Below are 115343 nucleotides of genomic sequence, written 5' to 3'. Positions count from 1 at the left end.
AGCCAGGTTAGCATAAGCACGGGCATACAAGCCATACACAACAGCCAGGTTCGGTTGGGTTTTATCCGTACGTGCATAACCGTCCAGATAAGTTTCCGCCTGTTGCAAGTCACTAAGGATCAAATCATAGGCAGCATCCACCGTTGCACGCGGATTATTCGATGCCTCTTCGCCGGTCGTTTTCTCCGTTACAATGGGTACCCCCAGATTGGTCAGGTCGTTTTCAGGACTCACATAGCTGAAACGGCTATCGGTAGGTTTCTTATATTCCATGATCTGAACCAGATCCAGATAATAAAGTGCCCGGTAAGCGTAACTGATCCCCAGATACCCCCTTTTGGAATCATCCAGATCATCCACATCGATCAGACCGATAATATCATTCACATTCTTAAGATAAGCATAGTAGAGATAAGAAGGATAAAGTCCGCGATTAGATCCCGTGGCACTTATCGCTCCATAACAGTAAGCCCCCATCGTATTATAACCGTTCGCGCCGGAGCAAACCAGCTGGGTCGTACTATGTTCGAGCATGGCACGCATGCTGGCATAAGAAATCATTTCAATCCCCCCGTCATCATTTATATATCCGCCCATCGAGGTATAAATGGAATTGACCATCCCCTGCAAGGCTGTTTCCGAGGCTTGTATCTGACTGTCCAACACATATTCTGTTGGTATTTTTTCTTCGATGCAACTGCTCAATCCCAGAAGAGCGACAGCAGCAAGAAATATCTTATATTTTTTCATGATGTTTTCCTTTTAATGATTAGAATGTCAATGAAATACCTCCCGAGATTGTACGTATCGGAGAATAAAGTTCCGAGTTGCTATATCCTTTCAGTGTATAACGTGGGTCAAATCCCTGCCGTGCAGAGAGGTACAACAGATTTTCGCCAGAGAAGTAAACACGTATATTCTGTATGTTATACTTTTGTGTCAGGCTCGAAGGCAATGTGTATCCGAAGTTGATATTCTGAAGATTCACATAGCTTGCATTCGTAATGAAACGGTCTGAACGTGAAGCCTGCGAATAAGTTTCAGAGAACATCAGGCGCGGAACACTGGTATTCGTATTTTCAGGAGTCCATGCGTTGAAAATATCCTTATGCCAGTTGGTAGAAGATGTTCCTCCGGTATGCATCAGCAGCTGATAGACATAGTCGTATGCTTTACCACCGATCTGGTAGTTCAGGTTGATTGAGAAATCGAAGTTACGGTATCTGAGCGTCGTACCCAAACCACCGGAGAACTTAGGCAGCGCGTCACCAATCAGATAATCGGTTGCCTGATTCACATCCTTGGTTGTTTCCTGTCCTGTCACATTGCCTGCATCGTCCAGAATATCTTTATAGAACAACGATTCTCCTGTGTCCGGATCAAGACCGGCAAACTTCGGCAAGTACCAGGTATAAAGAGAAAGACCTTCTGCCACGAAATATTTGTATTTGGACACAAACGATTTATCCAGATTGACATATCCGTCATGGCCTTCCACCTTCGTTGTCTTAATCTTATCAGGCAAAGTCAACACCTTATTCTTCACATGCGTGATATTGAAGTTTATATCCCACTGGAAATCTTTGTTACGTATCGGCGTAGCCTGTAAAACCAGTTCAAGACCCGAGTTACGCATATCTCCCAGGTTGATATAATAACTGGTGTAACCGATTGAAGGAGGCGTGTTAAGGGAGAACAGCATATCACTCGTTTTGCGGTAGAAATAATCTACGCTACCACCCAGGCGTCCCTGGAACAGATCGAATTCCAAACCCACATTCCAGTTCGTATTGGTTTCCCAGGTAATATCACTGGCACCTTTCTGCCGCCACTGATAAGCCGCTTCATTATCATTGTTGACAATAGTATAAGAGTCGGCATACAAAACATCACCGATATACGAACCGATATTATCGTTACCCTGCGAACCAACAGAAGCTTTCAGTTTCATGCTATTCGCCCAGGGGATATTATAGAACTGCTCTTTTGAGATAAGCCATGCACCGCCTACCGACCAGAAGTTACCCCAACGGTTATCTTTCGAGAAGTTGGAAGAAGCGTCACGACGGTAAGATACCGAACCGAAATACTTCGCATCATAATTATACATCGCACGGAAGAAATAACCTTCGTTGTTGTAAGACCGGGAGTAAGAAGTCGGATTATTGTCCAGGTTCAGAACAGTAGCCAACTCACGCGTACCGTCTATTCCGAAGTTATAACCGGAAGCTTTCAGGTACTCATATTTGTAATCATAATATTCATGTCCAAGCAGTGCACTTACGTCATGTTTACCAAACTGCTTATTGTAATTCAACAGCTGCTGGGTATTATATGTAAATGTACGCAGAGATCTTTTTTCGAGCGAACCGTTGTCGGACGAGTCTGTATAGTAATCAACAAAAGGACTTTTTGCATACGTATAACGCCGGTCGTAATCATAAGCATTGGCATTGAAAGTGAATGTAAGGTCTTTCGTCAGGTTAATATCGGCATAACCACTGGCAATAAATGAGTTACCGGTTGTTTCATCCGTTCTGTATTTATTCGTAAAGATACCGTTACCACCTACACCTCCTCCGCGGTTCAAATCATAATTTTTAGCGAAGTCATACATTTTCTCTCCCCACTGGTCGACCATGATATTTTTATTGGCATCACGGAAATAAACCGGATAGATAGGAGCCTGTGTCTTGATCGTACTCCAGATAGTTCCGGTACCGATAGTTCCTTCATAAGTCTGGCTGTAATCGTACTTGGAATAGTTGAAGTTTGCACCGACTTTCAACCATGTCTTTGCCTGGTAATCGAGCTTTGCACGGGCAGTCAGACGCTTCACGGCCGATCCTTCCTGAATACCATCCTGATCCAGGTAACCCACTGAGGTATAGTAGTTGATACGGTCGGATGCTCCGGATATAGACACATTGTATTCCTGACGGAAACCGTTCTGCAATCCTTCTTCTTCCCAATCGTCGGCCTGCAGCCAGAATTGTCTGTCATTATATTTATAGAGGGTTCCCATAGTTGCATTCGGATTCATCACACCTCCCTGCTGGATAAAATCCTGTCCGTCGGGAACTGAATAAACCATATAACCAGGACCTACACCACTCGACGAACTAGTCAGATGACGATTAGCCTGTGCATGCGCATCGGTAGACGACAAACCTCCTCCGCTTTCCGTTGTATAATAGTTATACAGCATCTTATAATAAGTTTCATAGAACTCCTGTGCGTTGGTCGACTTATAGTTCTGCAAACCGTTACTGTTGACACCCCATTTAGCATCGACGCTTACTTTTGCATCTCCGCTCTTACCTTTCTTCGTCGTGATCATAATCACCCCGTTAGCACCGCGGGCACCATACAAGGCATTGGATGCAGCATCTTTCAATACGGTCATCGACTCGATATCATTGGAGTTGATCAGGTTCAAGTCCCCATCGAAAGGCATCCCGTCGACAACGATCAGAGGTTCAGTATCTGAAGAAATAGAACCGAAACCACGGATGGTAATGGAAGGCGAACTACCCGGCTGTGAGGAAGTGTTGCTCAACTGCACACCGGCAACACGTCCGGCCAACGCACTGGCGGGGTTAACAACCTGTGCTTTAAGAAGATCATCCGCTTTTAAGATACCGGCTGAACCGGTAAACGCTTCTTTAGTTGTCTTACCGAAAGCCACTACTACCACTTCGTCGAGTGCCTGGCTGTCTTCCTGCAATACGATCTGGAGATTATTCCGGTTTCCCGGTTTGATTGTCTGGGTAACAAAACCCACATAAGAGATTTGTAGTGATGCGTTAGACGGGACAGACAGTTCAAACCGACCGTCGACATCCGTCATAATACCGTTAGTAGTCCCCGTTTCAACAACGCTGGCACCAATTACCGGATCACCATTCTCATCTTTTACAATACCTGTTACCCTACGGGCATTCTGAGTTGTGGATGCGGACTCTTGTACCGCTACTGCAGAATGTTCAATGCTTGCACTCAACTCTGTCGTTGCCTGCTTTGCAGAGATATTACTCTCAGCCATCGAAGGCAAACTAAGACAAAATAAAGCCATAGGCACAAAAATGACTTTCTTTGTGTAATTCATAACATAATTAATTAGTGATTAGAACTCATAAAAATCAAAAACGAAAGAAAATGGCGCATGTGCATAGTCTTGGCGCACATAGCCGATGGACATAATTTCCTCCTTTTAGTGTTTGTCGTCATAATTCAAAATTAACGGTTTTTACTTAATACAACTACAGCAGCCATTTTTCATGGCCTGTCAGAAAAGGCAATCTATCAAATCAGACTACCGACATCTTCGTCTCCTTTAAATATCTTCTACTCAATTCATTAGTGAGAATATTATTTTGCAACAGTTCACATAGAACTATAGCGAAATAATACGCTACAAATATAGTAATTTTCATAAAAACAGCATACATTACGGTGAAAAATAAATAAAAAAAACATATTGTAGCTAATTTATGTATTAAATCAACGCCTTTCAGCCATTAATAACCGGAGTTCTATGTGAACTAAGTCTATCCCCATATCCCCCTAGATATTTACCATGAATATATAGGCTTTTTTCATCGAAGTACTTACTTTTTTTCTCCGAGATGCCCATTTTTACCAGTTTTACACCCCCATTCCGACGATGCTCACACCCGGGTGTCGAGGCCGTCTAGACCCGGGTCTCAAGATATATTTCATACTATATCTTTGATAATAAGCAATATACTTTATGACAAAAGATAGGTATGTATTTGATTTCAGGACAAGACAGTTGACAGTTGGTGATAGATGAGTGATAGTTAAGTGATAGTTGAAAACAGCAACTATCACTACCACAAGCGTTGATTATAGGGACATTAAACAGGGGCGTGATAGTAGTGATAGTTATTTTTCAAATACTTAGTACAGCAGGATATGAATAAGTTTACGCATTCCTCTTTGCAATCATATGGATACGCCATGCCATATCCCTATCCGAGTCGGAGCTTAAGATTTTATAAAACAGTTTCATAGCTTCGGCTTCCTTATAGTTCAGCATACCGCTGTTTATCCAGTCACCCAGACAAATAAGGAGTGTCGGGAAATCCATTTCCAAAGAGAAATATTCGTCGTTCTGTGTATAAAACGCAGGTAAACAATAATGTTCAGCTGTCATTGCGACTGTCGGAATAGAAGAAAAATCAGCATCGCCACTCAGATAATTCAGGAAAGCATTATTAGTTTCCCGATCCATTGCGATGTAAATCCCGTGGGAATATTTCCGGAACCAATATGTCAGATGAAGCGGCCATTCGGTGAAATCACCATCAACCTTTTTCACATAGACACCCAGCACTCCGTCCCGATCGAAGTCGAGACGCATACCCTGGATATTTTCCGACAGTTTCTTATTCAGATATTCGAGTACGCCTTCAACAAACTCGACCTTCTCGTAGGTCTTACCCTCCCATTCGACAGTACCGGCTGTCCCTTGCGAGACTTTAAGTATCTGATCCGTAAAGTCGAATACAGCAGACCTTGTCAAAGAAGATGTCACTTCGTACACCAGCGTTGCACGCAGTTCTTTACTATCACAAACTCCTGAAAAAGAGAGATCATAACACTCATAATAACTGGTTGTTCCTTTCAACTCGATATATCCTTGTCCAGGTTCGACAGCAACCTCAAACTCTACCGGTTCGTCGGTGGGATAAACACCGGACAACCTGACTTGCATAAACTTCCCATCCGTACTGACCGACACGAGTTCTACCTGAGCACCCAGCATCTTATTCTGATTAAGCGTCAACGACAATTTATCTTCAGAATAACTTCCACAAAAATTCTGAGGATCGACAAACTCGTCTTCATCGTCTTTATCACTGCAAGACGAAAGAAGATTCAAAAACACTGTTCCCAGCAACAAAAGAAATAGCGGAAACAAAGCGATATTAATACTAGTCTTTTTCATACCCTGATCAGATTAAACGATAGACTACAAATATATCGAAATAAACAGGAAAAAGACAAAGGGAAGCCGTTTATTTCAGAAGTCCAACATTAATTGTTCAGGGAGTAAAGTAAATGTTTTACGGTGATAGGGAGTGATGCCGACAGCGCGGATAGCTTCACGGTGGGCTTTAGTAGGATAGCCCTTGTTTTCAGTCCAATGGTAATCGGGGTATTCTTTAGCCAATTCGTCCATATAGTCGTCACGATAAGTTTTGGCCAGAATAGAGGCGGCTGCGATACTCAGATATTTACCATCACCTTTCACTACAGTTGTGTGGGCAATGTCGGGATATGGAGTAAAACGGTTTCCGTCGATCAGCAGATGTTCGGGCTTTACTGCCAGTTGATCGATAGCCCGGTGCATGGCCAGGAAAGAAGCTTTCAATATATTTATCTTGTCTATTTCTTCGGGGGTGACGATACCGACTGCCCAGGCAATGGCTTCACGCTCGATGACCGGACGTAAAGCATAGCGCTTCTTCTCGCTCAGTTGCTTACTGTCGTTCAGATCATCATTCTTAAAATCGGGTGGAAGGATCACTGCCGCAGCAAAAACAGATCCGGCCAGACATCCGCGTCCCGCCTCATCACATCCGGCTTCTATCCGGTTGGGTTCTAAATAAGGTAACAGCATACAAGTTAGATTAATTTGTTACTTTCTTGTTTCTCAGCATCCAGGGCCGTAACACAAAATAGGCGAACAAGGTAGCCAGCACTACTCCGGTCGAGTTGGCCAGAAAGTCGAACCAGTCACCACCCCGGTAAGTGGTGCAATATTCCTGAAGTAATTCGATCGCTCCTCCCATCAAGATCGGACAAAGTACAGCTCCTATCCAGGCATGCCACATCACCTCGTCATACTTCCGGTGGTTGCGAAGGAACTCGATCCATAGCATTCCCGATACCCCGCCGTACATGCAAAGGTGCACCAGCTTGTCCATATTCGGGATCTTCGTTATCTCCATCGTCGGCGGTTTGAAAAACGACAGGTAAATGACTATTGCGATGACAGTTAAAGATATCGGATATTTCTTCAGGTAATATAACATAAACTACTTATTAAAACATTTTTCTTACACGCTCTATCCCGGCGGCAAAAGTATCAATTTCTTCTTTCGTGTTATAGAATGAGAAGGAAGCGCGAACCGTCCCTTCAATGCCTAACGCCTGCATCAGCGGCTGTGCACAATGATGTCCGGTGCGGACAGCTATCCCCAGACGATCCAGTAACATTCCCATATCATAATGATGGATATTTCCGACCAGGAAGGATAGAACCGCCCCTTTGTGAGCCGCCTGCCCGAAAATACGCATTCCTTCGATCGCATTCAGCTTCTCCGTTGCATAGCGCAATAATTCATCCTCGTAAGCGGCTATATTCTCCATCCCCAGATGATTGACGTACCGCAACGCTTCTGCCAGCGCTGTACTGCCGATATAATCGGGCGTACCTGCTTCAAACTTGAAAGGCAGTTCATTGAAGGTCGTCTTTTCAAAAGAAACGGTCGAAATCATTTCACCGCCTCCCTGGTAAGGGGGAAGCTTATCCAGCCATTCTTCCTTTCCATACAAAACACCGATACCGGTCGGCCCGTACACCTTATGTCCGGAGAATACATAAAACTCGGCATCCAGATCCTGTACATCCACAGCGAGGTGGGGAACAGCCTGCGCTCCGTCGATCAGCACCGGCACATCGTGCTTATGCGCTTCTTCGATCATCGCCTTTACCGGGTTAATAGTTCCGAGCACATTGGATACGTGGGTTACGGAAACCAGGCGGGTACGGTCGGAAAATAACTCGCGGAACTTATCCATCTCGAGCTCTCCCTTTTCATTCATCGGGATCACTTTCAAGGCAATCCCTTTCTTTGCCGCCTGTATCTGCCAGGGAACGATATTGGAATGATGCTCCATGACCGAGAGGATCACTTCATCGCCTGCCGACATACATTCGTCGGTAAAGCTGGAAGCTATCAGGTTGATCGCTTCGGTCGTGCCGCGTGTAAAAATAATCTCGTTAGAGGAGCGGGCATTCAGAAACGACTGTACAGTTTTGCGTGCCTCTTCGTGTGCTTCCGTAGCGGCCTGGCTCAGGAAATGAACACCACGATGGATATTGGCATTTACATTATAATAACCGCTTTCAATCTTTTCCACCACCTGGCGTGGCTTCTGCGTTGTAGCACCATTATCGAAATAGATGAGCGGCTTACCGTATATCTTATGTTCCAGAATAGGAAAATCTTTCCGGATAGATTGTATATCTAACATAGCTCGTGTATCTTTAGTCTTATAACAAACGCCAAAGATACGATGTTTATTTTAACAACGGCGAGATATTCATTTATACAGATATAAGAATATAAAAAAAGCCTTTCGTTCTCACGAAAGGCTTTTCCATTCCCTCAATACTAGTTACTCTACATCTTCTGCTATCGGAGTTTCTTTGAACGCCAACAACGGGAAGAAAATAAACGGTAATAAAAGCAGACCTACAGCAAATTCGTTGCTACCCTTTCCGTACTTAGCCGCGATATCACGGTACAACAGGAAACACAAATAAATGTTGTAAATCGGAATCAGGAAAAACCAGAACTTAACAGGTTCCCACTTAGCGATACGCAACATTACAATGATGTTGTAGAACGGAATGATACAAGCCCACCCTTTCTGGCCGAAAGTTTCAAAAACCTTCCACATACTAACGATCATCAGTATGGATAAAGCCAGTTGAATAATTGATCCAATCATTACAGTTAGATTTTAGATATTTAAATATTATTTACAAGACAAAGGTAAACTTTTTATACCGATATCTTGTTACAATTTTAAAGAAAAAACGACTAACAATTTCACGCAGAGACCAATTATCATAATTATCAACAGAAAATACTCCGAAATTATTTCTTCTGATAAAAACGTACCCAGTCAATTTCCATTTCCACGGGCAGATCAGCAGGTTCTACGGCTCCTACCCAACTACCTCCCAACTGCATATCCAACAGAAGATAGAACTGCCCTTCGCTGAAGGGGTATTGTCCTTCCTTGTCTGTTTCAATACGCGGATAGGTAAACGTATGGTTGTCGTTTATGAAGAAAACAAGGCTGTCGGGATACATTTCAACGGTATAGGTGTTGAAATCATCACGGTTTATCAGGCCTGTACCTCCTTGCTTCGGGTTGTCTTTGATGCCCAGGTTGAAGGTATAGTTTGAATGGACGGTCTGATAGGCGATACTATCGTTATTCAGGCGTTCCATAATATCGATCTCCCCTCCGTTCGGCCATTTACCATCCTGAGGCAGCAGCCAGAAAGCAGGCCATGCACCGGTTGCCCCGTTCAGTTTGGCATGGATTTCCAGACGGCCGTTATTAAAGCCGACTTTATCTTTTGTATAGACTCCCCCGGTAATGAAAGGAGCCGTATCAGTCCGCAGGCTGTAATTGACCAGTCCGCGCAGGATCAGTTTTCCGTCCCGCATGGCATAACAGGAATCGAAGTCGGACATGTAGTTATTCCAATCGGAACCTCCGCGGGGTATCTTACTCCAGGAAGCCGGATCGAAACTATCCGCCTGATCAAAATTATCTTCCCAAACCAGTGTCCATTCTTTGGGTTGCTGTGCACAGGAGAATACACACATTACACTGAAGCATACTAAAAACCAAGATAAACCTTTCTTCATAATCCATTAAATTTATTGTTCGGGATAAAGGTATTCATTTTACCGGTTTTCGCCAAACTCTGTTTGCTGGCGTTCCACCTCTTTTAGCTTCAGCGCATTCAACTCTTTCTTTAAACGCTCCACTTCACGTTCTGCTGATAATTTGACCGTTGCAGCCTGGCCGCTTCCGACAGAAGAAGCAGGGATCAGAGCGGCCTCCGAAGGATTATAAATCAACGGAAAAGCTGTTGCCTGGCTATCAAACTCCAGTTCTGCACTTAACGGCATCTGCGAGCCTTCAAACAGGACACTGGCGGTTACTTTGATCTTACCCGGTTTCAAGGTAGACTGTACCAGGACAGGGGCGGTTCCCCACTTCACCGGAGCCGGATTTGCCATTACATCCGAACCACCTAACAGACGACCTTCGCCTTCTACGTTGAATTTGATGAAATAGTTATTCAGACGTTTGATGTTGCCCTGCTTGTCGGCTACGGCGGCAACTACGGTAACGAAATCGGAACCGTTGGCTTCGAGGTTCGTCCCTTCGTTATCCACCCATAACAAAAGTTTTTCGGGACGGCGAGCCGGGGTGACCTTATGCGTGGCTACCACCTTCCCGTCTATCAGACCTTCGGCCAGCAAGTAAACATCATCCTGCTTTCTATCTCTTGAAAGTGCTTTATCCACCATAAAATCATACATACCCGGGAAAGTGATTACCGGTGAAGGCATTCCTTTCCGGTTCTTATCCTTTTTATAAGTGGCAGTCTTTCCGTCTTTATTGAAGGTCAGGCGCACTTCATCGCAATTGGAATAAACCACTACATCCTTGCCGGAGAAAGGAGTCATTTCATTGGCGATAAATACCATCGGCCCTGTCTCGGCTATCCCATCACTTTTAACCGGCGGACGCTGTGCCATGAACATATAATAAGAGAACTTAGGCTGACGGAACACATCCATGATTCCTCCATAGAATGGGTCGGGATGGTAACCGCGCTGATGATCGAACGAATGCCACAGGCAGCCGCCTACATGCTGGCGGGAAGTCTGGAACAAAGCGTCATAACTGGTATACGGATAAGAAGGGGAAGCGTAATGCTGCGCCTGTATCAACATGGCTTGTTCACCCCAGTTACGGGCTACGCGGCTGGGTGAGTTATGCGAATTCCAGTCGTCTACGTTATCTCCCCATTCGCGGGTGAAGTATGTCTTGGTATCGTCCGCATGCTTCAGCGCCCATTCCGGGTCTGCATTCTGCGGATGGGCGAAAAGAACCGGGAAGACTTCGTGTCCACGGGCTTCGCTGTCGCTGCCGCAATAGCAGGAAGGGTACGGATATTCGGCATGTACGATATCGTTGGTGTTCTTGGCGAAGTCGGCCGGATACCAGGTCTCGTTCAGGATCGGCTCCCAAAGCCATACCGAAGGATGGTTACGGTCGCGACGTACCAGGTGACGGATATCGCTGTATACCCGCTGGGCGAATTCGGGAGCGTCGTTCCAGAACTGCCAGCCCGGTGTATTGACGATCACGAACAAACCCAATTCGTCGCAGGCATCCATAAAAGCCGGATCTTGCGGACAGTGGGCGTTGCGGATCACTTCCATTCCGACGTCCTTCAACTTTTTGGCATCGCGCCAGTGGATGCTGTTCGCTACGGCATTACCCACCACGGCAAAGTCCTGATGGCGGTTAGCGCCGATCAACGGCTTGTCATAAGGTTTACCGTTCAGCCAGAAACCTTCTTTTCCTTTGAACTCGATGCTCCGGATACCGATACGGCGGCGGTAACCGTCGATCACATTGCCCTGTTCGTCACGGATGCGGACAAGCAGATTATATAATGTAGGTGAAGACGGGCTCCACAGCAAGGGATCTTTCACCAGCAGTTTATCCGAACTGCTTACAGACTTGCCCGGTTTTACCCGTATCTTGGTGTTCAGAAAAGCCACTTGTTTCCCATCTGGTTGCTGCAACTCATATTCCACTATTCCGGTAAACGATTTCTTTGTTTCATTACGCACCTGTATCTTCAGGAGCACGTCTGCCGATGCATCCGATACGTTATCGTAGGCAACAAAGAGTCCGCCACCGGCCACTTCATCCGCATAATTCGGATCGGTGATAAAGATATTGTTATGGGCGATCAGCCAGCAGTCCCGGTAGATACCTCCGAAATAGGTATAATCGAGTACGTCCTGCGCTTTGCCCGGGGGATAGGAAGGATCGTCGCTGTTATCGGCCCATACTGCGATCACATTGTCGCCATTCCAGTCCAACACATCCGTTACATCCACTACGACAGGCAGGTAGCCTCCGAAATGTTCCGTCAACTGCTTGCCGTTGACAAACACTTTGCTCTTTCCCATGATCGCTTCGAAATGCAGGAAGAGTTTCTTTCCTTTCAAGGCTGCATCGGGAGTGAAATGCTTGCGGTACCACGCTTCCCCCTGGTAGTTGATACAACCACTGGCTTCGGTGGGCAAGTATTCGATGCCGTTCGGCAAGGAAACGACCGTCCAGTCTTTGTCGTTAAAGTCTTTTGCATCGGCTCCCGGTGCAGCTCCTTTATAGAGACGCCAGGCCGGGTTCATGGAAAACACTTCACGCCCGGAATGATCCATTCGGAAGAAACCGGCTGTTGAAAACTCCGGTTGATGCGCCGCCCACAAAGGGAAGCAGAGCAGACAGATAAAAAGAGTTACTATTATTTTCTTCATGGTTTATTAATTTATGATGTTGTTTATTCAATTATTACGACAACCGTAACTGTATTGTTACGATGGCCGTAACTTACCGTTTACGATGACCGTAACAACTCGTTTACGATCGCCGTAACCGTGTTGTTATGACGATCGTAAATCCTTTCTTATTCTTTTATCCATTGAAGCACCTTCTTCATCATCGGGATCTCGTACAGATAGAGCCAGTCGCTGTTGTCTGTTTTTGAGGCCAGATGATTATGATGGTTCATATCGGCGATAAATCCTTCCGGTTGCTGCATGAAACGGGTTTCCGAATAAACAGACTCCAGGTTCTTGCGCATCACCTTAAAATAATCGCATACTTCCCGGATCTTCACCTGTGCCGCTTTACGACCGGCTTCATCCTTTGCCGTATCGTATTCGTTCAATGCCAGAATAAGACGTACCGGATAGTTCTGCAGGTTGTTCGTCTGTTCGTAGACCTTCAGCGTATAACGGTTGCGCAAGGCATTCCGTTCAGCCGCCAACACGCCTTCACGGATCGTCTGATAACGTTTCGCCTCTTCTTTCGCCTTGTCGATCTTCTCCTTATAGGTTTCGCTCCAGGCACCCGGATGTTCTTTATCCGGCAGACCGATCAAGGTAAAAGCGGTCGTTCCCCAGGCGGGGTTGCGGCGTCCTGACGATACCAGCGCATCATCGAAGAAAAAGATTGCCTTTTCCAATTCATCCAGGAAAACCATCCGGTTCTCTTCGGGGCGGAATCCGTACTCACGTTGGGCATGTACCTTCTTAAAGGCCGCCACATCACGTGCCGTCGGGTTCCAGCCGAACTCCCCTTGTGCGATATATCCGCGCCAGACTGTTTCCGGATGGGGTGAACCGTCGTCCCAAGCTGTTGCCAGAATCCCTTCCAGATGATTTTCGGCCACCAACCGGCTGAAGCCCCTCACATATTCCGACCGGGTATCCTTGCGGGGAAGGAAAGGGGAATCGCCGGCCGATGCAGCAGTCGCCCCCATCACTTTCAGCCCTTTGTCGCTATACCATTTCAAGAGCCGCTGATGGGCAGGAGACGTGGCATCCTCATATTTCCAACGCATATACACACATTCTTTCGGAAAAAGGTCGATAGCTTTATCCAGCTTATCGGTATTCCAAACCTTTGCCACTTCGTCTTCCGGCTTGTCGCTCAATGCGAGTTTCCAGATACCGGCATATTTAAGCGGCATATCATCCCAGAATATAGGGGTACGGCCATGATCGACTGCAAAACGGCAGACTTTCTTCAACCAGATCATCTGAAGTTCAAAAGCAGACTTGCCGGTTGCCTTACAACGGTCGTCGATACCGATCGCGGTAATCTCGTCTCCCCCTACATGCAGATATTTGCCATAAGGCATGGCTTCCAGGGCATCCAGGTATAAGTCGAACTGTACCTCATAGGTGCGGGGATCGGAAGGGCAGAACTCCCAGTCGCTGGCAGGGTTCTCCCTCAACTCCCAATGGTGCTTGAGGATAAATCCGGCATGTCCCAGACCTTGCACCAGTGGGCTGATCTCCACATTCCGCTCTTTCGCATACCGGCATAATGCCTGCATTTCCTGTTTGCTGATCGCATTCGGAGCCCCGGCTTCGGGACGGCGGGTGAAACGCAGTTTGTCTTCCAGTTCCCAGATGATGGCATTTATTTTATAACGGGCCAGTTTATCCACCATCCGGTAATAGTAATCCATCCGGTCGAGATGATGCTTGGTATCCAGATGGACGGCACGGTAGGCGATCGCCGGATAATCCGTTATTTTCATCGGCGGTATCTCCTTCTTAAAGTCGCGGCTGTCTTCGAGTAATTGTTCCAGCGTCTGGCAACCATAGAAAAGGCCTGCCTCATCACGGGAAGTGATGGTAACTCCTTTGCCTGTTATTTCAAGTACGTACCCTTCCGGAGAGTCCGGCACACCGGTTTGCGACAACCGGAAATGAATACCTTTACCAGCCCGTTCACTCTGAGGTAATCCGTTTGTGATGGCTCCCAGCACAGGGATCGGAGCTTCTCCGTCGGCTACTACATACGACAGTTCCCCGTAATCCCACCCTTTGCCAGCCTGAATCTCGATCGACTGGGGCTGGGGTAAGAGTTGAAACGTCTTATCCAGGTTACGAGCCAGCAAGCTGCCCGTAACCAATAACATCGATAGGAATAAGGCAGTTTTCATTGTCTTCCGAAATTAAATAATGGGGATTCCGTACGCGCTCCATCCAACAATGCTTCCAGTTCCTCCACTTTCTCCGGGTTTTGCTGAGCCAGATTATGGTCTTCATGGATATCGTTACTCAGGTCGTATAGTTCCAGAATCGTCTCGCCTACGATCGGCTGACGGATCAATTTCCAATTACCGCTGCGTAAAGCTTCACGGCCATTCAGTTCATGAAATTCCCAATACAAGTAATCGTGTTGCTTCTGCCCTTCTTTAGAATACAAAGTGGGTAAGAAAGAGATTCCATCCCCTTGCTCCGGTAAAGTAACACCGGTCAATTCAGCCAACGTAGGCATCACATCCCAGAAAGCACTGATATGATCCGTCTTAACACCGGCCTTGATCTTATCCGGGCACCAGGCAACCATCGGAACACGGATACCGCCTTCGTAAACATCCCGCTTGACACCTTTCAGCGGCCCGTAGCTCTTGAAATAATCGGGGTTAGCTCCACCTTCCCGGTGAGGGCCGTTGTCGCTGGTAAAAATAACGATCGTATTCTTATCCAATCCCAGTTCTTTCAATTCTGCCATTACATCGCCGACATATTTATCCAGTCTCGATACCATAGCAGCAAAAGAGGCATAAGGCTTTTCAGACGGATGATACCCCATCTTGCCGTCGTAAGGAACTTCTTCAAAAGCATTTTCATACTGCTGATAGATAGAGTCGTGCGGCAGATTTAACTCGGCATGGGGCAACGTATAAGTCAGCATGGCATAGAAAGGTTTATCTTTATTGTCGCGGATAAACTTCAGGGCCTGTTCATGGATCAGATCCTGCGAATAGACCTTACGCCCTTCCTTATCGTTTTCATGCAAAAAGACTGTATCGTTATTATGCCACAAATGATCGGGATAATAACTATGTGCCTGACGCTGGCAATTATATCCGAAAAACTCATCGAAGCCCATCGTAGAAGGAACAGAGGAAGAACCCGGATACCCCAATCCCCATTTACCGAAAATACCGGTGGTATATCCGGCCGATTTCATCAGTTTACCCAGGGTATAGGTATCGACACTCATCGGTTGCTGTCCTTCCGGATCGATCTCTTTGTTTCCGCGTATCTGGGAATGTCCGGTATGCAGTCCGGTCATCAACGAACAGCGTGACGGGGCACTGACCGTACATCCCGCATAATGCTGGGTGAACAACATACCTTCCTGCGCCATCTTATCGATATTAGGCGTATGGATTTTCGTCTGTCCGTAACAGCCGATATCGCCATATCCCAGGTCGTCGGCTAGAATGTAGATCACATTCATCGGAACTTCTTTCTTCGGAGCTTCACTTTTGCAGGCGGACATTCCGGCTAACAGAGTTCCGCCCAAGCATAATACAAGTTGTGTTTTCATATCTATTTTATATCTAATGTTATTTTCTTTTCTTTCAATTTATCCGACCAGACGGTTATCACAGCCGTACCCGGTGTATCGGTTGCCTGAAGCAGCAAGACGCATTTTCCTCTGAAAGTACGGCAACGGGGCTGCTTATAAGGAAACATATCCACCGGATCGCCATTATCCACACCTAACAGACGGACAGAACCTTCCAACTCAAAAGAGAGTTCTTCGGATGCATACGGACATAAAACGCCATCCTTGTCGACAACACCTAATTCCAGCCGGGCAACATCGCCGGTGCCAGCCCTTAACACGGATTTATTTGCCGAAAAAGCGACAGTATAAGGAGAAGAAGCCGTCTGCTGTAAATCCGTTACGACAATTTCATGGCCCATCTTTGCTCTTGCTTCTATCTTCCCGGCTTTATACGGGACTTTCCACACTAACTGTTCCCCCTCATAAGGTTGCGTTCCCAAAGATACACCATTTAATAATAATTCGACAGAATCGCAGTTAGTATATACAACAACCGGCACTATTTGCCCTTCCTTTCTGGTATGAGTCCAATGGGGCAGCAAATGCACCATCGGCTTGTCGCTCCATAAACTCTGATACAGGAAGTAAGCATCTTTCGGCATGGCCGCTACATCTATGATCCCAAAGTTGCCGCACCGTTGCGGCCATGCCGCCTCTCCCAGATAATCGAAACTGCCCCAGCGGAATTCTCCCATCAGCCAGGGGAATGAACAAGTTCTTTGCCAGGACTTCCGGATACTGATACGAACCGAAGCATTATCATACGAAGACTGGTAATAAGGATTCGCTGCTTCCTCCGGGAAAAATTCCTCGTCGGTCAGATCTGGGATCGGATAAACCCGTTTCTCAAACTGATCCCATTTCACCGGATCACCCTGTTCCCAGGGAGCGGGAAAGTCCCTCCTTCGCCATTGTGTCTTTGTCCGGTAAACGCCACGGGTCTGATAGGTATGAGGTACCTCTGTCGCCACGGCACATACGGACGGAAAGTTTTTCCGGAACTTTTCAAATTCCCCCACTTCTTCCCCGTTCCCGTTAAACCCTACAATATCGAGACTACCGAAATTCTTCTTGTAATCAACAGACATGCCACGGGTAGGATCGGCACCGCCCTGCGTTACCGGACGTGTATCTAATGAATGGAAGAGATTGACCAGGTTACATTGAATTTCTGCAGAAGACTTATATACTTCATTTCCTATGCTCCACATAATGACTGAGGGATGATTCCGATCGCGTTTGATAAAAGCGGTCATATCCTTTTCCCACCATTCCTCAAAGTAATTGCCGTAATCGTCGGCTGCTTTCGGCGTGTTCCATCCGTCCAGTCCTTCATTCAGCACCATCAACCCCATCGTATCGCACATGGTATAAAATTCCGGAGAGAAAGGGTTATGAGCCGTACGGATTGCATTACAACCCATCTCTTTTAAAAGTTTCAGACGGTAATACAAAACATCTTCAGGTACAGCCGCTCCCACAGCACCAGCGGTATGATGATCGCAAACGCCTTTCAGCTTGACTACCTTTCCATTCAGCTTAAAGCCAAACTCCGGACTGAACGCCAACGAACGGAAACCAACCGGTTGCCGAACCTCATCCACCACCGTTTCTCCTTTCTTCAACTGGCAAACCAATGTATAAACGAACGGATTATCCGGCGACCAACGTTCGGGATAGACCACTTCCATCTCTACTTTATCTCCGGAAACAACATTTCCAGTCCCGGAACTCCGGGCTACGGTTTGTCCGCTCTTATCCAGTAAACAGGATACTACCTGCACCATTTCTTCTGCCGGATTTACAATCGATACGTCGACCGAACAAACAGCCTTATCCGGCAAAAAGGTATCTACATTAAAATAAACACCGGAATAACCGATATGCACCGGAGAAGATACATGCAGATATACATGCCTGTAAATACCAGAACCGGTGTACCAGCGTCCGGTAAGAGGTTTGGACTGGTCGACTTTAACGGCAATACAATTATCGCCGGTTTTCAGATAAGGAGTCAAGTCATATTCAAAACCGATATACCCGTTAGGACGTTTCCCCAGCGAATGCCCGTTTATCCAAACCTCGCTGTTCAAATAAATACCGTCGAACTGAATACGGACTTTCTTGCCGTTCCAATCCGGATCATAAGAAAATGTTTTCCGATACCATCCTATTCCTGCCGGAAGAAAACCGCTTTGCCAGTCTGTACCGTTGGCCGTTTGTTCATAAGCACCTTCTATGCTCCAGTCGTGAGGTAAATCGAGCGCACGCCAGTCAGAATCATTATAACCGGGCTGTATGGCTTCCTGCCCTTTGTCACCCAGATAAAATTTCCATCTGCTGTCAAAACGCAACACCTCCGCTGCTTCTGCATTAGAGATATAACAAAACAGAAAAAGCAGTAGCCATTTATAGTTTAACTTTCGTGTATATTTCATTGATCTACCTTTTAAAAACGGAATTTAGGATTCTCCGGAGTCTCATGCGAAATATCCATATAATGTTGTAGTTTCTCTACAATATCCGGATGTTCGGATGCCACGTCATGCAGTTCCTGCAAATCACTGTCCAGATCATATAGCTCCATGACCGTATTCCCTTTTCTGATATCGGAAATGATCCCTTTCCAGTTACCCCAGCGGACAGCCTTCAAGCCTATTTGAGCATCGGGATATTCCCAATACAGGTATTCATGTTCTTTCTGTTTTGCCTTTTCTCCTTTCAAGGTAGGAAGGAAGCTGATTCCGTCTGTCGGCGGACAAGCTATACCTGCGATATCTGCCAGTGTGGGCATCACATCCTGAAAAGAGCAAATATGATCTGTCCCACTGCCGGCCTTAATTTGTTCCGGCCAGGAAACGATTGCGGGAACCCGTATTCCTCCTTCATGCACAAAGCATTTGCCCCAGCCATATTCCGATTTAAAGGGGCCTCCGCTGTTGAACCAAGGAGAATCGCTTCCTCCGTTGAATGTAGGGCCATTGTCGGAAGTAAAAATAATAACTGTATTATCATATAAACCAGCCTGTTTCAGCTGATCGACAAGCTTTCCGACCTGTTCGTCGAAATAGCTGATCATAGCGGCATAAGTCGCATGCGGATAACGGCAAGGCATATAGCCTTTTGTACCAGTATATGGTTCTTCATCCCCGAACTTATCGACATAATATTTCACCCAACGTTCCGGAGCCTGTAAAGAGACATGCGGAAGAGGAGTCGTCCACATCAGGAAAAACGGATGCTCCCTGTTTTGATCGACAAATTGCTGTAACTCGCTAAAGATCGTATCGTTCGCATATACCTGTTGGGTATATTTGGCATAACTGGCTTCATCCCGAGGATCGGCCCCTTCATCCAGTTTTACCAGGTGAGGATCCAACACCTTATTATTCAGGCAGACCCGTTTCTCATTCTTCCATAAGAAAGGCGGATAATAAGTATGTGCCTGCCGCTGGCAGTTATAACCGAAAAACTCGTCGAAGCCTTGTTTGTTTGGAACGCCATCCGAACCCGGATTTCCCAGTCCCCATTTACCGAAACATCCGGTCTTATAACCGGCCTGCTGCATCATACGTCCGATCGTCATCGTCCCGGCCTTTACAGGGAACTGTCCTTCCAGTTCCGGATGAACGAACATCGAGTCGTGGCTATTGACTGCCCCCCTTTCCGGCATCTCGTCATTCGCCCTGATCTGCGTATGTCCGGAATGAAGTCCGGTTAGCAAGACACATCTTGCCGGGGCTGACACCGGAGATCCGGTATAGTGTTGGGAAAATTGCATACCGGCATCCCTCAGCCGGTCGATATTCGGTGTTTCAATCTTTTGTTGTCCGTAACATTGCAAATCTCCATAGCCCATGTCGTCCATTAATATATAGATCACATTGGGTTGGCTATTCTCTTTTTTCGTACAAGAGAAACCGACAAGGATACAGGCGGATGTTATTATGATATTAAATTTTCTCATACTATTATTTATAGAATAAGTATAATAAAAAAGCCGGCTATAATGCGTAATACACTAATCACAGCCGGCTTGATAAAAAAGACTACCTATTAAAAACTAGTCATTACCACCCTTCATTCGGTGTACATAATTCGTTTGTTTCCAGTTCTTTTGCCGGTATCGGGAAATAATAGAACTTATTGGTATTTCCTGATTTACCACCAGCAAAGTTTTGATAACGAACATCATCACAAGATTTTAATGTCTGTTCAAATATTCCCCAACGACGCAGGTCGTAGAAACGTTCGCCTTCTACAAAGAGCTCTACCGCACGCTGCTGTACCAAATCTTCAAATACGTCTTCTTTGGTTCTGGCTCCACTGTAATCATTCAGGTTTGCACGCTGGCGGATTTGGTTGATATAGCCAATCGCCACGTCCAGTTTTCCCAGATTCATATTTGCCTCAGCCAATAACAAAAGCACGTCTGCATAACGGATTGCACGTTCGTTGATAAATGATTTCGGGGGAGCAATCTCTTCCGTCAGTGTTTTCCAGTTCTGATACTTCAATATCCAGTAGGTATTCCATTTATCCTGTGCAAACACTTCACGGAAAGGTCTCTGATAATACATACAACCTTCATAATCCCAGGCAACGGAACAGCGGGCACGATAATCGTAATTGCCATCCTTATCCTTTTCTTTCAGAAGTATGTCCATCATCTGCTGAGTCGGGTTTGCTTCATACCAACCACCCACTTCTGCTGCCGCATATTCTTTCGGTCGGGTATTAGACTGGGTAGAGTTGATATTTTCACCATTACCCCACAAATCCGTACCACCTACGTCCTCGATCAGCAGTTCAAAAATACTTTCCGAGTTGTTCTCGTGTTCGTCATCAAAATTCCAGTAGAAGTCATCGACCAACCTGTATGTATACGGGCTTTTGGTAAGCGGTTCCATTACATCGATTGCTTTCTGCCATTCTTCTTCATAGATATACAATTTACCTAAAGCGGCATTAGCAGCTCCTTTGGTCGGTTTTCCCACTTTATTTGTAACGGGTAGAAGTTCTGCCGCCTTCTTCAGATCGATTTCGGCCTGGGCCCAGACCTCTGATTGGGAAGACTTTGCCAACGGGAAAGTGGAAGGCGATTGTGAAGCCGTTAGCCTTAAAGGAACATTCTGGAACTCTTTTGCCAACTGGAACAGATAAAAACCACGGATAAACAAACATTCACCGGTTACGGCATTCTGAAATTCCTGCGTAAACTGGTCACCCTTTTCTTCCAGTTTCTGCATAATCGAATTGGTACGATAGAGTGCATTATAGAACTGATAGAACATACCCTGGGTCAAGGAGTTTGTATTACTGTTTGTAAAACGGTTTACTGTGTATACGTCCGATATATCATTACGGAAATCCACCTCATCGGCACGTGCAATACGGAGCATCACACCACGGGTTCCATAATATCCGCCGTTCAGGGCATTTTTCAATGGAGTATAACAAGAGGTCAACGCCAGATTAAAGTCGGCTTCATCTTTCCAGAAAGTATCTTCGGTTGCTTTATTGGGATTCGTCTGATCCAATTGACTATCGCACGAGGAAAAGAGGAACATTCCCGAAAATAACACAGCAAGTGTTGTCTTTATATATGTCTTCATAATATTTTCTCTCAATTAAAATGTTACATTCACGCCTAACATAAATACACGGTTGGTCGGATAAATGAAATTATCAAAACCACGATATCTAGCATTATTAGTATTCACGTCCGGAGTAAAACCAGTGTATCCGGTAATCGTAAACAGATTCTCTGCATTTGCATATACACGGGCTTTTTGAATATAGCCTCTGAACCACTGTTGCGGGAAAGTATAACCGACCTGCAGGTTACGCAGACGCAGATAAGAGCCATTTTCCAGATAGCGGTCTGATTCTGCACGGGTATTACGGTTCGGATCATCCCAGGTCAGGCGCGGATGTGCAGCATTCAAATTATCCGGAGTCCAATAATCCAAACAGGAAGCCAGGAAATTAGTTCCCTTTGTAACATCTTCCAAAGTCTGGCGGGTTGCATTATAAATCTTATTACCTAAAACACCCTGGAAGGAAACAGATGCATCGAAGTTCTTCCATGTAACATTTCCACTTACAGAGAATGTGAAGTCAGGGAACGGACTGCCGCAATAAACACGGTCTTTGTCGTCGATCGTTCCATCGTTGTTGGTATCTTTGAAACGGATATCACCAGCCTGTGCATTCGGCTGTATCTTGACACCGTCTTTTGAATACGCTTCCACTTCCGCTTCACTGTTGAAATAACCGTCGGTAGGGATCAACCAGTATGAGCCGATCGGATAACCGGCCATTGTTTTACAGGTATTGATATTCTGGTTGGTAGCACCGCCCCAGATGGCCTGCGAACCTGTACCCATAGCTGTCACCTCATTCTTATTGAAGCTGCCCAATACGCTTACGCCATAAGAAAGATCTTGATTTACGTTCGTATTCCAGGCAACATTAAACTCAAAACCTTTGTTGCGGATCTTACCGGCATTACGGATCGGATCGTTCGCACCACCGGAAGAAATGGGGATAGGCACTGTCAGCAAAATATCTTTCGTATTCTTTACATACCAGTCGGCAGTAATATTCAAACGATTATTAAAAGCGACAAAGTCTATACCCACATTCGTCATCGCAGTAGATTCCCATTTAATATCCGGGTTAGCGAAATCTTTCGGGAAAGCACCTTGTATAAGGCCACCGTTACCGTCCGGATAGTTAATACCGGTTGTAATCGTCGATGAATACTGATAGTTGTCAATTTCCTGATTACCCAGAACACCATAACCGCCACGAATCTTTAATTGATCCAGCCAACTCAGGTTGTTCATAAACTCTTCTTCTGCGATATTCCAACCAACGGATGCAGAAGGGAAATTACCATACCGGTTGTTCTTTCCGAATTTAGAAGAACCGTCACGACGGATCGTTGCTGTGATCAGGTACTTATTTTTATATGAATAAAATACACGTCCCAGGATAGAAGTCAGCACACTACGGTTGGAATAACCTTCATTACTGCGAGAAGTGGTTGAAGCATCTATCTCTTCCAATCCTTGCGGAAGATTTTCGCCATAAGCCTGCAGGTAACGATAGCGGTTGTCCTGATAGGTATAACCAACCAAAGCTGAAACCTTGTGATCTCCAAATGTTTGATCGTAAGTCAGCAAGTTTTCCACCAACACATTACGCCTGCGTGTTTGCCGTTCTGTCAATTGAGTAACAGAGTTGGTTGTAATACCGAAATCATATTCATTCAGATATTTCTTATACCGGTAGAATTCGAAGTCGGGAGTCATATTCAGTTTATATTTCAAACCTTTAAACAATTCCAACTGAACATAAACATTCGCATAAATCTTCATATTTTCGCTATAGCGATTCATCAGATTATCATCGATCATACCCAGCGGGTTAGGTAAGTTAGCTACGTCACCGTACAAGCCGCCATAACCACCTTTCCGGCTATCATCATATTTTTCTAAAGTAGGAAGTGCCTGCAAAATAGTTCCGACCATACCACCACGAAGTTCTTCATGCAACGGTTTATCATGGTTGAAAGTCAACAACACATTCGTTCCGGCAGAGAAAATACCTTTCTTATAATCATTTTTCGTCTGCAAAGTATAACGTTCATAATTCGTACCCTTCACAACACCATCCTGATTGAAATATCCAAGACCAGTATAATAAGTCTGATATTTACCGCCTCCCTTAACAGAAATATTATAGTTCTGCATCAAAGCCGGTCTGAACATAATATCCTGCCAGTCGTTGTCCGGTTTGCTGGACAGATCGGTAGCCATATCCAATACAGGTTTGCCTACAGCCTGACGGGCAACGGAAGTTACTTCCGACCATCCCTGTGCATCCAGCATATCCAATTTCTTGCTTACCATCGAAACACCCGCATTGACCGATAAATCTACGATAGGCTTTCCTTCTGTATTCGAGCCTTCTTTCGTTGTTACGATTATCACACCATTGGCTGCACGAGAACCATAGATAGCAGCTGAAGAAGCATCCTTCAATACGTCTATACTGGCAATATCGTTCGGGTTGATATGATCGATCCCCGTCATATACATACCATCCACAATGAACAGAGGAGATGCATTATTCAATGTACCGATACCACGTACCATGATACGGCTTCCGGCTCCGGGATTACCACCTTGTGAAACGATATCCACACCGGCAATCTTACCTTGCAGTGCCTGGCCGATATTTGCATTACTTTGTGTATTCAGTTTTTCTGCACTTACATTTGCCACAGAACCTGTCAAGTCCGCTTTCTTCTGTGTACCGTAACCGATTACGACCACTTCATCCAGCGTTTTCGTATCTTCCAACAGTACGACACGAATATTCTGCTGATTGCCTACAGCAACTTCTTTTGTCAGATATCCTATGTATGATACATTCAGAACAGACTTTGAATCCGCTTCAATTGTGAAATGTCCGTCTATATCTGTGATCGTACCATTTGTAGTTCCTTTAACTACAATATTTGCACCGATAACCGGGTCACCGTTCACATCTACAATCGTACCGGTTATGTTTTTAGCTTGTTGTTGTACAGGAAGAGAGTTCTCTGTGTTTTTTGTCAATACGATATGTGTCCCTTCCATAGCGTAACTAACTCCCATGTTTTTCAGCAGATTATCTAAAACTGCGGAAACAGGTTTGTTTTTTACTTTAATAGAAAGTTTCTTGTTGATATCCACCTGGTTATTATAAATAAACAGATAGTCCGTCTGACTTTCTATCTCACTTAATATATCTTCCAATTGAGTATTACTTTTCGTAATACTCACCCTGGCATTCTGAGAATGCGTATTTTCTGCAAAAGTGCAGAAGACACAGACTAATAACAGAAATGTGGTGATCCGCATAATTCTAAAGATTTGTTTAAGTTGCGGGCTTTTAGGATAATACCTACCCGACAAAGAGTTTTTTTTCATACCTTTGTGTTGATTTGAAGTTAATACAGTTTAATTTATTGAATTGTGTTGATTGAATGCCGGTAATTGCCCCCCAGCGCTTGCCGGCATTTTACTTAATGATCATATACTTTCATACGCTATTTTTTTAAGGTTAATAAATATCATAAATTCAAACTTTTCACTCTACATATATTATTTGATTTTCATCATCCCGGTGATAAGTGAATTTTATATCCTTCTGCAAAACTCTTAATGCATAATCCACCCCATCCGTCTGACGGAATTTGCCGGTATAGACATATTTCATTACTTCCTTATTCTTTACATGAATAGCCAGACCATAATATTTTTCAAAATCTTTCATGATAGACATAAACGATTCATTCCTGAAACAGATCAGTCCTTCTTTCCAGCGATAAGGATTGTAGTCCTCCACCGGAGTAACATGCAATTTTCCATCACGCAAAGACACCTTATTGTCTGGTTTTAGTACTAAATTCTGCTCCGGATCATCTACAGAAGCTACTCTCACGCTACCCTTCATCAGCGTTGTCTCAAATTCCCCTGTTTCCGAATAAGCATCTACATCGAACTTTGTACCCAAAACTTCCACGTTGTATTTGTCGGTTTGCACCGTAAACGGTTTCTTTTCGTCTCTGGCTACATCAAAATAAGCCTCTCCATCCAATACTACCTGACGATTCTTCTTGCTGAATTTCGTAGGATATGTCAGTGAAGTTCTGGCATTTAGCCAGACAGTTGTTCCATCGGGCAAGGTGATATTGATTCGTTGACCGGCCGGAACAGAAATTGTTTGCATCGCCATTTGTTCCTTTTCCTGCAAAGACTGAAAATAAAGAAAACTCCCCCCCAATGTGATCGCTACAACCGCTGCTATTTTAATTAACTCAGTTCTAAGAGAACTAAGGTTGATTGAGAACCTCTTTTTTCCTGACCTGATCCTGTTTTCATCTCCTAAAAGTAACATCGAGTCAAAAAGTTTTCTCTCTTTAAAAAAAGCACGTTGATTTTCGGCTGACGCTTCCATCCACCGTTTCACATCCTTTTCTTCTTCTAAAGATGCCGTTCCTTCAAAAAACTTATATAATATGTCTTTATTCATGTTTAATACGCTCAATATAGCCATCTATAATAATAACAGTTCATAAATTAATATCCCTAGTAAAGAAATAAAAAAAATTATTCAATACCATATTTCACCCATTTTATTGTTTCCGATTCGATTATCAGATTGTAATGAAACGGGGACTAATCGCATCCTTCTGATACGTTAAAAAATATTAGTCGCGATACTAATTCAAATTACCTGGGGTAGAAATTTGAATTACTCGCTATAGTAATGACAATTTGATATTTTATAATTCATTTCATTTTTTATTCCATTCGGATGCATTTTGGGTTTCATCCGAAGGAAATTTAAAACACTACCGGGAGAAAAAAGATGGACAGAGTTCTCTTAGAACTGAGTTAATTAAAATAGCATCCATCATAGCCCTTACGCTTGGAGGGAGTTTCATGTATCAGCAGATACAGACGGAACAGGCCCCCATAGCATTACAAACAATCACTGTTCCGGCCGGTCAACGAATCAATATCACACTGCCCGACGGAACCGATGTCTGGCTGAATGCACGAACAACAATTCAGTATCCGGTCTCCTTTAATACGGATCAACGCCTGGTCAAGCTGGATGGCGAGGCCTACTTTGAAGTGGCCAGAGACGAAAAGAAACCGTTTACGGTGCAGACCGACAAATACAATGTAGAGGTTCTGGGAACAAAATTCGACGTTGAATCCTATTCCGATACCGAAAGTTTTGAAACGGCCCTGATGGAAGGAAGCGTAAAGATTTCATCGCTGACAGATGCCAACGAAAGTCTGATGCTCACCCCTAACAACAAAGCCTATCTACATGGAGGTAAATTACGAGTGATGCCGGTAGACGATTACAATCCGTACCGTTGGCGGGAAGGGTTGATCTGTTTCAAGAGCGAAACGTTCGCTTCGATCATGAAAGAATTTGAGAAATATTATGGAATAAACATACATATAACAAACCTGCAAGTACAAAAATATCTATACACCGGAAAATTCAGGCAAACAGATGGTGTGGATTATGCTTTGAGAGTCCTGCAGAAAGATATAAAGTTTGCCTATGAACGGGATGAGGACAATCATATAATTTATATCAAATGATTTTAACAATATGTTTCACCTAAATTAAAATGCTTATGGAGTAAAAACTTGTTAACCGTAATGCCGGCGAAGGCTGGGGGGCAATAGCCGGCAGACATCCAATTAACACAAACTAAATTATCAAATTTATTAATTTCAAATCACAACAAAGTATGAAAGAAAACACTTTGTCGAGGTGTAATTATCGGGCACCGCGACCCTTAAAAATTTTCAGAATTATGAGAATCACGACATTCCTGCTCTTAATATGTGTGTTCTGCTCTTTTGCAGAAAATACACATTCGCAAAATGCGAGGGTCAGTATCAACAAAAAAAATGTTCAACTGGAAACAGTGCTGAATGAAATAGAACACCAGACCGATTATCTGTTTATCTATAATAATCAGGTAAATGTCAACAAGAAGGTGTCTTTAAAGGCTAAAAACCAGCCTGTTTCAAAAGTACTGGAAGAGTTGTTAGCTGATTCGGGTATCACATATTCTGTAGAAGGAAACCATATCGTTCTTGGTAAACAGACTATGGCTGCTGCTCCGCAACAAAACAGTATGATCAGGGGGAAAGTTATCGATACGAATGGCGACCCTGTCATCGGAGCCAACATTGTTGAAAAAGGAACAACTAACGGGACAACAACTGATGTGGAAGGGAACTTCTCTATTAATGCAAAGTCCGGTTCGACGCTGGTGATCACTTTTATCGGTTATGTCAGGGAAGAGGTGAAAGCTAACGCCGGAAGAAGAATGGAAATCATCTTACAGGAAGACTCCGAGACATTGGAAGAGGTCGTTGTCGTAGGATACGGTACAATGAAAAAAGCAGACTTGACAGGTTCTGTGGCCACCGTCGGTTCGGAAGTGATCGAAGACCGTCCGCTAACCAACCTGGGAGCCGGTTTGCAAGGCGCAATCGCCAACCTGAATATCACTTCTTCCAGCGGTGCTCCGGGAACAGGTTCGACATTCAACATCCGTGGTACGACAAACATATCAGGCGGTTCGCCATTGATCCTGGTCGATGGTATTGAAATGGATCCGAACCTGATCAACCCGCAGGATGTGAAAGACGTTACTGTTTTGAAAGACGCAGCCTCTGCTTCTATCTACGGTGCACGTGCAGCTTTCGGTGTGATCCTGATCACAACCAAAACAGGTTTCGTTTCACAAAAACCGGTCGTTTCATTAAGTGCCAACTATTCCATCAACGTTCCGACAGTTCATGCGGAATATATGAACTCTTTGGAATATACTCAATGGATGAATGACGCCAATACGACATCTAACGGTAGTAACTATTTTGATGACATTACTATGGAGCATGTCAGAAATTACTACAACGATCCGGTCAACAATCTTCCGGTATTCCATCATCCGGACGATGCGGCCAGTAAATATCGTTATTGCGGCAATACGGATTGGTATGATGCACTGAATAAGAAAAGTTATCCGATGCAGCAATACAATATCAGCGTACAAGGAGGTAGTGAAACGGCCAAATATATGACATCGGCTGGTATGTTCCAACAAGACGGTATCTCTCGCTGGACGGACGAAGACTACAAGCGTTTCAATGTATTGCAGCATGTTAACTATAAAGTAAACAATTGGTTGCAGGTCGGATTAAGAGCAACCTTGTCGATGGTAAAAATGAATACCGGCCCACAAAATAAATATGGGAACAACTCTTTGGGAGCAACGATTCCGGGCGACAGCCGTCCTCTGATGCCGGTTTATCATCCCGACGGACATTTTGCAGGTTATTGCGGTGACGGTTATTTCACAAATCAGGCAGCATGGTTGTCTCAGGGAGGATCGGCCGAAATGAGAAATAATAATATGTACGCGACAGCCTTTGCAAAACTGAATCCATTTGAAGGACTCGAAATCAATTTCGATTATACTTATAATTATTATAACTATTCTTTCAAGAATCATGTGCGCGAATATATCGATTATGATGCTGATGGAAATCCGGGTTCAATCTTCCCGCATACTTCCCCTAACCAGGTATCTTATTCAAAAACAGAGTCGCAGTACGATGTATTCAATGCCTATGCCACTTATAAGAAGAAATTCAATAAAGTACATGCTTTTGAAGGTATGATCGGTTTCAACCAGGAAAATACAACTTATAAAGGTGTCGGCTTGAGCAGGAACAACCTGATTGCAAACGATATTCCATTCCTTAACCTGGCAACAGGTGACCGCACAACAAGCGATTATATGAATCAATGGGCTATCCGTGGTGCTTTCTTCCGTTTGTTCTATGCGTATGACGATAAATACCTGTTCCAGGTGAACGGACGTTATGACGGCTCTTCCCGCTTCCCGAAAGATGATCGTTTTGCATTCTTCCCGACATTCTCATTGGGTTGGAGACTTTCACAGGAAAAATTCTGGAAACCGATCGCCCATATCGTTAATGATTTCAAGCTGAGAGGTTCTTACGGTGCATTAGGAAACCAGATGGTTAGCTCTTATTATCCTTATGTATCTTCTTACAGCACGGGCGAAGTCGGTTATCTCTTCAGTGGAGAAAAACAGATGGGTGTATATACTCCGGCGTTGGTAAGCGATCAGCTGACCTGGGAAACTGTTAAACAATGGGATTTAGGTTTCAACTTCTCGATGTTAGACAGCCGCCTGACCGGTGAGTTCGATTATTATGTGCGTACAACCGAAGACATGTTGACGAAATCGAAAACATTGCCTTCTATTTTAGGTGTTTCAGAACCGCAGATGAACTCCGCCGACTTAAGAACCAGCGGATGGGAAGTTGCTTTGACCTGGAAATCTACTTTGCAGAGCGGATTAGCCTATAGTGCAACGCTATCGCTATCTGACTACCAAGCTGAAATCACGAAATATGACAACCCGACGAAGAATCTGTCCGATGATTATTATAAAGGAAAGAAATTAGGAGAGATCTGGGGATTTGTTACCGAAGGTTTATTCCAGTCGGATGCAGAGGCTGCTGCATGGGATCAGTCGAAAGTTGTCGGTTTCACCCAATATGCCGGAGATATAAAATTTGCAGACCTGGATGGTGACGGTAAAATAACCAGAGGTGAAAATACTGTTAATAATTCGGGGGACATGAAAATTATTGGAAATACAACGCCGCGTTATAATTTCGGTATTCGTGGAACTGCAGAATATAAAGGTTTCAACTTTACCTTATTCTTCCAGGGAACTATAAAACGTGATATCATACCGTCGAAGACATTCTATCTGTCTCATTACGGATCTCAATGGTCTGTTCCTCAGAAAATGAATTATGATTACTGGAGAGAAGATAATACAAATGCATTCTTCCCTCGTGCCCGTTTCAATGCGGATGCGATCAATCAAAATCAGACGCGTTTTATGTTGAATGGTGCTTATATTCGTTGTAAACAATTAGCTCTGGGTTATACTATCCCGAAATATATCACGGAAAAAGCCAAGATATCCAAGCTAAGAGTTTATTTCAATGCGGACAACTTGTTTGAATTCTCCGGAATGCCCGACACTTTCGATCCTGAATTGGCTACAGTAAATGCTTATCCATTTATCAGATCATTCTCTTTTGGTGCTAACCTGACATTCTAAGATGGAACATTGTAGAATAATTAAAATTGAAAACAGAATGAAAAAAGTATATTATATAGCAAGCTTGTCTTTGTTACTCGGATTTTCTGCATGTAATAACGACTTTATGGACTTGTACCCGGAAGATAAGATCAATGACGAGACTTATTGGAAGACGGAAAACGATTTGAAAAACTTTGCAAACCAATTCTATACGACATTGGATAATACCGGTGCTTACGGAAGCGATAATGCATCCGACAACCAGGCGCACCAGTCGAAAGATGCTTTTATCTGGAGCGATTACACTATCCCGACTGCCGGAGGAGGCTGGGCTAAAGGTGACTGGGCGAATATCAGAAGTTGTAATTATTTCCTGACCCGTTACCATACGGTAGAAGGTATTCAGGAAAACATCAACCGGTATGTTGGTGAAATATATTTCTTCAAAGCTAAGTTTTATTATGAAAAAGTACTCCGCTTCGGCGATGTGCCTTGGTTGACTACGGATCTGACCACTTCTTCTGAAGAGTTGTATTTCCCACGTAATGATCGTGGGACGGTCATCGATTCTATCTGTGTTTGCCTGGATAAAGCCAGTGCATGGTTGCCTGAAACAATGACCGACACACGGCTTAGCAAATATGCAGCGCTACTATTGAAATCAAGAGTTTGTCTGTTTGAAGGAACCTGGAGAAAATACAGGAATCTTGAAAACGCGGACAAATACCTTCGTATGAGTGCAGAAGCAGCGGAAAAGATCATTAACAGTGGTAATTTTGATATTTACTCTACCGGTAATATTGAAGATGATTATCACGCGTTATTCAACCAACAGGATTATACCAATAATAAAGAAGCGATCTTTTTTGCAGCCTACATAACAGACAAACGAATGAATAACAGACCGCGTACGGTTCGTGAAGCACAGACTGGTATGACCAAGGATTTTGTAGAATCATTCTTATGCAATGATGGTATGCCTATTGCATTAAGCAGTCTTTATAAAGGAGATGCCAAGTTTATGGATGAATTTGAAAATCGCGATCCCCGGTTAAAACAATGTGTTTACACACCCGACCGCCCTATCGCCATATTGGCCGACGGTTCGGAAGAATACGAAAACTCTCCGGTATTCAATAATCTGACATTCACCGGTTATCGCCTGTATAAAATGTATTCGCCTTTGGCTGAAGACAATGAATATATCAAATGTACACTGGATGACCTGATCTATCGATATGGTGAAGTTCTACTAAACTATGCAGAAGCGAAAGCAGAATTAGGAGAGTGTGATCAGGCTGTTCTGGATAAAACAATCAATAAACTGCGTGACCGTGTAGGTATGAAACATCTAACAGTAAATGTTGGGTTCACCGACCCGAACTGGCCGAAGTGGGAAGTTGCCATCTCTCCATTACTCAACGAAATACGTCGTGAGCGCCGTGTAGAATTAGCATGCGAAGGCCTTCGCTGGAACGACTTATGCAGATGGAAAGCCGGTAAACTATTGGAGAACCTGAAAACTTATTTAGGCCCCCGTGATCCGGCAACAGGTGAATACCGTGTTCTTTATCCGGGTATGACACGCACATGGTACGATCGTCTATACCTCTATCCGATCCCGACCGACGAGTTTACTTACAATCCTAATCTGTTACCACAGAATCCGGGTTGGGCAAACTAATAATGTATCAATAAGCTGATATGCCAATGTGCCAATAAAAACACCTTAGATCTAAAATTCTTAAAACTAGGTATATTGGCACATTGGCTTATTGACATTTTATTTAATAGCTCATTATTTTTCACTATACTTGTATCTGAAATATAATCTGACTCAATCATGAAAAAAACATTTGTAGGATTACTGGCTGCATTGTCAGTTCTTATATCCTGTTCATCCAACGAACCGACGAATATTGTCACACCCAATGCGCGGCAACTGGCTTGGGCCGATGCCGAAGTAGGTGTATTGATCCATTTCGATATGCCCGTTTACCAACCGGACTATAATTTCAGGCAATGGGGAACACATCCGGATGCATCCATTTTTAATCCGACAGAACTGAACACCGACCAATGGCTGGAAACAGCCCAAAAGATGGGTGCAAAATATGCAGTCCTTGTTGCCAAACATTGCAGCGGCTTCAGCCTGTGGCCGACGGAAGCACATGATTACAGCATCAAACAATCGCCCTGGAAAAACGGCGAAGGTGATATTGTTGCCGACTTCATCGCTTCCTGCAAAAAATATAACATCAAACCGGGTATCTATGCCAGTACGACAGCAAATGGTTACTTATACGTGGATAATCCGGGCGTAGTTCAGGAAGGGAGCCCTGTAACACAAGAAGAATATAACCAAATCGTTACGCAACAGTTAACAGAATTATGGAGTAATTACGGTGAACTGTTCGAGATATGGTTCGACGGCGGTGTACTTTCCAGAGACCAAGGAGGTGCGGATGTATTATCCCTGGTTCAGAAGCTACAACCGAATGCAATCGCTTTCCAGGGGCCATACGGACATCCGAACCTGATCAGATGGGTAGGAAATGAGGAAGGCGTTGCCCCTTATCCTTGCTGGGCGACAGCCGACTCTACGACGAATGCTGATGGTACCCGTGTTATCAATGGACTGAATGGTGATCCTTTTGCTCCCTTCTGGTGTCCGGGAGAATCTGATTTCACTTTACGATGGAACCGCTCTTTCCAGGGTGGCTGGTTCTGGACAGCCGGACAGGACAGCATGATGTTTACCATCCTTGAACTACTCACTAAATATGAAACCAGTGTAGGAAGAAACACAAATATGCTTTTAGGTTTGGTTGTCGATAATAAAGGTCTTATCCCTGAAACCGATGTCCGTCAGGTCGAAGCGCTTGGCCATGAGATTGCACGCCAATATGGAACACCGCTACAACAAATAGCTGGTGCCGGATCAGAATACACCATTTCTTTCGATAAACCGACCAGCATAAACCGTGTCGTCCTGCAGGAAGATATATCCAAAGGTGAACGGATACTGAAATATTTACTGAAAGGTAAAAAAGGAAATGAATGGATCGAGTTATCTTCGGGTAGCAGCATCGGACATAAACACATAAACAGATTTGACTCCCGAACAGTTGAAGCAATAAAATTAGTTGTGACCGAATCGAAAGCAGATCCTCAGATAATAAATTTCTCCGTATTCGAAACACTCTAAATAAATTTGAAATTAAAGGCCTTTGAGAAAACATTCTATCAGAGGCCTTTATTTATCCCCAAAGCTTTTTTATTTCTCATAAACGATAGGCCGAGCCTTTGATTTTAGTATAATTGTCTTATATTTGCTACACAAAACACAAGTATGCAAGTAGATGAGAGTAAAATAAAATGGCGGCAATTTGTTTCCGGTGATAACGAATCGTACAGCTGGATATACACTACTTATGTACAAATTTTATACCGGTACGGTCTTCGCTTTACTTCCGATCCTGAAATCATAAAGGATTGTATACAAGAAGTTTTCACTTCGCTGTATAAAAACAGGAATAACCTTATCACCCCTGATAATATCAAAGTATACTTATTCGTCTCACTGAAAAACTGCCTTATACGCACTCTATATAAGGAATCATTTTATGACCGTGAATTGCCGGAAAACATTCAATTTTCATTAGAATCCACCGTCGAAGAAGATTTTATCAATAATGAACAATATGCCAATCAGCAGAAAATGATCAATGAGATCCTAGCCCTTTTAACGCCCCGTCAAAAAGAAATTATTTATTACCGTTTTATCCAGGAATTAAGTATGGATGAGATATGCATACTGATGAACCTGAATTATCAATCTGCACAGAACCTGATCCAGCGTTCACTTAAAAAAGTAAGACAAAATTACGATTCCATTGAAGTATTCCTATTAATACTCGCCATTTCGTTAAAATGATATATTTTCTAACAATGCCGAAAGCCTCGGCGGAATGAACCGTCGGGGCTTTTTTGCCTGTTTTCGCTCTTCACAAAGGTAGAACAGAAAGAACTTTATTTCACTATTTTAATATTAATACTAACCGCTTGTTCGCCCTCGCGGGGTAATTGGTTGGGGGCGGTTCGCGAACCGCCCTTTGCCGCGCAGTCTAATTTAAATTTATTGATTATAAAACGTTTCTATTATTTTACGATTGCTTTTACAGCAGCTTCACCTTCAACGGCTACTACTACGATACCTGCAGGTGCAGAGATTGTAGCGGTGTCGGAAGAAAGAATTGTGCTGGCAATTGTCTGACCAAGAACGTTAGTGAGAACTACTTTCTTACCCTGTGCGCCGTTGATAACAACTGCACCTTCTTTAGTAATTACCGATACTTCAGATGTAGATACACCTTCGTTGGCTGTCGGAGCACTATGATCAGCTTCCAGGTTGAATGTATCACCGTTTTCGATTGCGTTTACAACAACTACGAAACCGTTCATCCATTTCAAGTAACCCAACTTATCTGCTTTTGCAGCAGGGCCGTCAGAGAACTTCTTGTAAAGTGTTTCAATCTTGAATGCATTCGTTTCGTGGTCTACGATACGGAAAGCAAACTTAGCTACGTTGAAATCTTTGCTACCCATGTAGATAGAGTCAGCCTTAGCAGGAACCAATACACCTTCACGCTGGATAACCAATGTATCGTTTGTATGGAAACCTTTCACGAAGCCTAATTTTGCAAAACCTTCTGTATTGACATACTTGTTGTCGTGCAGGTGAGTCTTTTTGTATAATTCAGCTGAGTCAACTAGGTTCACCAGGAAGCGTCCGTAAGTTGTGTCGACATGGAATTTTGCGTGTGAAGGAACTCCACAGTCGTCGTTAACTACCTTGCGGTCGATCTCTACACCCAGCAGATATTGCCAGCGGTTGTTAGTTCCACGGTTGTAGTAAGCAGTGTCTACATACATAGCCGGAGCCATCTTTGTAAATTCATGGATGTTTTCAAGACCCAGGAATTCGCCCTTTTCAAACAGGATAGAAGCGTCTGCACCTTCGCGGAAGATACGGATCGTGTCGCTCATGTTACGTTTTACGTATTCAGGAGCAGCAGTCTTTTCGATTACAGCCAGGTCGTTTTCAGACTTGTCGTACATGCCTGTTGCGTTAACATTACCCTGAGCTACAGAGAAACCACCATACAATTTGTTACTAGCCAAAGTATAATACTTATCAGCATCTTTTTCTGCATCATTTGTTGCAACAGCTACCAGGTTGTATTTGCCGTCAGCCATTTTCTTGATAGCGAAACGGTCACCCTTAACATCAGCTGTAGGATCGCAGATATAAGCATCTTCAGTCGCGTTATATTTAACAGGTTCGCTGTTAGAAGCATTCGTAAATGTATAAGATACAGTCTTTAATGTATCGGATACGATATCCCAGTCAGCTCCGCCTTTCTTATCCTTGTTCCAGAAATACAGGTTGCTGATTACATAAACAGAGTCAGTCTGAGCAGCGTCTGTCCGCTTGGCATCGAATGCTTTTACGTCCCAAGCAGTGGCGTTCTTGATATCTTTCTCCAAACCGATCAGGTGCTTATTTTCATGATTTTCAGACATATAAGCGGCAGCTCCTAATACGTTAGAATAGAATCCTAATGTATATTGTTCGTCGCGCAGCTGGTTGTTTGTCCATGCTTCGTAACCATCGGTAGTAGCGTGTTTTTCAACAACTTTGATCTGATACAGTTTGTCACCGTTTTTATAAACATTGTCTTTGTCAGTTCCGTAAAGAACGCTTAAGTCTGTATATTTAGCAAGGCTTTCGCGGTTAGTCAGAACCAGTTTACCGTTAGCATCTACAGAAGCAGCCCATTGTCCTTCCGGCTGATCCATCTGAACAGCACCTTTATCCAACAATGCAGCAGCACCGTTAGAAGCAGTACCTAATACTTTTTCAATCTGATATTCTGCGTCTACGCGAGCTACGGTGTAGAACTTGCCTTTCAGAAGGAATGTTTTCAGGTTTACCAGGTCGGAACCACCCAAAGAAACATACGGCCAAATTTCTTTTGTAGCATCGATATCCTTAGATACAGTCAAATAGTTTTTACCTGCAATTGAACCTACATACATACGTCCTATTAAATCTCCGGCAGTAGCAGCATCGTACACTTCAATTACCAATTCTTCATTAGAAGCCTTGTCATTTACCTGCGGATATTTGATTTCGAAGTAAGAATACTGTTTAGTTGCATCAACTGTTTCAACTTTTGCAAACTTCAAACCACGATTATTCAGGTTATTACCATTCATATCTGTGTTAGTACCCCAAGCTTCTGTTTTACTCAATACGATATACTTACCGTCTGCGTCTGTCAATTGGAAACGATTTACATTTGCATTAACCGCTTTCAAGATACCTGCAAATGTATTGGCTCCTTCAATAGAAGTTGAACCATTCTCTTTTGCTGTTGAAACAGCCATAGAGAAACCGTTTGACATCATTGCGTTCAATTCTGCTGCAGTGTAATTTACGTTACCGGGAAGGTGAAGACCAAATTTCAAGGCAGCATCAACATCAGCGCCAGCAGAAGTTCCAACACCATTAATATATCCGCCAGCTTTTGTTTTCAAAACCATACCAGCGGTATAAGCAGGAACAGTTTCTGCAATGAAACTAGATACACCTGATACAGTATAATAGTTACCAGTGGATTTATTCAATAAAGTAACTATGTCTGAACCGGCAATATTCTTTACTTCCACTTTCCACAAGTAGCTATTCGCCAATACAGTTGTAGGATCAACATTACCAGCAGCAAAAGTAGGAGAACCTGCAGTTCCATTATCAGACAAACATTCGGTAGCACTAGTAGAAACATAATACCAACCACCATTTACGAACTGACGTGCATCAATAGCTCCTGTATGAGTGGCAGTAATAACAGTCGGTGCTTTATAAAGCAATGCTTCAGGATAGCTCCTTGCTCCATCATAATCTGTCAATTCCAGACCAGCTGTTAATGCTTTAGTTCCATCAGCCTTTGTCAAAGCAGCACCTTTTATTGCAGCATAATCTGCCCCATCAAATGCTAGTACTTTTGTAGAAGTTGATCCCATTTCCAAAGCACCATCGCCACTAGCAACATTCAAATATTTATATGTACCACTGCTTCTCAAAACAGAAGTAAACACACCGTTACTTACCGTCCAACTAGCTCTTTGAATCAAGTTATAATCAGGCTTATCGAAATCAATAGATACCAATTCCAAAGTCTTTGTAACATCTGCTGCTGATGTCGGTGCCAAATATTTATCTCCAATCTTAATAAATAAAGGCTGAGTAGCAACAGGAGCTTCAATCAACAAATCGCCTGATTGATCGTAAGTTTCTGCATAAAAAGCAGCCTCACCACCACTAACATTTGAAACAGTAGTTGTAGTAGCTGCTGGTGCAAAGTCTCCAAATTTAATAGGATTTGATTCTGCTCCAATTGTAATTGAAGGAGCTCCTTCTGCATAAGTAATCTTTTGATTGTCTTCAGAGGCAGTTTTCGCAGTTAACGTAATAGTTCCACTCTCGCTATTCAAATACTTACCATCTGCAATTTTAATTACTATTTCGCTGTTTGTTTTATCAACAGTCCACATTGGTAGCGTTGAAAATTTAGTTGCATCTCCAACTATACCAATAACTCCAGTAGCACCATCATTCGATGTTAAAACGGCTTTCTGTGTTCCAACAGCCCAGCCACCATCCGCAATCACATACTGTTTACCGACCACCGGCTTGGTAACCTTCACCACCCCAGCCTCTGCAGTAAACGTAGCACCGGCTGCCAGGAAGACAGCCATAAGTGTAGAAAACTTTTTGTTCATAATCATTTAAAATTAATTGTTTATAAATTATAGTAAGAAAAACCAACAATTAATTTACGAAGGGGGGAACAACCCCCACGAATGATTATGAACGGGCACAAAAAAACGCGGGCGTTGTCTATTATCAACCTTTAGGTATCGGCAAACACCCGCACAATAATAATAGAACAACAGCCCGCGCCTTTACGATATAATATAATCTATCCATATAAAATGGTAGATACACTTATTCGTAATAAGCGCAAGCATTTACTGTCCATTATCCCCATTGTGCTTAAAATTTTGCCGATTTTAAAGGTAAGAATAATCTTCGTAAAATACTTACAATATGTAATTGAAACCGTTTATCGCGAGCCGCTGCCCGCTACGGAATCGTTGCAAAGGTAAAGAGGTTTTCCGAATCAGCAAGAAAAAACGCTCCTTATTTTCCGAAATAGGTGGATTATAGAACGAAACAACTCGATTTACGCAACATATCCCCCGGTTTGGGGGATAAAGAGAAATTACAAAACGGGTATCCAGTGCAGCACAGAGATCGCGTACAACCTCGACAATACTGTAATGAATCTGTTCCTTTAATGAAATGTGAATGTTTCACATATTGACAACTTTGAATCAAAAATACGCTTTTCGATAACCGGAATAATAAAATAATACTTACATTTGTCGCGTTACCCGCTATTGGGTAATAGACCATTTAAACCATTAACATATGGAAAGATACGTGAATGTCATGCTCGATGCCGGCTTCAAGGCTGTCTTCGGGGTAAAGCAAGTAGCCATTGATTTTATCAATGCCGCCCTTCAGGGTGAACGCCAGGTGAAAGGCCTGACCTATCTCGATAAAGAAATCCAACCGGAAGTAGTAGAACAACGCACGGTGATCTTCGATCTCCTTTGCGAAGATGTGGACGGGACGAAATTTGTCTTGGAAATGCAGAATTGCCCGCAACGTTATTTCTTTAACCGCGGATTATATTACCTTTGTCGAATGATTTCCCGTCAGGGAAAGAGCGGACGGGACTGGCAATACAGCCTTCTTCCCGTCTACGGTATCTACCTGTTGAACTTCAGCCTGCCTGAATTTCGTAGTTGGCGTACGGACGTAGTCCTGGCCGACGAGGCAACGGGTAAAACTTTTGGTGAGGTCAAACTGAAACAGATCTATCTGTCGTTCGACCTGTTCAATCTGACAAAAGAGGAATGCACGACACCTCTCGAAAACACGGTTTATATCTTGAAGAATATGAATTTATTTGATATGTCTCCGTTCAAGGAGAAAGAGGATGCTTTCAGACGTTTGCTCGACGTGGCAAACCTCAATGCGATGACCGACCACGAGCGTGCCATCTATGAGGAGAACCTGAAGATTTACCGTGACTGGCATGCTACGATGGAATATGCGGTTGAAGAAGCTGAGGAGAAAGGTTTGAAAAAAGGAATGGAGAAAGGTAAAACTGAAGAGCAAAGACTGATTGCTACTAAATTTAAAAAGCAGGGAGTCAATATCGAAACGATTGCCCAATGTACCTGTCTGTCGGTGAAAGAGATTGACGAATTGTAATTAATGATTGCATAATATATTGAATCAGCCGGGTTGTATTAATACATAATACCCCGGCTGATTTTGTTTCACTTCCTGCCAGATTTAAATGTTTCAGTTCTTCCTATAATGGAACTAAACAATAAATTCAAAACAGTTTCATAATCCTTGGTTTTCTTATTTTATAATATTATCTACAATATCTACCACTATATCCTATATGCTTTATAAATAAGGGTGTTTGATATATGTTGTAGATGGTATTGTATCTACAATTATTGCCCGACATCTACCACTCAATATACTATTGTTGCTTTTTAGCAGATGGGTAGGCAGGGATGGGGAAAAAGTTTCTACCGGAGGAAACTAAAGTTTTATCCGATAGAAACTAAAGTTTTGTACTGAGAAAACTTTAGTTTAGACGGCAGAAAACTAAATGAATCATGCCGGGCACCGGATAACGGATAGGGAAGTAATTGTGATAACTGACAAATGAAAGAAGATTATATTAGGTGATTGCAAAGTCTAAAATAGTGGTAGATACATACTTGATATTGTAGATACAATATTATCTACAACCATGATTTAATATATTGATATACAAATTTATACATCATTAGTTGCAGATATTGTAGATAATTCACAATTGATCCCTTCGAGTCTACAATATCGCTAAATGACTCACCTTTTGCCAGATATGAGTCTTTTACATATTGCCAGATGTGAGCTATACAGCTGTGACTGTTATTGCATCCTTGAGGGCCTCGAAGAGGGCCTACTATGTTAACCGCTGGTGAAGCGAAGCGTAACCTGCGGTTAAGTTAGTTGGCCCTCTTCGAGGGCCGGGATAGCTCAGTTTTTTCTATAATGCAGCCAAATAATAAATTCAAAACAGTTTCTAAAAATTTCTTTTTTTTAGTGAGTATAAAAAAAGAACTACTGTATCCTTATTGTAAAAGCACCCCTGAAATGAATAAGGATTATACAAAATATAAAGCCCATCAGTTGTTGAATGATGATTATTTCCTGAAATCGGTATTGCATCCGACTGCTCAGGACCATCAATTCTGGCAACAACTTCAGGACGAAAACGAATCCTTTAGACAGGAGATGCAGATTGCACACTCTTTCCTGAAAAATATAAGAACATCTACAGAAACTCCTTTTTTACCGGAAGGAGAGCAAAAAGAGCTCTGGAAACGTATTCAGACAGCGAATAATCAGTATGACTTAAAGAAACGCCGGAGCAGTTTCCTGAAAATAACAGCAGTGGCAGCCGCTTCATTACTGGCTTTACTGGCCTATGGATGGTATAGCATATATTCCAATAAATCCGAAATTAATTATGAAGCGATTATCGAATCGATACCCTCAACGGATGATCCTTCGGAAAATGTTCAATTAATCCTTTCGGAAAATAAAAAGCTCTCGATTGAAGGAAAAGAGACTCAACTCGAATATAATGAAGAAGGAAGTATTAGCGTTAACTCACAAGATATAGAGGTTGGGAAAGAAAAAGAAAAACAAAAAGAGAAAGAAGTTCAATCTTTCAATCAATTGATTGTCCCCATCGGTAAACGTTCCTTTGTCACTTTCGCAGATGGTAGTAAATTATGGGTAAATTCCGGTTCGAAAGTTATTTATCCGAATAAATTCTCAGATCATAGCCGGGAGATCTTCGTTGAAGGTGAAATTTATCTGGATGTGGTTCATGACGAAAAACGACCGTTTATCGTAAAGACAAAAAAGATGGAAATCAGAGACCTCGGGACGCAGTTCAATGTCTCTGCCTATGAAAACGAATCCAACAGTAATGTCGTACTGGTAGAAGGGAAAGTGGAAATACAGGTAAAAGGCCGCAAGAAAAACACTATCAGTCCGAACCAGTTGTTCACGTACAACAATTCTAATGACAAGATTTATACTTCAACTGTTAATACCCAGGATTATGTTGCCTGGAAAGATGGCTATTACCAGTTCAGGCATCAAAAGATGAATATTGTACTCGAAAAACTTTGTAAGTACTATGGGGTTAAAATCCACTGGGACGATAAAGTTAGTGAACTAACTTGTAGCGGTAAGCTGGATCTGAAAGATGATTTGGACAAGGTATTCAATGCACTCCGGAATGCTGCTCCGATTGAAATAGAGCAAACAAATGAATCTATAAACATCATTGTTAAACCTTAAAATTCAGATTAATATGGGACCTTAAATTAAACCGGGTAAAAGTCTAGGACTTACCCATTATCAAATCACTAGTATTAAACCGTATTATAAACTTAAATCGTTACAGAATATGAATAAGAAAACCAGGTTTAGTCAAGGGAAAACCAAACAAAAAAGACTAATACGCGCCATGAAGATTTTTTTACTTTTCGCGTTTTTAACCGTTGGATCATGCTTTGCCTCAGAAACATATTCTCAGGAAGCATCATTCTCTATCAACTACAATAATAAGACAGTTAAAGAAGTTATTAATGAAATAGAAAATAGCAGTGAGTTTATTTTCTTTTATCTCGACAAATCGATCGACTTGAACCGCAAAGTATCTATCAATGTTGAAAACAAAAAGATAGATACAATACTCGACCAATTATTTTCCGGCACGGAAAATAATTATTCTATATCTGACCGTCAGATAATCATTTCAAAGAAAGAAACGCCTGTAAACACTGAAACAAATCAGAAAGACACTCGTACAATTTCAGGTACCATAAGGGATAACATGGGACCGGTAACCGGAGCAAATATCCTTGTCAAAGGAACCACAAACGGAACAATTACTGATTTAGATGGAAAATTCACGTTGGAAAATGTTCCGGCAAATGCTATTCTGCAAGTGTCGTACATCGGTTATCTGCCACAAGAAATCGAAATAAACAACCGGACATTGTTCAACATTGTATTAGAAGAAGACAATCAAGCTCTCGACGAGGTTGTAGTCGTTGGCTACGGTACAGTTCGTAAAGCAGACTTGGCCGGATCTGTATCCGTTTTGGATAGCAAATCATTTAAAGACCAACCGATCAAACAGGTCTCTGATGCATTGCAAGGACGAGTATCAGGTGTTCAGGTGCAGAACAGTGGTGTACCGGGCGGTACGGTTAAGATCCGTGTCCGCGGTTCCGGTTCTATCAACCGTAGCAATGATCCGTTGTATGTAATCGATGGCATTGTTCGTGAAAGTGGCCTGACAGGATTGAACCCGGAGGACATTCAGTCTATGCAGATTTTAAAAGATGCATCTTCTACGGCTATCTACGGTTCGCGTGGAGCCAACGGGGTTGTTTTGATTACGACAAAAACAGGTAAAGCCAACACACGACAGGTGATGTTCGATGCACAAATCGGTGTCGGCACAGTCGCTAAACGTTATGACACGCTGAATCCATATGAATTTGCTACATTATATAATACTTATAGAGCCAATACATTCTCTTCCGATCAATTGTCTGCTTTTCAAAATGGAACGGCAGGTACAGATTGGCAGGATGAGATTTATAAGACAGGTATTACGCAAGATTACAAACTGACATTCTCCGGAGGTAGCGATAAAATTCAATATTTAGTTTCCGGTAACTATGTAGGACAAGAAGGCGTCGTTATTGAGAATTCAAACAAACGTTATCAAGCTCGTGCCAATATCACCTCTCAAGTTCTGGATTGGTTGCATGTTACCGCTGATGTGAATGCATCTCATAATGTGAGAAAAAGTGGAGACTTCAATGCAGGAAAAGGTAATATCATTAATGTAGCAATGAACTATTCTCCAGTACTCGGTATTTTAAATGAAAATGGTACATATACCCGAGATCCATACAGTGCTTTGACCCAAAATAATCCGGTGGGAATATTGAGAGAACAAGTTGGAGAAACTCTTAACGATATTGTCAATGCCCGCATCGATTTAAAATTTGATATTCTCCCTGGATTAACATTTACAACTAGTAATGGTGTAGATTATAATGATCAGAAAGGATATTCATTCTCTACCAAAAAGGTTACTAACAGCAATAACGGTATGGGAAATAGTGATGCTTACCGGATGACGTTACAAACGACCAACAATTTGACTTATCAAAACAAATGGGGTGACCATGCTCTTACTGCAACAGCTGTTTACGAAGCGACTCAGTCTGAATATCGTTATATGACACTAAACGGTTCCGGTTTATTGACCGAAAGTGTTGGTTGGTGGAATGTTAATATGGCTTCCAGCCGTACTTCAGACAACAGTTATTCTAAATGGGCATTGATGTCAGGTGTAGGCCGCGTGATGTATAACTATAAAGACCGTTATATGTTGACAGGGACAATCCGTGCCGATGGCTCTTCCAAATTCTTTGATGATAAGTGGGGGTGGTTCCCATCTATCGCAGCTGCCTGGTCTTTAAGTAATGAAGATTTTATGGAAAATCAGAACATATTCCAGGATTTGAAAATTCGTGCCAGTTACGGTTTGATCGGTAGCCAGGCTATTAATCCATATGCGACGTTAGGATTGATGTCTAAAGCGATGTATGCTTTCGGAGGTGCTTCTCAATACACTGGTTATTGGGTAGGAACAACAGTGGCTACTCCGAATTTGTCATGGGAAACAACACATCAATTGGACTTAGGCGTAGACTTTTCCGTGTTGAATCACCGTCTGAATATCTCATTTGATTATTTTGATAAGAAAACAAAAGACGGTTTGTTGCAACGCTCTATTCCGAATTATGATGGCGGTGGTTCTTATTGGGTAAATGCGGCTGAAGTAAGCAACCGAGGCATTGACTTTTCTATCAATGCAACAATCTTCGACACTCCTGATTTTAGCTGGAGTTCAACATTCAACGGCACTTATCTAAAGAATGAAGTAAAGGACTTAGGTGGATTAGACTTCGTTTCCGGAATTTCTCCGGCAGCAGGTATGATCCCGACAGATGGTGTGACTCGCGTGGAAGTAGGACAACCTATCGGTGCTTTCTACGGATATGAGTGGATAGGTTTGGAAGAAATTTATAATGATAAAGGAGAGTTTGTAGCAGCAAGGGATGCATTTGTAGACCAAAATAAAGATGGAATAATTGACAGTAAAGACAGAACATTTATAGGAAAAGCAAATCCTGACTTCACATTGGGTTGGAACAACAGTTTGCGTTGGAAAAACTGGGACTTAAATATGTTTTTTACTGGTTCGTTTGGAGCCGATCGTCTGAATTTGGTTCGTTTTACAGGAACTGCTATGACAGGAGATTTCGCATTCATCACATTACGTGAATACTTGAATAACAACTATGATGTGAAGGGAGTTTCAGCCCGTTATCCCTCAGTTTCTGTTACAGGCAACGATTATCAGTCAGCCTCCGCTTCTACAAAGTTCCTGGAATCTGCAAACTATTTCCGTTTGGACAACTTAAGTTTATCTTATAACTTACCGAAAAAGGTTGCAAAATTCGCCGATCTTCGCTTTACATTCAGTTGCCAGAACTTGTTTACAATTACCAGCTATAAAGGAATGGATCCGGCAGGTATCTCTTTTGTAGATCCCAATAATGGTAGCGTCGATGTAAATGACGGTATTGATTTAGGAGCTTATCCGTTGACTCGTTCTTATACATTTGGTGTTCGCTTGAATTTCTAACCATTAAATAAAGATACAGTATTATGAAAACTAAATATATAGTATATGCTTTAGGTCTGGCTTTACTGTCAACCTCTTGTAGTGATTTCCTGGATGAAGATCCGAAGGGACAATTAACTCCCTCAACGTTCTTCTCCACTCAGGAAGAATTGGACATGGCTACTTATGCCTTATATAATAAGATATGTATGATCCAAACGAATACCAATCCTACTATTCCCAGTTGGCAAGGTGACGATTTAACGACTAATCCAGGCAGTAATAAACAAGCCTATGCAGAGGTTGATGCATTCCATCCGACCGATGCGAATAAAGGAATAGAAGCCGCCTGGCAAACCTCTTATACAGCTATCAAGGCTGCAAACTACATTATTTTAAATGCAGAAAAAACTCCAACAACAAAGGAAGAAGTCAACATTGCAATCGGTCAGGCAAAATACTGGCGTGCAGTCAATTACTTCTGGTTAGTACGTCGTTGGGGACCTATACCTTTGGTATTGGATAACGAAGTAAATTATGAACGCCCGCTGGCATCAGTTGAAGAGGTGTATACTCAAATCGTAAAAGATTTGCAGGATTGTATTGCAACTCTTCCTACTGATTACTCTGCTGCACCACGTAAATATGAAGGTGCCAATGTGTACATTACAAAGCAAGCTTCTCAAGCCACTTTGGCAGCTGTTTATATGGCAATGGCAGGTTGGCCTCTGAAACAAACGCAATATTATGCTTCCGCTGCAGAACAGGCTAAGGCTGTTATCGATGGTGTAAACGCAGGTACGTATGAATATATTCTGGAACCGGAATATAAATATGTATACGCTCCGAGTCATAATTATACAAACGAAACGGTTGTAGGTATCAACTACTCCCGTGCATTTACATGGGTTGAAGACTCTCAGATGACAGATAGTAACCTGTTCGAATCACTCGGTGGTTGGGGTGATGGTTGGGGTGAAATTAAATTCTGGAAAGAATTCCCGGCAGGTCCTCGTAAAGATGCGACCTATAATCCTAAAATCTTGAAAAAAAATACAGCAGGAAATGAATTACTGGATTGGTGGGATAAAGATATACCTGAACAACACCCGATGTTCTGTATCTTTACGATCGGTGAAGACGGAGGAGATTATGATTACACGAAACCTGCCAATACAGGTTGGATGACCAATGACCATCGTCACCGTTTGATCCGTTATTCAGAAGTGTTGCTATGGTATGCTGAAGCACAGGCTCGTGCAGATGGTACTCCTAATGCAATGGCTTATGAATGCTTGAATAAAGTGCGTGAACGTGCCGGCTTGGATCCTGTATCCGGATTGAGCGGTTCTGCTTTTGCTGATGCAGCATTTAAAGAACATGGATGGGAAGTTGCCGGCTATTGGGTCGGTATGGTGACTCGCCGAGACGACCAGCTGCGTATGGAGTTATTGGAACAAACCTTCAACGAACGTAAAACCAATACCTCGATAGAAGTAGCTCCTGGCGTTTCTATCGCAGAAACCGTATTGATCCCTTCTGCTACAACATGGCAAGGTGAAAAATCAATTTATTTACCTTATCCATCAACGGATAAACAGCAGAATTCAAACCTGACCCGTTGAAGTGAACTAGAAAAAATAAGGTATTAGTCGAAGGTGTTTTTCTAAGGCTTAAGCCTTATTTGAGACTGTCCCGGGAGTGATCTCGGGCAGTTTCTTCTCTCTCTTTTTATATCTTTTTGCATGTTTAATAATTTAATATAGTTGTGATACCATGAATTTAAAGTTTATACCACTATTGTTGTTATGTGCAAGTCCTCTTTTAGGCCAGGAGGTTAACATGAAATCCATAACAGAAAAGATCCCAACCTACCAGATCGGTAGTCCGGAAATTGATCCGATCTTTTTTACCGGCCGTGTTTATCAGGGAGCCGAAGGATATATCTATCCCTATCCATTGTACGATGTATTGACAGAGAAAAAGACGGAACAGGAATATAACGTGCTCCGACTGGACAATCAATATGTCGACATCTCCATCCTTCCCGAAATCGGGGGACGCATCTTTGCGGCAGCCGATAAAACAAACAACTATCCTTTCTTTTACACACAAACCGGAGTAAAACCCGCCTTGATCGGTATGCTGGGAGCCTGGCTGTCAGGCGGTGTGGAATGGAATATACCCGACCATCACCGGGCCAGCAGCTATATGCCTATCAACTGGACAATGAAAGAAAACGAAGATGGAAGTAAGACGATCTGGGTAGGAGAAACAGAGTTACGTCACCGGTTGAAATGGTCGGTAGGCGTATCGGTATACCCCAACCGTTCATGGGTGGAAGCCAAGATCAAAGTGATCAATCCGACACCGATGATCCAGTCGATGTTATACTGGGCAAACGTATCCGTACATTGCAACGACCAGTATCAGGTTATATTCCCACCCGATGTACAATTCGGAGCTGACCATCATAAAGTATACTTCACCAACTGGCCGGAAGGAGAAACAACTGTTGGTGACGGAAAAACAGAAGACCTGTCCTGGTGGAAAAACTTCACGGGAAGCTCCCGTTCGATTTTTGCCTGGGGAAGCGAAATGTCTTTTCTTGCCGGTTATGATTATGGAAAAGATGCCGGTACCGTGCACGTTGCCAACCGTCACGTTGTGCCCGGTAAGAAATTCTTCTTATGGGGTAATAACGCAAACGGCGAAATGTGGAATAAAATATTATCCGACAACGACGGGCATTACCTGGAGTTGATGGTGGGCGGCTATTCCGACAATCAACCCGATTATAGCTGGATAAATCCGGGCGAAATCCGTGAATTCAGCCAGATATGGTATCCCGTAAAAGGAATCAAAGGCGTTAAGAATGCCACAGATGATGCTGCGGTAAACTTTGAATCGACCGAAGGTAATAACTATCGTGTAGGTTATTGTGCAACTACCTTATACGAAAATGCCCGTGTCATCGTAAAATATAAAGACCGGTTATTAATGGACAAGCGGATCGATATCGATCCGGACAAGTATTTCCTCGACCAGGTATCCGTTCCGGATCTGTCGGATGCTTCGGCTCTCTATACAGCACTTTACGATGCAGAAGGAAACCTGTTGGTCGATTACCGTCCGGTCGTATTGGATGAGAAACCATTGCCGAAAGTCATCGATGGGACCCAGCCGGTCAAAGAATATAAAACGAACGAGGAACTTTACCTTGCCGGTCTGCGTGTCGATCAGTTCAATAACGCACGTCTGGATTACATGGACTTCTATAATGAAGCATTGTCACGCGATTCAATGGATGCACGTGTAAATATCGAAGTGGGAAAACATTATATCCGTCAGGGAAAATGGGAAAAAGCCGCGTTGCATCTAAACCGTGCACAAGCTCGCCTGTCGCATGACTATACCACTGTGAAAAATACAGAAGCTTTATACTATCTGGGATACCTCTATCAAATGACGGGAAATACAGCCAAGGCGATAGATGCTTATTGGGCTGCTACCTGGACTCCTGATTTCAAGCACCGGTCTTTCTACGAGTTAGCGGTATTGGCGGTAAAAGACAAGGATTATAAGCAGGCAATGGATATGATCACCCAGTCTCTCCATGTGGGTGACCGTGATCTCCAGGCGCTTACACTGAAAGCTTATATTCTCCGGATGCAGGGCAAAAAAGAGGAAGCACAGGAAACAATCCGTTATATCCAGGGAATCGATCCGCTGGACTACTGGAGTGCAGCCGAAGCCAGCCTGGCAACTTCGCAAGGCGCGTCTTTCCTGAACACCGGAACAAATCATAATAGTAAAGGTATTATCGCTGTACAAGAATTATTGGAAGTTGTGTCCAACTACATGACGATAGGAGCTACCGAAGATGCTTTAACCTTGCTGAATGGAGCAATCGCTTTAGGTGAACCGTATGCTTCCTACCCATTGCTCTATTACTATAAAGCATACAATCTGTTGAAACAAAATAATCAGACTGAGGCCGTTGCCTGTCTGGATAAAGCCGGATCATTATCTCCGCTGAATAATTATCCCTTCCGTATAGAAGAGATCAACCTGTTCGAAACATTACTGAAAGAAAGTCCGGATAATTCATATCTCCATTATCATCTGGGCAATCTGCTTTACTATCTCGGACAAAAAGAGACTGGCCTCAGCCATTGGATACGTTCTACCGAGCTTGATCCGTCGTTCGCGATTGCTTGCCGTAATGTCGGATTCGGCTATGGTTGTCTGAACGAGCTGGATAAATCCATGAAGTATTATGACATGGCTATCAAAGCGAATCCCAATGATCCTCTCCTGCTGACGGAATCGGATAAGATATACGAACAAGCCAACCAGCCGGCCAATGTACGGTTAAAACGATTGGAATCTTATCTTAAAACCGTGATGAAACATGATGATGCCGTTATGCGTCTGCTGACGCTGTACAATGCTTCCGGCCAATACGACAAAGCAATAAAAATACTCGACAACCGGCATTTCCATCTTTGGGAAGGTGGCGGACAAGTACACGATATCTACGTTGACTCTCACATGCTGAAAGGCATGAAACTTTTGAAAGGGAAACGCTACAAAGATGCGATCCGTGAGTTTGAGCTGGCGAACCAATATCCTGTCAATCTTGAAGTCGCTCCTTCACCAAGAGGCGGATACGAAGCGAAAGTATATTATCTGTCGGGCGTTGCTTACGAAGCAATGAATCAAGCGAATAAGGCCAAAGAATGTTTCGAGAAATCTGCAAATACCGGTTTCAGAAACAGATTGACCGATTTGAACTACTATAAAGTCAAATCTTTAAGAAAGTTGAATAAGAACGAAGAAGCCGATGCCACACTTGCCGATATGCAAAAGAGCCTGGAACACATGCAGAAAAACCTGATGGACTCGTATGCCAAATTCGGAGAGGCCAATCAGAATGTACAACAAAGTAATATCTTGTATTATTCCGGTCTGGTACATCTGTTAGAAAATAATCCTTCAGCAGCCAATGAAGATTTCAAACAAGCAATCCAGCTATATCCCGGGAACATCTGGGCCAAGCTGATGGGAGAAAAATAAACGCCTTTTGATTAATAAAGGTTTTTCCAAATAAAAAGAACGATTTTCTAAAACAATAGAGGATCGTTCTTTTTTTATCTACAGGTTTATAAAGATAAAGGAAGATTTATAACACTATTTTCATTATATTTACGACCTATTACAAACCTTGGGAATGGAGAAAACGACAGATTTAAAAGCATTTAATCAATTATTCACTGACTATCAAGGCAGATTTATCCGCTTTGCTAATACGTATGTCAGGGATATTGCCGTTGCCGAAGATTTTACGATCGAAGCATTAATGCATTATTGGGAAAACCGCCATTCGCTGGAAGAAAACTCAAATGTACCGGCCTATATTCTAACGATCATAAAAAATAAATGTCTCAACTATCTTCAGCACCTTCAGGTAAGAGAAGATGTTAACCAACAATTATTAAATCATGCGGAATGGGAGTTAAACACCCGTATATCTACTCTTGAAGCATGTAATCCGGATGAATTATTTACGGCCGAAGCACAAGAGATTGTAAACAAAACCCTGGCCGGCTTACCGGAACAGACCAGGGTTGTTTTTGTTATGAGCCGTTATGAAAACAAATCTCATAAAGAAATTGCAGAGAGACTGGGCATAACCACTAAAGGAGTAGAGTATCATATCTCTAAAGCACTGAAGAAACTTCATACCAACCTGAAGGATTATTACCCGGTTTTCCTCTTCTTATTTCTTAATTAAATACTCAATTCTTTTTCCAGTATCAACCGATGGCGGCATTGTATGCCGTTCTCCCAAATCGGTTCCGGATAGTTCCGGACGAAGTAATCACGATCCAGCACTTTCAGGTCAAACCCTTCTTGTTGGTAAAGCATTAGGGGGCCCGGGGCGGAAGTGCCGGTACATACTTTCAGAGAAGAAAGGTGGTTTGCCACAGCCCACTCGTCGGATATATAGCGAAGCAGGCGGCGTGCAATTCCTCTACGCTGAAAAGATTCATCCACCGCCAGGTTCATCAACTCGGCCATATCCTCGCTCTGCTTTTGTACGACGGCTACTCCAACAGGCTGTTGTTCAAAAACAGCGACGAAGCAATCCGATGTTTTCAGGTACTTATCGACAAATTCACGGCTGGGATCGGCCAATAGAAGCAGATCGTAAGGGTAATCTGTTGTTTGTTTGATTTGTATTTCCATATCAGGCAATTATTTCTACAATATTTCCGTCGGGATCGGATATGGAACCTTCATAAAAACCGTCGCCCGTAGTACGCGGTTCTCCGAGGATGGTATATCCTTCTTTACGGAATAATTCTATCATACCATCGACATTCTCTTTCGAGCCGACAGAAAAGGCAAAATGCGCAAGGCCGATAAACAGCCCTTCCTTTTCCCCGGTTACATCCGTCCGCTGCATAATTTCCAGGGCGGCACCACCCTCAAAAGTCACAAAGTAAGAGGCAAAACCTTTCTTCGGATTTACATACTTTTCATTGCTCTTTCCGTTAAAATACTTCACATAGAACTCACGGGCACGTTCAAGTTCATTTGTCCAGATAGCAATATGAGTCAACTGCATAATATAATAATGATTTGGTGAATAGCAAAGATAAACAAAAAGCCCGGACAGACATAACATCCATCCGGGCCTTTATATAGATCAGAATAATATCTTATTTACAGATACGACAATCGGCACAACGTGCCAACTCGCCACGGAAACGTTTTTCTACCAGTTTATGCAAACGGTCTTTCAATGCATCCATACGGACATAATCAATCACATCGGAGGTAAAAGCAACGCTCAGCATCATCCGGGCTTCATTCAAAGGAATACCACGGCTTTGCATGTAGAACAGAGCATTTTCATCCAACTGTCCGGTAGTCATACCATGCGAACATTTTACATCATCGGCGTAGATTTCCAACTGGGGCTTGCTATACATACGGGCTTCGCGGGTGGCACACAGGTTGCGGTTTGTCTGATAAGCCGCCGTTTTCTGTGCATCTTCCTTCACGAGGATACGGCCGCTGAAAACGCCCACTGCCTGGTCGTTCAGTACATTCTTGAACAGTTCGGTGCTGGTACAGTTAGGTACCGCATGTGTGATATGGCTATAGGTATCGACCTGTTGTTCACGGTCGGCTACTGACATACCACAGAGGGTGGTTTCGGCATACTCGCCGTTCAGTTCAATATAATAGTTGTTGCGGGTCAGTCCGTTATTCAGCGTAATACCGTTCACCAGGACGTTGCTGGATGCTTCCTGCTTCACATGAACAGATGTGAAACGAGTGGTAGATATACTGCTTTCTTCCAGGTCGTAATAATCGAAATAGGAACCTTCACCGGCAAATATCTCTACTACTTGCGTGGCCAGGAACTTCACATCATCTATACTATGGTCACAGATCAGCAAGCGAGCTTCCGAGCGCGGCTCCATGATGACAAGGATACGGCGGTTAGCCATTGCGTCCACGTCACTGCGGAATATATTGATCAACTGGATGGGACGTTCCACGGCAACGCCTTCCGGCACATACAGCACGAAGCCGTCCTGCGCCAGCATGGTATTCAAAGCGATGATACCGTCGTGGCTGCTTTTAGCCGCTTTTCCGTAATAACGGGCGGCCACTTCAGGATACTTTTCGGCAAACATTTTCAGGCCGCCTGCATATACACCTTCCGGCAGATGAGCTTTCGGCATCATCTTATCGTAGAAAGTGTCGTTAATCACGAAATAGAGCGAAGTGCTGAGGTTCGGGACATCACAACGGAACACGTCGTACGGGTTCACCGGGATGGCCAGGCGGTTTATATTCACTCCGTAATCGGGAGCAAAAGCCTGCGCTACATCCGTATATTTATAATCTTCACTTTTCACCGAAGGAAAGCCCAGGCGCTCGAAATCGGCCAGCGCCTCTGCACGCGGAGCATTCATCACCGCTGCACTATGCCGGCACACCAGGTCTTCATAGCGGGTAAAAAGATCGATATATTGTTGTTCGGCTCTCATCTCACTCATCCCCCATCTCTTTCTTAATCCAGTCGTACCCTTTTTCTTCCAGCTCAAGAGCCAGTTCCGGGCCGGCGGTCTTTACGATACGGCCTTTGTAAAGTACATGTACCACATCCGGTTTGATATAATCGAGCAAACGCTGGTAGTGGGTGATCACGATCGCTGCATTCTCCGGCGTACGCAGTTGGTTCACACCGTTTGCCACGATACGGAGTGCGTCGATGTCCAGGCCGCTGTCCGTTTCATCGAGGATAGCCAGTTTCGGTTCGAGCATGGCCATCTGGAATATTTCGTTCCGCTTCTTTTCACCACCGGAGAAACCTTCGTTCACGCTGCGGCTGGCCAGTTTGTTATCCAACTCGACGATGGCACGCTTTTCACGCATCAGTTTCAGGAAATCGGTGGCAGAAACAGGTTCAAGCCCATTATATTTGCGATGTTCGTTCAGGGCGGCACGCATAAAGTTCACCATGCTTACCCCCGGTATCTCAACCGGATACTGGAAGCTGAGAAAGATACCTTCGCGGCTGCGGTCTTCCGGTTCGAGTTCCAACAGGTTCTTTCCGTTGAAAGTAACTTCACCCTGAGTAACTTCAAAAGCCGGATTACCTACCAATACACTGCTAAGGGTACTTTTTCCCGAACCGTTCGGCCCCATGATAGCATGTATCTCACCTGCTTTCACAGAAAGGTCGATGCCTTTCAATATCTCTTTGCCATTCACGTTGGCATGTAAGTTTTTTATCTCTAACATATCTGTTGTTATTTCTCTATATTTGTTCCATATTCATCGCGGGTGATGCGCGATAGCTATCACGGACGTCGCGCGATTCCGCTTTATCCTACGCTACCTTCCAAAGAGATGGTCAGCAGCTTCTGTGCTTCGACGGCAAACTCCATCGGGAGCTTGTTCATTACCTCACGGGCATACCCGTTTACAATCAGGCCGACGGCCTCTTCTACAGAGATACCGCGTTGCTGACAGTAGAATAGTTGTTCTTCACTGATCTTACTGGTGGTCGCTTCGTGTTCCACCACAGCCGTCTCATTCTGGATATCGGCATAAGGGAACGTATGCGCGCCACAAGTGGAACTCAGCAACAAACTGTCGCACTGGCTATGGTTGCGGGCTCCTTCCGCACGGGGAGAAACCTTTACCAATCCACGGTAGCTATTCTGGCTATGACCGGCAGAAATACCTTTCGATACGATCGTGCTACGGGTATTCTTTCCCAGATGGATCATCTTCGTTCCGGTATCGGCCTGCTGGTAGTTGTTCGTTACAGCCACGGAATAGAACTCGCCTACGGAATTATCTCCCGCCAGGATACAGCTCGGATATTTCCAGGTGATAGCCGAACCGGTTTCGACCTGCGTCCAGGAGATCTTACTGCCTTCGCCCTTACACAATCCGCGTTTGGTCACGAAGTTGTAAATACCGCCTTTTCCTTCTTTATCGCCCGGATACCAGTTCTGCACGGTCGAGTATTTCACCTCGGCACGTTCTTTGGCCACGATCTCCACGATGGCGGCATGAAGCTGATTCTCGTCGCGCATCGGGGCGGTACATCCTTCCAGGTAACTTACATACGCCTCATCGTCGGCAACGATCAGCGTCCGTTCGAACTGTCCGGTATTTGCCGCATTGATACGGAAATAGGTGGAAAGCTCCATCGGGCAGCGCACGCCTTTCGGTATATACACGAACGATCCGTCCGAGAATACAGCCGAGTTCAATGCTGCAAAGAAATTGTCGCGATAGCTTACCACACTCCCCAGATACTGTTGTACCAGATCCGGATGGTGTTGCACCGCTTCGCTGAATGAGCAGAAGATAATCCCTTTCTCGGCCAGCGTCTCTTTAAAGGTTGTCTTTACGGACACGCTATCCATCACGGCGTCTACAGCCATACCAGCCAGTTGTGCACGTTCATGCAAAGGGATACCCAGTTTGTCGAATGTCTTCAGCAATTCCGGATCTACTTCATCGAGGCTTTTCGGGCCCTCTTTTTTCTTTGGAGCTGCGTAATAGATTATATCCTGATAATCGATCGGAGGAATGTTCAGGTGAGGCCATGTCGGCATCTCCAGTGTCTGCCAGTGGCGGAAAGCCTTCAGGCGGAACTGGAGCATCCAGTCCGGCTCATTCTTCTTGGCAGAAATAATACGGACGGTTTCTTCATCCAATCCTTTATGAATAACCTCCGTATCGATATCCGTAACGAAGCCGTACTTGTAATCGCTGCTCGTTACCTCATTAATTATGTCGTTTGACTCCTGCATATCTATATATTAATATTTAAAACAAACCATTTACTCCTTCCATGAAAACAGATTTCCGGGGTAAATGGTTGGAACTATTTCTTTAACTGAATGATAGAACCGGGATTCTACCTTGGCTTCCCGCGGAATCAGCACCGAACCACGGTCGATACCTTCGAGTATATTCAGCAACAGACTGACAAAAACGATCATCAGCCCCAGACCCAGAAGACCGCCGGCCAGATGGTTTAATACACTGAGCGGTGTAACCCCGACCACCCTGTGTACGAGCTCCCCCGCCAACAAGACAAATCCCAGGATCAGGATAAACCCGGCCACATAACTGAGTACCGTTACTCCCTCGGCCGGAAACCAACCCAGGGCGACAATATATCCCCTCAACCAGGCAGCCGCCTTGGCACAGAAAAAAATGGCAACAAGGAGGGCTATAAGCGAAACAACCTGTTTGATCATTCCATCAAACAGGCCTTTCGCAAATCCAATTCCTGCCAGACATAGCAATGTAATGTCTAACCAGTTCATGGTTATAGAGTTTTCTTAACTTCTGTTTCTTCGTAAGACTCGATCACGTCGCCCACCTGAATATCATTAAAGTTATTGATGTTCAAACCGCAATCCAAACCGGCTACCACTTCCTTCACGTCATCCTTGAAACGTTTCAGTGAACCGAGCTCTCCGGCATATATTACGATACCGTCACGGATCAGGCGGATCTTGTTCGTACGTTTGATCTTACCTTCCTTAACCACACAACCGGCAACCGTACCGACCTTTGTGATCTTGAATACCTGGGTAACATCCACGTAAGCGGTAATCTCCTCCCGGATTTCCGGCGACAACATACCTTCCATTGCACTCTTCACCTCTTCGATCGCATCGTAGATGATTGAGTACAGACGGATTTCAACACCATCTTTTTCCGCATTACGGCGAGCCTGTACAGACGGGCGAACCTGGAAACCGATGATGATGGCATTCGAAGCAGCCGCCAATACAACATCCGATTCGGAGATCTGACCGACAGCCTTGTGAATAACATTCACCTGGATCTCTTCGGTAGACAAACGGATCAGCGAGTCGGACAGGGCTTCTACGGAACCGTCCACGTCACCCTTCACGATCACGTTCAGTTCCTGGAAGTTACCAACCGCAATACGACGGCCTATATCATCCAGTGTCAGCATCTTCTGGGTACGGATACCCAATTCACGCTGTAACTGTTCACGACGGGTAGCGATTTCACGTGCTTCCTGCTCGGTTTCCAATACATTAAATGTATCACCGGCCTGAGGAGCACCGTTCAGACCCAGGATCAATACCGGTTCTGACGGACCGGCCTGTTCCACACGCAAGTTACGTTCGTTGAACATAGCCTTGATACGTCCGTGGTGTGTTCCGGCCAATACGATATCGCCCATCTTCAGCGTACCATTCTCAACCAACACGGTCGATACATAACCACGTCCTTTATCCAATGACGATTCGATGATCGAACCGACGGCACGTTTCTTCGGATTAGCTTTCAGATCCAGCAGGTCTGCTTCCAGCAATACTTTTTCAAGCAGCTCTTCCACACCCATGCCTTTCTTGGCAGAGATTTCCTGGCTCTGATACTTACCCCCCCAGTCTTCAACCAGATAGTTCATATTTGCCAGTTCCTCTTTGATCTTCTCCGGATTAGCGTGAGGCTTATCCACCTTATTGATAGCAAACACGATAGGAACACCGGCAGCAGAAGCATGGTTGATCGCTTCGATGGTCTGCGGCATCACGGCATCGTCGGCTGCTACAATGATGATAGCAATATCGGTCACCTTCGCACCACGGGCACGCATGGCGGTAAACGCTTCGTGACCTGGAGTATCCAGGAAGGTGATACGGCGTCCGCTGGACAGTTTCACATTGTAAGCACCGATGTGCTGTGTGATACCTCCGGCTTCACCGGCAATAACGTTTGCTTTACGGATATTATCCAGCAAAGAAGTTTTACCGTGGTCGACGTGTCCCATCACTGTTACGATAGGCGGACGTGCTACCCAGTCTTCTTCGTTATCGTCTTCTTCGTCGGCATTGATGGCTTCCACCACTTCCGCACTGACATATTCTGTTTTGAAACCGAACTCGTCGGCTACGATATTAATTGTTTCAGCATCCAGGCGCTGGTTGATGGAAACCATGATACCGATACTCATACAAGTAGCGATGACCTTCGTTACAGGAACGTCCATCATGTTGGCGAGGTCGTTTGCCGTAACAAACTCGGTCAGCTTCAAGATCTTGCTTTCCATTTCCTCCTGTTCCATCATTTCGTGTTCGCGCTTAACGGCGGCATCACGTTTATCACGACGATACTTGGCACCCTTGTTATTCTTGTTACCCTTGTTCGTCAAACGAGCCAGGGTTTCTTTGATCTGCTTCTGTACATCTTCCTCGCTTACTTCAGCTTTTACAGGCTTTTTCAGACGTGGCTTGCGATCGCCCTGATTAGCCGGACGGCTATAGTTCGTACCCGGCGTATTGTTTACATCGACACGATCCTTCTTGATACGGTTACGTTTCTTTTTAGCATCCGCGCTGGCTTCACCCGGTTTAACAGGTGCACCCGGCTTAACAGGAGCTCCGGGCTTCACCGGTGCACCCGGTTTGGCATTCGGATCTTTCGGACCTTTATGGAATCCCGGTTGTCCGGGTCTGTTGTTGTTACTGAACTTGTCGCGCTTGTCGTCACGTTCCTTCCGTCTCTCTTCCTTTGTTTTCTTCTTAGGACGAGTAGACTGGTTCAAGGCGTTCAGGTCAATCTTACCGGTCACCTTGATATTCGACTCGAACTTCGGAGTATTCAACCGGAACAGGCTATCCTCTTCCGATTCAGCCGAAGACTGATTTTCAGCAGTCGTATTACTCACTTCTTCAGAAGAGTTTGTCGTCGTTTCCGGCTTCTTGATAATCTCCGGTTTTTTCTCTTCGATTCTTTCTTTTTCCACAACTATCTCTTTTACTTCTTTTTTCTCCACAGGTTTTTCCACATGAACCGGTTCCTGCTTTTCCTGTTTGGCAGGGGCTTCCACAGGTTTTTCTTCAGGAGCAGGAGAAGGAGCAGAAGCTTTTTCTACAACAGGTTGCGGTTCTACAACAGGCGGCTGCTGTACAACTTTAGGTTGCTGTATGACGGTAGGTTGCGGAGCTGCAACCGGTTCTTCTTTCACTTCAGGAGCTTCCTGATGTTTTTTATGCTGTCCATCCAGGTCGATGTGGCCCTTCGTTACGATTTTGGGCTTGAACTCTTCCGGGATCACTGTTTTAATTTCCGAGGTCTTCTCTTCTTTCACAGAAGTAGTTTCTCTTTCTTTATCTCTTTCTCTGTGAGGACGTTCTACCACACGGGGACGTTCAAAGCCACCATCAGGCAGATCCTTTCCAAACTCTTTTACGAGCAAAGCATACTGTTCATCACTGATCCTCGTGTTGGGGTTCGCATTCTCCTCAACAGGCTGACCTTTCTTGTGTAGAAACTCAACAACCGTGTTGATCCCTACGTTTAATTTTCTTTGTACTTGTATTAATTTTATGGGCATATCTAACTTTGTCGTAATACTTTTTATTCCTGACTTTCATCTTCAAATTCGGCAGATAAGATAGCGAGTACCTCGTCGACTGTTGTCTCTTCAAGGTCGGCACGTTCAATCAATTCCTCACGGTTCATAGCCAGAACGCTCTTCGCCGTGTAGCAACCGATATTTTTGAATGCTTCGATTACCCAGCTGTCTATTTCATCTGTAAATTCATCCAGATAAATGTCTTCCTCATCAGCTCCTTCCACATCACGGAATACATCTATCGTGTATTCAGTCAACATACAGGCCAGTTTAATATTCAAACCGCCTTTACCGATCGCCAATGAAACTTCTTCAGGACGAAGATAAACCTCTGCCTTATGTTCTTCTTCGTTCACTCGTATGGAGGAAATTTTCGCCGGGCTTAATGCACGCTGGATAAACAGCGATACATTGGATGTATAGTTAATTACATCGATGTTCTCGTTTCTCAACTCACGGACAATTCCGTGGATACGGGAACCTTTCATTCCTACGCAGGCACCTACCGGGTCGATACGGTCGTCGTACGACTCAACAGCCACTTTTGCCCTTTCTCCCGGGATACGTGCGATAGCCTTGATCGTGATCAGGCCGTCGTTAATTTCAGGAACCTCAAGTTCAAATAAGCGCTGCAGGAACATTTTATCTGTGCGCGACAGAATGATCTTCGGATTATTATTGTAGTTATCCACCTTTTGTACAATCGCACGAACGGTTTCCCCTTTACGGTAGAAATCGGAAGGGATCTGTTCTGTTTTCGGGAGCAGCAACTCATTACCCTCGTCATCCAGCAACAGGATCTCTTTCTTCCACACCTGATACACATCAGCTGCTACAATATTTCCTATTTTGTCTTTATATTTAGCATATAAACTATCCTTCTGCAATTCAAGAATTTTTGAAGCCAGCGTCTGACGCAGGTTCAGGATGGCACGACGTCCGAAACCGGCGAAAAAGACTTCATCAGTCACTTCTTCACCCACTTCACAGTCGGCATCGATCTTACGGGCCTCGGTCAACGTTAGTTGCAGATTCGGATCTTCCAGTTCGTCATCAGCCACGACAATGCGGTTTCTCCAGATCTCGAAGTCACCTTTTTCAGGGTTGATAATTACGTCATAATTCTCATCCGTACCAAACATTTTAGCGATTACGTTACGGAAGGAATCTTCCAATACGCTGATCATCGTATCCTTATCTATATTTTTCAACTCCTTGAACTCCGCAAGGGTGTCAATCATACTGATTGTTTCCTCTTTCTTGGCCATAATCTTTCTTTACTTGAATCTTATTAGGTATTTTGTATATTTTATTTCATCGAATGTATAGGATTGATCTTCCTGAACGGTAACTTTTCGTTTTGACCCTTCGGGTTTTACCTGTTTTTCAACGGTAACTACCACCCCGTTATCATCAGCCGATTTCAATACTCCGGTCAGTTTCACGCCGCTTTTCAGCAACATTTCCACTTCGTTTCCTATATTCTTCACATATTGACGAAGCACTTTGAACGGAGAAGTAACGCCTGCCGATCCGACTTCCAGTTCGAAATCTTCCACCTCACGGTCCAGATGTTCTTCCACATACCGGCTCAATGCTGCACAATCGTCGATGCAAACACCCTCATCATTATCTATCTCAATAATAATAAGGTTTCCCGGTTTAATTACCACGTCAACTAAATAGTTGTCGGAAGAAGCCAATTTCTCTTCAACCAACTGAGTTATTACTCCCTTTTCAATCATAAACATACTGTTAAGAACAAAAGAAGGGGACTACCCGCCCCCTCCTCATCTTCGCTTAATCGCCCGCAAATATACAAATAATCAGCGAGTTTTCAAATAAAATCTATCTTTTTATAAGAAAATGAAGAAAATCATCATCCCGGCCGGCCATTTGGTATCTTCCGGTTTTTTCCGTTCCTTTGCATTCCGAATACAAGGGGGTGCTTGCAGCGTTCTGGATATGGAACGTACCGCAGGCTGAGATGATACCCATATTACCTGATACGGATAATGCCGGCGAAGGGAATTGTAAAACATGGTATACTTCTTCACACAACACACCTCACCTATTCACTTATCAGGTTTTAAACTTTAAGGACAAAAGGATGAAAAGTGTATTGATTATCTGTGCCGGATCTCTGGCCTCATTCGCAGCAGCGGGAAACCGTCCCGAGCCTGTCGATTCTCTCAAAATTTCCCGTGATATATCTTTAAACGAAGTGGTGGTCACAGCCACCAGGGTAGCCAAAGGTACGCCAGTAGCTTACAGTGAATTATCAAAAAAAGAACTCACCCGGAAGAATGACGGACAGGGGATTCCCTACCTCATTTCCCAGTCACCTTCCGTGATCATGACATCCGATGCCGGAACAGGGATCGGATACTCCGGCTTCCGTATCCGTGGTACGGATGCCAACCGTATCAATATCACCGTCAACGGCGTTCCGGTCAACGACTCCGAATCGCATACCGTCTTTTGGGCGAACATGGCCGATTTCGCTTCTTCCGTCGACAACATACAGATACAGCGCGGAGCGGGAACATCCACCAACGGAGCCGCCTCTTTCGGTGCCACCGTCGCCATGCAGACACAGAAACCCGACCTGAAGCCTTATGCGGAATACGCTATTTCTGCGGGTTCGTTCGGAACCGTAAAAAACTCCGTCAAAGCAGGAACAGGACTACTCCATGAACATTTCGTATTCGACGCCCGCTATTCCAATATCCAAAGTGACGGGTATATCGACCGGGCAACGGCCAACATGCACTCCTACTTTGGCTCCGCAGCTTATTACGGAGATAACACGTTGATCCGTTTCCAGACTTTCGGCAACGTGGAAAAAACATACCAGGCATGGACAGGCGTCCCCTCCTATCTGTTGGAAAGCGACCGCACCTATAATCCATGCGGTGAATACACCGAGAACGGCATCACTAAATTCTACAATAACCAAACAGATAATTACTGGCAGCAAAACTATCACCTGATGGCCAGCCAGCGTCTGGGTGATTTATGGAATATGAGCCTGACCCTCCACTATACGCACGGTGAGGGGTATTACGAAGATTATAAGGCCGATGCCAAATTCAAATCCTACAAACTCAGCTCTTATATCAACGGAAAGGGAGATACAATAACACGTTCCGATCTCGTTCGCCGTAAATGGCTGGACAACGATTTCTACGGAGCCGTTTACAGTGCCAATTACCGTGCCGAACGCCTCCAGATGAGCTTCGGTTCGGCCGTTAACAAATATACGGGCGATCACTTCGGCCGTGTCATGTGGGTAAAGAACAGCGAAGCACTTCCGGAACCGGATTTCGAGTACTACCGTAATACCGGTAACAAACTGGATTATAATGCCTATGTAAAGGCAAACTACCGGATACTCCCCTGGCTGAACGGATACCTCGACTTACAATACCGTGGCATCCATTATTCCATTAAGGGTAGCGACGACAAAGCCGGTGAAAACGTCCACGTCAATAAATACTGGAATTTTTTCAACCCGAAAGCCGGCATCAATATCCAGCATGGAGGACATAACGCATTCGTCTCTTTCTCGGTAGCCAACCGCGAACCGAACCGCGACAACTTCACGGAAGCCGCCCCCGACGAACGTCCCGTCCATGAAACTTTATATGACTACGAAGCCGGCTACAGTTTCGGCAACCAGCGCTTCCGCGTAGGAGCCAACCTCTATTATATGGATTACAACAATCAACTGATCCTGACCGGAAAGATCAGCGAAATTGGCGAAGCGTTGACCACCAACATCAAAGACAGTTACCGCATGGGTATCGAACTGACAGGTGGCGTAAGCATCACCCACTGGCTCGACTGGAACGGGAATGTTACGCTAAGCCGCAACAAAATAAAAAACTTCACCCAATATATAGACAACTGGGATACCGGAGGCCAGAACAGCAAATATCTGGGAACAACCGATATCGCTTTCTCACCCGGTATCATTGCCAACAGCATGTTCGACTTCAACCTGAAAGGATTCTCCGCCAGCTTTAATTCGCAGTTTGTCGGCCGTCAATACATCGACAATTCCTCCGACAAAGGACGTTCGATCGATCCTTATTTCGTGAACAACCTGCGTGTTGGATATGTTTTCAAACCGAAATTCATTAAGGAAATCGGTGTGGATGTAACGATCAACAATCTTTTCAACGAACAATATGAAACGAATGCCTGGGTATACTCCTATATCGAGAACGGAACCTTGAAAAAGGACGACGGTTATTTCACCCAGGCAGGCACCAGTGCGATGGCGCGCGTCACCTTCAAATTTTAAAAACAATGGAACAAATACTGGAATATTTCGGAGTCATAACCGGGTTACTTTACCTGCTGTTGGAAATCAGGCAGCATAAAGCCATGTGGGTGGTAGGGTTCCTCACCTCCCTGGTATATGTCTTTGTCTTTTTCTTCTCGAAAATATATGCCGACATGGGGCTGAACATATATTATGTTGCGATCAGCATCTATGGTTTCTGGAAATGGGCGCAGACAGATAAAACGGCGGATAAGGAAAAACCTGCCTCCGAAACGATCCTGTATTGCCATATCACCTGGCCGTTATTCGGAGGGATAGCCCTGGCTATCCTTTCCATCTACGGACTGCTCTATTACGTGCTGCACAACTTCACCGACTCTCCCATCCCGATGGGCGACGCCTTCACCACTTCAGTCGGCATCGTCGCCACCTGGATGCTGGCCCGCCGCATCATCGAGCACTGGATATTCTGGGTTGTCGTAAACTTCGTCTCGGTATATCTTTATTACCTGCGGGGCCTTTACCCTACAATGTTTTTGTATATTTGCTACGCAGTTTTAGCAATAGTCGGTTACATTACATGGATAAAAAAAGGAATAAATACAAAACAAATATGAAATATTGAAAATAACCTCTACATTTGTGAAATCAAACAAATTTACTAATAACAAAACCTTATGAACACAATTCTTAAATCCGATCTCGAATACAAACAATGGCTTATTGACCTTAAATATCGTATTCGAAACAGTCAAATCAAGGCTGCACTGAAAGTTAATACCGAATTAATCATTTTATATTGGGATTTAGGAAAGGAAATTGTTTCCAAGCAAGAACAATCACAGTGGGGCGATGGGTTGATCAAACAATTAAGCTCTGATCTGCAACAAGAGTTTCCTGATATGAAAGGTTTCTCTATCAGCAATATCAAATATATAAAACAGTGGTATTTATTTTATTATAAGCATATTACAATTGGCCAACAAGTTGTTGGCCAATTAGAGAACACACTAAATATTCAAGATTTAGTATCCCAAATCCCTTGGGGGCATAATCTCCGCATCATTGCTCAATGCCAATCAATAGAAGAAGCTCTGTTCTATATTCATAAAACCATCGAATACGGTTGGAGTCGCAGTATGCTAGATACACATATCAAACAACAAGAATTTCAACGGACGAGACATTCCATCTCAAATTTTTCCCGTTTATTACCAACGATTCAAAGCGATTTGGCTCAACAACTACTAAAAGATCCTTATAATTTCGATTTCCTGACGCTTACAAACAACTATAAAGAGCGAGAGTTAGAGAATGCGCTAACCGATAATATAACAAAGTTTCTAATAGAACTAGGGGCTGGCTTTGCCTACGTAGGGCGACAAGTACCATTAAAAGTTGGAGACAAAGAATTTTATCTTGATTTACTTTTTTATCATTTAAAATTACGTTGTTATATCGTTGTTGAGTTAAAAGCCACTGATTTCATGCCAGAGTACACCGGAAAACTAAGTTTCTATCTGACAGCAGTGAATGATTTATTAAAATATCCAACCGATAATCCAACGATAGGCCTTTTAATATGCAAAAATAAAGATAGTTTTATAGCCGAATATTCATTAAAAGGAATCAATCAACCTATAGGAGTATCAGAGTATGAACTCACCAGACTATTCCCTGATAATTTCAAAGGAAGTCTCCCGTCTATTGAAGAAATAGAAGCTGAATTAAAAGAATAAACAATAATAAAGAAAGGAATAAAAACGAATGATAACACCTTATGATTGTGTAGTGGTTGCTAACGGAAGTTTTCCGCAGACAACCTGGCCGCTGGAACTTTTGAAGAATACCCCCGTTATCATTGCCTGCGACGGGGCTGTACAAAATCTGCATGAACGGGGATTGATACCGACGGCCATCGTTGGCGACCTCGACAGCATCCCTTCGGAAATGCTCGAACGATACGCCGACCGTATCCATGTGGTGGAAGACCAGGAAATAAACGACCTGACAAAAGCCGTCCGGTTCGCCCATTCTTCCGGCTATCAAAAATTACTGATCCTGGGAGCAACCGGGCTGCGGGAAGACCATACACTGGGAAACATATCTCTCCTGACTGATTTCTCCCCCCTGTTCGAAACAGTAGAAATGATCTCCGATTACGGACGCTTCATCCCCGTACTGCAAACAGCCACATTGCCAAGCATACCCGGCCAGCAAATATCGATCTTTTCCATGTATCCCTGCGGAGAAATAACCACCGAAGGTTTGCGCTGGCCTATTACCCGCCGGCGCCTGACAGCCTGGTGGCAAGGATCCCTCAACGAAGCCCTGGGAACAAGCTTCACGCTCACCCTCTCCTCCGATGCCCGGTTGATCGTCTATTTCCAAACCCCTCTTCCGGCATAACCGTCAATAAAAAAAATGCCCCGGAAGGAAACCACTCACTTCCGGGGACTTAATACACCCTCAATTTTACAACTTAGTATATTAAAACCTCACGGTCTTACGTTATGCTGGTAATTTATTCAGCTGCCAAGCCTTCCATTCAGGAAAACCATCGATGTTATCATTTATCTGAAATAATAACTTATCGTCAGCAACTTGTTTCAAGACTGTTTTAGGAGCAAGAGGCAAACACATGTCGTCTACTTCAAAAAAAGCCTTCAACAGGATCACATCATAGCCTTCGCGAACAATTTCCTTTTTTATTACCACCGGTACTTTTAATTGTGCCAGGTAATAAGCGGAACGTTCATAGGCACACCATTTATTTCCCTCCAGATAGAGATGTACTCCGTTCTGGTTGTCAATCTCGTTTACTAAAACGTTCTCAACTAATGATGTAAATTCCATATTATTATTCGTTTGTTTTTTCATGATTCAATCTGATACAAAAGTATGCCTAATTCTTTCAAATCATACATGGTAAACCAATCAATTATGTATGTTGAAACTATCAAAAAGGGCATTATCCTCTCTTTTTTTCTGCAATTCATTCAAATTGTCTGCAGCACCTGTCACACCTGCGGCTTTTGCCTGCTTCAGAAGAGTTTCAGCACCATCCAGATCACCCTCAATTAATTTCAGAACACCACGGGCATGAATTGCTTCAGCCGAATCACCTGCTTTCAACAAATAATTCTTTGCAGCTGCGTAATCGCCTTTCCCTATAGATATATTTGCGGCATTCAGGTTCGCCACAGGATCCGAACTGTACATGCGTACAGCCACATCAAACACATCATTATAATCTTTACTACCCGTTTCATAGCTGTTGGCTATAGCGAACATTTCGCTCAGGCTCAACTGCTGCGGGCGCGTCTTGATAATTTCACGTCCTTCTTCTACGGTGAATTCACGTACGGTATAATCAATACGGTATTCAGAGCGACGTAATGACGGGAAAATATTATTCAATACATAACGATAGGCCGCTCCACCTTGCAAAGCACGCAATTTAGCTTCTTTCCGGTCGGGTTCATCATTACTGCTGATAATAGCCAGTACCCCGTCACGTGCCGGAACATCCATATCGGCTTTCGTTTTCTCTTCAAAACCTTTCCAGTCTTCCGGCTCGGAAGCCAGTGTAAAGAAATCGAGGCTGAAGTTATTCTGTGTACGGATATAATCACGCAATGCCTTCACACGTCCGTCCGCCAACCGCTGGTTGCTTGCATAACTACCTTCCGGAGAAGCATATCCCTTCAGGAAGATTCCTTTCGGAGTGATATTCTTATCGGAGGTGACTGTCCGGATCGTCCGGTCGATCTTCGCCAATTCTGCTGCATTATTACGGAAGTCCGGTAATATCTGCGATTTACCCACCTGAAAATCCAGATAAGCCGTACCCACCTCGGCACGATGTTTTTCCGTTTCCGCTTCCGGTGATATATACACCAAGGTTGGTTGAACTTCGTAGCGTTTTGTCGGTGCCATACGGATCTTGTCGGCAATAACCAACGGGCTAACAGGCTCTTCTTTTCCGCAACCGCATAAATTCTGAGCCAGTACGAAACGGGCATCCTTCATCCACGGCTCCCAGGCCACAGCCATCTTATAAGGAATGACATGCTCGGCCGCATCCCTGGCACGAAGCACTTTATAACGTGGTTCATCCTGCAGATTCTTCAACGCAATCTCACGCTGATAAACTTTCTGACGATTTTTACCGTTCAGCAAGATAGAAGGAAGTCCTTCTTTCTGAGTTGAACTTTCCAGCAGCGGAGTCAGCGTCAGCGATTTACGCGATTCGATCAGATCTCCCTGCACACGGATCGTTGCATCGATATAAAGAGAATCACCTTTCTGCATCAGATCGTTGCATGATACGCTGATCGGGCTCTTTGCTGTTTGTGCAAACGTATTTACCGATCCTGCAGCCAACACAGCAGCTACCATATAGATATTTATTCTGTTCTTCATTGTCCCGATCATTTAATAAAGTAGATAAAAGAAAGAGCGGCTTTCGTCACACCGAAATAGTCTTTCGATTTGCTTGTATGGTTTCCGCAAACAGCACAAGGATATTTGTCATGATCCAGATGTGCCCAACCTACACCGATAACCGCTTCCATACTCCAACGGTTGCTCAGCAGCCACTGATAGCCATAAGAAAGACCGGCGCCGTACAAGGTTCCCTGATAACGGTTGTTTTCCATATTCTCTCCGAGGAACTTAATTCCGCCGACGTTGTAATCGGCATAATGTCCGTGTACTCCGAAGAAATGTCCGTTAAACTTTTCACACAGCCAGTAGCGCACTTCCGGCTGTACCAACCAGTGTTTAAAACGGGTATCGTCTCCCAACATCCAACCGTTATAGTTACCGGACAGATCCAGTGACCACTTTTTGCTTAATCCCACTTCCACTCCCAGGTTAATGGTAGCGGTGGCATCATACAGCAAGTTAGACTTCACCGCAAACTTCTGTCCATAGACATTCGTCATACCTGCCAGAAGCAAAAAGAGGAAAAGTACTTTTTTCATATACATTGTAATTTTATATTATTCTTCAATCATGCAAATCTACACAAAAAGAAAGATTATCAACGACTGCAAAGATAAATATTTGAATTACTATCAATAATAGGCAAGTCTTTCAACTTAATAGGGTAAATCTACCATATTTCCACTGATTGATAAGAATACCGCTTCTATCGAGGATTCAAGAGAGAAACACCACAGGTCTAAGCCAACAAAAAAGGCACGGAACCGATATACGGTCCGTGCCTGATACTAATCCGAGGTTATTCAATCACCGGGCGATCGTCCTCACCACCTCCTTCTCCTCCACCGGTTTCGTCGGTTTTGGGGATTTCGAATTTCTGGATGCTTACGTCACTCAACATATCTTTGAAATAAGCACCCGGGGTGAAGATTATTTTGCGGTGGCGCAAAGATTCTGCATTCACATCCTTCTCATTTTCCTGGCTTTTGCAGCCGAAAGCGGGACGGAAGGTTCCGAAATCACCCAGCTTCACCGACAAATGGTTTTCCAGATTCCAACGGATCGCATCGATCAGACCATCGGTCACCATTTTCACTATACCTCGCGGTGCCATTCCTACCTTGGTTACCTGATCGCAAAGAGCAGGATAATTCACTGTACCTGCCAGCAAAGGGCGGGCTACATACTTCGGTGTCTTGGTTTTATCAAAACCGAAAACCGTTTTCTTTACTACATACTTTAATCCCATGATAATTTATTATTAAATGATTATAAAAAAGATCTTACACTCTTATCGTTGTTCGGATTTCCTGACACTGACATTACTCAGTACTCTTTTGAAATCTGCGCCTGGAGTAAAAATTATTTTGCGGTGACACAAAACATCTGCATTCACCTCATTTTCTTCATTCTGACACTTACTGCTGAAACTCGGACGCAACGTGCCGAAATTTCCCAGCTTCACCGACAAATGATTAGTCAGATTCTCCTCCAACACTTCGAACAAACTCTCAAGAACTAATATTACCATACTGCGTGATGCCAACGCTCCCACTTTGGCTACCTGATCGCAAAGAGCAGGATAACCAACCGTACCTGCCGGCAGAGGGCGGGCTACATACTTCGGTGTCTTGGTTTGATCAAACCCGAAAACTGTTTTCTTTACTACATACTTTAATGCCATACTAATTTTGTTTTAATGATTACGAAACAAAGGTATGACAGGCTGTTCTGATGAAAACGCTATAATGCGGTATATGAGGGTGAAGTAGGGTAAAGTAGGGCCAAAGAGGTCAAACTACGCTCAATACCGATAAAACCCTATCAAAACAGCAACGCCATCCTACCTTTGTTTCTCGATTATGAGACAAAGATAGGATGGCGCTTCGGTGGCAAAGGAAGCTATGGAAGGATGTGGAACTATTCGGGTACTTTATGTTGAAAAATTTACAAAAAACTCCGGTTGACAGATATCAACCGGAGTCTATAGCTTAATTTTATTTCTAATTGAATCCGAATCCTGGAACTGTTACAGTATTATAATCCTGAATCGAAACATTCAACGTTCCAGTACTTTGAGGTGTAAAATCAGTGATCGTTGCTGTTACATTATATAAATGACCGAATTCAATCATTTCAGACTCCTTCCCCTTTATAGAAAAAGAATTATTATAACTACCCAATTCACTTCCTATTGATTCTTCATCCGGTATATCAATAGAAGAATCATCATCTTTCCAATTCCCCATAGTAGTAAAAAACACAGTATTACTTCCTTTCCACCCTGATTCCATTTTAATTCCCTCACTTCCTGTACTACCCCAAATCTTTGGACTATATACATCCGCAAATACGAACCAGTCAGTTGTAACTGCAGTCTTCTTCAATATATATTTTTTCACTACGTGTCCTGAGAATGAAACCTGTAAAGGTTCTTTTGTTTTTACTCCTTTAGCATATGTATAAAATGAATATTTTCTAGTTATATTGTTATAATCCATTTTATCATATTCCAGTAAATTACTCATATTATTTTCTTCATATGGAAGAACAGCAATCGCTTGCGTTCTTATATTTCCAATAAAAATTTTATCAATCTCTATTGTCTTTCCCATGTATTTATCTACACGTATCGCTTTATAATTGCGAATATAAACACCTTTAGGACCATTACCTTGAAAAGAAATAATCGGACGGTCTCCATAATATAATTCATTACTTTGGGGAGGTTTAACACCAGCAGGAAGACTATTCCAATTTTCCAAAGGGAAAATATCTTCATTTCTAACTAGACCAGCTGCTTCAAATTTTTCTAGAACCTCTTCCACTGAATACTTCTTTTCAATATCCAATTTCAGATTTGTCCCCATTTCATAATAGGTTTCTTCAAATTTCACATCTGTTTGTTTCACATTTATTACAAACTCGATACGTGCAGCAAGTATATCCAAAGGGACTTCTATTCTCTTATTTTGAGATGATACTTCAAAATTTTCAATTTTACCATATTTCAACAACTTAGATGCATCAAAAGCATATTCCTTTGTACCCTCTTTTATTGACTCAAAAGCCTTGAAACTATTACACGCTTCATAGGCCTCTTTCTTTATTTCATCAACATTTGCAATAACCATTACTGTATAGGCATGGTTATTCATTAATTTCAAACTTGAAGCGACTTTATATGTTTTATCTTTATCCTCAGTTAATGACGAAATAAACTGCGTTGATATCCATTTCTGCTCTGTTTTATCATAAATACCCAACACACAATTTTGAACTTTTAATTCAAAATCTGTTGGTTTTTCTGTCTCTGGAGAACCTGCTTTTGTTATTGCCGGTACTGAACTTAGAATGATTTGAACCTCAGAAGTCGATTCATTCAATTCATCTATTGCTGTTTCTTCCGAACAAGAAGACAAGCCAAAAAGAATTAAAGAAATTCCTACTATTATATTTTTAATATTCATGATATATATCTTTTATACTATTATACACCTATACTTTCTAATATTACTCTTAATCTTTTATTTCTATATTGATATTTTCCTTGATCCAGTCTTTTGTATAACAGACAACCTCTGTCTTTATTTCGTTATTTTTAACCTTCATACCAATATACAAACGATACAAATTACCGGCTTTTACAGAACCATTATCAATAGTTACATCTACAGTTTTTGGAGCCTCACCATTCACTGAATATGTAATCTGTATCTTTACAGGACTGTCTACAGTTGTATTTGTATAAGAATAGTCTGTATAAAGAGATTTTCCAACTTCAGCTGCATAAGGATCATTTCCACTCCATTCACTTTCTTGTAAATCAATATTTAAAGTTTCAGAGCGACCGTTACTTTTTGTATTTATAGCTGCTTCTAAACCGCTCATCGTATTATTCTGCGTATTGTAAACAAGACTATTGTTATTCACATTTATCAATTGAGCGGAAATAATTTTCACAGAATTGATTTCACTCTCTACACTTTCTTTTGTATATTTTATCCCCATCAAATCAACACGAGCAGCCAACTGAGTAACGGGTATTTCAATATTTAACGTATTCAAGTCTTTAGTAGACGTTTTACCTTCATTATAATCTTTAAAAATATCATTTTTCTCTCCTACTTTAACCAAATATTCTTGATTCGCTGTAGTTTCTAAAACAGTATTCAAATCGGTCAATGTTCTACAATTCAAATAGTCACTAGCTTTTTGAGTATTTACAATAGCAATAGCTTTAACCCCATCAGCAACCTTAGCTAAAAACTTGACATCTTTAAGAGTGTTGTCTGAATCAATCTGACTTACCGCATCTCTTATCATCATAATATTCCCCTCAGCATTCACTAAAGCTACAACAGCAGAAGATACCACACTTTCTTTTCCTGCAGGAGCAACATTTCCATCATCCAAAGCTTCACCTTTAGTAGAAATACCATTCATAGCTAAATTAACATTTACCATAACTTCCTGAGCTTCTACGGAAGTTTCTGTATCAGAAGATGGAAGAGCTTCATCTTCCATAGAACATGCAACAGCTATAAATAAAAAGCTTAAGATGGATAATATATTTTTCAGTGTCATAACGAATAAATTTTTCTTTGTTTTCGATATGACAAAAGTAGAGTGATTTTAAAGAGGTGGCGATAGGTACAACTTTCATCTTTAAGGGGTAAAAATACCACTTTGTAAGATTGATAGAGACACCCTTTTCTGCGATAGAAACACCTTTATCCTTACGAATATTCAAGACTTTTATCTTTAATAAAGGCAATCAGATTAAAATTGACGGTAAACATAACAAAAAACCGGAATACAGGAAAAACGTCCTATATTCCGGTTCCTTTATAAAGTTCCTCTGTTTATGAGTTTACATCATCTTCTATCTGCTTTTTCACATGCCAGTCTTGTACGGAAATACTGAAACTAACAAATGTATTTAACATTGACTTATCAGGATTATCTGTACCTTCACCTGTCAAGGTTGCATTTACTTTATATATATAATTTCGTTTTACACCATAAATATTTGTTTCATGTTTAATCGGAATGCGAAAATAACGTTTAGAGCCTTGTACTCCGGCATTCGTCCATTCACCTTCAAGTACTAATGATGTATATATATCAGCAGTTTCAACCTCTGCTTTTGCTTCGGTATCTTTACCTATTTTAAAACCATCTAATTCAAAAGCATATAATTGTGCCATTTCCGGGGCATCTTCAGGTAAATCTGCTTTTTTGTTCTCTGCAATTGTTGCATCATTAAACTTGATAGTATTTTTATTTTTGAGAACAATATTTTGTTTCGAATAGTCTTTAGTCAAAGAAGATAGTTTCCCACCAGCGGCCAAATAATAATCGACCCGATCAAAATCAAAACCACCACGCATAAATGCATTTTTCTGATCATAACTTCCAACAGTTTCATCTCCTCCAATTACATATTGGAAATTATCACCCAGATATTTCGAAGCATTGCTAACATTAGCCAAATGAACCTTTGTTAATTTGAATTCAGCCTTTTCATTCCCATTTGTGAAATCAGCACTCAATGTCTCCAACTGTACACGAGCAACATAACGGGTCAAAGCAATACGGTCATCTTCTGATATTTCATATTTATTACCTTCAGGAGCATTTGCCACTGAACCATCAGAAGGAACCAATTTTTTCCCCGATTCTTTCTTTGTATATTCAATAGAAGAACCTTTCACCCAGTTATTGTAATCCACTCCCGCTGCAAGATTTGATATTTCAAAAACCTTACTACCCATTGGTAAATATGTATTTCCTGCTTTTACACCTTCAAATGAATAATTTTCTATCCCTGTAAAAAAAGCCAGATCTGAAAGTTTAACAGGGGTTGATTCCAACTTAACATTCGCCAATAAAACGACTTTAAACTTGCTTGATGTCGAAATATCACCTGCTTTTTCGGCCTTAACTTTTATCAATATATTTTCAACGCGATCAACTGATGATGTATTATCCTTTGCTGTCGCTGTGCCCATTCCGGCATAACTATCATCAACTGAATTAAAAACATAGGCGGTTAATGTATGGACATACTGTTCGTTGACTGTTCCGGTTTCATCTTCTCCGGGGTTTACCTCTGAAGCTTTCGTTACCTCATTCATAGGTACAGCACTGATCGACAACTGTGCATCGAAATCCTTATATTCAATTTCTTTGGGAGCATTATTATCCGAGCAGGAAGCAAATGCACAAACACCCAAAGAGGCTAATAATAAATGTTTGAACTTCATATCTTTATCTTTTTTATTTTTTCACTTGTATATTAATCGATTACCACATCCTGATTGACAGGCCCCCAACCTACAACTTCGACAGCCACATCCAAATATGTATTTGGTTCGAAACTGTTCTTACCAAAGGTTATCCACAAACGGTAAACATAGTTACGTTTGATCAAGTTATGACCGTAACCTTTATCAATCCCGTTCAAGTTGATAGTAGAAACAAATGTTTTTGTTTGAGCCGATGCCGTTTCTGTAGCTAACAAAGTTGCTCTTATAGCAATCTGCGTAGGATTTTCTGTATCCATATTCTCCATTACATAATGTGAGTATGGCGTATTTGTAACCGGCGTTACATCATTGATCGTAGTATTTAATGTCACAACCGATGAACTGCCCTGATTGCCTGGCACTTCTACAGCCCCCCATTCTCCTGCACTGAAATAATGCGAACGGGTTTTCATATCTATAAGAGAAACAGTCTCCACTCTTACGGAACGACCTTCCAGAGGACTACCGGCAAAATTTGTTTCCAAACTAACCAGATCGACCCTGGCCGGTATACGGGTTAACAAAATCGGTGAAAAAATACCATTCACATTATCACTTCCCATTGATTCATAACCCAGATAATTATCATCGGCAATCAACGCTTCTTCGGTAGCGATCACCCGGCTACTCATAGCCAGGCTTGTTTGCGACTGGGATGCTAAATCTACCATATCCTCTTGAAAACCATCATAAGAAGTTACTCCATTAATCAGGCTTTCAGGCACATTGGCAACAATTATAATACGAGCCTTAGCAGCTTCAGCCGGCACATCGGTGAGCATAGCAGTATATTCTGCCTGAACAGCTTCCCATTTCCGACCAAAAACAGTTGAACCGTCTTCACTGAAGATAAGAACCGCCAAATTATTTATGTTGGCTTCCCCTTCCAACTCGTTCAAGTCGTTAGGATTATAAGCCTTCGTTTTTGTTCCTGTTGCTTTGATCTCAACTGTCAACTTTGCATCAGCCAACGATTCAGGGTTGTTATTGTTGTCGTCTTTGGAACAAGACAAACATGCCAATAAAGAAAGCCCTGCACAAAATAATATATTTTTCATTTGTTTCATTTCAGTATTTTAGTTTTTTCTATATACACAACGAACGTAGCCTTTAGACTCAAAAGCCTTCTCAGCCCTATTATTTCTCCAATAATAAAGACCTTCAGTAGTCCAATAAGGTCCTTCTGATTTAGGTTTAAAAGGTGCATAAGTCTCATACTCTATCATAAGATTTAAATCTTGCAATCTAGGAGGTAAAACATACATGTTACCATTACTCACATAATTTCCGGAACATAGTTTTCTCATTTCTTTTTCATCCACTAAACCTTCATTTCGATCAAAACGCTGAGCGTAAACTGTATTGCTTTCTGAAGTTCCAGAGGATTCAGACAAGCATAATAAGGGGTACATCTTAATATAATAGTCAGTTGAAGGAACTGTATTAACGACATATTTTCTTTTAAGGTAAATCAATCCCTGACGGATTTCATCTCTTCTGTCTAAATTATCAGCTACTCGCGAATATGAATTCCCGTTATCATCGATAAAACGATTTTCATCACTATCATATCCAGCAGAACCTATTATACCAAACTCATTCGCCTTAATATGATACTCTGTAAAGGAGTGCTTGCCAATCCCTTGTATCTGTGATGCATCGCTCCAATAAGGATCATAGTCAGATGTTCCTGGTACTAAGTATTGAATTTTTAGATTACTTGTTCCTTGATCTGTAGTTATATCCACCTTTTTGTCGCTTCCATTTATAACCGCGAATGGAAACCAGTAATCAGGAGAGCCATCGATTTCCAAAATACCTTCCGGAACAATAGTAACATCTTCGAGTTGAGCATTCACTCTCCACTCATAACTCAATTCATCATAACCAGCAATTCCAGTAAATGCTAATTCGACTTTATAATGCGTATTTCTTTTAATATCAAAATTATCGACAGTGTTTGCTCCCAGGAAAAAACGATAATGGATCTTTCCTGCGCCATATTGAGTATTTGATTTCCAAATAGCATAAGTACCCTCTACTTCAATATATGTACACGGAGTTTTCGTCGCCCATTTTGTATTCCAGCTTTCATAATTTTCACTGGGGTTAGAATTATTGGAAGGGTACTCTCCTTTGAAAGGAGATTTCAATTTAGGATCGCCGTTACCTTCATTAATAGTCCCTTGCAGATTTTCATACATATAAAATACATATGCATCTTCCCCTTCACTTGTTTGTTCTACTTTTTCAGAATATACATCAGTGCCACTTGTCTGTAAAATATTTTCAATAGGCAATAAAGAATACTTTGTTGGAAGATTTCTTACATAAACATTAGTTATGCTTAATTGAACTTTCTCCGACATATCGGTCTTAACCTCATTCTTTACCGTAAATGTTATCTTTGAATACGGCGGATATAACCGAGAATAAAGAGATACAACTGGATTAAAACCGTTACTCTCTGGAATACCAATTGTTGCAGATTCTTCTGCTGAGGATAATTCGTTTCCAAAATTGTTACTTGTATGAACAAACCCTAACATCTTTTCGTTACCTACGGGGGTTATCGTTCCTGCATCTATCAGCCCTGAATTTAACAAATCATCTTCTCGGCTATAAGAGCTTTTTATACCGGCTTCTCCTAATCCTGAATTAGCCAGAACATAAACTCGCCTACTTCCAGTCGTCGCATTAAAAGAGCCATTCCATTCTTTAGCATTTACACCAGAAACGTAAGTAACTTTATCCAACTCTCTCGTTTCCGCTTTGTAAACCAATATAGCCAAATCATTTATCATTCCGAATTTACTATTACTATCCTCTGTCTTCGTCTCCACCACCATCGGAGTAGCTGAAGTCAGTTTTAAAGTAACTGTTGTCGGTAAACCTTCTTTTATTTCCTTCTTGCCATTGTCTACTGCATCTTCATCCGTACAGGAAAAAAGCCCCAGCATAAGAACAAATGCAAATAATAGCTGTATGTTTAATCTTAGATATTTCATATTTCTATTCTTTTAGAAGGTTAAAATTCAATATGATCATCCACACCTCCCCAAGGACGTACCTGTACTTTGACAGACAGGTTTCCATCCTCTGCAAATTGAAGAAGAACAAATGTATTTTCACTGGGCGAAGTCTTTATCTCATTCCCATTATCGTCTTTATCCACAGTCAGAAAAACTTCACCATTAGTAGATAGAGATACCCCCATCTTTTCACCCAGGCAAGCATTCTGCCGTTCGTTTGTTTTATAATCAACCCCACTATAGCGGGTTGCATTCAATTGATAGTAAACACTATCACCAATCTGTTCACCCTGGTAATCAAAACCGCTTAATGTCTTGTTCAACGCAAAATCACACTCCGCATTTTCGGGAATATTATATTTTCTTAATCCATAATGCAAATTAATCGTTTGAACCGTCACCGATCCGGTTTTAGGGTGAATAACAACTTCTTTATTCTCAGTAATACCTCCGGATTTTGTTTGTACCTGTTCGATACCAAAATAAAGGCTATCCGGTTGACTGGCTTGTTCTCCTGTTGTTTTAAGCATGACTTTCAGATCCTCGATCTTTTGCGCTTCGGATACATCTTGTTTTTCTCCTAACACATTCAAATTACCCCAGGCAACAATGTTCAGCTTACGGCTGGCCGGATAATTATCTAAAACAATCTCATCACGGGAAGTGATAAATGATTCATCTAATTGACGGGTTTCCAGATAGTTCAGTTTCTCATCAAAAATGTATAAAGCTGTATGTTTCACATAACCGGACGGAGTAATATCCTCCCCGTTTTGATTAACGACTTTCAACCGAAGTTTGTAACACTCATCTAAATCTTCATTGATGCAACCGGTTACCAAGGCACATAAGCAAAGTGCCGGAAACAAGAGTTTTTTTATAAATGATATACGTTTCATAATGTTTAATTTTTTCCTGTTGGATGTATTTTGTTTACCCTATATTTATTCAACGTCTTCATGAATAATCTTTACATTCCACGGCAATACTTTCACCGATGCACTCAGATTGGATGAAATTGCTTTATCGTAAGGTTCAGTTGAACCTGATCCGGAAATTGTCAACTCAATATTATAATTGAAATTGCGAGTCACATAGTCATGTTCTTCAGAACCTGAACCAAAAGATCCTTTTCCTGGCTCATTCACAATCACCGTATAAAAACTTTGTTGTGTTTGGTATTCTGAATCATCTTCATTCAATTTATATTTGAATGTACCGTAAACAATCAATAATGTATGTTTTTTGCCTGTTTGGTTCTGGTAGATGTAGAAAGGTCTACCGATAGGAGCATCTCCTACACCTTCATGTGTTTTAGTATTCTTATCTAATGTTACCTCTGTCGGTGCATAAAATAAGTTAGCAACTTCTTGGGCTTTTCCTTCTTTCAATGCACCAGCTACGTCGGCAAAAGCACCGCACCAGTAAAAGTCATCAGCTGCAATATCAGCAACTTCTACAGAACCTCTACCTTTTATTTCAGATGCGAGATATGATTGCGATTTTGCATTTGCAACATAGATTCCTTCTATAGCCAGAGAAGCGTCAATATATTCACTTTTCGGCTCAAATATGATTTTATTTAAAAGGACACGGGATACATTACGGTATAGCGGTACTGCACTTCCACCTAGTGCAGATGGAGAAACAGATACGCCATTTTTACCGGAAACTTCTTCTTGTGTATAACCCATACAATTCACCATTCCACGTTGAGCGGTTATATCATACAACTCACTACTTGCCGTAACATTAATTTCATTTTCCAAGCCTGTTGTTTTGGCTTTTTCTCCTAGGAAATCTTTAATTGTAGAAAAATCTCCTTTTCCCTCAGTAACAGTCTTGAATTCCTTTAATAAACTTTCCGGGGCATTTGCTAATATCAGGACTTTTACCGGCCCTGATTTTACTTCCACATTTTCAACCTGACTAATAGACTGGCCAGAAACTGCCGTTTCTGTTTTAATTGTCTCCAATGCTCCCATATCATGCCCATCGTAAGCACCCGCATTAAATACAGCGACTGTTAATCTGAGAATCTTGTTGTCATCTACTGACAAATCAGTATCACCGGCCTTTGTCATAGCTTTTAATTGAGCTTTCTCTCCAGTATTGACCAACAAAGACAATGTTGCATCCGGCTCAATAACAGGAGGTAAAACATTATCCGGAGTATCTTCGCTTCCACAGGCAAACAAAATGCAGACTGAAGCTAATGATAAGATATAACTAATTGGTTTCATATGTATTTAAATATTTATTTTACCCTTAGGTGTTACAAAGGTATATTATATGGAAAACAAGGGGTATAGGTGTGGCTATCTTTATTAATAGACAAATGTATCAATAGGAAAAATGAGAGGATTACACTGGTTTTATTACATAAATAACGAATAATAGTAAACCATGTAAAAAAAAGCCCTCGTTAAAACGAGGGCTATATATTATCCTTATTAATAATATATTAGTCGATTGATGGTTTTTGTTCTACATTTCCATATCCAACCAATACAACATTAGCGTCCATATAAGTTTTTTCATCTTCACCAGGGAAAAGAGGATTCTTCGATCCCGGCCCTTTCACTGTCAATTCAACTTGATATGCTATATTTCTACGTATTCCGACTATATCACTAACTGAAGTAATTCCAAAATCAAGAAGATTAAGGCCACTTCCAGTAGAAATATTTTCACCAACTTTGATTGTATAGTATCTATTTTCCATAGTAACTCGCTTTACTGCATCTGGATTATCAACTGTTCCTGCTGCCTGATCATAACTAAAATCTCCTTTTACAACCAACAATGTAGGATTTTCTGTATTAGTATTTTCATATGTCCAAAATGTAGCTGAATGCTCAGGATTCCAGTGATTTGAAGTCGGAACATCAGTCATATTTATAATTGGATTAACCAACTTTTCCTCTATTAGATTATATAGCCCTCTACGATAACCGTTAAAACATATATTACTTGTACTCCAATTCTCAGCAACAAGAGTTTTATAATTATCTTTAGTAATTTTATCTATATACATTTTTTGATTTTCTGCTTCAGCTTCATCAACCCATTTGGAGTAATCGTCATAGCCAATCCCATTACAATATACTCCATTTGCATTTTCTGTTGTTGCCCAACGGGTTAAAACTGCTTGGCTTGCCATATTTGAGGCGTTTCTTGCATTTAGAATAAAAGCTTCCTTTATTTCCAACTGAGGATTTGTATATTTCACTTTTCCCCCTTGAATAAAATTATTGTCAATTAAAATAGTTTGCAAGTTAATCATTGCAACATTACGAAAAGCAGGAATGGGCTCATTACTGCCGTCCAAATAATTTACACCTGGAGTTGCAACATTATCATATCCTAGCTTATTAATAGCCCCACGCATAATGGTTACTTTATATACTGCTGTATTTTGTGAATTTGTTGCATCACTTTCTTCAGCGTTAGAAAATGCTATTTCTTTAAAAAGATCAGACTTCTTCTGTGGAGTTCCCATAGAAGAAGGCATATTCTTCAATACAATAATCTCCACATTCCCTTCTGCTCTGGAATCCGTTAACTCAAATGGTTCATTAGCCTTACCTTCGCCAACAATATTACCATTAGCATCAATTACATAAACCCAAAAATCTTTACCTGCTGCTGTAGCCTTTGTAGTGATAGCATTAGGTTTTACCTGCAACAACGTTTTACCTTCCGGGTTACTGCTTCCTCCCCCATTGTCAATAGGATCGTCATCATTTGAACAAGCAACGAACGCACATGCGATCATTGTACCGAATAATAAATTTCTTAGTTTCATATTCTTAAAATTTAGAAGTTATATAATACGTTTAATAAATACTAGTTTTAGCCTCGGGAGAATTATCACTTTTACCCTATACGATAATTTGTTTCCTGATGACAATGCAAAGGTATAGCCGCCCTGAAAAACCGCGGATAGGTATCAGTCTCAATAATAATAGGTAAAACTCTAAATCTTTTTTTAAGGCAAAAAATAGATTTTTAAGAACATGTGCGTTGCTCTCAAAAGATGGGTGAAAATATCTTATAGCATTGATTTTACAATTAGCAAAATGTTATTTTTACCCATAACTGCAGAAGCTATATGGATCGCTAGTCAAGTATGTTTGTTTTTATGAGGCTGTAATAAAGCAGGATGTTATCATATTGCCAGACAAAATCTTACGTTGTTTTCATTTTCATGTTTTTTCTTTGTGAAATCCTATATCTATGCCTGATAACAAAGCGATTTCTTTTCCCTATGACATTTAAAACACACCACCCAAGAAAAGCATTCCAGAAAAGAAATATGCTATTCAGCATATAATAATGGCTCAAAAAAGCACTATTTAGATCTTCAGCAAACCCAATTTAACATATTTTCAGCCTTAAACAAATCACATCTTCATTTAAAAGGAATTTTTTTTCGTTTTAAACGAAGTTGAAATTCGTTTAAAACGAGATTATGAAGTACCAAACGATACTTCAATTGTTAATAATTGTATCAAGAGAATTTACAGAAGCCTAATAAAACAAATAAGCCCGTCACGAGGACAGGCTTATTTTCAACATAGTGTTATTATTTTATCGATTTACGGATCGTTTTGTCACAATCTTTAGGGCTGTCCGTATTGGGAAGGCGTTGTTCCATACTGCTCTGTAAAACGTTTACGGAACGTGGCCGTATCATTAAATCCAACCATTTCTGATACTTCCTGCACCGAATATTGTTGTGTCCGGATCAACTCGGCTGCCTTTTTCAGGCGGATCGTACGGGTCAATTCCAGGATACTACAGTCAGAGAATTGCTTGATTTTACGATACAATGTCGGCAGACTCATGTTCAATGAGTCTGCGAGCACCTTTGCCTCAAAGGTGGAATCGTCGAGGTGCATCTCGATATTTTTAACGACCAGGTCCATAAATGGGTTGCTCGGTATTGCCGGTTCATTTGCATCCTTATCTGTATTTGAAGTTCCCGCCAGGGTATTGGTGAAATATTGCTTCAATTGATCACGACGCTTTACCAGGCTATTCAGCTTACTGCGAAGTATTTCTACGTCGAAAGGCTTTGTGATATAATCGTCAGCCCCGGCTTCAATTCCGGTAATGACATCTTCACTCTCTACCTTAGCCGTCAGCATAACCACCGGGGTCTGGGAGGTACGCGGATCACCCTTCAACTTCTTACAAGTTTCAAAACCATCCATTATCGGCATCATGACATCACAGAGTATCAAATCCGGCGATGTAGCAAAGGCTATCTGTACTCCCTCTTCGCCATTACGCGCCTCCAGTATTTCATATTCTTTGGTAAAGACATGCTTCAGGAACCAACGGATCTGATCACTATCATCGATAACCAGGATCTTTTTACCCATTGCTTTCTTCTGGGGAATGATCTGGATAAACTCGGCAATTTCTTCTTTCTGGCGATCATTCAGTTTCACCAGGTCGGCTTCCGGTTCTACGAATTCTACACGACGATCCAGCAGGTGCTGTTTACCCAACGGTATTAATAAGGTATAGATGGTTCGCGTATTGTCGGCATCGCTACTGAAAAATCCGCCGATATCGTCTATCATGTCGGAAACTTGTTTCAGTCCGCGGCGTGTACTTTCATTTTCATCCAACCCTTCATCCTCCACCGACAAAGAGCAATAAGCTTTACCGTCTTTCTGCACCACAGAAAGATTCAAAGACACTTTACCGTACGAGAATGTATTTTTAAATGCATTAGACAATAATGTACGCAAAGCATACTCCATTTTACGACGGTCGAGCCAGATCCACAAAACAGATGTCTGGGTATTGATCTGGAAGTCGACATTGTTCATTGCCACCCAGTCTACAAACAAATCGCATATCTGGCGGGATATATCCACCAGATCGTAACGGGCGATACGCAGATAATTGGCCACATCGTTTGCCCGCCTGGTTCCGATCAGCTGGTCGGCAAGGTCTTGCAGGGCAAGTGTATTACGATAGGCTGAAAGTAATTGGGTAGACATTTCCTGGCTCTCATCCTTATTTTGCACCACCAGAGCCAGCGATCCCAACACTAACGAAAGAGGGGTACGCATCTCGTGGATCGTTTCTATAAAGAAATTATCATGAATGCTTTCAGCATCTTTTAACCGTTGTTCCGCCTCGGAAAGCCTGTCGGCCACTTCCCGTTGAAGGGAATCACTCTCCTTTATCTTGGCAACAAGCATTTGTTCCAGGTCTTTTTTATTACTGTTCAGGGTGGAGATCATTGTTTCCTGCGCGATAAGTTTTTGGGAAAGTTCTTCATTTACGGTAGCCAGTTCACTCTCCCGGGACTCCAATTCCGTGGCTTTTTCTTCGATGAAATGTTTCTTTTCTTCCAGATCCGCATTTTCTGTTTCTAACTCCTTGCACTTTTTCACAGCTTCATCCCGCTGTTGAAGTAACAAATCCTTTTCTTTTTTGACCTCTTTCGATTCTCCCGTAAAGCCTGTGTACATCTTCCGCAAGTAAAAACATGCCGAGATAAAGAATATGGCTAAAAGAAGAACTACCGCAAGTACAACAATATCCAAAGTTCCTACAGCCCCTTCTGCGGCAAACGCCTGCTGACCGCAAAAAGCAAAGCAAACAAGAAACACGGATAATTTCCTGGACAAAGCTCTATTATTCATAACTGACAAATATATTTTAGTTCTTAGATTATCTCTATCTACCGATCCGGATCTCCTCAACAACTCCACTTTCTATTAATTGCTATATATAATGTACAAATATCACAATAAAATTTCGTTTTCCGAGTACCACACCCTTTATTTTTTCGTAAAAAAGATATGATAATCAAATTTTCTTCAGGCAAATTTCGATATAAAGGTTTCAATTTTATGATTTATCGTTTATTGTCACCTGTTATTTTTCCAAGCAAAAATTACAGGCCAACTTCTTCTTTTTGACAGAAACGCCACCTATCGACAGGTGTATTTCTATCAAAAATGGGTAATTTTATATCACACCTCCTATCTGACAGCAAAAAACAGCATCCATATACCTCAGGATAAAATGATAGTTTTACCCATATTTGAGAGGTTTACGCCCGTTGTATTGATATTTTCAGCAACTATTTTGATCGTTTTAACTTTTATTATACATATATTCGATACGCATATCATTTTAGTATCTATATTTGCAATGTCAACGAGAGACAAAAGGTTTTGATGAGGGTCTTAACCGGTTAGCGAATCTCTCGGACAGTATAGGGTAATTTCAAAGCATATAAAAAGTTAAGGTCATGAAAAAGGGTAGAATTTTCACAAATTGTTTGTATTTTGTCTGCACACTCGTTGCAGCAATTTCTTTCGCAAGCTGTTCAGCTGATAGCGATTCCTCATATTCAGGTATAGACGAAAAAGTGATTGAAAATGCTGCCGAAAAGACAGATGCTTCTTTTTCTGTTGTTTTGAAAGCCTATTCAGACAATAAAGATATCACTGTTAAGGGTGATGTAGACCAGACTACGCTGTTCGTTTTCGATCAGAATAATGACTTCTACAAACAAGTTACTCTTGACAGAACTTATTTACTGCAAGCGAAACCGGTTGAAATCAGCTGTCCGGGATCAAAACAGATCACAGTTGTTGCATGGGCAGGTCTTTCTTCCGAAAACGAAGAGATCAGTGCAATGAGTCAGGCAAACATTATCTCTGACTTACAGGTTAGCTTGAAACAAAACAATGGCGTTGCCGCTACTTTACCCGGAGATTTATTCTACGGACAGGTTACATTGAAAAGCGCTTCGACAAAATCAGGTGCTGAAACATTAAAAATTGAACGTAAAGTTTCCTCTATTTCTTTAATTACCAAAAGTGTTATTAAAGTACTGGATTCAAAAGAAGGAAATTTTTATTACAAAGTAAAAAATACAAAAGGCTCTTTCAATCATAATGGAGAATTAACAGGTGAAGATATTGAATATATCATTCCTGCTACTTTAAATGAAAAAGGAAATGTTGTTGCTGAAAACACAACCATTTTACCGGCCTCCAACATTACTGTAGAGCTTTACAAAGACGATAAAATGATCCTTTCTTCCGAAAATGTCAAAAATTTGGAGAAAGTGTCTGTAAACGAAGGAGAATTGTCAGAATTGACTTTCGATCTTTCAAGAAACAGTGGTAATATTGTTGTAACAGACTGGGGTACAGTTATTCAGCACGTTACTATTGATTAAATTTGACCCTCAATTTTTTATATGCATAAAGGCGTACATCCGGATAGTTCCGCGTGTGCGCCGTTTTTTTTCATATATCCGATTCTCCGTGATAGGAATACCACCCTATTTGATAGCCATACATATGTTAATATATTCAACACAATGATTATCAAGGATAAAGAGATACAATGACGGGTAAATATATCACATGTGATAGGATTACCTACCACAATATAAAAACACACCCTAATAATCAATTTATAATGCAGGGAATATAATGAAAGGATATAAGCGATTCAGTATTTGACAGATTTGAATGTTACTTTTCTCTTGAAAGAAAAGTAGGTTCAATATTTTCTAAACCAAAATATCAGACATGCCTTAGCTTGTATTCGTATCACAAACATATGTATTTATATCACATCAACCCGTATACCGCAGGTTGTATTTGTATCATTTCAGGAGCCTCAAAAGAGACTTTTACCCTCATTTGAGAGACTTACACCTCTTGTTTTGACATTTTCAGCAACTATTTTGATCGTTTTAACTTTTATTTCACATACATTTGATACTTATATCATTTTAGTATCTATATTTGTAACGTCAACGAGAGACAAAAGGTTTTGATGAGGGTCTTAACCGGTTAGCGAATCTCTCGGACAGTATAGGGTAATTTCAAAGCATATAAAAAATTAAGGTCATGAAAAAGGGTAGAATTTTCACAAATTGTTTGTATTTTGTTTGCACACTCGTTGCAGCAATCTCTTTCGCAAGCTGTTCAGCAGATAGCGATTCCTCCTATTCAGGTATAGATGAAAAAGTAATTGATAATGCGTCTTCTCAGGCTGATGCTTCTTTTTCTGTTGTCCTGAAAGCTTATTCCGATAACAAAGACATTACTGTTAAGGGCGATGTAGACCAGACTACGCTGTTCGTTTTCGACCAGAATAACGACTTCTACAAACAAGTGACTCTCGACAGAACTTATTTACTGCAGGCAAAACCGGTTGAAATCAGTTGCCCGGGTTCAAAACAGATCACAGTTGTTGCATGGGCAGGTCTTTCTTCCGACAGCGAAGAGATCAGCGCAATGAGCCAGGCCAATATTATCTCTGATTTACAGGTTAGCTTGAAACAAAACAACGGTGTTGCCGCTGCATTACCCGGAGATTTATTCTACGGACAGGCTACATTGAAAAGCGCTTCAACAAAATCAGGTGCTGAAACATTAAAAATCGAACGTAAAGTTTCTTCTATTTCTTTAATTACTAAAAGCGTTATTAAAGTGTTGGATTCAAAAGAAGGAAATTTTTATTACAAAGTAAAAAATACAAAAGGCTCTTTCAATCATAACGGAGAATTGACAGGAGAGAATATTGAATATATTATTCCTGCTACTTTAAACGAAAAAGGAAATGTTGTTGCTGAAAACTCAGCTATTTTACCGGCCTCTGACGTTACTATAGAGCTTTACAAAGACGATATCATGATCCTTTCTTCAAAAAATGTCAAAAATTCGGAGAAAGTATCTGTAAACGAAGGAGAACTGTCAGAAATCACTTTTGACCTTTCAAAAAATAATTGCAATATTGTTGTAACAGACTGGGGTACAGTTATTCAACACGTTACAATTGGTTAATCGACCCTCAATTTTTTATATGCATATTGGCGGACATTCGGATAATTCTGAATGTCCGCTATTTTTTTTCATATACCCGATTCTAAGTGATAGGATCACCACCCATTATGATATCAATACATACGTCAACAAACCTTTCATTATTCACGCAACCCTTATTCAACAAGGGTTGACACAAATACCACTTATGAGTGACACGAATACCACCTAACAGAATATAACTATACCAGTACATTTGTGGACACAATACAATTTGTGAAATTTTACCCTATACTCTGCTTGTGTGAACCCTTAATTCCGCAAGCAAACCTTAATTAATATAACCGTGAGGTTACATAATTAATATAGCCCGCACTCCCTGATTGTTTGTTTATTACAAGCGGAGAGTGCGGGTTTTCTTTTTGAGTATAATATTGTGGACAGATTTGTCCGTATTCGGACACCCCTTCTATAAGCGCACTCCTCATATTCAACACAATAGGACTTTGGCACATACGTTGTTTATATATTGCCAGATAAACGGAGGATAATATGGAAATAATTAAACTGGAAGGTATAACAAAAGTATACCGTACTACAGAAGTAGAAACCACTGCGCTTGAAAATGTGAACCTCACCGTCAGAAAAGGTGAATTTCTTTCTATCATGGGGCCATCCGGATGCGGAAAGAGTACCCTGCTTAATTTAATGGGATTATTGGATTTACCCGAAAAAGGAAAGATCCTGATCAATGAAGCGGAAACCACACGGATGAAAGACAGTGAAATGGCTGAATTCAGGAATAAGATGCTGGGGTTCGTTTTCCAGAGCTTTCACCTGATCAATTCACTGAGTGTACTGGATAATGTAGAACTTCCGTTGCTCTACCGGAATTCGACGGGCAAAAGTCGCCGGGAAGCGGCCGAAAAAGTACTGGAGAAGGTAGGACTATCACATCGCATGAGACATTTCCCTACACAGCTATCGGGTGGACAATGTCAACGCGTGGCATTGGCGCGGGCTATCGTCGGGAATCCGCAGATTATCCTGGCAGATGAGCCGACCGGAAACCTGGACAGTAAAATGGGGGCGGAAATCATGGAACTTCTGTTCCAGTTGAGCAACGAAGGAACAACCATTGTAATGGTCACCCATGATGAGCATATAGCCGAGACAACACAACGCATTGTCCGTTTCTTCGACGGAAGACGAGTTGAATAATTCATAAAGGAACCATTATGTACAAGATATATTTCAAACAGGCGCTGCTGATGCTGAAACAAAATAAGTTTATCAGCATGATAGCTATTATGGGAACAGCACTGGCAATCATGATGATCATGACAATCATCGTTGCCGATGAGATAAAAGGGATCAGTGCACCACCGGAAATAAACAGGGAAAGAACCTTGCATACCAATTATCAGGTGAAAAAAGATACGACAAAAAACAGCTGGCAATCGGGTACCCTGTCGTATGATATCGTGAAAGATTATCTTTATCCGCTGAAGACTCCCTTATATATTTCAGCCTTCACATCTTTAGCTTCCCGCCCGTCTACGCTGACCGGTCGGGAAGGTTCAAGCGAGATTATAAATGCACATCAGAGACTGACAGACGCTACTTACTGGAAAATATTTTCATTTTCCTTTATAGAAGGCAGGCCGTTCAGCGAAGAAGAATTTACTTCCGGAATATCGGTAGCAGTCATAAGTGAATCGCTGGGGAAAAAAGTGTTCAAGGGAGAGACAGTGCTCGGACAAACAATCCTGATCAACTTCAAACCTTACCGGATCATAGGGGTTGTAGAAGATGTTTCGCCTGTATTCAGACTGGCTCATGGTGAATTATGGGCTCCTTATTCATCCCTGAAAAAAGAGGATTTGTATTTTAACGTAGCCATGCTGGCCGAAAAAACGAGCGACTTCGCTGCTATAACGGCAGAGGTGAGGAATATGGAGAAAAAATATAATTCGGAAAATGCCCCCTGGACTCTTTTTATTAAAGGCCCGCTGAACAACCAACTCTACCAGAAGAGTATCTGGGGAAACAATGTCGAAGAAATTGCCCAGTCCATCGTCATACAAAACAGGAAAATGATTTTCATCCTACTGATACTGTTAATGATACCGGCTATCAACCTCTCCGGGCTAAGTCTTTCACGCATAAAAAAGCGGACGGAAGAAATCGGGATCCGGAAAGCTTTCGGTGCGAAAAGATATACCATCCTGATACAGGTTCTCTTTGAAAACCTGATTACCTCGCTAATCGGCGGAGTGATCGGTCTGATCCTGTCGTACATCGTAATTTTCCGGATGCGGGATTGGTTGCTCGGAATTCCGTCCGGCAGCGTGATACCGGCCGATACGCTGATCTCCATTCCGGTTTTACTGGCTGTATTTGCCGTATGCCTGGTCATCAACCTGCTTTCTGCGGGAATACCGGCTTACAAGGCTTCACGGATGAAGATTATTAATTCACTCAATCAAAATGACAAATAATTATGATACGTCACATATTCAAAATAATCTGGAACGAACGTAAAACGAATGCGTGGATCACCCTGGAATATGTTCTTGTATTCTGCGTGCTATGGTTTTGCGTGGATTACCTTTTCTATATGGGGAAATGCTATTTCGAACGAAGCGGTTTCGATATAGAGAATACCTATGAGATCAATATGCAGGAGAAACCGGCCAATAGTGCGGTATACCCGGCAGAGGACGGACAAACGGAAGAAATAGACAAACAGGCATTGGCTATGACTTTTCTGAGCCGGGTAAAAAATTATCCGAGAGTGGAAAGCGTAAGTTTCTCAAAATGGGGAGCACCTTTCGGCTGGTCGAATTATATGAGTAGTTTTCATATTAATGAAGATACGACCGATATGGTAAACTTACGCATGAGGTGGGTGACAGACGGTTTCTTCGATGTATTTAAAGTTAAAAGTACGGTAAGCGATTTCAGCCGGTGGGGAATACCGGGAACAAACCCGATCATAATCAGCCCCAGCCGAGACGGAAAATTCGGATCGCATGATTATTCCCGGGAGCTATCGGAAATAAAAAAACTGACCTCCACCGATATCGACAAAACCGTTTATACGGTGATCGGGACTACCGACAAGATGAAGGACAGTTATTTCGAATCTTTTTTCAGCAATATGATACAACCTCTGAAAAAAGAAGAGTACAACCTGTCGGATATACAGATATATATACGTATAAGTCCGGAAGCGGACAAAGATTTCGCCGAACGGTTTACCCGGGAAATGAGGGAACAACTGATGCTAGGCCCTTATTTTATGGCTTCCATTTTCTCGACTCCCGAAAGTGCCAAAACAATAAACTGGCCCACAAACGAGTTGAACGGAATATATGCTATTACAACATTCCTGATCCTGAATATATTCCTGGGGATTATCGGGACATTCTGGTATCGTACGCAGGCACGCCGGAGCGAGGTAGGTCTCAGGCTAGCCCTGGGAGCAACCAGACAAGGAGTGAAACGGATGATTTTCGGTGAGACATTGCTAATATTATTCATTGCCAGTGTGGTAGGCGTAAATATATGCCTTAATATCGGACAAACAGAACTACTGGAGTTGCTGGATATCCCAATCTCCAACAGGATGGACGCAGGAATCGGGGTAGAACAGGAGTTTATCAATTACCTGTTGACTTTCGGTCTGCTGGCCACCGTATCACTGATAGCCGTATGGTATCCTGCCCGGCAAGCTGCGAAGATTCCACCGGCAGAGGCTTTACGGGACGAATAAATTTAGTAACTTTGGTAAATAATACTAATAGCTATGATACTTATCTGTGATGATGACGTAACGGTACGGACTTCGCTTACACTGGTATTGAAACGTGCCGGGTATGAGGTAGCAACGGCTGCGAACCAGCAGGAGGCCATCGACTTCGTGCGCCACACCTGTCCGCAGCTGATCCTGATGGATATGAATTATAGCAATACGACTACCGGGGAAGAAGGTTTGGAATTGCTTGCCAAGGTACGGATATTCTGTCCGGCCGTCCCGGTTATCCTGATCACGGCATGGGGTTCCATCAATCTTGCCGTTCAGGGTATACGAGCCGGGGCTTTCGACTTTATCACCAAGCCCTGGAACAACTTGGCTTTGCTGAAAACAATACAAACAGCCATACAACTGCAGGAGAGCGAAGAAAAAGGGCTGGAACAAAGACCTGAAAAGACGGAAAGGGCGGATAGTTTTGATAAGATCATCGGAAAATCCATCCTTCTGCAACAGGTTCTTAACACGATCACACGCATCAGCCGTACAAATGCCCCTGTCCTGATCACGGGAGAAAGCGGCACAGGCAAGGAACTGATTGCCGAAGCGATCCACGAAAGCAGTAACCGGCAGGGCAAACCGTTTGTCAAGGTCAATCTGGGAGGTATTTCGCAATCATTGTTCGAAAGTGAAATGTTCGGACATAAGCAGGGGGCCTTCACCGATGCCCGCCACGACCGGATCGGACGTTTTGAACTGGCGGATAAAGGTACGATCTTCCTGGATGAGATCGGGGAGCTGGATCTGGTTTGCCAGGTAAAGTTACTCAGGGTTTTGCAGGATCAGACATTCGAGCCGCTGGGAGAAAGCAAACCCAGGCAGGTGGATACGCGCATCATCTGTGCGACAAACAAGAACCTTCCGGAAATGGTAGCGCAAGGTGTATTCCGGGAAGACTTATTCTATCGCATCAACTTGATTACCATACAGATGCCGGCCTTGCGCGAACGGACAGAGGATATACCCTTACTGGTCGACTATTTTGCCCGTAAGCAGGCGGAGCAAAACAATCTGGCTCCGGTTAAAATATCACAAGAGGCACTCGGTTTTCTGAAGAAACTGCCGTTTCACGGCAATATCCGCGAACTGAAGAATCTGGTGGAGCGTACAATCCTGATCTCCGGTAAGGAAATCATTACGGATGTCGATTTCAAAAAGCAATATATCGAGGTTCCTGCCGGTCAACCGACAGGCGGGAATGCGATCCTCTCCCTAGATATGGTGGAAAAGAACATGATACAAAAAGCGGTCGAGTTATATGGTTGCAATCATTCCAAAATCGCTACGGCATTAGGACTGAGCAGGCAGACTTTATACCGTCGCCTTGAAAAATACGACATTAAACTCCCCGAATGAAGTCGAAGTGGATATTCTGGACGATTGCTGCACTTATCGCCTGCATATCGAGCGGCATAGGGTTCTTGTTCTTCCGGGATGAGCCGATACCTTTCTGGGTTGTACAATGTATCGCCATCCTATCCCTTCTGCTGGCTGCATTTATATATCATATGTTGGTCAAGCCTTACCATATCCTGCTGAGCGGGATGCAACTTCTGAAAGACCAGGATTTTTCCACTCATTTACGTGCGGTCAGGAATAAAGACGCCAACGAGTTGATCGGGATTTTCAACCGGATGATCTCGCAGTTGCGGAGCGAACGGCTGGCCGTACGGGAAAAGAATCAGTTCCTTGACCTGCTGATTCACGCATCACCGCAGGGTATCGTTATCCTGAATTTTGATAAACAGATCGTAGAAGTAAATCCTTCGGGCTTGAATGTGTTGAATATTTCCGATATTTCAGAGATCAAAGGAAAAACTTTTAAAGAATCCACATTCGAACTGGCTCCTGCGTTGGCTCAATTAAAACTGGGTAGTGATATGATGGTACGTAATTCGGTAAACAAAGTGTATCGTTGCAGCCATTCGGCATTTATCGACCAGGGATTCAATCATCCTTTTATACTGATAGAAGAGATCACGCACGAATTGCAGAAAGTAGAAAAGGACTCGTATGAACGTATCATCCGGATGATGTCTCACGAAGTAAATAATTCGGTCGGGGCGATCGGCTCTACTTTGAATGTCGTTACCGATATTTTCAGGCAGGAAGAAAACAGCAAATGGGATTATGTGCTACCTGCTGTCGAGGCTTCTTTCGACCGTTGCGGACATCTGGCCAGTTTTATAAGCAATCTGGCGCAGGTCATCCGTATTCCGGAACCTACCCTCTCTCCTATTTCCCTCAATGAACAGGTTCGTTCGGTATATGCACTGACCAGCGCCGAATGCCGCCAGAGAGATATAGAACTGACTCTATCGCTGACGGAAGAAGATCGATATATCCATGTAGACGGCATCCAGTTTGAGCAAGTCCTGGTCAATATCATCAAAAATGCCTACGAAGCGATCGGGAAAAACGGGAAGATACATATCTATACATATCAATCCCCGTTATCCATTATAATAGAGGACAATGGCCCCGGAATAAGCGAAGAGACCAGACAAAAACTCTTCACCCCCTTCTTTACCACCAAATCGTCCGGTCAGGGGATCGGCCTGATGTTTGTCCGGGAAGTCCTAACCAACCATCATTGCAAGTTCAGCCTGACAACAGAGGATGGTTGTACCCGGTTTAAAATTCTCTTCGAAGAAATATAAATTATTCGTGCATAAATGCCTCATTGCTTTTTGCCAACGAAACCAATCCACCCATAGCACCCAAGTTCATAGAGTCAAGTGCCGAACTAGGGACGATCACCATAGAGCCTTTTTCTTTCAATCCCTCGAATAGCATATTCATACCTCTGAGATGTAGGGCTACCGGATTATCGGTGTACTTTCGACTGGCCAGTTCGAATTTCTCGGCAATCTCCGTCTCGGCCGTTCCCAGAATAACACGTGCTCTTCTTTCACGCTCGGCCTGTGCTTCCTTACTCATGGCATCGGCCAGATCCTGAGGTATGGCAATATCATTGATACCTACGGTTTGGCATGTGATACCCCAGGGATTCGTATTCCGGTCTAAAACATGTTGCAAATCTTCGGCTATTTTATCACGCTCCTGCAAGAGAGTAGATAGTTCGTGCTTACCGATCGTATCTCTCAAACCGGTCTGAGCAATATGCTCGATCGCTTTTTGATACTCCTGTACCTCTAAAGCGGCTTTTTCGACATCCCATACCGTCCAATACACAACAGCATCCACATTTACCGGCACCGTATCTTTGGTAAGGGTCTGCTCTGCTTTAAAAGCACTCACCCGCACACGCTGGTCGATATAAGCAGACACACTGTCGATAACAGGAATTATCATAAACGGGCCGGGACCTCTTAATCCTTTGAATTTACCCATGCGCAACACTACCGCCCGCTCCCACTGATCGGCAATACGGATTGAAGAAGCCAACAATCCGGCAAAAATGATCAAAAGCAGAAAGACCTGCGTATTGACTATTTCCATAGCATACAGAACAACCGATACGAAAATCAATACCAGCAATACGGAAAAAGAAATAGGATTAAACCATCCCTTGTTGATTACATTTGTTGTCATATCTATTATTTTTTAGAGGTTTCTATGTTCTTCAATTCCTTAATCACTTCATCGAGACTAAAACCGTAACTGAAAGCAACAGAAGAAAATTGTATACAAATTTCTTTCAGTTTATCTTCTCTCTCCCTTTCCGGCATCACATTCTCTGTTTTGTTGATAAAAGTCCCGGTTCCCTGCTGGGTCTCCAGAATATTTTTGATCTCCAATTCTTTATAAGCTTTAGACACCGTATTCAGATTCACCTTTAACTCTACAGCAAGTGCCCTGACCGTAGGAAGCTGTTCCCCCAGTTTGAGCTGTCCGGATGCTATGCCAAATATAATCTGGTCGATAATCTGACGGTATACCGGTACGCCGCTGGAATAATCTAATAAGAACTTGATCATATAATTATATATTGTGTTATACAAACATTGTACTATTATTATATGACAAAGATACAAGAAAAATTATTCCTACAAACTTTTTACAGGATTTTTTCTAAAAAACTTATTTGTGGTAAAGGACAAACATACAGGTAAGTAAAAACAAAAAAGGCTTACAATTTCTTGTAAGCCTTTATTTTGTAGCGAGACCCGGGATTGAACCGGGGACCTCATGATTATGAATCATGCGCTCTAACCAGCTGAGCTATCTCGCCATCATGTTGTCATTTTTCCTTATTGACGCTGCAAAAGTAGAGGTTATTTTTATATTATGCAACAGTTTTGCGAAAAAAAAGTGTTTATTTTTCGGGGCTTTCAGCTAAGCCGTTAAAAATTAGAACTTTTTTTACCCTGAGAATATTGGCAAATAGCAATCTTTTGCCTATCTTGCTCCGCAATTAATAGCATGAAAGATGAAAAAAGAGAAGTTTCATATCGAATACGTTTTCGATAAAGTTTCGCGACGAAGTTTATGGAATCACCTCACTACCCCTCCCGGACTATCGGCGTGGTTCGCTGATGATGTCACTATCAACAACAACACCTATGTTTTTAAGTGGGACAGAGATGAGCAGGAAGCCGAAGTTTTGGCTGTAAAACCGGAAATAAGTATCCGTTACCGATGGGCAGACGAGGATGACGACACTGTTTACTTCGAATTTTTAATTCACACTGTTGAACTTACCGGAGCAACCGCTCTTGAAATTACCGACTTTGCCGAGCCGGACGAAAAGAAAGACTCAATCAATTTATGGGACTCGCAAGTCTATGAATTGAAACGTACACTCGGTATTTAGGTTGTTTTAGAGATTTATGTCATGTACTTATCGTTTTTTACACTACTTTTGCCCCGTCAACCCGGATAGGTAATGTTGAAGATAAAACGATTATATACATTTATGCTGCAGACTTTCCTGCCGTTGTTCATTATGACCTTCGGTATCTGTCTGTTTATTGTACTAATGCAGTTCCTCTGGAGGTACATAGACGACATGGTGGGAAAGGGACTGGGAATCCCTGTGCTCGGCGAAATGTTTTTTTATGCTGCTTTATTCCTCCTCCCGATGGCCTTACCATTGGCTATTCTGCTTGCGTCTCTAATGACTTTCGGAAACCTGGGTGAACGCCTGGAACTACTGGCGATGAAATCGGCCGGAGTATCTCTTATACATATAATGAGACCGCTTATGATTACGATCGGTATCATAAGTATCGGTGCTTTCTTTTTCCAGAACAATGCGATGCCGGTTGTCCAAGTCAAATTATATTCCCTACTCTACTCCATGCGCCAGAAGTCGCCTGAACTGGATATTCCGGAAGGCGTATTCTATGGAGAGATCACAGGATATAATGTATATGTAAAGCAAAAAGATAATAAGACGGGGTTGCTGAAAGACGTCATGATCTATGATTATTCGGACGGCTTCAACAATGCACGTGTTATCAAAGCTGATTCCGGACGGTTAAAAACATCGGCAGATAAATTATTCCTTGTCTTATCGCTTTTCAACGGTGAATCGTTTGAGAACCTGAAAAACCAAACCGGTAGTGCAGGAGCCAAAGTAGCCGTGCCATACCGAAGGGAAACTTTCGGGACGAAAGAAATTCTTATTGAATTCGATGCCAACTTCACCCGTACGGATGAATCATTCATGCAAAACCAATATATGGGGAAAAAGCTGAATGACTTGCAGACTTCCATCGACTCAATGACTGTCAGGCTCGACAGTATAAAAGCCCTGAATGCGAAAAGCGTTTACGAGATGTCTTATCGCCGTACATTCTCCAAACCTAAAAGAGAAGAGGGTAACCAGGCGGGAAGCAGCCAGGTCAACAACACCGATTCACTGAAAAAGAAGCAGGATGAGCCGGCTGTAATAATCGATTTCGACAGTCTGTATCAGGCGCAGCCGGCGAGTGGCAAGGCCGCATTGCTGGTTCGTGCAAAATCGAATATAGAGAGCGTAAAGGCCGATTATTATTTTAAAGCAGCCACAATGGGGGATGAAGCCTATAAAGTACGCCGTCACCTGACCGAGTGGCATAAAAAATTCACTTTATCATTTGCCTGTATGGTATTCTTCTTTATCGGTGCCCCGCTGGGAGCTATTATCCGTAAAGGAGGACTCGGTATGCCAGTGGTGATTTCCGTGATCCTGTTTATCTTCTATTATATTGTAGACAATATCGGGTTCAAGATGGCTCGTGACGGTGTATGGGCTGCATGGGAAGGAATGTGGTTGAGCTCGGCCGTATTAGCCCCGTTGGGTATATTCCTGACTTACAAGGCGGTGAACGACAGTGTGATATTGAATGCCGACACTTATCTGAACGCATTGAAGAACCTTATAGGAAAACGTTCAGGACGTAAGGTGGAGAAGAAAGAAGTGATCATTTTCACTCCCGATTACGAGGCAATTCTTCCGCGCCTGGATAAACTGGCTAATGATTGCGCCAGCTATTTAAAAGGTCACAAACGCTGGCTTAATTATATCACTTTCTGGAGACAGGGAGGAAAAGATCATACAGCCGAACAACTGGCAGCAGAAATGGACGGCATCATCGAAGAGCTGGCCAATTCCGACCAGAATCTGTTGCTGAATAAACTAATGGACTACCCGGTTATAGGTGGATACAACCAACTGAACGCCAACCTGAACGGTAAGATCGGGCTGGCACTCGGTATCCTCATTCCGATAGGACTTCCGATTTACCTGCTTGCCACTTATCAACGCAAATTACTGCGCCATGACATACAGGTGGTACAAAAGACAAGCCGTGAACTGGAAGATATGATCAAGAGCTTAGAAACTAAAAATTAAAAACGATATGAGTGATTTCAGATTAAACACCATCGAAGAAGCAATTGAAGATTTCCGCGAAGGAAAATTCCTGATCGTAGTCGACGACGAAGATCGCGAGAACGAGGGAGACTTTATTGTTGCTGCAGAAAAGATTACTCCCGAAAAAGTAAATTTCATGATGACATACGGTCGCGGCGTCTTATGCGCTCCGATCACAGAAGAACGTTGCCAGGAGTTGGATCTGGACATGCAGGTTGCCAGAAACACCTCTATGCTGGAAACTCCTTTCACTGTGACTGTCGATAAGCTGGGCGGCGGTTGTACAACCGGTGTTTCCATGTTCGACCGCGCAGAGACGATCCGCGCTTTGGCTGATCCCCAGACGAAACCCTCTGATCTAGGACGTCCGGGACATATCAACCCACTTCGCGCCCGTTCACGCGGGGTACTTCGCCGTGCCGGACATACGGAAGCGGCAGTCGACCTGGCTCGCCTGGCCGGACTCTTTCCTGCCGGAGCTCTGATCGAGATCATCAATGAAGACGGAACAATGGCCCGTCTGCCCCAACTGATAGAAGTTGCGAAGAAATTCGATATCAAAATTATTTGTATCAAAGACCTGATCGCTTACCGGCTGAAGACTGAATCGATCGTCGACAAAGGCGTGGAAGTGGATATGCCGACACAATACGGCCATTTCCATCTGATCCCGTTCCGCCAGAAAAGCAACGGACTGGAGCATATTGCTTTGATAAAAGGAGATATCTCCGGTGAAGAACCTGTATTGGTACGGGTTCATTCATCCTGCGCCACCGGCGACATCTTCGGTTCAATGCGTTGCGAATGCGGCGAACAGCTCCACAGAGCCATGAAAATGATCGAGAAAGAAGGACGCGGCGCCATCGTCTACCTGAACCAGGAAGGACGCGGTATCGGCCTGATGGATAAAATGAAAGCCTATAAACTCCAGGAAGAAGGATTGGATACGGTAGATGCCAACCTACATCTGGGACACCAGGCTGACGAGCGCGATTATGGTGTCGGAGCACAGATACTGAAACACATCGGTATCACCAAAATGCGCCTGATGACCAACAACCCGATAAAACGTGTCGGCCTCGAAGCCTACGGTTTGACGATTGCGGAAAATGTTCCTATCGAAGTAACTCCTAATAAATATAACGAGTTTTATATGAAGACAAAGAAGGAGCGTATGGGACATGTACTTCACAACATCAAATAATTAGCAATTTGTTGCAAGGATTCCGATTATTAATTACTTTTGTCGCAACAATTTAAAATAACCTATACAAACAGCAGTGTCATGACACAAGTTTCAGATCGTTTAGCAAGTTTATCGCCTTCGGCAACATTGGCGATGTCTCAAAAGAGCAATGAGCTCAAAGCACAAGGTATCGATGTTATCAACCTGAGTGTGGGAGAACCTGATTTCAACACACCCGATCACATCAAGGAAGCAGCTAAGAAAGCGGTAGATGACAACTTCTCACGTTATTCACCGGTTCCGGGCTATCCCGCATTACGCAATGCGATCGTTGCCAAGCTGAAGAATGAAAATGGATTGGAATATACAGCCAATCAAATCTCTTGTGCGAACGGAGCTAAACAATCCGTTTGTAATACGATCCTGGTATTGGTGAATCCGGGCGACGAAGTAATTATCCCGGCACCGTTCTGGGTTAGTTACCCTGAAATGGTTAAGCTGGCTGAAGGTACGCCGGTAATTGTTCCGGCCGGCATCGAGCAGGACTTCAAGATCACTCCGGCTCAGTTGGAAGCAGCTATCACACCGAAGACAAAAGCATTGATCCTCTGCTCTCCTTCCAATCCTACAGGCTCTGTTTACAGTGCAGAAGAGTTAGCCGGTCTGGCAGAAGTATTGAAGAAATATCCGGAAATCATCGTTATTGCCGACGAGATCTACGAACATATCAACTATATCGGCAAACATCACAGTATCGCTTCTGTTGAAGGCATGAAGGATCGTACCGTTATTGTAAACGGTGTTTCCAAAGCATATGCCATGACAGGTTGGCGTATCGGTTTCATTGCCGGCCCGGAATGGATCGTTAAAGCCGTAAACAAACTACAGGGACAATATACATCAGGCCCTTGTTCCGTATCACAGGTGGCTGCTGAAGTTGCTTATACAGGCACACAGGCTCCGGTTGAAGAAATGCGTAAAGCATTCGAACGCCGTCGCGACCTGATCGTATCTTTGGCTAAAGATGTTCCGGGATTCGAAATCAACAAGCCGGAAGGTGCTTTCTACCTGTTCCCGAAATGCAGCTACTACTTCGGTAAAACAGACGGTCAGACTACCATCAAAAATGCTGACGACCTGGCATTGTACCTGTTGGATGCAGCACACGTAGCTTGTGTAGGCGGAACTTCTTTCGGTGCTCCCGAATGTATCCGTATGAGTTATGCTACCAGCGACGAAAAGATCGTTGAAGCGATCAAACGTATCAAAGATGCGCTGACAAAATTAAAATAACAATCAACGAAACTCTATAAAAAAAGGCTGTCCATTGCGGACAGCCTTTTTTATTATCTTATTTACCGCTGTAAATTATTCAGCACGCAAAGTGAAGCGTTTGAAAGCAACGATCTTCAATTCAGGATCTGCTTCCTTCATTGTTTCCGCTACAGTCTTTTTGCCATCCATGATATCTTCCTGGTTCAGCAAGCAAACTTCTTTCAAGAATTTGCTAAGACGACCTTTAGCGATGTTCTGAATCATTTGTTCCGGCAGATTAGCAGCCTTTTCAGCAGAAACAGTAGCAATAATTTCTTTAGCTTTTGCTACGTCTTCAGCAGTAATCCAGCCTTTAGCCATATTACTTTCCATATGGTCTTCGCTATCCACATGTGAAGGATTGATACCAGCTTTCTTCAAAGCAGCTTCTACAGCTTTCTGAACCTGTTCAGCTTTAGTCTTTTCGATAGCCACCTGGATTTCCTGTTCCTTTACAGATTCAGGAACACCGGCTTCGTCAATAGCGATAGGATTCATAGCAGCGATCTGCATAGCGATGTTGTGAGCAACACTTTCTGATTCCTTATTGAAAGCAACGATTGTACAAAGTTGGTTCTTACCCATGTGGTTGTACACAGTTGTATAAGCACCTTCTACTACGTTGTAACCGTCCAGTTCCATTTTCTCGCCAGTGATACCGCTACGGTCAGTAACAGCGTCCTGGATAGTACCATTACCCATAGGCAATGCTTTTATTTCATCCAATGTCTGACACTTGTTAGCCACAGCAGCATCCAGAATAGCCTGAGTCAAAGCGATGAAATCTTCGTTCTTAGCTACGAAGTCAGTTTCACACTTCAAAGCGATAGTAGCAGCGAAACCGCCATCCTTTTTAGCTAATACGCAACCTTCGGCAGCGTCACGGTCAGAACGCTTAGCAGCGATAGCCTGTCCTTTTTTACGGATAATTTCCATTGCTTTTTCGATGTCACCATCAGATTCGGTCAACGCCTTCTTGCAGTCCATCATACCAGCTCCACTCATTTTGCGCAGCTTGGTAATATCAGCCATAGTTACAGCCATAATCTTATTTCCTTATTTAATTGTTTATACTATTCTAAAAACCAACAATGGACAATGGACAATTGACAAGTCCTAAGAACTTAACTGTCAAAAGCCTATTGCCCATTGTATTTTGTATTCTAATTGTCAATTGTCAACTGTCAATTGTCAATTAAATTATTCTTCGATATCTTTAGCGTACTTTCCAGCAACATTTGCGTTCAACGCTTCTTCGTCTTCTTTCTTAGTACGTTCTTTCTTTACAGTAGCTTTTGCCTTACGATCTCTTCTGGGAGCTTCACCTTCGCCGGCAGCTTCCGTATCGATCTTTTCAGCTTTGCGTTCCTGCAGACCTTCGTTCATTGCTTCGCAGATAGCGCCTAAGATAACTTCTACTGATTTAGTAGCGTCGTCGTTAGCCGGGATTACGTAGTCAATGTTGTTAGGGTCAGAGTTCGTATCAACCATACCGAATACAGGGATACCCAGACGGTTAGCTTCGCGAACTGCGATATGTTCTTTCATTACGTCAACAACGAACAAAGCAGACGGAAGACGAGTCAGGTCTACGATAGAACCTAAAGTCTTTTCCAGCTTAGCACGCTGACGAGTGATCTGAAGTTTTTCTCTTTTTGACAGATTATCAAATGTACCGTCTTTTGTCATCTTATCGATAGTAGTCATCTTTTTGATGGCTTTACGGATAGTCGGGAAGTTAGTCAACATACCACCCGGCCAGCGTTCGATAACGTAAGGCATACCTACAGAAGCAGCCTTATCAGCGACAACTTGTTTTGCTTGTTTTTTAGTAGCAACGAAAAGTACTTTCTTTCCCTGTTTAGCCAGGTTCTTCATTACTTCTGCTGCTTCATCTACTTTAGCAACTGTTTTATATAAATCAATGATATGAATACCATTGCGCTCCATAAAGATATAAGGAGCCATAGCGGGATTCCACTTTCTCTTCAAGTGTCCGAAGTGTACACCAGCTTCTAATAACTGATCAAAATTAACTCTTGACATTTTTTTCTTTTTAAATCGTTTACTTTCTGTTTAATTTTCAACTATCAGGTAGTTCTCCGGCATGTCTGCATGCAAAAGAAATCCCGACAATTTAGATACTAAACGCTTTGTCCTTGTAAGAAACTCACAAATAACATTAACGTTTGCTGAACTGGAATCTCTTACGAGCTTTTGGCTGACCCGGTTTCTTACGTTCAACAGCACGAGGATCGCGAGTTACGAAACCTTCTGCTCTCAACGCAGGTTTATCTTCCGGATTAATCTTGATCAAAGCACGAGCGATAGCCAAACGAGCAGCTTCTGACTGACCTTTGAAACCACCACCGTCAAGGTTGATCTTGATGTCATATTGTTCTTCAACATTCAGCTTTGCAAGCGGTTGCTTAACAATGAACTGAAGGATTGTAGAAGGAAAGTAATTTGCAAGATCACGTTTGTTGATAGTTATCTTTCCCGTTCCTTCGCTTACGAATACGCGAGCAACTGCTGCTTTACGTCTTCCTATTGCATTTACTACTTCCATAGTTATTATTTAAGTGAGTTTATATCGATTGACTTAGGTTGTTGAGCTTCGTGTTTGTGCTCTGTTCCTGCATATACATATAAGTTACCCAGTAACTTTGCACCCAGACGATTTTTAGGCAACATACCCTTTACTACTTTTCTGAACAGACGATCTTCGCCCTTCTGCATCAAATCTGCAGGAGAATATGCGATCTGTCCACCGGGATATCCGGTATATCTCAAATAAACACGGTCGTTCCACTTGTTACCAGTCAGAACGATTTTATCTGCATTGATAATGATTACATTATCACCACAATCAACATGAGGAGTGAAATTGGGTTTATACTTACCGCGCAAAAGTTTTGCTACTTTTGCACAAAGACGTCCCAAAGTCTGTCCATCAGCGTCAACGATGACCCACTCTTTGTTTACAGTTGCTTTGTTTGCAGAAATGGTCTTAAAACTTAAAGTATCCACTGCTTAATAAATTAATTAATTAATAACTCTAAAAAACAAGCGCTTAGTTTCTCACTACCATTATCACTACGGACACTTGACGTAATAATGTGCTAAAAACTAAACCCTTAGTACAATTTGATAATATTCGGCTTGCAAAGGTACGGCTTTTCTTCGAAATACAAAACTTTTGTACATCTTTTTCATTATGAACCGTTAAGAGAGAAAGGATACTAAATATGAACACACATTTTTAAGGTAAAAAGATTCCGCGTCTTTTATTAATTCGTATATTTGTAATATGGGAACGTGGGAGAAACAGCAAGAGGTAAAACGGGAAGGCCGGGAAAAGGACAAAATCCGTAGAGAAGTACTGGCAAAGTACTTCTACGATTTGTCAAAATTGATGTTCGTCGCCATTGTTCTGGGAGAAATGCTTATTCTTCAAAAGGATATAAGTGATTCCAGTGGTTGGCTGATGATTGTATTTGGTGGTTCGTTTACATATTTATTAGCGTGGATTGGCAATAAAATATTAAAATAGATTATATATGAATGGATTAGTTTTATTTTTCATGGTAGGTTGTGTGGTTGCCGGAGCTTTCCTTGCTTGGCTCTACACTAAACCGGGCAAAAAATGGCTGGACGATTTATAAAAAGAATTTCTTTTTCAGAATATAAGCCAAAGCTCTGTGTTAAGCACAGGGCTTTTTTTTATTATAATGTATTTGCTACTTACGGAAATAATACCCCAACGAGAAAGTTACATTATTTTGATAGAGTGATGATTCGCCGTCATGTTTAGAGGTACGGCGGTCGAGCGTTCCGCAAAGGGCAGATACGGAAAAGAAGAAATTAGAGTATTCCACCTGCAATCCGAGGTTAACTCCCAGATCGAACGTCTGAAGGTCGGCTTCGCCGGATTTGCCGAAAACGATATCGGTATCCACATTTTCCTTTGTCCTCATTTTTCCAAACAGGGAGAAATCGACAGCAGGGCCAGCCATCACACTGAAATAAACATCGGTAAACTGGAAGGTATATACCAGATTGACAGGCACAAGAATAGAATAGTAGTTACATTTAGTTTTCGGATAAAGACGTCCGGTACCTTCTTCATCCGGTATATTGGAAAGGTAATTTCCACCCTGATGCACAAAAGCGACTTCCGGCTGCAACGACAACCTTTTATATAAAGGGATGTTTGTAAGTCCGGCTACACTGAATCCGAAACGTGCTCCCGACCGATAATTATTATCTATTTTCTGCACCAAAGAAGAATAGGCCAATCCCCCACGCACACCAAACGTAACCTGTGCAGTGGCCGGCACGATCATCAACATCACCAAAATAATTACCAATCCGATCTTTTTCATACTAAATACACTTTTCTACGAGCAAAGATAGTTTTTTTTTCTAATGATGATACTTCTTCTATCATTTTAACGTATCATTGATCAAATTCTTTTTTGGGTTGATTCTTGTCCGATATCACTGCGCAGTCAAATTTAAATTTAATGTACGAATGCGTACATTAATATATGAGACGAAAAAAGTTTATACACAATCCGCCTTCATGCCTTCATATGGCCTTACGTCTTTTGATTAACAATCCATACAATATGAACCCGCTTGTTCTTTCGCCTTCATATCGCTTTCATTCGGCCTTCATGGATCTTCGTATAGTTTATCTTTTCCACCTTCTATACCGGCATTATTCCGAGGACAGGAAATAGCTTTCTATATCCCAATAAAATGCCTCACGAAAACCAAGCCCTTTGCACGGGAAAACTAACCTTTTTCTTCCCTACAATTATTCCCTTTTCTCCCTACTTTTATATCTGTAATATTAACTTTGCAAAAAAGAAAGGCATGCCTTACATATTAGCAATACTAGCCTTACATATAAGTAAAGCATACCTTACTTATTCAAAATAGAGGACAAAAGTAACTAATAGTCACATGCCAGCACCTTAATATTCCTATGCAAAGCCCTTAATTCTCAGCCATAGATTATAAAGACAAGAAACTCATCATTGCGATCAATTTAAACTCAAACGAGACATGAAGGCTGAATGAAAGCAGTATGAAGGTAAAAGTGCAAGCGGGTTCATATTGTATGCATTGTTAATCAAAAGACGTAAGGCCATATGAAGGCAATGAAGGCGTATTAATAATAACATAGATCATGCAGATCAGATAGATAATCACCATCCATCACCAGTTGTAGAAAATAACTAAAATCAGGCAAATAATATGTATATTAATAGCTAAGGTAACCTATTAACTAACAGATGTTAGACGAATCCGTTATCTCTTATTTTTATCTAAAAGAAAGCCCCCGAAATGACAACATCCGGAATAATCCCGTTTATTTGAAACACAAAAAGATTGTTTCGATTATTATTTATTCATTTTAATAGGTTGACGATGATTTATGAAGGGTTGATCCTGATTGAACAGGATTTGAAAGAAATGATAGAGTCGAATTTAGGCCGCACAGGCCTTTTATACCGCATCTACTCAAGAATTAAAAGCAATGACTCTATCAACGAGAAGATTAACAGGAAAAATTATCAGGAAAGCGGTAAACTGATTCAGGATGTGATCGGGATACGGGTAATGACGTACTTCAGCGAAGACATCGATGTGCTGATAGACTATTTCTCCTCTATTTTCGATGTGATAGATCTGGAGCATGACAAGATGGACATCGCTAATTTCAATCCGGTACGTATCAATATGGTCTGCCGGCTGCAAAACGAACAACTGAAAGAGTTCAACACCTGGAAGAACCGTTATAGCGAAAGTTTTAAGCGGATCGATTCCACCTTCGAGATACAGGTACGTACTACGCTTTCGGAAGGATGGCACGAAATAGAACACAACATGCGGTATAAATGCAAAAAGGAATGGCAATCGCTGGAAGACGAGTCCATCATGCTGAACGGCATTCACGCCACACTCGAGACCAGCGACCGTACGCTCTTCAAACTGTTTGAGGAAATTTCCTATCAGCATTATAAGAGCCGGAACTGGACGGGAATGCTGCGGAATAAGTTTCGCCTGCGGTTCACCCTCGAACCGCTTTCGCCGGATATCATCACTCTTTTCAATTTCGATAAAGAGCTGGCTAAAGCCTTCTATAAGATAGAGCGTTCTCTTATCCTGCATGAACTGATCAAGCATGATCTCCGGATGGATATATCATTTAATAACATTATTTATCTATGCAACTATCTGTTTGTGAAAAACGAACTGATACACCAGATCACACCACCCGCATTAATGCTACGGTTTGAGGAAACTTTCAAACAGGATAGTTAAAGACAGGCCTGTTTTGGAAATCTACATTTATTTTACCAAACAAATGTAGTATCTTTGTTTGGTAAAATAAAAAGTCTTTCAAACATAGATATGGAACCATTTATACATTTACATGTCCATACCCAGTATTCGCTGCTGGATGGACAAGCCTCTATTGACGCCTTGATCGACAAGGCACAAAAGGATGGGATGAACGCCATTGCCGTTACCGACCACGGTAACATGTTCGGTATAAAAGAGTTCTTCAACAAAGTTTCGAAAAGGAACAGCAAACCGCTCGGAGCTATCAAAGGTTTTGAAAAAGAACTCAAAGCACTCAAAGCAAAAGAAGAACTTACCGCCGAAGAACAGGCACACCTTCAGGAGCTACCGGGACTGATAGAAGCGGAAAAGAAAAAGATATTCAAGCCTATTATCGGCTGCGAATGTTATTGTGCACGCAACGGAAGGCATAATAAAACGACGAAGGAAGACCGAAGCGGTTACCACTTGATCGTGCTGGCTAAGAATATGAACGGCTACAAGAACCTGATCAAGATGGTATCCATCTCGTGGACGGAAGGTTTCTACGGACGTCCGCGTATCGACCATGAACTGATCGAAAAGTATCATGAAGACCTGATCGTCTGTTCGGCCTGTCTGGGGGGAGAAATCCCGCAGCACATCATGCACGACCGGATAGATAAGGCGGAAGAGTCGATCCAATGGTTCAAAAACCTGTTTGGCGAAGATTATTACCTGGAAATGCAACGGCACGAGACACACGACCCGAACGCCGACTGCACCACCTATCCCAAACAACAGGAAGTAAACAAAGTGCTGATCGAACTGGCACGTAAACATAATGTCAAGCTGATTGCAACCAACGACGTCCATTTCGTGAATGCGGAAGACGCCGAGGCACACGACCGTCTGATCTGCCTGAGTACAGGGAAAGACCTCGACGACCCGACCCGCATGCGCTACTCCAAACAGGAATGGATGAAGACGACGGCCGAAATGAATACCATCTTCGCCGACCTGCCGGAAGCACTCAGCAATACGCTCGAGATTGCCGACAAGGTAGAGTTCTACTCGATCGACAGCGGCCCTATCATGCCGACCTTCGCTATTCCCGAAGAATTCGGCAGCGAAGAGTCATACCGCGAAAAATACTCCGAACAAGACCTGTTTGAAGAGTTTACCCGCGATGAGAACGGAAATGTGGTATTGAGCGAAGACGATGCAAAAGACAAGATAAAGAAACTGGGCGGATACGACAAACTATACCGTATCAAGCTGGAAGCCGACTATCTGAAGAAGCTGACTTACGACGGTGCCAGGATTTGTTATGGCGAAGACTTATCGGACGAAGTTAGAGAACGTCTGGATTTCGAGTTGCACATCATGAAGACGATGGGTTTCCCCGGCTACTTCCTTATCGTGCAAGACTTTATTGCCGCCGCCCGCGAACAACTGGGCGTATCGGTAGGCCCGGGACGTGGTTCGGCTGCCGGTTCGGCAGTGGCCTACTGTCTGGGGATCACCAAGATCGACCCGATCAAATACGACCTGCTGTTTGAGCGTTTCCTGAATCCTGACCGTATCTCCCTTCCCGATATCGATACCGACTTCGATGATGACGGCCGCGGCGAAGTGCTGCGCTGGGTAACGGAAAAATACGGTGCCGACCGGGTAGCGCATATCATTACCTACGGTACGATGGCAACCAAATCGGCTATCAAGGACGTAGCTCGTGTCCAGAAACTACCGCTTTCCGAATCGAACCGCCTGGCCAAGCTGGTGCCGGATAAGATACCGGACATGAAGAAGTTTAAGCTGAAAGACGCAATCAACTACGTGCCCGAACTGCGCGAAGCGGCAACCGGAAGCGATCCGCTGGCACGCGATACATTAAAATATGCACAGATGCTGGAAGGTAACGTGCGTAACACGGGTGTACATGCTTGCGGGGTCATCATCGGACGATATGATATATCGGATGTGGTTCCGGTAAGTACCGCCAAAGATAAAGAAACCGGCGAAGAGATGCTGGTTACCCAATATGAAGGTTCGGTAATCGAAGAAACCGGACTGATCAAGATGGACTTCCTGGGACTGAAAACCTTGTCCATCATCAAAGAAGCGATTGAAAACATCCGGCTGACGACCGGAGATACCCTGGATATCGACCATATCAGCCTGGAAGACCCGGCAACGTATAAACTGTATTGCGACGGTAAGACCACCGGAACATTCCAGTTTGAGTCCGCAGGTATGCAAAAATACCTGAAGGAGTTACAACCTTCCAAGTTTGAAGACCTGATCGCCATGAATGCCTTGTATCGTCCGGGGCCTATGGATTATATTCCCGACTTTATCGACCGTAAGCACGGACGTAAACCGATCGAGTATGATATCCCCATCATGGAGAAATATCTGAAAGATACCTATGGTATTACGGTCTATCAGGAACAGGTCATGCTTCTGTCGCGTTTGCTGGCTAACTTCACCCGTGGTGAGAGTGACGCCCTGCGTAAGGCGATGGGTAAGAAGTTGATCGACAAGATGAACCACCTGAAATCGAAGTTTATGGATGGCGGTCAGAAGAACGGTCATGCGGCCAAGACACTCGAAAAGATCTGGTCTGACTGGGAAAAGTTTGCATCCTATGCCTTCAACAAGAGCCATGCAACCTGTTATTCGTGGGTGGCTTACCAGACTGCTTTCCTGAAGGCGAACTATCCGTCTGAATATATGGCTGCCGTACTGAGCCGAAGTTTATCCAATATCGTCGATATCACGAAGTTCATGGACGAATGCAAGGCGATGGGTATGCAGGTATTAGGGCCGGACGTAAACGAATCGATCCTGAAGTTCAGTGTAGATAAGAATAAGAACATCCGTTTCGGACTGGGAGCCGTAAAAGGGGTTGGCGAGTCGGCCGTACTCAATATCATTGAAGAAAGGAAGAAGAACGGCCCGTATAAGAATATTTTCGATTTTGTGGAACGTGTCAACCTCTCCTCCTGCAATAAGAAGAACATCGAATCGCTTGCCCTGGCGGGGGCTTTCGACAATTTCGGTATTCAACGCGAACAGTTCTTTGCAGAAACGGGTAAAGGCGAAGTCTTTCTCGACACATTGGTGCGTTATGGGAATAAATTCCAGATGGATAAGAGTTCTGCCGCCAACTCCTTATTTGGCGGCGACGACCTTCTTGTTGCCATCTCCAAACCGGAGATTCCGGTCTGCCAGCGTTGGAGCGATCTGGAACGCCTGAACAAGGAAAAGGAACTGATAGGCATCTATCTGTCCGCCCACCCGCTGGACGAATACCGTATCGTATTAACCTATGTATGTAATACGGGTATGGCCGAGATCAGCGACCGTGAAAGCCTGAAAGGACGCGAAATGTTGCTGGGTGGTATCGTGACCGACTTCCGGGAAGGTATGACCAAGACAGGGAAACCTTATGGAGTAGTTAAGATAGAAGACTTTACCGGAAGTGGCGAAATTGCCCTGTTCGGTAATAACTACATCGAATACAGCAAGTATTGCAAGATCGGTATGTACCTGCTCATCACCGCCCGTGTAGAACCCCGCCGCTGGAACGAGAATGAACTCGACTTCAATATCGGTTCCATCCGCCTGTTGCAGGACGAAAAAGACAAGCTGATCGAAAAGATAAGCATCACCTTGCCAATCCACGACCTCGACGAGCCCACAGTCAATGAATTATCGGTGCTGATCAAAAACAATCCGGGACAGAGCTTGTTATATTTTAGAGTGGTGGACGGAGAGCATAATATTTCACAAAGTTTCTTCTCGCAGAATATCCGGCTGAATGTAACGCATAAGCTAGTGGAGTTCCTTCAGGAGAACGAAAATATTGATTTTAAAATTAATGGCTAAAGTTGTGCGGTGTAGAAAGAATTAGTACTTTTGGCACCTCTTATTGGGAACAATTTAAATTAGATATACAATTATGGCACTAGAAGTTACAGATGCAAATTTTGAAGAGTTGGTAAACTCTGGCAAGCCCATGGTCATTGATTTTTGGGCAGAATGGTGTGGTCCTTGCCGCATGGTAGGTCCGATCATCGATGAATTGGCTACCGAATATGAAGGTAAAGTTACCATCGGAAAGATGGACGTAGACAACAACAATGACGTAGTTGCCCAGTTCGGAATCCGTAATATCCCGACAGTACTGTTCTTTAAGGACGGAAAACTGGTTGACAAACAAGTTGGTGCAGCACAGAAGCCTGCTTATGTAGCTAAGATCGACGCACTTTTATAATTACTTCATAGCACGAAGCATTTCGCGCTTTCCCGGGGGGCCGGGTATTCTTTCAACGGAATACCCGGCCTCTTGCATCATACGCCGTACTACTCCTTTGGCACAATAGGTGGTCAGGATACCTCCTTCCGCCATGTGTACATATAGATTATTGAATATTTCCTGGTTCCACATTTCAGGTTGCTTGTCGGGGGCGAAAGCATCAAAATAGACAAGGTCTATTCCTCCGGGCAGTTCGCAACTGTTATTGTCGCCTTGTATCTTATGTAAAGTAAAATGACCGGTGATGTTTGCGGGTTCGTTCCACGGGGCTGCATGCAAGGCGCTGAACAGTTCTTTCTTTCCGGGGCAGATCACTTCGCCATAGTTCAGAGCCTGTACAAGCTGCGGTTCGAGCGGATAGAGTTCGATGGAATAATAGTTTACCGTACGGTTATTCTCTTCTGCATCGAGTAGCGTAAGAAAAGCATTCAGTCCCGTTCCGAAACCGATCTCGAAAACAGTTATATCTTTTTTAGCCTGATGATGCAATCCGGCTTCAATAAATACATGGCGCGACTCCTGTACCGCCCCGTTCACAGAATGATAATGCTCGTCCATTTCGGGAATAAATAAGGTATGGCTACCGTCTGCCGTCTGTTGTAGTTCTCGTCTCATCTGATTTTCTTACACTTTCATTATTTTTTTGATTCTGCAAAGATATAAAAATATAGAATTGATTACTTTTGCGGGCAAAATCATTACTAGTAACATATATACATGCTGCAATATTTCATCCTCTCTACTCCTTCTTTTGTCAGTCTGTTCTGGGCGTTCGCCTTGCTGATAAAGAAAGGTAAAAGCTGTCGGACCGAGAGGGTCTTAGCAATCGATCTGTTGTTTTGTTCTGTAGTATTCTATATATATGGAAGTTTCTTCGTGTCTGATACCGATTATGAAAACCGTTATCAGCAGGACATCATTTATACATTTTTCCTTCCGATGCTTTATCCGCTCCACATGGTCTATGCCAAGCAGCTGACGGATACAAAGAGGTTCCGGTGGTGGCTCATACCGGCATTTGCACCTCCCTTCATACTAACAGCGTTGACGGCTACCGGTTATTTGTTGATGGGAAAAGAAAACTCCATCATCTATGCCCGTGATTACCTGTTTAACTATGGAGAAAAGCATTTTCCGGCCGACTATCCTTTGTTTAAACTGCAATATTTCTGGAATGAAGTGCTTTTTATTATAGTTATAAGCATTCAAACGCTGGTTGCATTTATTTACTTTTCATACCGTATCATCAAATATCGCCGCCAGCTAAAGGAGTTCTATTCCAATCCAGACGAACATTTCCAACGGAACTTTTACTTTATTTTTGCAGCTACCGGGATCTATTCGTTGCTTACATTCATAGCCGTACTGGCCGACCTGAACAGTTATAACTCGCGTCCGTTGTATGTAAATACGATATTTATCTTTTTCGCCATCTCCAGCTATATACTGGCCTATGCCGGCTATCATATCCAATATACGGCGGAAGACTTTGCCCGGCAGCTTGCACAAGCCGATCTTGCCGAAGAACAAAACAGCAATCCCCTTACCGACGATTGTGAAGAAAGAAAAAGCTATAACCCCAGGCTTGTTTCTCTTTTTACCAACCTGATCGAAGAAGATAAAATATACCTGAAAAGCGATCTCCGGCTGGACGAAGTAGCGGCGATGATACAAACCAACCGTTGCTATATATCCCGCTTGATAAATGAGAAATACCAATGTACCTTTTCGGAGTATATCAATAGCTGCCGTATCGGCTATGCACAAAAACTAATGCAGCAAAATCCGTTAATGAAGCAGGAGGTGGTAGCTTCCGAATCCGGCTTCTCGCATGTCGCCAGTTTCAGTAGAACTTTTAAACGAGTAACAGGAATGACACCCAAAGAGTGGCTCAAATTACAGTAAAACAGTTTCGAATATACGAATTGCAAAAAGATTTATACCTTTTGTCAAAACCAAACACCTAAGATAAACAAAGCTTTCCAAACTTTCCTCCTATTTTTGCGGCTCATCACGAATGATCCCGGTATAAACACAGACTATTATCTCAATAAGAAAATGGAGAAAGAAATTATCATTGAAAACGATCTATCAGAAATAATCAGAATTACCCGACTCTTAGAATCGATAGGGGTAACTCTTTTCCTGCCTTCCACCACTACAAGACAAATTTGCCTTGCGGTAGAAGAGGCAGTCAGTTGCATCATCCACCATGCTTATCCGAATGGAGAGAAGAGTAAAATTAAACTTAGAATAAGCCAGGTAAACGGAGATATTAACTGTATGATAATAAACAACGGGCTTTTTTTCGACCCGACACTGCCGCTTGAAGGTTCCGACAAGTCATCCTTAGAAGATATGCTTACCGGAGGGCTCGGTTTTTTCCTGATATTCAGAACAATGGATGAAGTGGCATATCATACCGACGGTTCACAACATTACCTGATGCTGACAAAGGGACTAGGCACGATCGATGAACCCGAAAGCACATTGAATACCAATATCTGTAAAGTTGCCGGCGGAGTCATTATTACCGCCGAAGGACGCCTGGATACAATGAATGCACGTAAATTCGAATCTGTGATCCGTCCTGTGCTGGATAACTGCACGACAAAAATTATCCTCAATTGCGAAGAACTGACCTATATCAGCAGTTCCGGCCTGCGTTGTTTTATCCTGATGCAAAAGAAAGTAGACAGCTTGCACGGAAAGCTCATACTTAAAGGCGTATTACCGGAAATCCGCAATATTTTCGATATGACAGGTTGTTCATCGCTGTTCACCATACATTAATGATTCTATGATGAGGCAATACATTTTCTTCCTGTTGCTCATTCTTCTGTATGTGCCCACAATACAGGGACAGCGTATCACTATCACACCAAAGTGGACAGCACAGGCTCAGTTTACAGGTTATTATGTGGCAGATAAAATGGGGTTCTACAAAGAAGAAGGGCTCGATGTACGTATTATACATCCGGCCATTTCCGAAAGTTCCTTTTCTGTCTTGCAGAATGGGAAAAGCCAGGTAGCCGTTATGAACTTGTCTTTCGCCCTGACGGCTCGTGCTTCCGGTGCTAAGATCATCAATATAATGCAGACCTCGCAGGAGAACAGCCTGATGCTGGTAAGCCGTCATCCGTTAAATAACATTACATCTCTGAAACAGAAGGATATAGCCGTGTGGAACCATCTGAGCCAGAATTTACTGGATCGTATTTCCGCACGTTACCAACTCAACTGCAAATGGATACGTTTCAACAGCGGTGTTAATCTTTTTCTGGCCGGTGCCGTCGATATATGCCTTGTAGGCAGTTACAATGAATATTTGCAACTGGCTGAATACGGGCTACGGCCGGACGATACTTATCTGCTGCACTTCTCCGACTATGGGTATGATCTGCCGGAAGACGGATTATACGTCACTGATGAATTCTACCAGGCTCATCCGGACATCATTCCCAAACTCGTACGCGCCAGTATCCGGGGATGGGAATGGGCCAACGAACACAAAGAGAAAGCACTGGATATCGTGATGGACATTGTGCACGAAAATAATATCGGAACCAACCGTTACCATCAGCGTAAAATGATGGAAGAAATTCTCCGGTTGCAAGTTGATAAAAGTTGTAACAAACGAACTTACCTCCTGAGTCCGGAAGATTTCGAATCAGCTTCAGATATCCTGTTGAATGGGCTGGAAAGAGAGAATATACATTATACTGATTTCGTTAAATAACTATCTTATGCATCCTTTCAGACAATACTTTCAACTTAAGTCTTTTGCCAGCCGGATGAGCATTTGTGTACTATCGTTCACACTGGTGGTATTTATCGTTATCATCACACTATTTTACACATACAGCCGTGAAAAGGTAACAGACTTTGCCATAAAA

The 115343-nt window shown here is 42.7% G+C and carries 82 protein-coding genes, 1 tRNA gene and 1 riboswitch (2 of these 84 only partly in view); of the genes, 34 read left to right on the top strand and 49 right to left on the bottom strand.

All coding sequences use genetic code 11. The features are described 5' to 3' along the window. From HMPREF1536_RS12770 to HMPREF1536_RS12695, 16 genes are all read right to left on the bottom strand, one after another. Positions 1-750, bottom strand: the 5' end (the start) of a protein-coding gene (locus HMPREF1536_RS12770; protein ID WP_028729812.1) for a RagB/SusD family nutrient uptake outer membrane protein. The gene continues 1137 nt to the left of window position 1, outside the view; the window shows 750 of its 1887 coding nt (coding positions 1-750); the start codon lies at positions 748-750; its stop codon lies beyond the left edge, outside the window. A 19-nt stretch (positions 751-769) separates the two neighbouring features. Then, on the bottom strand, positions 770-4108 hold the full coding sequence (locus HMPREF1536_RS12765) for a SusC/RagA family TonB-linked outer membrane protein (RefSeq protein ID WP_052349921.1): 3339 nt from the start codon (positions 4106-4108) through the stop codon (positions 770-772). Positions 4109-4948: 840 nt separating this feature from the next. Continuing rightward, entirely contained in the window at positions 4949-5974 is a 1026-nt protein-coding gene (locus HMPREF1536_RS12760) for a hypothetical protein (protein WP_046151789.1), read from the bottom strand. A gap of 75 nt (positions 5975-6049) precedes the next feature. Further along, the gene (locus HMPREF1536_RS12755) at positions 6050-6649 is read right to left on the bottom strand and encodes a ribonuclease HII (protein ID WP_028729815.1); all 600 of its coding nucleotides are present in this window, start codon (positions 6647-6649) and stop codon (positions 6050-6052) included. Positions 6650-6659: 10 nt separating this feature from the next. Beyond that, a complete protein-coding gene (locus tag HMPREF1536_RS12750) occupies positions 6660-7064 on the bottom strand; it encodes a VanZ family protein (RefSeq protein ID WP_028729816.1) in 405 nt (134 codons plus the stop codon). Positions 7065-7074: 10 nt separating this feature from the next. Then, entirely contained in the window at positions 7075-8289 is a 1215-nt protein-coding gene (locus tag HMPREF1536_RS12745; protein ID WP_028729817.1) for an aminotransferase class V-fold PLP-dependent enzyme, read from the bottom strand. A 144-nt stretch (positions 8290-8433) separates the two neighbouring features. After that, positions 8434-8769: a DUF5684 domain-containing protein gene (locus tag HMPREF1536_RS12740; protein ID WP_028729818.1), complete on the bottom strand. Its 336-nt coding sequence runs from the start codon at positions 8767-8769 to the stop codon at positions 8434-8436. Positions 8770-8918: 149 nt separating this feature from the next. Beyond that, positions 8919-9704, bottom strand: a complete 786-nt coding sequence (locus HMPREF1536_RS12735) for a glycoside hydrolase family 16 protein (protein ID WP_028729819.1) — start codon at positions 9702-9704, stop codon at positions 8919-8921. Positions 9705-9743: 39 nt separating this feature from the next. Further along, complete coding sequence (locus tag HMPREF1536_RS12730) at positions 9744-12410, bottom strand: glycoside hydrolase family 2 protein (RefSeq protein ID WP_028729820.1); 2667 nt, start codon at positions 12408-12410, stop codon at positions 9744-9746. A 149-nt stretch (positions 12411-12559) separates the two neighbouring features. Further along, positions 12560-14611, bottom strand: coding sequence for a family 20 glycosylhydrolase (locus HMPREF1536_RS12725; RefSeq protein WP_028729821.1), 2052 nt, complete (start codon positions 14609-14611; stop codon positions 12560-12562). After that, a complete protein-coding gene (locus HMPREF1536_RS12720; protein ID WP_028729822.1) occupies positions 14608-16011 on the bottom strand; it encodes an arylsulfatase in 1404 nt (467 codons plus the stop codon). Before HMPREF1536_RS12720 ends, HMPREF1536_RS12725 begins: the two co-directional genes overlap by 4 nt. A gap of 2 nt (positions 16012-16013) precedes the next feature. Then, positions 16014-18473, bottom strand: a complete 2460-nt coding sequence (locus HMPREF1536_RS12715; RefSeq protein WP_044193371.1) for a glycoside hydrolase family 2 TIM barrel-domain containing protein — start codon at positions 18471-18473, stop codon at positions 16014-16016. 11 nt (positions 18474-18484) lie between these two features. Continuing rightward, positions 18485-20002 (bottom strand): arylsulfatase, encoded by a 1518-nt coding sequence (locus tag HMPREF1536_RS12710; protein WP_028729824.1) that lies wholly within the window; start codon positions 20000-20002, stop codon positions 18485-18487. A gap of 103 nt (positions 20003-20105) precedes the next feature. Further along, positions 20106-21650 (bottom strand): RagB/SusD family nutrient uptake outer membrane protein, encoded by a 1545-nt coding sequence (locus HMPREF1536_RS12705; protein WP_028729825.1) that lies wholly within the window; start codon positions 21648-21650, stop codon positions 20106-20108. A 15-nt stretch (positions 21651-21665) separates the two neighbouring features. After that, the gene (locus tag HMPREF1536_RS12700; protein WP_028729826.1) at positions 21666-25019 is read right to left on the bottom strand and encodes a TonB-dependent receptor; all 3354 of its coding nucleotides are present in this window, start codon (positions 25017-25019) and stop codon (positions 21666-21668) included. A 160-nt stretch (positions 25020-25179) separates the two neighbouring features. After that, on the bottom strand, positions 25180-26124 hold the full coding sequence (locus HMPREF1536_RS12695; RefSeq protein WP_028729827.1) for a FecR family protein: 945 nt from the start codon (positions 26122-26124) through the stop codon (positions 25180-25182). Positions 26125-26537: 413 nt separating this feature from the next. Between HMPREF1536_RS12695 and HMPREF1536_RS12690 the strand changes: the two genes are divergently transcribed. The 5 genes from HMPREF1536_RS12690 (at position 26538) to HMPREF1536_RS12670 (ending at position 34724) form a co-directional block, all read left to right on the top strand. Then, positions 26538-27218 carry a FecR family protein gene (locus tag HMPREF1536_RS12690; RefSeq protein ID WP_052349922.1) on the top strand — a complete coding sequence of 227 codons (681 nt, stop codon included), beginning with the start codon at positions 26538-26540 and terminating at the stop codon, positions 27216-27218. Between the two features lie 218 nt (positions 27219-27436). After that, positions 27437-30805, top strand: coding sequence for a TonB-dependent receptor (locus tag HMPREF1536_RS12685; RefSeq protein ID WP_028729828.1), 3369 nt, complete (start codon positions 27437-27439; stop codon positions 30803-30805). Between the two features lie 37 nt (positions 30806-30842). Beyond that, on the top strand, positions 30843-32471 hold the full coding sequence (locus HMPREF1536_RS12680) for a RagB/SusD family nutrient uptake outer membrane protein (RefSeq protein ID WP_028729829.1): 1629 nt from the start codon (positions 30843-30845) through the stop codon (positions 32469-32471). A gap of 159 nt (positions 32472-32630) precedes the next feature. Next, positions 32631-33995, top strand: coding sequence for an alpha-L-fucosidase (locus HMPREF1536_RS12675; RefSeq protein WP_028729830.1), 1365 nt, complete (start codon positions 32631-32633; stop codon positions 33993-33995). 144 nt (positions 33996-34139) lie between these two features. Further along, positions 34140-34724, top strand: a complete 585-nt coding sequence (locus HMPREF1536_RS12670; protein ID WP_028729831.1) for an RNA polymerase sigma factor — start codon at positions 34140-34142, stop codon at positions 34722-34724. A 224-nt stretch (positions 34725-34948) separates the two neighbouring features. Here HMPREF1536_RS12670 and HMPREF1536_RS27655 read toward each other — a convergent pair whose 3' ends face one another. Then, positions 34949-38635 (bottom strand): DUF6383 domain-containing protein, encoded by a 3687-nt coding sequence (locus HMPREF1536_RS27655; protein ID WP_150115622.1) that lies wholly within the window; start codon positions 38633-38635, stop codon positions 34949-34951. A 712-nt stretch (positions 38636-39347) separates the two neighbouring features. Between HMPREF1536_RS27655 and HMPREF1536_RS12660 the strand changes: the two genes are divergently transcribed. The 6 genes from HMPREF1536_RS12660 (at position 39348) to HMPREF1536_RS12635 (ending at position 51583) form a co-directional block, all read left to right on the top strand. Beyond that, the gene (locus HMPREF1536_RS12660; RefSeq protein WP_046151788.1) at positions 39348-40199 is read left to right on the top strand and encodes an Rpn family recombination-promoting nuclease/putative transposase; all 852 of its coding nucleotides are present in this window, start codon (positions 39348-39350) and stop codon (positions 40197-40199) included. A 948-nt stretch (positions 40200-41147) separates the two neighbouring features. Continuing rightward, positions 41148-42368: a FecR family protein gene (locus HMPREF1536_RS12655; RefSeq protein WP_028729834.1), complete on the top strand. Its 1221-nt coding sequence runs from the start codon at positions 41148-41150 to the stop codon at positions 42366-42368. A 109-nt stretch (positions 42369-42477) separates the two neighbouring features. Then, positions 42478-45807, top strand: a complete 3330-nt coding sequence (locus HMPREF1536_RS12650) for a TonB-dependent receptor (protein WP_028729835.1) — start codon at positions 42478-42480, stop codon at positions 45805-45807. A gap of 23 nt (positions 45808-45830) precedes the next feature. Further along, positions 45831-47411, top strand: coding sequence for a RagB/SusD family nutrient uptake outer membrane protein (locus HMPREF1536_RS12645; RefSeq protein ID WP_028729836.1), 1581 nt, complete (start codon positions 45831-45833; stop codon positions 47409-47411). 217 nt (positions 47412-47628) lie between these two features. Then, positions 47629-50865 carry a DUF5107 domain-containing protein gene (locus HMPREF1536_RS12640; RefSeq protein WP_225607939.1) on the top strand — a complete coding sequence of 1079 codons (3237 nt, stop codon included), beginning with the start codon at positions 47629-47631 and terminating at the stop codon, positions 50863-50865. A gap of 154 nt (positions 50866-51019) precedes the next feature. Beyond that, positions 51020-51583, top strand: coding sequence for an RNA polymerase sigma-70 factor (locus tag HMPREF1536_RS12635; protein WP_028729838.1), 564 nt, complete (start codon positions 51020-51022; stop codon positions 51581-51583). On the opposite strand, the gene HMPREF1536_RS12630 is transcribed toward HMPREF1536_RS12635, so the two are convergent. The 9 genes from HMPREF1536_RS12630 to rimP all read right to left on the bottom strand — a co-directional run bounded on the left by HMPREF1536_RS12630 (position 51580) and on the right by rimP (position 61485). Beyond that, positions 51580-52038 carry a GNAT family N-acetyltransferase gene (locus HMPREF1536_RS12630; RefSeq protein WP_028729839.1) on the bottom strand — a complete coding sequence of 153 codons (459 nt, stop codon included), beginning with the start codon at positions 52036-52038 and terminating at the stop codon, positions 51580-51582. The two genes, HMPREF1536_RS12635 and HMPREF1536_RS12630, sit on opposite strands and share 4 nt — an antisense overlap. Position 52039: 1 nt before the next feature. Then, positions 52040-52420 (bottom strand): VOC family protein, encoded by a 381-nt coding sequence (locus HMPREF1536_RS12625; RefSeq protein ID WP_028729840.1) that lies wholly within the window; start codon positions 52418-52420, stop codon positions 52040-52042. 94 nt (positions 52421-52514) lie between these two features. Continuing rightward, on the bottom strand, positions 52515-53867 hold the full coding sequence (sufD, locus tag HMPREF1536_RS12620) for a Fe-S cluster assembly protein SufD (protein WP_081693415.1): 1353 nt from the start codon (positions 53865-53867) through the stop codon (positions 52515-52517). After that, a complete protein-coding gene (gene sufC / locus HMPREF1536_RS12615; protein ID WP_028729842.1) occupies positions 53860-54615 on the bottom strand; it encodes a Fe-S cluster assembly ATPase SufC in 756 nt (251 codons plus the stop codon). The genes sufD and sufC overlap by 8 nt, the downstream gene beginning before the upstream one ends. A gap of 83 nt (positions 54616-54698) precedes the next feature. Next, on the bottom strand, positions 54699-56144 hold the full coding sequence (gene sufB, locus HMPREF1536_RS12610; RefSeq protein WP_028729843.1) for a Fe-S cluster assembly protein SufB: 1446 nt from the start codon (positions 56142-56144) through the stop codon (positions 54699-54701). Between the two features lie 30 nt (positions 56145-56174). After that, positions 56175-56666: a CvpA family protein gene (locus HMPREF1536_RS12605; protein ID WP_028729844.1), complete on the bottom strand. Its 492-nt coding sequence runs from the start codon at positions 56664-56666 to the stop codon at positions 56175-56177. A gap of 2 nt (positions 56667-56668) precedes the next feature. Further along, positions 56669-59719 (bottom strand): translation initiation factor IF-2, encoded by a 3051-nt coding sequence (gene infB, locus HMPREF1536_RS12600; RefSeq protein ID WP_028729845.1) that lies wholly within the window; start codon positions 59717-59719, stop codon positions 56669-56671. A 23-nt stretch (positions 59720-59742) separates the two neighbouring features. Further along, positions 59743-61008 carry a transcription termination factor NusA gene (nusA, locus tag HMPREF1536_RS12595; protein ID WP_028729846.1) on the bottom strand — a complete coding sequence of 422 codons (1266 nt, stop codon included), beginning with the start codon at positions 61006-61008 and terminating at the stop codon, positions 59743-59745. A 9-nt stretch (positions 61009-61017) separates the two neighbouring features. Next, complete coding sequence (rimP, locus tag HMPREF1536_RS12590; RefSeq protein WP_028729847.1) at positions 61018-61485, bottom strand: ribosome assembly cofactor RimP; 468 nt, start codon at positions 61483-61485, stop codon at positions 61018-61020. A 186-nt stretch (positions 61486-61671) separates the two neighbouring features. After that, positions 61672-61788, top strand: a riboswitch (TPP riboswitch). Positions 61789-61850: 62 nt separating this feature from the next. Between rimP and HMPREF1536_RS12585 the strand changes: the two genes are divergently transcribed. The 4 genes from HMPREF1536_RS12585 to HMPREF1536_RS12570 are packed head-to-tail and all read left to right on the top strand — an operon-like array spanning position 61851 to position 66440. Next, positions 61851-64049 carry a TonB-dependent receptor gene (locus HMPREF1536_RS12585; RefSeq protein WP_028729848.1) on the top strand — a complete coding sequence of 733 codons (2199 nt, stop codon included), beginning with the start codon at positions 61851-61853 and terminating at the stop codon, positions 64047-64049. A 5-nt stretch (positions 64050-64054) separates the two neighbouring features. Then, on the top strand, positions 64055-64648 hold the full coding sequence (gene pnuC, locus HMPREF1536_RS12580; protein ID WP_028729849.1) for a nicotinamide riboside transporter PnuC: 594 nt from the start codon (positions 64055-64057) through the stop codon (positions 64646-64648). Positions 64649-64708: 60 nt separating this feature from the next. Further along, the gene (locus HMPREF1536_RS12575; RefSeq protein WP_028729850.1) at positions 64709-65770 is read left to right on the top strand and encodes a PDDEXK nuclease domain-containing protein; all 1062 of its coding nucleotides are present in this window, start codon (positions 64709-64711) and stop codon (positions 65768-65770) included. Positions 65771-65798: 28 nt separating this feature from the next. Next, entirely contained in the window at positions 65799-66440 is a 642-nt protein-coding gene (locus HMPREF1536_RS12570; RefSeq protein ID WP_028729851.1) for a thiamine diphosphokinase, read from the top strand. A gap of 102 nt (positions 66441-66542) precedes the next feature. Here the strand turns inward: HMPREF1536_RS12570 and HMPREF1536_RS12565 are convergent, their stop codons facing one another. The 14 genes from HMPREF1536_RS12565 to HMPREF1536_RS12500 all read right to left on the bottom strand — a co-directional run bounded on the left by HMPREF1536_RS12565 (position 66543) and on the right by HMPREF1536_RS12500 (position 84494). Further along, positions 66543-66911 carry a hypothetical protein gene (locus tag HMPREF1536_RS12565; protein WP_369800797.1) on the bottom strand — a complete coding sequence of 123 codons (369 nt, stop codon included), beginning with the start codon at positions 66909-66911 and terminating at the stop codon, positions 66543-66545. Positions 66912-66968: 57 nt separating this feature from the next. Continuing rightward, positions 66969-68456: a DUF3868 domain-containing protein gene (locus HMPREF1536_RS12560; RefSeq protein WP_028729853.1), complete on the bottom strand. Its 1488-nt coding sequence runs from the start codon at positions 68454-68456 to the stop codon at positions 66969-66971. A gap of 8 nt (positions 68457-68464) precedes the next feature. Further along, the gene (locus tag HMPREF1536_RS12555) at positions 68465-69019 is read right to left on the bottom strand and encodes a DUF3575 domain-containing protein (protein ID WP_028729854.1); all 555 of its coding nucleotides are present in this window, start codon (positions 69017-69019) and stop codon (positions 68465-68467) included. A 260-nt stretch (positions 69020-69279) separates the two neighbouring features. After that, complete coding sequence (locus HMPREF1536_RS12550; RefSeq protein WP_028729855.1) at positions 69280-69729, bottom strand: HU family DNA-binding protein; 450 nt, start codon at positions 69727-69729, stop codon at positions 69280-69282. Positions 69730-69771: 42 nt separating this feature from the next. Beyond that, positions 69772-70164: an HU family DNA-binding protein gene (locus HMPREF1536_RS12545; protein ID WP_028729856.1), complete on the bottom strand. Its 393-nt coding sequence runs from the start codon at positions 70162-70164 to the stop codon at positions 69772-69774. A gap of 319 nt (positions 70165-70483) precedes the next feature. Further along, a complete protein-coding gene (locus HMPREF1536_RS12540) occupies positions 70484-71950 on the bottom strand; it encodes a hypothetical protein (protein ID WP_028729857.1) in 1467 nt (488 codons plus the stop codon). A 49-nt stretch (positions 71951-71999) separates the two neighbouring features. Further along, positions 72000-73067 carry a hypothetical protein gene (locus tag HMPREF1536_RS12535; RefSeq protein ID WP_028729858.1) on the bottom strand — a complete coding sequence of 356 codons (1068 nt, stop codon included), beginning with the start codon at positions 73065-73067 and terminating at the stop codon, positions 72000-72002. Positions 73068-73345: 278 nt separating this feature from the next. Further along, complete coding sequence (locus HMPREF1536_RS12530; protein ID WP_028729859.1) at positions 73346-74749, bottom strand: fimbrial protein; 1404 nt, start codon at positions 74747-74749, stop codon at positions 73346-73348. 32 nt (positions 74750-74781) lie between these two features. Then, a complete protein-coding gene (locus HMPREF1536_RS12525) occupies positions 74782-75849 on the bottom strand; it encodes a fimbrial protein (RefSeq protein ID WP_233426405.1) in 1068 nt (355 codons plus the stop codon). A gap of 18 nt (positions 75850-75867) precedes the next feature. After that, entirely contained in the window at positions 75868-77799 is a 1932-nt protein-coding gene (locus HMPREF1536_RS12520; protein WP_028729861.1) for a DUF4906 domain-containing protein, read from the bottom strand. Between the two features lie 20 nt (positions 77800-77819). Further along, positions 77820-78722, bottom strand: a complete 903-nt coding sequence (locus tag HMPREF1536_RS12515; protein WP_028729862.1) for a FimB/Mfa2 family fimbrial subunit — start codon at positions 78720-78722, stop codon at positions 77820-77822. Positions 78723-78767: 45 nt separating this feature from the next. Further along, positions 78768-80066 carry a fimbrial protein gene (locus HMPREF1536_RS12510; protein WP_028729863.1) on the bottom strand — a complete coding sequence of 433 codons (1299 nt, stop codon included), beginning with the start codon at positions 80064-80066 and terminating at the stop codon, positions 78768-78770. Between the two features lie 221 nt (positions 80067-80287). Beyond that, a complete protein-coding gene (locus tag HMPREF1536_RS12505) occupies positions 80288-81631 on the bottom strand; it encodes a hypothetical protein (protein ID WP_028729864.1) in 1344 nt (447 codons plus the stop codon). A gap of 817 nt (positions 81632-82448) precedes the next feature. Next, positions 82449-84494, bottom strand: coding sequence for a response regulator (locus HMPREF1536_RS12500; RefSeq protein ID WP_028729865.1), 2046 nt, complete (start codon positions 84492-84494; stop codon positions 82449-82451). Positions 84495-85108: 614 nt separating this feature from the next. On the opposite strand from HMPREF1536_RS12500, the gene HMPREF1536_RS12495 reads away from it, so the two are divergent. From HMPREF1536_RS12495 to HMPREF1536_RS12465, 7 genes are all read left to right on the top strand, one after another. After that, the gene (locus HMPREF1536_RS12495) at positions 85109-86047 is read left to right on the top strand and encodes a FimB/Mfa2 family fimbrial subunit (RefSeq protein ID WP_028729866.1); all 939 of its coding nucleotides are present in this window, start codon (positions 85109-85111) and stop codon (positions 86045-86047) included. Between the two features lie 682 nt (positions 86048-86729). Further along, on the top strand, positions 86730-87668 hold the full coding sequence (locus HMPREF1536_RS12490; RefSeq protein WP_028729867.1) for a FimB/Mfa2 family fimbrial subunit: 939 nt from the start codon (positions 86730-86732) through the stop codon (positions 87666-87668). 531 nt (positions 87669-88199) lie between these two features. Further along, positions 88200-88868, top strand: coding sequence for an ABC transporter ATP-binding protein (locus HMPREF1536_RS12485; protein ID WP_044193386.1), 669 nt, complete (start codon positions 88200-88202; stop codon positions 88866-88868). Between the two features lie 17 nt (positions 88869-88885). Beyond that, entirely contained in the window at positions 88886-90148 is a 1263-nt protein-coding gene (locus HMPREF1536_RS12480) for an ABC transporter permease (RefSeq protein ID WP_028729869.1), read from the top strand. A 2-nt stretch (positions 90149-90150) separates the two neighbouring features. Further along, the gene (locus tag HMPREF1536_RS12475; protein WP_028729870.1) at positions 90151-91425 is read left to right on the top strand and encodes an ABC transporter permease; all 1275 of its coding nucleotides are present in this window, start codon (positions 90151-90153) and stop codon (positions 91423-91425) included. 33 nt (positions 91426-91458) lie between these two features. Then, the gene (locus HMPREF1536_RS12470; RefSeq protein ID WP_028729871.1) at positions 91459-92820 is read left to right on the top strand and encodes a sigma-54-dependent transcriptional regulator; all 1362 of its coding nucleotides are present in this window, start codon (positions 91459-91461) and stop codon (positions 92818-92820) included. Beyond that, positions 92817-94124: a sensor histidine kinase gene (locus tag HMPREF1536_RS12465; protein ID WP_028729872.1), complete on the top strand. Its 1308-nt coding sequence runs from the start codon at positions 92817-92819 to the stop codon at positions 94122-94124. Before HMPREF1536_RS12470 ends, HMPREF1536_RS12465 begins: the two co-directional genes overlap by 4 nt. Position 94125: 1 nt before the next feature. Here the strand turns inward: HMPREF1536_RS12465 and HMPREF1536_RS12460 are convergent, their stop codons facing one another. The 3 genes from HMPREF1536_RS12460 to HMPREF1536_RS12450 all read right to left on the bottom strand — a co-directional run bounded on the left by HMPREF1536_RS12460 (position 94126) and on the right by HMPREF1536_RS12450 (position 95659). After that, positions 94126-95019 carry a slipin family protein gene (locus tag HMPREF1536_RS12460; protein WP_028729873.1) on the bottom strand — a complete coding sequence of 298 codons (894 nt, stop codon included), beginning with the start codon at positions 95017-95019 and terminating at the stop codon, positions 94126-94128. Positions 95020-95024: 5 nt separating this feature from the next. Continuing rightward, a complete protein-coding gene (locus HMPREF1536_RS12455; protein WP_028729874.1) occupies positions 95025-95405 on the bottom strand; it encodes a GntR family transcriptional regulator in 381 nt (126 codons plus the stop codon). Between the two features lie 180 nt (positions 95406-95585). Continuing rightward, positions 95586-95659 (bottom strand) — tRNA-Met (locus HMPREF1536_RS12450). 198 nt (positions 95660-95857) lie between these two features. On the opposite strand from HMPREF1536_RS12450, the gene HMPREF1536_RS12445 reads away from it, so the two are divergent. From HMPREF1536_RS12445 to HMPREF1536_RS12430, 4 genes are all read left to right on the top strand, one after another. Further along, on the top strand, positions 95858-96241 hold the full coding sequence (locus HMPREF1536_RS12445) for an START-like domain-containing protein (protein ID WP_028729875.1): 384 nt from the start codon (positions 95858-95860) through the stop codon (positions 96239-96241). Between the two features lie 102 nt (positions 96242-96343). Then, a complete protein-coding gene (locus tag HMPREF1536_RS12440) occupies positions 96344-98266 on the top strand; it encodes an LptF/LptG family permease (protein ID WP_028729876.1) in 1923 nt (640 codons plus the stop codon). Positions 98267-98273: 7 nt separating this feature from the next. Next, a complete protein-coding gene (locus HMPREF1536_RS12435) occupies positions 98274-99491 on the top strand; it encodes a bifunctional 3,4-dihydroxy-2-butanone-4-phosphate synthase/GTP cyclohydrolase II (protein WP_028729877.1) in 1218 nt (405 codons plus the stop codon). Between the two features lie 81 nt (positions 99492-99572). Beyond that, positions 99573-100766, top strand: a complete 1194-nt coding sequence (locus HMPREF1536_RS12430; RefSeq protein ID WP_028729878.1) for a pyridoxal phosphate-dependent aminotransferase — start codon at positions 99573-99575, stop codon at positions 100764-100766. 75 nt (positions 100767-100841) lie between these two features. On the opposite strand, the gene tsf is transcribed toward HMPREF1536_RS12430, so the two are convergent. From tsf to rplM, 4 genes are all read right to left on the bottom strand, one after another. Beyond that, complete coding sequence (gene tsf, locus HMPREF1536_RS12425; RefSeq protein WP_028729879.1) at positions 100842-101831, bottom strand: translation elongation factor Ts; 990 nt, start codon at positions 101829-101831, stop codon at positions 100842-100844. A 156-nt stretch (positions 101832-101987) separates the two neighbouring features. Then, positions 101988-102833 carry a 30S ribosomal protein S2 gene (gene rpsB, locus HMPREF1536_RS12420; protein WP_028729880.1) on the bottom strand — a complete coding sequence of 282 codons (846 nt, stop codon included), beginning with the start codon at positions 102831-102833 and terminating at the stop codon, positions 101988-101990. A 136-nt stretch (positions 102834-102969) separates the two neighbouring features. Further along, positions 102970-103356 (bottom strand): 30S ribosomal protein S9, encoded by a 387-nt coding sequence (rpsI, locus tag HMPREF1536_RS12415; RefSeq protein WP_028729881.1) that lies wholly within the window; start codon positions 103354-103356, stop codon positions 102970-102972. Positions 103357-103361: 5 nt separating this feature from the next. Continuing rightward, the gene (gene rplM / locus HMPREF1536_RS12410; RefSeq protein WP_028729882.1) at positions 103362-103817 is read right to left on the bottom strand and encodes a 50S ribosomal protein L13; all 456 of its coding nucleotides are present in this window, start codon (positions 103815-103817) and stop codon (positions 103362-103364) included. A gap of 280 nt (positions 103818-104097) precedes the next feature. On the opposite strand from rplM, the gene HMPREF1536_RS12405 reads away from it, so the two are divergent. Then, on the top strand, positions 104098-104340 hold the full coding sequence (locus tag HMPREF1536_RS12405; RefSeq protein WP_028729883.1) for a hypothetical protein: 243 nt from the start codon (positions 104098-104100) through the stop codon (positions 104338-104340). Between the two features lie 187 nt (positions 104341-104527). On the opposite strand, the gene HMPREF1536_RS12400 is transcribed toward HMPREF1536_RS12405, so the two are convergent. Then, positions 104528-105172 (bottom strand): porin family protein, encoded by a 645-nt coding sequence (locus HMPREF1536_RS12400; RefSeq protein WP_028729884.1) that lies wholly within the window; start codon positions 105170-105172, stop codon positions 104528-104530. Positions 105173-106226: 1054 nt separating this feature from the next. Between HMPREF1536_RS12400 and HMPREF1536_RS12395 the strand changes: the two genes are divergently transcribed. The 3 genes from HMPREF1536_RS12395 to trxA all read left to right on the top strand — a co-directional run bounded on the left by HMPREF1536_RS12395 (position 106227) and on the right by trxA (position 111405). Next, positions 106227-107123: a hypothetical protein gene (locus HMPREF1536_RS12395; RefSeq protein WP_052349923.1), complete on the top strand. Its 897-nt coding sequence runs from the start codon at positions 106227-106229 to the stop codon at positions 107121-107123. 90 nt (positions 107124-107213) lie between these two features. Further along, on the top strand, positions 107214-111017 hold the full coding sequence (dnaE, locus tag HMPREF1536_RS12390) for a DNA polymerase III subunit alpha (protein WP_028729886.1): 3804 nt from the start codon (positions 107214-107216) through the stop codon (positions 111015-111017). A gap of 73 nt (positions 111018-111090) precedes the next feature. Next, on the top strand, positions 111091-111405 hold the full coding sequence (gene trxA, locus HMPREF1536_RS12385) for a thioredoxin (protein WP_028729887.1): 315 nt from the start codon (positions 111091-111093) through the stop codon (positions 111403-111405). Here trxA and mnmD read toward each other — a convergent pair whose 3' ends face one another. After that, positions 111406-112062 carry a tRNA (5-methylaminomethyl-2-thiouridine)(34)-methyltransferase MnmC2 gene (mnmD, locus tag HMPREF1536_RS12380; RefSeq protein ID WP_028729888.1) on the bottom strand — a complete coding sequence of 219 codons (657 nt, stop codon included), beginning with the start codon at positions 112060-112062 and terminating at the stop codon, positions 111406-111408. 102 nt (positions 112063-112164) lie between these two features. Here mnmD and HMPREF1536_RS12375 point away from each other — a divergent pair, with 102 nt between their 5' ends. The 4 genes from HMPREF1536_RS12375 to HMPREF1536_RS12360 all read left to right on the top strand — a co-directional run. After that, positions 112165-113352, top strand: a complete 1188-nt coding sequence (locus HMPREF1536_RS12375) for a helix-turn-helix domain-containing protein (RefSeq protein WP_028729889.1) — start codon at positions 112165-112167, stop codon at positions 113350-113352. 153 nt (positions 113353-113505) lie between these two features. Next, a complete protein-coding gene (locus tag HMPREF1536_RS12370; RefSeq protein WP_028729890.1) occupies positions 113506-114240 on the top strand; it encodes an anti-sigma factor antagonist in 735 nt (244 codons plus the stop codon). Between the two features lie 7 nt (positions 114241-114247). After that, on the top strand, positions 114248-115186 hold the full coding sequence (locus tag HMPREF1536_RS12365; RefSeq protein ID WP_028729891.1) for an ABC transporter substrate-binding protein: 939 nt from the start codon (positions 114248-114250) through the stop codon (positions 115184-115186). Between the two features lie 7 nt (positions 115187-115193). Continuing rightward, positions 115194-115343 carry the start of a SpoIIE family protein phosphatase gene (locus HMPREF1536_RS12360; protein ID WP_028729892.1) on the top strand. It continues 1788 nt past the right edge of the window, so 150 of the gene's 1938 nt are visible here — the first part of the coding sequence; the start codon lies at positions 115194-115196; the stop codon falls past the right edge of the window.

The sequence above is a fragment of the Parabacteroides gordonii MS-1 = DSM 23371 genome (assembly GCF_000969825.1).
Taxonomy (GTDB): Bacteria; Bacteroidota; Bacteroidia; order Bacteroidales; family Tannerellaceae; genus Parabacteroides; species Parabacteroides gordonii.
This window is presented reverse-complemented; position numbering and strand designations above follow the sequence as displayed.

Coding starts and splice junctions, on each gene's coding strand:
- HMPREF1536_RS12765 (WP_052349921.1), bottom strand. CDS start 4,108: ATGAATTACACAAAGAAAGTCATTTTTGTGCCTATGGCTTTATTTTGT.
- HMPREF1536_RS12760 (WP_046151789.1), bottom strand. CDS start 5,974: ATGAAAAAGACTAGTATTAATATCGCTTTGTTTCCGCTATTTCTTTTG.
- HMPREF1536_RS12755 (WP_028729815.1), bottom strand. CDS start 6,649: ATGCTGTTACCTTATTTAGAACCCAACCGGATAGAAGCCGGATGTGAT.
- HMPREF1536_RS12750 (WP_028729816.1), bottom strand. CDS start 7,064: ATGTTATATTACCTGAAGAAATATCCGATATCTTTAACTGTCATCGCA.
- HMPREF1536_RS12745 (WP_028729817.1), bottom strand. CDS start 8,289: ATGTTAGATATACAATCTATCCGGAAAGATTTTCCTATTCTGGAACAT.
- HMPREF1536_RS12740 (WP_028729818.1), bottom strand. CDS start 8,769: ATGATTGGATCAATTATTCAACTGGCTTTATCCATACTGATGATCGTT.
- HMPREF1536_RS12735 (WP_028729819.1), bottom strand. CDS start 9,704: ATGAAGAAAGGTTTATCTTGGTTTTTAGTATGCTTCAGTGTAATGTGT.
- HMPREF1536_RS12730 (WP_028729820.1), bottom strand. CDS start 12,410: ATGAAGAAAATAATAGTAACTCTTTTTATCTGTCTGCTCTGCTTCCCT.
- HMPREF1536_RS12725 (WP_028729821.1), bottom strand. CDS start 14,611: ATGAAAACTGCCTTATTCCTATCGATGTTATTGGTTACGGGCAGCTTG.
- HMPREF1536_RS12720 (WP_028729822.1), bottom strand. CDS start 16,011: ATGAAAACACAACTTGTATTATGCTTGGGCGGAACTCTGTTAGCCGGA.
- HMPREF1536_RS12715 (WP_044193371.1), bottom strand. CDS start 18,473: ATGAAATATACACGAAAGTTAAACTATAAATGGCTACTGCTTTTTCTG.
- HMPREF1536_RS12710 (WP_028729824.1), bottom strand. CDS start 20,002: ATGAGAAAATTTAATATCATAATAACATCCGCCTGTATCCTTGTCGGT.
- HMPREF1536_RS12705 (WP_028729825.1), bottom strand. CDS start 21,650: ATGAAGACATATATAAAGACAACACTTGCTGTGTTATTTTCGGGAATG.
- HMPREF1536_RS12700 (WP_028729826.1), bottom strand. CDS start 25,019: ATGAAAAAAAACTCTTTGTCGGGTAGGTATTATCCTAAAAGCCCGCAA.
- HMPREF1536_RS12695 (WP_028729827.1), bottom strand. CDS start 26,124: ATGAATAAAGACATATTATATAAGTTTTTTGAAGGAACGGCATCTTTA.
- HMPREF1536_RS12690 (WP_052349922.1), top strand. CDS start 26,538: ATGTATCAGCAGATACAGACGGAACAGGCCCCCATAGCATTACAAACA.
- HMPREF1536_RS12685 (WP_028729828.1), top strand. CDS start 27,437: ATGAGAATCACGACATTCCTGCTCTTAATATGTGTGTTCTGCTCTTTT.
- HMPREF1536_RS12680 (WP_028729829.1), top strand. CDS start 30,843: ATGAAAAAAGTATATTATATAGCAAGCTTGTCTTTGTTACTCGGATTT.
- HMPREF1536_RS12675 (WP_028729830.1), top strand. CDS start 32,631: ATGAAAAAAACATTTGTAGGATTACTGGCTGCATTGTCAGTTCTTATA.
- HMPREF1536_RS12670 (WP_028729831.1), top strand. CDS start 34,140: ATGCAAGTAGATGAGAGTAAAATAAAATGGCGGCAATTTGTTTCCGGT.
- HMPREF1536_RS27655 (WP_150115622.1), bottom strand. CDS start 38,635: ATGAACAAAAAGTTTTCTACACTTATGGCTGTCTTCCTGGCAGCCGGT.
- HMPREF1536_RS12660 (WP_046151788.1), top strand. CDS start 39,348: ATGGAAAGATACGTGAATGTCATGCTCGATGCCGGCTTCAAGGCTGTC.
- HMPREF1536_RS12655 (WP_028729834.1), top strand. CDS start 41,148: ATGAATAAGGATTATACAAAATATAAAGCCCATCAGTTGTTGAATGAT.
- HMPREF1536_RS12650 (WP_028729835.1), top strand. CDS start 42,478: ATGAATAAGAAAACCAGGTTTAGTCAAGGGAAAACCAAACAAAAAAGA.
- HMPREF1536_RS12645 (WP_028729836.1), top strand. CDS start 45,831: ATGAAAACTAAATATATAGTATATGCTTTAGGTCTGGCTTTACTGTCA.
- HMPREF1536_RS12640 (WP_225607939.1), top strand. CDS start 47,629: ATGAAATCCATAACAGAAAAGATCCCAACCTACCAGATCGGTAGTCCG.
- HMPREF1536_RS12635 (WP_028729838.1), top strand. CDS start 51,020: ATGGAGAAAACGACAGATTTAAAAGCATTTAATCAATTATTCACTGAC.
- HMPREF1536_RS12630 (WP_028729839.1), bottom strand. CDS start 52,038: ATGGAAATACAAATCAAACAAACAACAGATTACCCTTACGATCTGCTT.
- HMPREF1536_RS12625 (WP_028729840.1), bottom strand. CDS start 52,420: ATGCAGTTGACTCATATTGCTATCTGGACAAATGAACTTGAACGTGCC.
- sufD (WP_081693415.1), bottom strand. CDS start 53,867: ATGAGTGAGATGAGAGCCGAACAACAATATATCGATCTTTTTACCCGC.
- sufC (WP_028729842.1), bottom strand. CDS start 54,615: ATGTTAGAGATAAAAAACTTACATGCCAACGTGAATGGCAAAGAGATA.
- sufB (WP_028729843.1), bottom strand. CDS start 56,144: ATGCAGGAGTCAAACGACATAATTAATGAGGTAACGAGCAGCGATTAC.
- HMPREF1536_RS12605 (WP_028729844.1), bottom strand. CDS start 56,666: ATGAACTGGTTAGACATTACATTGCTATGTCTGGCAGGAATTGGATTT.
- infB (WP_028729845.1), bottom strand. CDS start 59,719: ATGCCCATAAAATTAATACAAGTACAAAGAAAATTAAACGTAGGGATC.
- nusA (WP_028729846.1), bottom strand. CDS start 61,008: ATGGCCAAGAAAGAGGAAACAATCAGTATGATTGACACCCTTGCGGAG.
- rimP (WP_028729847.1), bottom strand. CDS start 61,485: ATGATTGAAAAGGGAGTAATAACTCAGTTGGTTGAAGAGAAATTGGCT.
- HMPREF1536_RS12585 (WP_028729848.1), top strand. CDS start 61,851: ATGAAAAGTGTATTGATTATCTGTGCCGGATCTCTGGCCTCATTCGCA.
- pnuC (WP_028729849.1), top strand. CDS start 64,055: ATGGAACAAATACTGGAATATTTCGGAGTCATAACCGGGTTACTTTAC.
- HMPREF1536_RS12575 (WP_028729850.1), top strand. CDS start 64,709: ATGAACACAATTCTTAAATCCGATCTCGAATACAAACAATGGCTTATT.
- HMPREF1536_RS12570 (WP_028729851.1), top strand. CDS start 65,799: ATGATAACACCTTATGATTGTGTAGTGGTTGCTAACGGAAGTTTTCCG.
- HMPREF1536_RS12565 (WP_369800797.1), bottom strand. CDS start 66,911: ATGAAAAAACAAACGAATAATAATATGGAATTTACATCATTAGTTGAG.
- HMPREF1536_RS12560 (WP_028729853.1), bottom strand. CDS start 68,456: ATGAAGAACAGAATAAATATCTATATGGTAGCTGCTGTGTTGGCTGCA.
- HMPREF1536_RS12555 (WP_028729854.1), bottom strand. CDS start 69,019: ATGAAAAAAGTACTTTTCCTCTTTTTGCTTCTGGCAGGTATGACGAAT.
- HMPREF1536_RS12550 (WP_028729855.1), bottom strand. CDS start 69,729: ATGGGATTAAAGTATGTAGTAAAGAAAACGGTTTTCGGTTTTGATAAA.
- HMPREF1536_RS12545 (WP_028729856.1), bottom strand. CDS start 70,164: ATGGCATTAAAGTATGTAGTAAAGAAAACAGTTTTCGGGTTTGATCAA.
- HMPREF1536_RS12540 (WP_028729857.1), bottom strand. CDS start 71,950: ATGAATATTAAAAATATAATAGTAGGAATTTCTTTAATTCTTTTTGGC.
- HMPREF1536_RS12535 (WP_028729858.1), bottom strand. CDS start 73,067: ATGACACTGAAAAATATATTATCCATCTTAAGCTTTTTATTTATAGCT.
- HMPREF1536_RS12530 (WP_028729859.1), bottom strand. CDS start 74,749: ATGAAGTTCAAACATTTATTATTAGCCTCTTTGGGTGTTTGTGCATTT.
- HMPREF1536_RS12525 (WP_233426405.1), bottom strand. CDS start 75,849: ATGAAAAATATATTATTTTGTGCAGGGCTTTCTTTATTGGCATGTTTG.
- HMPREF1536_RS12520 (WP_028729861.1), bottom strand. CDS start 77,799: ATGAAATATCTAAGATTAAACATACAGCTATTATTTGCATTTGTTCTT.
- HMPREF1536_RS12515 (WP_028729862.1), bottom strand. CDS start 78,722: ATGAAACGTATATCATTTATAAAAAAACTCTTGTTTCCGGCACTTTGC.
- HMPREF1536_RS12510 (WP_028729863.1), bottom strand. CDS start 80,066: ATGAAACCAATTAGTTATATCTTATCATTAGCTTCAGTCTGCATTTTG.
- HMPREF1536_RS12505 (WP_028729864.1), bottom strand. CDS start 81,631: ATGAAACTAAGAAATTTATTATTCGGTACAATGATCGCATGTGCGTTC.
- HMPREF1536_RS12500 (WP_028729865.1), bottom strand. CDS start 84,494: ATGAATAATAGAGCTTTGTCCAGGAAATTATCCGTGTTTCTTGTTTGC.
- HMPREF1536_RS12495 (WP_028729866.1), top strand. CDS start 85,109: ATGAAAAAGGGTAGAATTTTCACAAATTGTTTGTATTTTGTCTGCACA.
- HMPREF1536_RS12490 (WP_028729867.1), top strand. CDS start 86,730: ATGAAAAAGGGTAGAATTTTCACAAATTGTTTGTATTTTGTTTGCACA.
- HMPREF1536_RS12485 (WP_044193386.1), top strand. CDS start 88,200: ATGGAAATAATTAAACTGGAAGGTATAACAAAAGTATACCGTACTACA.
- HMPREF1536_RS12480 (WP_028729869.1), top strand. CDS start 88,886: ATGTACAAGATATATTTCAAACAGGCGCTGCTGATGCTGAAACAAAAT.
- HMPREF1536_RS12475 (WP_028729870.1), top strand. CDS start 90,151: ATGATACGTCACATATTCAAAATAATCTGGAACGAACGTAAAACGAAT.
- HMPREF1536_RS12470 (WP_028729871.1), top strand. CDS start 91,459: ATGATACTTATCTGTGATGATGACGTAACGGTACGGACTTCGCTTACA.
- HMPREF1536_RS12465 (WP_028729872.1), top strand. CDS start 92,817: ATGAAGTCGAAGTGGATATTCTGGACGATTGCTGCACTTATCGCCTGC.
- HMPREF1536_RS12460 (WP_028729873.1), bottom strand. CDS start 95,019: ATGACAACAAATGTAATCAACAAGGGATGGTTTAATCCTATTTCTTTT.
- HMPREF1536_RS12455 (WP_028729874.1), bottom strand. CDS start 95,405: ATGATCAAGTTCTTATTAGATTATTCCAGCGGCGTACCGGTATACCGT.
- HMPREF1536_RS12445 (WP_028729875.1), top strand. CDS start 95,858: ATGAAAAAAGAGAAGTTTCATATCGAATACGTTTTCGATAAAGTTTCG.
- HMPREF1536_RS12440 (WP_028729876.1), top strand. CDS start 96,344: ATGCTGCAGACTTTCCTGCCGTTGTTCATTATGACCTTCGGTATCTGT.
- HMPREF1536_RS12435 (WP_028729877.1), top strand. CDS start 98,274: ATGAGTGATTTCAGATTAAACACCATCGAAGAAGCAATTGAAGATTTC.
- HMPREF1536_RS12430 (WP_028729878.1), top strand. CDS start 99,573: ATGACACAAGTTTCAGATCGTTTAGCAAGTTTATCGCCTTCGGCAACA.
- tsf (WP_028729879.1), bottom strand. CDS start 101,831: ATGGCTGTAACTATGGCTGATATTACCAAGCTGCGCAAAATGAGTGGA.
- rpsB (WP_028729880.1), bottom strand. CDS start 102,833: ATGTCAAGAGTTAATTTTGATCAGTTATTAGAAGCTGGTGTACACTTC.
- rpsI (WP_028729881.1), bottom strand. CDS start 103,356: ATGGAAGTAGTAAATGCAATAGGAAGACGTAAAGCAGCAGTTGCTCGC.
- HMPREF1536_RS12405 (WP_028729883.1), top strand. CDS start 104,098: ATGGGAACGTGGGAGAAACAGCAAGAGGTAAAACGGGAAGGCCGGGAA.
- HMPREF1536_RS12400 (WP_028729884.1), bottom strand. CDS start 105,172: ATGAAAAAGATCGGATTGGTAATTATTTTGGTGATGTTGATGATCGTG.
- HMPREF1536_RS12395 (WP_052349923.1), top strand. CDS start 106,227: ATGATTTATGAAGGGTTGATCCTGATTGAACAGGATTTGAAAGAAATG.
- dnaE (WP_028729886.1), top strand. CDS start 107,214: ATGGAACCATTTATACATTTACATGTCCATACCCAGTATTCGCTGCTG.
- trxA (WP_028729887.1), top strand. CDS start 111,091: ATGGCACTAGAAGTTACAGATGCAAATTTTGAAGAGTTGGTAAACTCT.
- mnmD (WP_028729888.1), bottom strand. CDS start 112,062: ATGAGACGAGAACTACAACAGACGGCAGACGGTAGCCATACCTTATTT.
- HMPREF1536_RS12375 (WP_028729889.1), top strand. CDS start 112,165: ATGCTGCAATATTTCATCCTCTCTACTCCTTCTTTTGTCAGTCTGTTC.
- HMPREF1536_RS12370 (WP_028729890.1), top strand. CDS start 113,506: ATGGAGAAAGAAATTATCATTGAAAACGATCTATCAGAAATAATCAGA.
- HMPREF1536_RS12365 (WP_028729891.1), top strand. CDS start 114,248: ATGATGAGGCAATACATTTTCTTCCTGTTGCTCATTCTTCTGTATGTG.